The following is a 112,067-nucleotide window of genomic DNA, read 5'->3' as shown; positions in this document are numbered from 1 at the left end:
GAAAAGCGGGGGCTGTTATTTTCTACGCGAAAGCGAAGCGCAACGGAGCGGCAGTGCCAACCGTAGTGCAGTGTTAACGGAACGAAGGTTACGCGAAAGCGAAGCGGCAGCGTGCAGTGCAACGAAACGAAGGTTCAAAGCCCTAGTAAGGTCAGATTGTGTTCCAAGAAGGTAGATGTCGATATTTTTCGAAAGTTGGTCGATAAAATAAAAAATTTGGGTGATAAATAAAAAATTTGGTCGATAAATCGATAAAGTTGGTCGATAAACAATCAAAATTTCTCGATAAACCTTAAAACTGCAGCTCATTAAAGATTTTTGTTGCTATCATTACGCTGCACTGCAGAAAAATAAAAGAAGCTCATCGGACGCTCTTTGGAAGCTTTGCTCTGTGCGAAAGCAAAGCGACAGCAACAACTGTTTTAACTGTGCGAAAGCGAAGCGACAGCAACAAAGCGCACAGTCGGACGGAAATCACCCCCTCGTTATGGTGATGAGTCATTTATTGTGGAAGCAAAATAATAGTAAAATGGTAGAAAACCTCTATAATAACCAAGAAAAACAGGCGGTGTTGACCACTGCCTGTTCATCTAAACGTTTACTATTTTATTAACCTCATCACGCACTTCAAAAATATCAAAAGGCTTAGTAAAATATCGAATGGCTCCTAAATCTAATGCCTCCTGTACAACGTCCAATTCACCATATGCTGTCATCATGAAAACCGGAAGTTGTGGCCATCGCTCTTTTAAGTGCTTTAAAATTTCTATGCCATCCATTCCCGGGATTTTCATGTCTAGCAGGACACAATCTATTTCCTCTTCCGCAGCATACTTCAGTGCTTCCATACCATTTGCAGCTAAATATGTACCGTAACCTTCTTTTTTCAACACTTCATTTAAAAGTAAACGAATTCCTGGTTGATCATCGACAATTAGTACTCGTTTCACATTTCATTCCGCCCTTTTTTTAGTTATTATTTTTACGTAAAATTCTCTCTATTATGTAATATTCTCCTTTAACCTATTAATACCTTCTATTATTATAAATTATCTACTTTTGCTTTATGCTCTTTTCAAACCTATAATATTGATTGAGGTGGGACCATGTCAAAAATATTAACAACACAACTAAGTGGATTATTACAAAGAATAACACAAAATGAAGAGGAAGCAATTGAAGAAACAGCGCGATTACTTGCACAGGCGGGTATTAGTGAAGGTAATGTCTATTTCGCATGCTTTGGCGAAATGCAAGTTGTCGAATTAAATGCATTTCAAGCTGTGGAACGTTTTACGAAGTTAGTCCCTTGGACAAAAGATACAATGATCACAGAAGCGGATCGTGTATGCATTTTTACACGTAACGTACACGATGAGGATGCATTAGCATTAGCACAGCAATTAAATAATCAGTTTATTCCATTTGCAGCCGTTGCTAGCGAAGTAGCTAATGCCGAAAATCCACTAGCAGATTTAGCGTATACGTATATTTCGACACGCATGCGAGGTGGTTTATTACCAAACGATTTAGGAGATCGCATAGTTGTGCCACACGCTATTGCTGCCCTTTTTGTTTATGAAGCCGTAAAAATTGCGTATGATGAAATGCTTGGTCTTGATGACGAAGAGCTATAAAGGAATCTATAAAAAGAGTTGTCTCAGTGTTAGAGACAACTCTTTTTATTAATGTTGAAAAACAAAATGGTCAAGGAATTCTTTTAAATATTGTGGCGTTTTAAATAAGGATGATTTCCGTTCTATGCTATTAGCTTTCCTGTCGGCAAGTATCAAGTAGCCTTTAACACAAATCAACAAAAGCTTTAAAATTTTTGCATTTCAAAAGTGAACTCTAATGCTACTAACTATAATCAAACGGAAAAGACTTATAACAGTGATTCGATTTAAAACTGCTGTTGCTGTCGCACAGAATAAACATTATTGCTGAAGTTTAATTTAATATATTAAAGTGCCTTGCCAGCAGAAGAGACATACAATGTGAAGTGTTGATTGGAGTGGAGGCTGGGCGACTCCTTGGGGATTAGCGTCACAGATGAGACCCTGGAGCGAGCGATGCGAGTGAAGCGGCTCATCGGACGCCCCCAGGAAAGCGCCCAGCCGGAACGGAAATCAACTCCTCGTTTTGCCGAAGAGCTAAAAAAAGAGTTGTCTCAGCAAGTGAGACAACTCTTTTTTGTATTATTTAAATGTTGCTCCGATAAAATCACGGAACAATGGCTGTGGACGGTTTGGACGTGATACTAATTCTGGGTGGAATTGGCATGCTACGAAGAAATTATTTTCTGGTAACTCGATAATTTCCACTAATTTACCGTCAGGGCTTGTACCTGAGAAGACAAGACCTTCTGCTTCCATCGCTTCACGATATTCATTGTTAAATTCATAACGATGACGGTGACGCTCATAAACAAGCTCTTGACCATACGCTTGGCTTGCCTTTGAGCCTTCTTTTAATTTACATGGATATAAACCTAAACGTAATGTACCACCGATGTCTACACTGTCGTTTTGATCTGGTAAGAAGTCAATAATTGGGTATTGCGTTTGTGAATCTAGCTCTGTAGAATGCGCGCCTTGTAAACCAAGTACGTTACGAGCAAATTCTACTGTTGCTAGTTGCATACCTAAGCAAATACCTAAGAATGGTACATTATTTTCGCGAGCATATTGTGTCGCTAAAATTTTACCTTCAACTCCACGATCGCCGAAACCACCTGGAACTAAAATAGCGTCAGCACCTTTTAAAAGCGTAGCAACATTGTCAGCCTCTACATGCTCCGCATTAATCCAGTCAATCTCAATATCAGAATTAAATGCATAGCCTGCATGTTTTAATGCCTCTACAACAGAAATGTAAGCATCTTGTAGTTCTACATATTTACCTACTAATGCTACTTTTCGTTTATTTGGTAAGCTCTTCACTTTTGCTACAAGTTCGCGCCATTCTTCCATATCCGCTTCTGGTGCTTCAATGCCAAAATGGTCAAGTACGATATCATCAATATCTTGTGCATGAAGGTTTAAAGGTACTTCATATAAATGCTCTGCATCACGAGATTCAATAATTTCGTGTGGCTGTACATCACAGAATAAAGCTAGTTTTTCTTTCATATCTTGTGGCACTTCTTGCTCTGTGCGTACAACGATAATATTTGGTTGAATACCTAAAGAACGTAATTCTTTTACAGAATGCTGAGTTGGTTTTGTTTTAAGCTCACCTGCAGCTTTAATGTAAGGGATAAGCGTACAATGAACGTACATTACGTTGTTATGGCCTAAGTTCGTTTTCATTTGGCGAATTGCTTCAAGGAATGGTAATGATTCAATATCCCCAACTGTTCCGCCTACTTCTGTAATAACTACGTCTGCGTTAGTTTCGCGACCAGCGCGTTGAATACGATCTTTGATTTCATTTGTAATGTGAGGAATTACTTGTACTGTTCCACCGTTGTAATCGCCACGGCGTTCTTTTTGTAATACAGACTGATAAACACGACCTGATGTCACTGTAGAATGTTTTCCTAGGTTAATATCAATGAAACGTTCGTAGTGACCTAAGTCTAAGTCAGCTTCTGCGCCATCATCTGTTACGAATACCTCACCATGTTGATAAGGACTCATTGTACCTGGGTCAATATTGATATATGGGTCAAATTTTTGAATCGTCACTTCTAATCCGCGATTTTTTAATAAACGACCTAGAGATGCTGCTACAATCCCTTTTCCAAGTGAAGACACAACCCCACCTGTTACAAAAATATACTTTGTCATGAAAAAATTCCTCCTTATGTTGTACTAGAAATTGCTAGTAAGAAAAGTACATTCACGCCACATGCTGATTCTAAGCATTGATGCCAATGTTTTGACAGGCTAAGAAAATAAATATTTCTCATCCCTAAAATAAGAAAAGCCGAGAATGCCTACAAATATGTAGTCGATTCGAAGCTGTAATCGTTTCTATCTCTTTTCTACTTTCCTTTTAAAAAGTTTTAACATATATTCAATCACCGCTTACTATACATCATGAATAATTTAGCGCCTTACTATTCATTCCGTCATTATAAACATGGGAGAACTTGATTGAATAAAGTTAAAAAATAAAAAAAACGCTCCTCCTGCATAGGTTTGCAGGGGGAGCGTATTACATACACGGTCTTTCTCCTTTAATAAGGAGCCCAAGTAAAAGACTAAACGTAACCGTGATAGAAGTCAAGATTTTTTACTACAAGGATAAAAGAAAGAAAATTTCAAAGAGTAATTATCTTAGGCTTCTTCCTCTTCTTCAAATTCATCTTCATCTTCATCTTCATCGACAAAGTCCTCATCGATTTCTTCATCAATGTCCTCTAAATCATCTTCATCAAAGTCGATATCTTCTTTATCATCTGCTTCGTCTTCTTCATCTTCGTCTAGATCTTCTTCAACGAATTCTTCATAATCTTCATCAAAGTCAATATCTTCTTCTTCTAAATCTTCTTCTAAATCTTCTTCATCCTCAAGGGCTGCTTTAGATTTTTTCTTATGCGTTTTAACAGATGGAGCTGTTTCTTCTTCAATCTGTTCAACTTTATACCATTCACGTAAGCCCCAGCCTGTTTCTTGATTAAATAAGAAGCGGCCATCTACATTTAAATCAGTGTAAAATTGTAGTAGGCGAGCTTTTATTTCTTCATCACTATAGCCCACAAGCTCTTGCATTATTGTTAATAAGTCGTTATAAGACACTGAGGCACGTTTTTCATTTAAAATTGCATAAGCTAAGTTAATTAACGATTCTTCCGCTAATTGTTCTTTTGTCATTTCACGAAAATTCATTCGTGCACTTCCTTTCTCTCATCACATTGGACGTTTTAAAATTTATATAGCTTTATTTTCGGAGCGCAGCAAAAAAAGGCCGCACAAAAGTAACTTCCCATCATAAGCATAATACCCATTATATACAAAGTATTATCCTCATTGCTAGCTTCAATTACTGTTTTTTATATCACGCATCTTTTTTATCCCCAAGTAAAACAAATAGACAGATAATAATAGTAAAGGAACAGCGCCAATTTGCTTATCATACAGGAAAATAACTCCTACCACCAAAGCTAAAATAATGATGTAGTTAATAGCCGATTTCATCATCTATTGCGTCTCCCCTTTTTTTTACATTTCTATTATAACGGAAATAAAAAGAAGTGCCTAATCCTAAGACTAGGCACTTAAAACTATACAAACATTTTGTACAAAATAGAATAAACGTTAACGATCATTACATATTACGACGATATTGTCCGCCTACCTCGTATAAAGCATTCGTGATTTGCCCTAAGCTAGCGACTTTTACGGTTTCCATAAGCTCCGCGAAAATATTACCGTTGTTTACAGCTACTTGTTGTAATCGGGCAAGTGCCGCTGCGTTCTCGCCTTCATGTTGCTTCCAGAAGGCTTGTAAATTACGAATTTGCGTCTCTTTTTCTTCCGTCGATGCACGCGCAATTTCCATATTGTTAATTTCATCTTCAGAAGGCGGATTCGGATTTAAGTATGTGTTTACACCAATGATTGGTAACTCACCTGAATGCTTTAGCATCTCGTAGTGCATAGATTCCTCTTGAATCTTACCACGTTGATATTGTGTTTCCATTGCACCTAGTACGCCACCACGATCATTGATACGATCAAACTCTTCTAGTACCGCTTCTTCTACAAGATCTGTTAACTCTTCTACGATAAACGCTCCTTGTAATGGGTTTTCGTTTTTTGCTAAGCCATGTTCCTTCGTAATAATCATTTGAATAGCCATCGCACGACGTACAGATTCTTCCGTAGGCGTTGTAATAGCCTCATCATATGCATTCGTATGCAATGAATTACAGTTATCCTGTAATGCCATTAACGCTTGTAACGTTGTGCGGATATCATTAAAGTCAATCTCCTGCGCATGCAAACTACGTCCAGATGTTTGAATATGATATTTTAATTTTTGCGCTCGTTCATTGGCGCCGTACTTATCACGCATAACAATTGCCCAAATACGGCGAGCTACGCGTCCAATAACTGTGTACTCTGGATCAAGTCCATTAGAGAAGAAGAATGATAGATTTGGCGCAAAGTCGTCAATATTCATTCCTCGACTTAAATAATATTCTACATACGTAAAGCCATTTGCTAATGTAAAGGCCAACTGTGAAATTGGGTTCGCACCAGCTTCAGCAATATGGTAACCAGAAATAGATACAGAATAATAATTACGAACTTTATGATCGATAAAGTATTGCTGAATATCTCCCATCATACGTAACGCAAACTCTGTTGAGAATATACATGTATTTTGCCCTTGATCTTCCTTTAAAATATCTGCTTGCACGGTTCCGCGTACAACCTGTAATGTTTTCTCGCGCGTCTCCGTAAATTCTTCAACTGTTAAAGGTCGACCCAGTTCTTTCTCACGTAGTTTCACTTGCTGATCAATAGCCGTATTCATGAACATTGCCAAAATAACCGGTGCTGGACCGTTAATTGTCATCGATACAGAAGTTGATGGTGCACATAAATCAAAGCCTGCATATAGCTTTTTCATATCCTCTAACGTACAAATAGAAACACCCGACTCTCCAACCTTCCCATAAATATCAGGTCGGTAATCTGGATCTTCACCATATAGCGTTACCGAATCAAATGCTGTTGATAAACGTTTCGCATCATCATCCTTCGATAAATAATGGAATCGTTTATTCGTACGCTCAGGCGTTCCTTCGCCAGCAAATTGTCGCTTCGGATCTTCCCCTTCACGTTTAAATTGGAATACCCCAGCTGTATATGGGAATTCACCAGGTACATTTTCTTTATAAACCCAGCGTAAAATTTCACCATAATCTACGAATTTCGGCAAGGCAACTTTAGGAATTTTCGTACCAGATAAACTCATTGTCTTTAAAATTGTTCGAATTTCCTTATCTCGAACTTTCGTTACTAATTCATCTCCAGCATACGCTTCTTTTAAAGCATGCCAATTATCTAAAATACGTTTAGATTCAGCCGTTAATTCATCTCTAACACCTTCCGCTAAAGAAGTAAGAGATGCGATTAATGCATCATTTGGCGCCTTTTCCTTAATCGTTTCAATAGATCCCTCTAATTGGAATAGACGGCGAGCAAATTCCACCTGTTGCTCTGATTTTTTATGATAGCCACGCACAGTGTCCGTGAGTTCTCGTAAATAATAACGACGGTCGTTTGGAATAATCACATCTTGCTTTTGCGTTTTCGCAAATTGCTCATAGCCCGTCTCCCAATGACTACCTGTCTTCGTATTAATGATATTTACTAATGCAGCAAATAAAGCATTCGTTCCTTTGTCATTAAATTGACTAGCAATCGTACCGTACACAGGCATATTATCCAGTGATTCATCCCAAAGCTCTCGTGAACGTTGATATTGCTTCTGCACTTGACGTAGTGCATCCTCAGAGCCTTTGCGTTCAAATTTATTGATGGCAATCACATCCGCAAAATCAATCATGTCAATTTTCTCAAGCTGTGTAGGCGCACCAAATTCACTTGTCATTACATACATAGATAGATCAGTGTATTTTGTAATTTCCGCGTCACCCTGACCAATACCACTTGTTTCAACGATGATTAAATCATAGCCCGCTACACGCGTTACATCTAGCACGTCCCCAATGGAAGCAGTAAGCTCTGTACGAGATCCACGAGTTGCTAAACTACGCATATATACGCGATTATTGAAAATCGCATTCATACGAATTCGGTCACCAAGTAAAGCGCCGCCTGTCTTTTGCTTTGTCGGATCGACAGACAGAATAGCTACGCGCTTATCCGGAAACTCTTTCAAGAAACGACGAATTAATTCATCTGTTAAGGAAGATTTACCTGCACCACCTGTTCCAGTAATACCTATTACAGGCGTTCCTTTTGAGCGTTTGCGAGCTTCCGCTAGCATCTTTTTCGTTTCTTCATCATCATTCGACTCAGCCGCAGTTAATAAGTTTGCTAAAATTTCAGGTGTTTCTGTCGATAGAGCATCCAGCTTTTCTTGATAGCTACCTATAGCAGTCGGGAAATCAGTTCCTTTAATTTTCTCATTAATCATCCCTTGTAATCCTAAAACACGCCCATCCTCTGGTGAGAAAATCCCAGCAATCCCGTAAGCATGTAGCTCTTTAATTTCACGCGGTAAAATAACACCACCGCCACCACCATAAATTTTAATATGTGGCGCCCCTTTTTCACGCAGCAAATCATACATATATTTAAAGTATTCCATATGTCCGCCTTGATAAGATGATACCGCAATACCTTGCGCATCCTCTTGGATCGCAGCATTTACGACTTCTTCCACGGAGCGGTTATGTCCTAAATGGATTACCTCTACACCGCTCGATTGTAAAATACGTCGTATAATGTTAACCGAAGCATCATGTCCATCAAATAGACTTGATGCTGTAACAAAACGTACGTGATTTTTTGGACGATATACTTCTACCTTTGTCATATGAAATCCCCACTTTCTCCCCTTAATCAATTAACCCTTTGTGTAATGAAACAGCTTTCTAATCATAAAAAAAATCGGTAATTGCAATGTCGCTCTATGCAATTACCGACAACCCCTTTACAGAACTTATTAGAACCCCTTTATGCCTGAAATGAACAGTGTTATTTGCATTTCAATAAATTCGTCAATCGAGTGCTGACGATGGAGCGCCCATTTACGGAATGCCCAACTTTGTCCAGAAACGACTAAATTATTTGCTGCTAAGTGAATTTGTTTATCTGTCATCGTTATTTCACCTGACTGCACACAGCGTTTTAGTAATCGCTCAAAAGTAGCAACCATTTCAAACTCTTTACTAAATACATAGCGTTGTGCTTCTTTCGACAGCGATTTAGTTTCCTGGTACATGATTGTCAGCTCATCAACCAAACTATCAATTTGCAAGAAATACTCTCGAATCATTTCCTTTAGCTCTTCAATCGTTCCTGCCTTAATCTCAAAACTTGAAAGTCGCCCCATCGCATGGTGATAAATACTATCACATACAAGGTAAAGGACGTCTTCCTTCGTCCGAATATATTCATATAATGTTCCGATACTAAAGCCTGCAGCTTTTGCAATTTCTCTCGTTGTGGCACGGTGAAACCCTTTTTCTTTAAATAATCTAATGGCTCCCTCTATCATCTGTTCTCGACGAATGGCGATGAGATTTTCATCTTTTACTGTTGACTGTACTTGGGGTCTTTTATCTTTTTCTGTCATACGTTACTTTGTCAACATACGAGAGATAACAAGTCGTTGAATCTCTTGTGTACCTTCGTAAATTTGTGTAATTTTTGCATCACGCATGAAGCGTTCAACTGGATAATCCTTCGTATAACCATATCCACCAAAAACTTGAACCGCCTCAGTCGTTACACTCATCGCCGTATCCCCAGCCATTAATTTTGCCATTGCTGACGCCTTACCATAAGGTAGACCATTTGATTCTAACCAAGCCGCTTGGTATGTAAGCAGTCGAGATGCTTCAATTTGAGTTGCCATATCTGCAAGCTTAAAGGATACACCTTGGTTGGCAGTAATCGGCTTACCAAATTGCACACGCTCTTTACCGTATTCAACCGCTGCATCCAATGCGCCTTGGGCAATACCTAGAGCTTGTGCGGCAATACCATTACGTCCTCCATCTAGTGTTGTCATCGCAATTTTGAAGCCTTCTCCCTCAGCTCCAAGCAGGTTTTCTTTCGGAACGCGACAGTTATCAAAAATAATTTCAGTTGTAGGAGATGAACGAATACCTAGCTTTTTCTCCTTCTTTCCTACCGAGAAGCCTTCAAAGCCTGCTTCAACGATAAAAGCAGATGTGCCATGTTTAGCTTCTGGATCTGTTACCGCAAATACAACATATGTATCTGCTACTCCACCGTTCGTAATGAAGATTTTCGAGCCGTTTATAATATAATCATCGCCATCACGTTTTGCATATGTTTTCATGCCACCAGCATCCGAACCTGATCCTGGCTCCGTTAAGCCGTATGCACCGATATGTTTACCTTCTGCCATTGGACGAAGGTATTTTTGTTTTTGTTCTTCATTACCGAATTTAAAGATCGGCCAACCCGCAAGTGAAGTATGTGCTGATAAAGTTACCCCTGTTGAAGCACATACACGTGATAATTCTTCTACCGCAATGACATATGCAAGATAATCAAAGCCTGCACCGCCGTATTCTTCTGGCCATGGAATACCCGTTAAGCCTAGCTCTGCCATTTTATCGAAAATTGCACGGTCAAACTCTTCGTTCTCGTCACGTTCAGCTGCTGTTGGTGCTACTTCATTGATAGCAAAATCACGAATCATTTCACGTAATTGCTCATGCTCTTCTGTTAATTGAAAGTTCATTGTCCATTTCCCCTTTTTCGTTAGACTCAGTTTTGTTGATTTCTATATGTGATGATATTTCTCGGGATTAACGGTCTTCCCTGTGCAATCGCCAACCATCCTTGAAAAATCAACTTCGCAATAACATCAGACTTTATTTAAGTAAATGTTTACTAATGACTAGCTTTTGAATTTCGCTTGTACCTTCGTATATTTCTGTCACCTTTGCATCTCGGAAATAACGTTCTACAGGATAGTCTTTTGTATAGCCATAGCCACCAAAAATTTGTATAGCGTCTATCGCTGTTTGCACGGCTGTACGAGAGGCAAAAAGTTTCGCCATCGAGGCCTCGGCTCCGCATGGCAACCCTTTTGTGCGTAAATCTGCTGCTCGAAAGACTAGTAACTTTGCTGACTCTACGGCAGTTGCCATATCAGCAAGCTTGAAGCCAACCCCTTGTTGCACTGCAATAGGCTTTCCAAATTGGACACGTTCTTTTGCATACGCAGTAGCTGCCTCTAGCGCCGCTTCGGCAATGCCTAGAGATTGAGCTGCGATTCCAATACGTCCAACGTCTAAGTTAGCCATTGCAATTTTAAAGCCTTCCCCTTCCTCCCCAAGAAGGTTTGCGGCTGGAATGCGACAGTTGTCGAATGTTAGTTGAACTGTACGTGAGCCGTGTAAGCCCATTTTATGTTCATCTTTACCTATGATTAAGCCTGGTGTTCCTTTTTCAACAATAAATGCTGAAATACCACGTGTTTTTTCAGCAGGGTTCGTTGAAGCAAAGACAATATAAACATCTGCTTCTCCACCGTTTGTAATAAACACCTTGGAGCCGTTGATGACATATTCATCACCATCTCGCACCGCTTTGGATTGTAAAGAGCCAGCGTCAGAACCAGCGCTAGACTCTGTTAAACAAAATGCCCCTAAATATTCACCCGCGGCAAGCCTTGGAACATAGCGTTTCTTCTGTTCATCGTTGCCGAAATAAATGATAGGGTTTGTTCCAACCGAAGTATGCACGGATAAAATAACACCCATTACTGCGCTAACCTTTGATAGTTCATTGATTGCAATTATGTACGATGTGAAATCCATCGCTGAGCCGCCTAATTCCTCAGGCGTTGTAATCCCCATTAAACCTAATTCTCCCATTTGCGCAAGGAGTTCACGTGGAAACTCTCCTGCTTCCATACGTTCTACCCACGGTTCAATTTTATCCTGAGCAAAATCACGAACCATATCACGCATCATTATTTGTTCATCTGTAAATTGTAAATGCATCTATAATGTCACCCCTGTACGTTGTCCCGTTGCATTTCATTTCATTTGAATCGTCCCATCCCCATAGGATTATTCATAAACGTAAAAGCCTCTTCCAGATTTTTTACCTAGCCATCCTGCTGCCACATACTTACGAAGCAATGGACAAGGTCTATATTTACTATCACCTAAGCCCTCATGTAAAATCTCCATAATGGATAGACATGTATCAAGGCCAATAAAATCTGCCAATGTTAACGGTCCCATCGGATGATTCATGCCGAGCTTCATTACATCGTCAATGGCTTCTTTCGACGCTACACCTTCATACAATGCGTAAATCGCTTCATTAATCATTGGTAATAAAATACGATTCGAAATAAAACCTGGGAAGTCATTTACTTCCACTGGCGTTTTCGATAGTTTTACTGTCATGTCTTCAACTGCTTTGTAGACTTCATCACTAGTAGCTAACCCTCGAATAATTTCTACAAGCTTCATAACAGGTACAGGATTCATAAAGTGCATACCAATCACTTGCTCTGGACGATTCGTAACAGCTGCAATTTCCGTAATTGGTAAAGATGATGTATTCGTAGCTAAAATGGCGTGTGCCGGTGCAATCTGATCAATTTGCTTAAAGATGGATTGCTTCACTTCCATATTCTCCACAGCAGCCTCGATGATAATATCTACATCACTAGCATCCTGTAAATCTAGTGACATATTAATACGACCTAAAATGGCTGCCTTCTCATCCTCAGTTTTACGCCCCTTTTCGACATCACGTGTTAGGTTTTTCGTAATGACTCCTAAACCGCGTTCGAAAAATTCTTGTTTCATGTCGTTCAGTTTTACATCATAGCCAGCTTGTGCACAAACTTGTGCAATGCCAGAGCCCATTTGCCCTGCACCAATAACCATTACTTTTTGAATTCCCATCATTCGTGTCCCCCTGTTTTCGGTACTTCAATCATAATCGCATCGCCTTGCCCTCCACCTGAGCAGATAGCAGCAATTCCGATACCACCGCCACGACGTTTTAGTTCATGAGCAAGTGTTAAAATAATGCGTGCTCCAGATGCTCCGATTGGATGACCTAACGCAACTGCACCACCGTTAACATTGACCTTTTCAGCATCTAAATCCGCCAGCTGCTTGCTGACAAGAGCTACTGCTGCAAATGCTTCATTGATTTCAATCAAATCAATGTCAGCTAATGATTTCCCCATCTTTTTAAGTAATTGGTTAATGACAAGCCCTGGTGTTTGCGGGAAGTTCTCTGGTTCAATCGCAAGCTCTTCATGGCCGATAATCACCGCCAGCGGCTCTCTTCCTTCACGCGCTGCACGTTCCTCACTCATTACTACTAAGGCACATGCACCATCGTTAACGCCAGGTGCATTACCTGCTGTAATCGTTCCATCCTTATCAAAGGCTGGCTTGAGTTTTGCAAGTACTTCTATTGACGTACCAGCTCTTGGTGCCTCGTCCGTATCGACATGAAGCGGCTCTCCCCTACGTTGTGGAATTTCCACAGGTACGATTTCTTCAGCAAAGTAACCTTTTTCAATTGCTGCAAGTGCACGTTCATGACTGCGAACAGACCAAGCATCCTGCTCCTCACGGCTTAACGAATATTCTTTGGCCGTTACATTACCGTAGCTTCCCATATGCGGCCTTGTCTTATCGAAAGCACATGTTAAGCCATCATATAGCATGCCATCTACCATTGTTGAATCGCCCATGCGTAAGCCTGTTCGACCATTTTGTAGATAATACGGTGCATTGGACATAGATTCCATACCACCAGCGATTATTACTTCTTCGTCCCCTAATCGAATTAGCTGATCCGCTAGTGTTACAGCACGCATCCCTGACGCACAAACCTTGTTAATCGTTTCTGTTTTCACTGCTATTGGTAAGCTTGCTTTGATCGCAGCCTGCCTTGAAGGAATTTGGCCCTGTCCCCCTTGTAAAACGGAGCCTAAAATTACTTCATCCACTTCATCAGGCGAAATATTCGCTTTCTCAAGTGCCCCTTTTATGGCGATCGCGCCTAAATCACTGGCGCTTAATGCTGATAGTGAACCTCCAAACTTACCAAATGCAGTTCTTGCTCCTGCTAAAATTACTGCTCTATTCAAGTAAAACACCCCTTTTGTTTTACGTTCTAGAAGAAGTATAAGAGCATCAACGTTGACTGAACGCTCGCTCGACCTCTATCGATGAAAAATGGGAGTTTTAAGTACAACTCCCATTTCCATTTAATCTTATTCTACAAAACAATTATTTATTGTGCAATTTATATTTTTCAGATAACTAAAATATCTCTGCAATAACCATCATTTTTCTGCGCTAGTCTCTACTTTCTCGTTTTGTTCGACACTATCCACAGAAGCTACTACTTCTTCAACCATTACATCCGCTGCTTCTTCAACAGACTCTTCGACAGCTTTCACTTTTTCACAAAATACTGAACGCTCCAATAGTTCTGCAACATCGAATGTACCGATTGTATCCTCAACCTCTTTTGCCTTCGTACCATCCTCAAGCATCGTTAAGCAATAAGGACATCCAGAAGAAATAACTGAAGCATTCGTTGCTAAAGCTTGCTCTGTTCTTGCTACGTTAATTCGGTTGCCGACATGCTCTTCCATCCACATTAAGCCGCCACCTGCGCCACAGCACATTGCTTCTTCACGATTACGCTCCATTTCCACAAGCTTAATACCTGGAATACCTCGTAAAATCTCACGTGGTGCATCATAAACATCGTTATAACGACCTAAATAACAAGAATCGTGGAACACAATCGTTTCATGAACTTCGTAATTTAACGCTAGACGATTTTCATCAATCAATTGATTCAATAGTTCTGTATGGTGGTAGACCTCACCCTTCCAGCCAAAGTCTTGGTATTCATTTTTAAAGATATTGTAAGCATGAGGGTCAATTGTAACGATTTTCTTCACGTCATTTTTCTCAAATTCATCAATATTCGCTGTCGCCAGCTCTTGGAATAAAAACTCATTTCCTAAACGACGAGGAGTGTCCCCAGAGTTTTTCTCTTTATTTCCTAAAATCGCAAACTTCACGCCCGCCTCATTTAATAGACGACAGAATGCTAAGGCAATTTTTTGTGAGCGGTTATCAAACGCCCCCATTGAACCTACCCAGAATAAATATTCCATTTCTTCGCCTGATTTTTTCAGCTCTTTCACTGTTGGAATATGAATTGTTGGATCTAGGTCACGCCAATTTTCTTTTTCTTTACGGTTTAAGCCCCAAGGATTGCCTTGACGTTCGATATTTGTCATCGCGCGTTGTGCATCAGGGTTTACTTTTCCTTCAGTCATTGTTAAGTAACGACGTAAATCAATAATTTTATCGACGTGCTCATTCATAACAGGACATTGATCTTCACAGTTACGGCAAGTTGTACATGCCCAAATCTCTTCTTCTGTAATGACTTCGCCGATTAAAGAAGGGCTGTAAATATCTTCAATAACTGCCCCCTCAGCACCAGCTGCCATCGCTAACTGATTCCCCTTTGTTTTAGCAAAGAATTGATAAGGTACCCAAGGCTTTTGCTTAGTCTCAACAGCACCAGTAAATGTTAAATGATCACGTAGCTTCACGATTAAATCCATCGGTGATAGCATTTTCCCTGTCCCTGACGCTGGGCACATATTTGTACAGCGTCCGCACTCTACACAAGAATATAAATCTAGCATTTGTTTTTGTGTGAAGTCTTGAATACGTCCAACACCAATTGCTGGAATATCCTCTTCATCTTCAGCATTTTCTAATGCTTCGAAATCGATTGGTGTTAAAGTACCTGTACGATCTAAACGATTCATGTACACATTGATTGGACTCACAATTAAGTGGAAGTGCTTCGATTGTGGTACATACACTAAGAATGTTAATAGAATTAATAAGTGCGCCCACCACATTACATAGAAAACAACTGCCGCTGCTGATGCTGGTAAGAAGCTAAAAATAGCAGCAATGCCAGAAGCAACTGGCTCTGTATAAGTTAGTTCTTCACCATGCCAAATTAGTCCCATACCATTTGCAAGCAATGTGGATACCATTAACCCGCCAATGAATATTAACACAAGCCCATTTTTCCAGCCTCGTTTTAGACGTACTAGCTTTTCTACATAACGACGGTAGAATGCCCACACAACCGCCACTAAAATCATTAATACTACAAGCTCTTGGAAAAATGTAAACACACTATAGAAAATGCCAAGCGGCAAATGTGATCCAGGTGCTAACCCCTTCCAAATTAAATCAATGGCACCTAGCTGCACCATCAAAAATCCATAGAAGAACATAACGTGAATTAAACCACTCTTCGGATCTTTTAATAGCTTATTTTGGCCAAGTACATTGACCATAAGATAACGAATTCGTTCTTGAACACTTTCATCAAACTCAACCTTTTTCCCCAATTGCACAAACTTATAGCGTGTTTTTAACAGATAGAAAAATAACCCTACTGCATAAAGCACAACCACGACTGTTAGAACAATGTTTGCAATTACTAATGGACTCATGGTTGGTCCCCCCTTTAGTTTGTCGTAAGTTTCTCTCTTTGTAGTAAATTTGCTAGTTCAATCATTATATTCCTATTCTAATAAATGAGTGAGCATTCAGTCAACATAAAACGGAAATATTTCTGATAATTTTATATTCTTACATTTTACAAGAAAAAAAGCCACCCTATTTTCAAAGCGGGCTATTAACCACTAAAGAGATTTATTCACTTATATTATAAATCCGTCTTTTGATTGTTTTTAGATATTAAAAAAGTCGATTTGCATCATGTTTTTGATGACAAATCGACTTTTCAAGTGCGCGTGATGCCTATAGCCTTTCGTTCCCCTAATCGCGGTCTCATCTGTGACTAATCCCCGAGAGGTCGCCCTTAGTTGATAAAAACTGAAATTATTCTGATAAAAGCTAAAATTGTTCCGATAAATCTTCTAAGTACTCATTGAAAAATGAATTCATCACAATAACCACAACTTTAGTTAGTTATTTTTTAAAGACATTGCCGCTTCGAATATATTCAATATCCGCAACATTCAATCGGAAATTCACAACACGTGCAACCGCAAATAAATAGTCAGATAGACGGTTTAAATATTTTTGTACAATTGTCGGTACATCTTCGATTTCCTTCATAAGCGTTACCATTTGACGCTCTGCTCGACGTGCTACTGTGCGAGCAATGTGTAAAGTTGCAGCTGCTGGTGCACCGCCTGGTAGAATAAAGCGTTGTAACGGTGGTGCTTCATCTGACAATGCATCAATACGCGATTCCAACACTTCAATCGGTTGCTCTGTAAGCTTATAATGACGCTCCTTCATAACATTAGCAAGGTCACCACCTGCATCAAAAAGCTCATGCTGAATCGTTTCTAAATCAATTAGAATATCTTTGAATAGCTCACGATCTAATTCACTAATAGCCTTGCCGATAAAAGAATTTAATTCATCGATGGCCCCATATGTCTCTACGCGTAAGCTATCTTTGTCAACGCGTCCACCGATAAGACTTGTTTTCCCTGTATCGCCTGTTTTCGTGTACAGCTTCATTTCTCTCATCTCCTAGAATTGTTTTTTATCAATTTCGCCTTGGCGTAATTGCGTCCGGATTTTGAATTGTGCAAGCACAATTCAAAATCCGTGACATCCGCCGGAGGCTTATCTTCATTCAGTAGGTGTTTGGACACCCATTATAAGGAACCACATTAGCAATCATCTCACCACCTTCAACGGTGAGAGTCATTTACTGAATGAAGATAATTTCTTATTGCCTGTACAGTCGTTTCAAAAACGCCTTTACCGATGATCTTACCTACATCAGTAATGGGACCGCCGTACAGCATTTCTTCCCCTTTTTGTGTCGCTGCAATCAATAAACTATCTGTAGCAGTACCTGTTGCAATCGTACCACTAAGCTCATCACGAATATTCTCTGATTGCAATGCCTTTGTTTTCGCCTCATTAGCCGTCATCATTGCTTGGAAAAACGCTTCTTCTGATAAACAGCCATTCACGATGACCCACGTATTTATAGTACCAATATATGGTTCATCTTGTCTTTCATGTGCACGAGATACATCAACAGCATTACCAACCCCAGCCGTAACAACTACAAGAACGCTACCAAAGGAAGCTGGAAATTCATTAATAGCGACAAGATTTGTTGGCACAGCTGTTAGCATAACGACTGTACTTGTAGATGAAAAGTGCTCCTTTTGTAAAAATTCTGCGACCTCTCTCTTTACATCATTAATCACATAATCTATTGGTACAGAGCGATTTAACAGACAATCATACCAACCGATACCTGGATTATGGACAGCTGAGGACACCGTTTTTAAAGGAAACTCTGATTGAAGCTGAATGAAATGATCTGTAACAGTGAAATTTTCTTTTTTAATGACAGCACGTTGCTGATGTTCAACGGAGGCTGGCATCATTGTAATTTGAGGCTTTGGCATTTCTGGATGTGCATAAGTTGCCACTCGTGCATGATAAACGTCCTCGATTTGCGAAGCGATTAATACTTCATGTGGCTCCCCAAATGCCCGCATCCGCCCTTCCTCCATTAGTAATAATTCATCACAGTAAAGAGAAGCTAAATTCATATCATGCAGTACCATAATAACGGTCAAACCACATTCTATTGCTTCCTTTCGTACCATATCTAAAATTTGACGTTGATGCGCAATATCTAGATGGTTGGTCGGCTCATCTAGCAGCAATATTTCCGCTGTTTGTGCAAGAGCCTGGGCGACAAAAACCCTTTGCTGTTCACCGCCCGACAAAAATTCCATCGATGTCTGTTCATAGCGTTTCACACCTGTTTGCAGCATTGCATGTTGCACTGCTTGTTCATCACGATCAGACCAGCTTGAAAAGAAGCCAGTTTGATGTGGATAACGTCCAAGCGATACAGCCTCCCTTACACTGTTTGAAAAGGCATTAGCATGTAATTGTGGCAACACTGCCATCTTCTTTGCTAATGCACGAGCAGTGTAAGAGCTACTATTTTTATCATCAATTAATACAGTGCCTGCTGTTGCTGGTAGTATGCCACTTATTACTTTTAACAGTGTGGATTTCCCACTACCATTCGGCCCTAAAATCCCTAGTATTTTACCTTTTTCAACGGAAAAACTTATATCGTGGACGATCGGTACGTCTTCATAACCACCGGAAAGATGTTCAACAACAATCATGCCCGTACCCCCTTGCCTCTACGTTGTTTATAAAAAATATAGGAAAAAACGGGCGCCCCAATAAATGCAGTAATGACACCTATCGGCAATTCTCTTGGCATAATAATTGTTCTTGCTATTAAATCACAAATAATTAGCAAAGTTGCCCCATTTAAAAATGATAATGGCAATAAATGACGATGATCTGAACCCCAAACCATTCTCGTCATATGAGGAACAACTAAACCAACAAAGCCAATCGTTCCGGAAACAGCTACCGCTGCTCCTGTCAGCATGGATCCACCTACTAAAATAATATATTTACTACGCTTAACATTGACACCTAAATGCTTCGCACGTTCTTCACCGTATAACAGAACATTTAACTCACGTCTTTGTGTCCAAAGCATAATGGAGCCAATAATGACAAACGGAATGATCATCTGAACGTAAGGCCAACCACGCATCGATACTGACCCAAGCAACCATCCGATTACTTGGCGTAGCTCCTCACCAGATAATGCAATCATTAATGAAATCAAGGAACCTAAAAATGAACTAAATATTACCCCTGTTAAAATAAGAGTTTCCATTTTTAGTAAACGGTCTACTATTCTAGCAAAGCCCATAACAGCTACCATCGTTAATATGGCACCTATCATACTAAAGGTTGGCAATGTAAAATGACCGATGACAGGTAATGAAACACTAAAGAAAATCGTCATCACTGCGCCCACTGATGCACCAGAGGAAACACCTAACGTATAAGGATCAGCCAAAGGATTTTTTAATAGGCCTTGAAAAGCTGCCCCTGCAATAGCAAGTGATGCCCCAACAAGCCCTGCTAGCATCACTCGAGGTAAACGAATCTTCCATAAAATATTGGCAGCTGTTTCATCGGCTGCCTTATTCCAAAATACTTCTAATGGAATATGAACTGAGCCTATCGCTACACCACACCAGATGCTAATGATTAAAAGCGTAATTGCTGTTACATAGGCTACAATTGTTTTACTCATTTAAACGCCTCTGGGTAAACAGCCTTTGCTATTTCCTCAAGACCATCTGCTAATCGTGGACCTTGACGACTTGTCGTACTTTTATCCACTTGTACAATCGCTTTATTTTTTACGGCAGTAATTGTCTCAAAGCCTGGACGTTGTGGAATTTTCTTTAAAATATTCGGTACATAATTATATGCCACAACAATGACATCTGGATTTTTCGCGATAATTTGTTCAGCATCAATTGGATACCAGTCATCATTTACATCTGCTGCCACATTTTCAGCATGAATCATTTCTAGCATTTCATTCATAAATGTACCTTTACCAGCTGTATAAATCTGTGGCTCATCCGACGATTCTACAAAGACTTTCTTTGGCTCAACACCCTCAAGTTTTGTTTCAACTTCTTTAACTTTTGCCTTCATATTTGTGACAATTTTCTTAGCTTCTTCTAGTTTTCCTGTTGCACGACCAAGCTGTTCAATCGTCATGTAAGTCTCATTAAAGTTTTTAGCATCCGCTACAACAAATACTTTCACACCTGCAGCCTCAAGCTGTTCAATTGCTCCTTTTGAAAAACTCATACCCGATGCATGTGCAAAAACGATATCTGGCGTTAACGCAATAATTTGTTCAATATTATAATCTGTACCGCCAACCTTATCTTTTTTAGTAGCCTCTGCTGGATAATCGTCATTATCTGATACACCCACTATTTCATCATTTAAGCCAAGACCAAATAAAATTTCAGTGTTACTCGGAATAAGAGAGACTATTTTCTCAGGGGGTGCTTCTAGCGTAATGTCTTTGCCAGTAGCATCCGTTATCTTTATTGGGAATGTTGCTTGATCTACTTTTGATGTCTCTTGCTGCTCAGCAGATGACGGCTTGTCATTTGTCGCCTCTTTTGTGTTGCATGCTGCAAGCAAGCTAACAGCTAAAAATGCTGATAATCCTATTTTCCAAAATTTCTTCATGTGAATCCCCCTTAGTCTATCTGTGCATAAAGTATTTAACGACTTGTTTTTCTGATTGATCGACACATTTTGGGTTTTTATCGTTTAAGGTTGTGGAGTTGTCGCGCAACATTGGGTTTATCTCTCTTAACGCTGCGGGTTATCGCCCAACTTTTTGAGTTTATCACCCAACATTGTGGATTTATCGCCTACACCGTGAGTTTCCGCACAACATTGTAGGGGTTATTACCCAACATTTTAGGTTTATCACCTAACATTGTGGGGTTATCGCCCTCTTTTTCAAATTTATCGATATTCAGCTTACAAAACAAATACCCCTCATCATAAAAAAATGAGGGGGTCAAATTTGCACAATATACATATACAAAATCCACCATCCTATCCTCGTAGGCTACAACGTGTTTTCTATAAAGGCAGGTCTCCTGGCTCGTGCTTCTACGCTTTTTCAAGCCTTCCCGAAATTTTCAGTGGCGCAGATTGAAAAAACTCACACTTACAGTGGCGGGACCGCATCGGAATTACACCGATTTCCCTTTTCACTTTACTTAAGTAAAGAACCTTTATAATATTCAGTTGATTGTATTATACATGAAAATCAAAGAAGTCGCCTCCATTCGAGACGACTCTTCATCAAATCAATTATGCTCAGTATAATCGCCACAGGACGTGGCATTCTTTGACTGGGTTCCTCTATTTTGTTTGGACACCCGCTGCAAAAAGTTAAACGATGTCTGTAAAATACTGTACCGTTTTCATTGGTGCACCCATTTCTCGTAATGCCCATGTGTTCTCTAAATAAATATCTGCTAGCTTCTCATATTTGCCGCCGAATCTTTGTGCCCATTCAACTGCTACAACACTTTCATATACATGTGCCATTTGCTCTGCGACCTTTTTTGCCTCAAACGTTTTTGTTGCATCATCTAAACGGCTAAATGTTTGCAAAGTTGAATCTAGTTTTGCTAATTGCCCTACTACAATTTCAACTAATGAATTGTCAGCTAGTTTTTCTAGACGTTCCTCCATGACACGAACAAACATTTCATGCACATGAAACTTATCAACTAAGCGAATGAGCTCTAATGCTAAAATATTCGCAGTCCCCTCCCACACGGTAAGGACCTGAGCATCTCTTAATAATCGTGGTGTAACAAAATCTTCAATATAGCCGTTTCCGCCATGTAATTCAATGGCTTCACTCGCATAATGCACAGCTTGCTCTGCCGTTTCTTTTTTCATGATTGCAATATACAAGCGATTCAAAATGATGTCCTCTTTATTCCCCTGCCCACTAGTTACTTTATCGTACAGCTGAATAAGGTCAAAAACTGTGGCAACTTCTACATGAAGCTTGGCAGCGAATTTTCCTAGTGTATCCTGAATCATAGGATATTGCGTTAAAGGTTTACCAAATGCATGGCGATTTGCCACATAGTGCTTCGCCTCTAAATAACCGCGGCGCATGATGCCGATAGAGGCAACTGCATTGCAAATTCTTGATAAATTAAGCGCCTCCAACATATAGTAAATCCCTTTATTTAGGTCACCGACAACATATGCTAGCGCCCCATCAAATTCCACCTCACCAGAAGGTACTGCTCTAACACCAAGTTTATCCTTTAAACGCCGAACACGCAGGTTATTAACTGTGCCATCATCCTTTCTCCATGGAACTGCAAACAATGTTAAACCCTTTGAACCTGCCTGAGCCCCTTCTATGCGTGCCAATACCATGGTCACTCCACACATTCCAGCGTTAGATGCAAAATATTTCTCACCATATAAACGATACTGCTTGCCGTCCTGCCTTGCCTCTACAACATTCGCTCCGACATCAGAGCCACCTTGGCGCTCCGTTAAAAATGTAGCCCCCTCATAGAGCTCTGTCTCTCCAGTTGCACAAACATGTGGTAAAAAGCGCTCCTTCACCTCATCACTCGCATAATGATCAAGTAAATAAGCAGTTGCCATCGTTAACGTAACAGGACAGTAAAAGCCTGGTTCAGCATGTGATAGTATATAGCCTTGAGCAAAGCTATACACATAGTTGCCCTTTCTACCTAATTGCGGAATATCTTTATGCACATAGCCAACAATGCCAGTATTGTACGTCTCTTCAATTGTTTTTTTATAGCCGTCATTGACCCAAATCTCCGACACTTCTTCACCATAAGCATTATACCTTTGTAATCGAGGTTCACCCTCTCTATCCGTATGTTTAGCTCTCACATCAATATCTCCGGCACAAAGCTCACCGAAATCCGTTAGCTCACGTGTTGCATATTCTGCAAACTCTTTATCTAGCATCATTTCTAAAACGTTTTGAAGTGTATCATTCTCTTTAAAAAAGTTTGTTGTTTTCAGTTCTTCCTGCTGTAAAACCTTCATTTTATCTCACCTCTTGTCCTTTCAACGTTTGTTTTAGTATTTTGCCTGATGCATTTCGTGGTAGCGCTTCCACACGTTCAAAGATGCGTGGAATTTTATATTTAGCAAGATGCTCCTCCAAATAAGCTTTAAGTTCGTTCTCGTCAATTTCTGTTTTAGCAGCATAAACAGCCTTCACCGTTTCTCCCCACTCCGGATGCGGTACACCTATTACAGCAACTTCAAATATTCCCTCATAGCTCAACATACGATCTTCGATTTCTTTCGGATAAATATTTACACCGCCTGAAAAAATGACATCCTTTTTACGATCGACAATCCAAATATAGCCGTCCTCATCTAAGCGAGCTAAGTCACCTGTTTTCAGCCAACCATCTATAAATGCAGCCTTTGTTGCGATATCATCCTTGTAATAACCCACCATATTGCTCTCACCGAACAACACAATTTCTCCTACTTCACCAACACTGACATCTTCTCCATTGTCGTTGATAATACGCAGCTCCGCTCCAAGTGGTGCACGTCGTCCAACGCTCCCCGCCTTCGTTGCATGCTCTTCACCAAGCAATATTGAACCGTTTGGACCAGCCTCTGTTAAGCCATAGACACAAGTTAAATTTTCTGTTCTAAAAGCTTTTTGTAAATGACGGACTTCGTTTTGTGATAACGGTGCGCCACCATATGCCCACCATTTCATCGATGATAAATCAGCTGTTTGCAATCTTGGCAGTTGGGCAGTTAACAAATATGCGACAGGTGCTCCAAAGAAATGCGTTGTCCGCTCCTGCTCCATTGAATCAATAAATAAATCAGGTGTAAACGTTGGTGTTAACACGTTTGTTGATCCTACAAGTACCCCGGCCATTAAAAATAAATGTAATGGAGCTGAATGCGTTAACGGCATCATTAGAAGGATCCGGCTTTCTGGCTTTACTTCCATTTCCACTGCAATCATTTGCGCTACAGATAAAATATTACGATAACTAAACAACACACCCTTTGGTTTTCCCGTTGTACCCGATGTATATAAAATCGTTGAGACATCCTCTTCATTCAACTGGCAATCAATTGTTTGAGTGCTCGCATGTTCAATAAGTGTTTCATAGTTTAGCCAGCCTACGTGCTCTTGACCCGTTTTGATTTTCAAAGGAACTACTGTGATGTTTTCAACTGCTGCAAAAATTGCCTCATGCACTAAAATAGCTTTAGCATCAGCATGCCGAGCTACATACTCGACCTCCTGCAACGTAAATTTCGCATTTACTGGAACGACAATAGCCCCGATGCGCTGAATAGCAAAATAGCTAACAACAAACTCTACAACATTTGGCATAAAAATGATTACATTATCGCCTTGTCGCACACCCTGCTCTACTAAAGCATGACTAAAACGTGTCACTTGCTCATCTAAATCACGATAAGTTACTCGTCTTCCTTGACAAATAACCGCTTCACTCATAGGGTATTTTCGCGCATTCCGTGCTAACAAATTAGAACTATTCATCTAGCATCTCTCCCTTTAAAGTCGCTAATTTTTCTGTAAATATGCCTTGTAATTGCTGTATCTCTTTTTTCATCTGTACAAGCTCTGCGATTTTGCCATCAATCTCTTCAATTTTTTGTTCCCCATATTCGACCGTACGCTCCAACTGCTGAATGCCCGTGCGATCATAATCAAACAGCAATACCATCTCCTTAATTTCCTCAAGTGAAAAACCGTACCGCTTTCCTCGGAAAATAAGCTTAAGCTTCGCTAATTCTTTTTTTGAAAAGGTTCGTTGATTAGTAGATGATCGATTGGGATGAAGCAGCCCCAGCTCCTCATAATAGCGAATTGTCCGTGTTGAAACCTTAAACTGCTTAGCCACTTCTTGAATCGTCTTCAACACCATCTCCCCTTTCCCATTTTTCATCAGTATATCATTGACGCTAACGTAAACTTCAACAAAATATCTGAATTTTACAGAAAATTATAGTTTTAGAGAGATGAATCTGTTTGTTTCGGGGATTTTACGCGGCACTTTGATGGTTCAACCCATGACTTTGGGGTTCTATCCACGATTTTGATGGTTCTATCCACGATTTTTGGGATTCTATCCACGACTTTCGGGGTTCTATCCACGATTTTGGGGATTCTATCCATGACTTCAATTTCCGTCGCTTCAGCGGTTCTTTCTGTCACTTCGACTGTTCTTTCCGTCGCCCCGGCCACTCCCTCCGTCACCCCAGCCACTCCTTCCGTCACCCCAGCCACTCCTTCCGTCACCCCAGCCACTCCTTCCGTCACCCCGGCCACTCTTTCCGTCACCTCAACCGCTCTTTCCGTCACCTCAACCGCTCTTTCTGTCACCTCAACCGCTCTTTCCGTCACCTCAACCGCTCTTTCCGTCACCTCAACCGCTCTTTCCGTCACCTCAACCGCTCTTTCCGTCACCTCAACCGTTCTTTCCGTCGCTTCGACTGTTCTTTCCGTCGCTCCGGCCACTCTTTCCGTCACCTCAACCGCTCTTGCTTCCTAAAACAGAAAAAAACCCCCGGCACATGATCGTGCCGGGGGCTGGAAAGACGATTATTACATTTTTTCTGGTGCTGATACGCCGATTAAGCGTAGTGCGTTGGCAATTGTTGTACGCACAGCAGTGATAAGAGCTAAACGAGCTTCTGTTAGCTCTTTATTTGAAGCATCTAACACTTTTTCAGCGTTATAGAAGCTGTGGAATGCAGCTGCTGTTTCTTGAATGTAGTTGGCGATACGGTGTGGTGTACGGTGCTTCGCAGCATCTGCTACCATTTTCGGGAAGTCGCCCACTTTTTTCAGTAAATCGATTTCTTTTTCAGCAGTTAAAAGGCTTAAATGATCTGTTGTTGCAGCAAAGCCTTGCTCATTTGCTGAGCGTAAAATTGAAGAAATACGTGCATGCGCATATTGTGCGTAATACACTGGGTTTTCGTTTGATTGAGATACGGCAAGGTCAAGGTCAAAGTCCATGTGAGAATCGCCTGCAGTTTTCACGAAGAAGTAACGAACTGCGTCTAAGCCAACTTCTTCTACAAGCTCACGCATTGTAACAGCGTTCCCTGTACGTTTAGACATTTTGAATTTCTCACCGTTTTTATAAAGTTGAACCATTTGGATGATTTCTACTTCAAGTGTATCACGGTCGTAACCAAGCGCCTGAATAGCAGCTTTCATACGTGGGATATAGCCGTGGTGATCAGCGCCCCAAATATTAATTAATTTATCAAAGCCACGTACAATTTTATCTTCATGGTATGCGATATCTGGAGTCAGATATGTGAAAGAGCCATCATTTTTAATTAATACGCGGTCTTTATCGTCACCAAAAGTTGTCGAACGGAACCAAGTTGCACCGTCTTCTTCAAATACATGGCCATTCGCTTTCAGTTTATCTAACGCTACTTCGATTTTGCCGTTTTCGTATAGTGATGTTTCTGAATACCACTCATCAAAGTTTACACGGAAGTTTGCAAGGTCTGTTTTTAACTTGGCTAATTCTAACGCTAAACCATGTTGACGGAAGAATGCAAAACGTTCTTCTTCAGATTTTGATAAAATTGCATCGCCATGCTCTCCTACTAGTTTACCAGCGATTTCAATAATATCTTGACCGTGGTAGCCATCCTCTGGCATCTCAGCATCCAATCCTAAAGCTTGCTTATAACGCGCTTCAAGTGAATACGCTAAGTTATTAATTTGGTTACCTGCATCGTTAATGTAGTATTCACGAGATACTGCGTAACCTGCCATATCTAACACATTGCATAATGAATCCCCTACAGAAGCTCCACGTGCATGACCTAAATGAAGATCTCCTGTTGGATTTGCAGATACAAATTCAACTTGAATTTTTTCTCCTGCGCCAGCATTTGAACGGCCATAATCTACACCTTGCTCAAGCACTGCTTTTACTACACCTGTTAGGAAATCTTTACGCACAGTAATATTCATGAATCCAGGGCCAGCAATATCGATTTTTTCAATATCTGTACCTGCTGTGTCTAGGTTTTCTAAAATTGCTTCTGCAATTGCACGAGGTGGTTTTTTTGCTAACTTCGTTAATTGCATTGCAATGTTTGTTGCATAGTCCCCATTCGCCTTATCCTTAGGTGTTTCTAGGTGAATATTTAACTCTGTGCCAGCTTCGACTAAACCAGCTTTTTCAACAGCCTGCGCAATTGCTACTTTAATGGCTTGTTGTACTTGTTCTACTGCGTTCATCATTGTACCTCCGTAAATGTAATGTCTAATGTATAATTGCCAACGGATTGCCCACCCATTAGTAAATCGTACTGTACATGGAAATCTCCGCTTACTGCCTGCTTTGTAAACGTCATTTCTTTCGTGTCTATGACGAGTGGCATTGAACCTAATTCACTTTCATAATGACCCATTTGTTGTTTAATTATGTTAAGTGGTAGTCGCATTTTTATTGCTCCATTACGCATAATTAATGCCTGTTCATTGCCTAGCTTCATAGTTGTGCGGATGGTTTTATCCTCCTGCACCTCTTCATATTTCAAATATATGCTTCCTGCTTTTTCAAGTAGCTGCCCTGTTAGCAACATTTCATAACCTTCAGATTCCCCGTCAATCGGTCGAATCGTAGAAATGAGCTTAATGTTCACCTGCGATCTTGCTTCGTTCGCCATTATGGACGCTCCCTTTTAATGTTTTTACTATAACCTTTTTATTATAGGATGAATACTCATATTTTTTCAAGATAGAAGTAAGTATTCTATCCGATGTTTGTTCAGAATTACTTACCATTTAAGTATTGACACAAATCCACAGTAAATCTACAGTTATGTTATAAAGTCTGAATTTTTCATCATTTTGTTGAAATGAGGGTTGCTATATGTTAACACTTGAACAAATTCATGCTGCTAAACGAAGAATTTCTCCTTATATTTTTGAAACGCCTATTATTCAATTAAACGGTCTCGATCATCTTTTAGGATGTCACGTCTACATAAAAGCCGAGAATATGCAAAAAACAAACTCCTTTAAGCTTCGAGGGGCTCTCAATAAAATGCTTTCCACACCATTAGAACAATTACAAAAAGGCGTAGTTGCTGCATCCTCAGGTAATCATGGCAAAGGTGTTGCCTTTGCTGCCAAACTGTTAAATAGTAAGGCAACAATTGTTCTACCTGATTCAGCTCCTACCGTTAAGGTTGATGGAATACGTGCCTTAGGTGCAGAAGTTGTACAGTGTAAGCTAACAGAAAGACATACCCTAACTGAAAAGCTTAGTCGTGATTATGGCTATTACAACATACATCCTTATGATGATTACGATATTATGGCAGGACAAGGAACAGTAGGCTTGGAAATAGTAGCACAGCTTCCAGTTGTCGATACTATAGTTGTTCCTATTGGTGGTGGTGGATTATTAAGTGGCATTGCAACTGCTGTCAAATCCATAGCCCCTCATATCAAAACAATTGGTGTGGAGCCCGCTGTTGTTTCGCGTTACACAAAAAGCTTAGAAGCTGGTGAAAGATTGCTTTTAGCCGAACACAAATCTTTGGCAGATGCCCTACTAACTTTACAGCCAGGGGAACGAAATTTTCCAATTGTTCAACAGCTTGTCGATGAGATTGTAAGTGTAGATGAGTCTTTGATCCAACGTGGGATGAAAACCTTACTCTCCGAGGGTAAAATTATCGCAGAACCCTCCTCTTCTATTGGAATTGGCGCTGCCCTGCAAGGAGCTTTACCTATTCATAAAAACGAAAAAGTATGTTTCCTCATTACAGGAGGCAATGTTGGATTAGAGGCTTGGACTTAAGGAGACTAGCAAAAAAAGCATCCACTCAAATAAATGAGAATGCTTTTTTTGACATGTCGTGTTTAAACGTAGCTTTCAGTATTCCCCAATTTAGTAACATCAGTCTTAGGAAATAAAGCTTTCCAGAAATAAATAGCGAGACCAATTAACACTAGACAATGAAAGATATAAATAGAAACAGCAAGAACATTCGGCTCACTTTTATCGGTCAGAATAGCAATAAAATCATGCGAAGCGTGCCAGATAATCGGGAACATAATACTTTTTGTCTTTGCAACAATTTCTGCACAAACTAACCCAAAGAGGCATGCAAATGCTACTTGCATTAATGTCAATAAAAAATCCTGACCGGAAAGTACATTTACAAAATGTCCAATTCCAAACAAAATAGAGGAGCCTATAATAGCCGTTTTAAGCCCTTTCGCTGATAAATATTTGAGAATTAGGCCACGGAAAATAAACTCTTCAAAAAGACCAACGGCAATAACAAATAGAAACAAAATAAATACATATTGCGCAGAAAAACCATCTCGATCTGTAATACCACTAAAGAATGCAGTCAACTCAGAAATAACGATAACAGCCATCCACGCCTCTACTTTAAACTTTCTAAATCCGAAATCTTGGAAAGAGAATTTACTTTTTTTCATGATCCAAAGAGTAACTAGTACACCAACTGCAAAGGCAATAAATTGAATCAAAGTTATAGAGCTTAAGCTACTTATATTTTTGACAGCTATAATTACACCAGCTATGAAAGGAAAAATAAGTGCTAGCAAAGTAAATAGCATCGATAAAAGAATAGGTGAATTTTTCATCTTCATTTATTTTCTCCATTCAATAATTTTAGTTTTACTCCTTCAAAAACGTCTTTTAAAATACCCTCAATTTCCGAGCTATCTAAATCGCATGTATTTGTCGCACACATTGTTGCTATACCGTGCGTAGTTAACCATATATCAATAAATAGAGATTTAGCAGAGGTTTGAGTTAATCCCGTTAAATTAGAAATTAGCGCTATAATTCCTTGATTTTCTACGTCATTTATTAAATCCGAAAAGCTCGTGATCTTATATTTATTAGATAGGAATAATAGCTCAAATAACTTATTTTCTTCGCGAGCAAAGTTAATATAAGCTAACCCCATTCCTAAAAAAGAACTTTCTTGCAAGCCCTTAAACATTCTTTCGTTATAAAGATTGCTAGCTCTTTCATATATGGCATACTTCAAATCGTCCATACTTGAGAATAATCGAAAAATAGGCTTTGTCGAACAACCTAATTCTTTTCCCAAATCCCTTGCATTCACACTATCAATGCCACTTTTCCTAGTCATTTCAAAAGCACAATCCAATAAAATTTCCTCTGTAAATCTCTCTTTTGGTGCCAAAAAAATTCGCCCCCCTTTATAGGTAACGCTTGTTACCTATAAAGTAACAATATTTTCCTGTCTATGTCAATAAGATATGTGATACTAATCGAAAGTTTTTGAAAAAGCAAAAAGAGTTCAACTTGGTAAATGAGCTTTTTTCCAAAGAAAGTCCTTGAACTCCCCAAAGATTGCTTTTAGCAGAACAAAATCTTTCACTGATGCCCTACTAACTTTATAGATAACAACTTGTCGATGTTCAATCTGAATAAAAACCTTACTCTCCGAGGGTAAAATGTTCACAGAACCTCCCTCCACCATTAGTATCGACGCTGCCCTGTAAGGAGCTTTACCTATTCGGATAAACAAAGAAGACGCTTCAACATTAGCTCATCAAAAAAGCATCCACTCAAATGAATGAGTAAATGCCTTTTTATCTTGTTTAAACGTAGCTTTCAGGCTTCCCTTTTTTATTGCTCTCTCCATCTTTCTTAGAGAATAAAACTCTCCAGAAATAAATTGCGAGACCAATTAGCACTAGACATTGAAAGACATAAATAGAAACAGCAAGAACATCCGGCTCACTTTTATCAGTCATGAATGCAATAAAATCGTGCATAGCGTGCCAGATAATCGGAAAAATAATACTTTTTGTCTTTGCAACAATTTCTGCACAAACTAGCCCAAAGAGGAATGCATAAGTAATTTGTAATAATGTCATTAAAAAATCTGCACCGGAAGCTAAATTTGCAAGATGTCCAATACCAAACAAAATAGAGGAACCTAAAATAGCTACTTTAAGCCCTTTAGCTGATAAATAGTTAAAAATTAGACCTCGGAAAATAAGCTCTTCACAAAAACCAACGGCAATAACAAGTAGAAGCAAAATAAATAAATATTGCGCAGAAAAACCATCTTGATCTGTAATACCATTAATGAATGCAACCAGTTCAGAAACAATGATAACAGCTATCCATGCCTCTGCTTTAAATTTTCTAAATCCGAAATCCCGGAAAGAGAATTTACTTTTTTTCATGATCCAAAGAGTAACTAGAACACCACCTGCAGTGGCAATAAATTGAATCAAAAATATAGAGCTTAAGCTACTTATATTTTTGGCAGTTACAATTACACCAGCTATGGCAGGAAAAACAAGTGCAAGCAAAGTGAATAGTATCGATAAAAGAATAGGTGAATTTTTCATTTTCATTTATTCTCTCCATTCAATAATTTTTGTTTTACACCTTCAAAAACGTCTTTTAAAATACCCTCAATTTCCGAGCTGTCTAAATCGCAAGTATTTATCGCAATACCATGCGTAGTTAACCATATATCTATAAATAGAGACTTAGCAGAGGTTTGAAATTAGCGCTATAATTCCTTGGTTTTCTACCTCATTTACTAATTCTGAAAAGCTAGTGATCTTATATTTATTGGATAGGAATAACAGCTCAAATAACTTTTTTTCCTCTCGCGCAAACTTTATATAAGCTAACCCCATTCCCCAAAAAGAACTTTCTTGTATGCCTCGAAACATTCTTTCGCTATAAAATATAGGCTTTGTCGAACAACCCCTAATTCTTTTGCTAAATCTCTTGCATTAACACTATCAAACCCATTTTTTCTAGCCATTTCAAAAGCACAATCCATTAAAATTTCTTCTGTACTTTAGGTGCCAAAAAAATTCCCCTCCCTCGATAGGTAACATCAGTTACCTATGATGTAACAATATTTTCCTGGCTATGCAATAAGATATGTAATACTAATCAAAAAGTTTCCAAAGAAATGAAAAAAACTCACTTTGTAAATGAGCTTTTTTTCACCAAGAAAGTCCGTAAACTCCCATTATCTATCGGATCATGTTAACCAAATTACAAAAGCAATTGGGGCTAAAAATGGTCTCATTACGCCCCACCTTTAGCCTCATATCAAGCTGTATTTGCGATGACGTTTCACTTTCGCTAACAGCACGGCAAATCAAATCGAAATCACCTTTATTTTCCTTATTCACTTTCTTGTTTAATTTGATTAATTCTCTGTTTTCCCCATTCATACATCATTTCAACGATTGGTAATAACGTCATCCCTAGTTCAGTCATTGAATACTCGACTTTCGGAGGAACTTCTGGAAACACTTCTCGGTGAACAATCCCATCTTCCATCAGTTCACGTAATTGGTTTGATAATATCTTATGAGATATTTTCGGAAAAAGTCTTTGAAGCTCACTGAAGCGATGCGGTCCTTCGACGCCTAAATGCCACAGAATAACAACTTTCCATTTACCGCTTATGATCGATAAGGTAAGTTCTTTTTCACAATGGTAATCGTTATTTATTATTCTCTCTTTTATCTCTTCTCTTAATTTATCTGACATAAAGCTAACTCCCTTTTCATATAAGTAACTTTTAGTAACCTCCGCACAAAAAAGTGCACTCTTCACAATGTAGAAAACCGTAGTAAAATGAGGTTAGTCTTAAAGACAAATCTTAATCTATTTTTTCGTCTAAATAAAACGATCTTATCTAAAGGAGAGAAAAACATGCAAGCAATCGCAGGTAAAGTGGCGTTAATTACAGGAGCTGGACGTGGAATTGGACGCGCAACAGCAGTAGCATTTGCGCAAGAAGGTATTCACGTAGGTCTTGTTGGACGTACGCTTGAAAATTTACAACAAGTAGCAGAGGAACTAAAACAATATGATGTGAAGGTAGCCATCGCTGCGGCAAACGTAGCGGATTTAGACTCTATTACTACAGCCGTTGAATCTATTCGCGGTGAGCTTGGCGCGATTGATATTTTAGTAAACAATGCAGGTATTTCTAAATTCGGTGGCTTCATGGACTTAACGCCTGAAGAATGGACAAATATTATCGATGTCAACGTAAAAGGTGTGTATTACACAACACGTGCTGTATTACCGGAGATGATCGAGCGCAACACAGGCGATATCATTAATATTTCCTCAACTGCTGGTCAAAAAGGTGCACCAATTACAAGCGCATACTCGGCTTCAAAAGCTGCAGTTATCGGACTAAGTGAGTCATTAATGCTTGAAGTGCGTAAGAAAAATATTCGCGTTACAACATTAACGCCAAGTACAGTTGCTACAGATATGGCTGTTGAACTAAACTTAACAGACGGCAATCCAGAAAAAGTGATGCAAGCAGAAGATTTAGCAGATTTAATGGTTGCACAACTAAAACTTCACCCACGTGTTGTCTTAAAACATGCTGGACTTTGGTCAACGAATCCTTAATAGAACTCTATGAAATATCAAGGCGCTATCCGATGTATTTGGAATGGCGCCTTTCTTTTTTAACAATATGCTCCTATGAGATCCATACAGTTTACGGCTACTTTCTCTAGGAATTGGATGAACAAATAGTTTCTGTAGTTAGAGCTTAAAGTTACCCCTACTCACCCGCTTCTTTTCGAAATAAAGGTTCTATCGAAGTACTTTACTAGCACCTTCTTCCAGCACCACAATTAAAGAGAATTATTTCCTTAGTTCTAACTCATCATTCATTAAATGTATAGCCTCTTTTTCCGCCTTCGATTTAATTATCAATCTATAACTTCCAACTATTTTAAAAATTTTTTAACTTTAACTAACTTTTTATAGTTGGAAAGACGTCCAATAATTAGTAATTAAACCATTTAAACAAGAGGAGAAATAATTATGAAAAAAACAACTAAAAAATCATGGATGATTGTATCAGCACTAACAATAGGGATGGCTGTCTTCACGCCATATCAAGCTGAGGCAACTACAACAACGAAAACAACAAACGAAATAACTGTTAAAGCTGAACAACAAATTAAAGGCACTATTAAAAGTGTTTACGGAGATAGCATCTCAATTAAAGGGAAAGACGGCAAAAACTATTATATCGACCTTCAGAAATTTTCAGATAAGCAATTAGAAAAAATGAACTTAGTAGAAGGTCCTGAAATCTCTGTAGAAGGTAGCTTAGTACAAGATTATTCAGACTTCTATACGTTTGACACATATAAAAAAAGCTTACCTAAAGAAATAACAAAAGAAGACCTAGCAAAATTAGAAAAGTTATTTAATCAAATGAAGAAGTTAGAAAAAGAAGAGAAATATGATGAAGTAGAAAAAGTTAATCTTGAAATGGATAAAATCACAAAGCCGTATATTTTAACTAGCTGGGTACCTATATCTTTTGAAGAGTTCATTGAAGAGTATGGATTTAGTGAAAAAAATATAGTTATTAAAGAAAAAGATAAAAAACAACTGAAAGATATTTATAAACAGTGGATAAAACTAGAAAAATCTAATAAAGAAGAGGACGCACAAGAAAAATTCGATGAATTCCAGAAGGTTCTTCAGCCTTACTTAGATGCTCTAAATCCACCGATAACATTTGAAGAATACATCTCAGATTTGGAATTAGATATCCCGGTTGAAGCTATGCCAAAACTAAAAACTTTATACAATGATGCTAAAAAAGCTGATACAGATAAAAACGAACAATTATCTGACAAGCTATGGGGTGAATTCAATGAATTGCTTGATCCTTATTTTAAGCCAATCAGCTTTGAAGATTTCTTTTCTAACTTTGATTTCGAAATCAAGTCAAATGATCAAAAAGAATTAAAAAAGCTATATGAAGAAGCAACAGCTCTTGCTAAAAAAGGTGACTATGAAAAATCAAATGCAAAATGGGATGCTTTCGATAAAATTTTAAATCCATATTATGAAGCAAATAAAGAAATACTAATCTCAGCTTCTAAAGTAACGATAAACGGTAAAGTTTATACTTCAAAACATTAATATATTTCGGGGTTATCCTAAAAGTCATTAAACAATGATTTAGGGATTAACCCCTTTCTTATCTCCTTATAGCCCTATACGCTTATTGTGAGTATTTTTCTCGCCATAATTTTTTTAGTTATTAACAGTCTGCAGTCCGAAATTTCCCCTCTTATCAACTAACCTTAAATTTCAGAGTCGGTGACAACTTTGCTCTAAGCAAAAAAGGATTTCCGCATACACATGCAACAATTCTTATGAATAATGATATCCAAGTAAAAACCATTGCCGAACGATTAGGAAATACTGCTGAAATGATCCATACAGTTTATGGACACATTCTCTAGGAGATGATGGTGCAAACAGTATCTGTATTTAGTCAAAGTTTAAAGAAAAATGGGGCTAGCTTATTGCTAACCCCACTCCAACCAGTTTATATAAACACTAGAAAACCTTATTTATTTTACCCAGCCTAAAATCATTTCTCTCAATAACTTCGAAGCTGTATTTACTGTCATTTCCGATGTGTCGTAGATTGGTGCAACTTCAACTAGGTCAAAGCCCACTACATTGACGTTACTCGCTGCAATTGCATGGATAGACGCTAGTAATTCTTTTGATGTAATGCCTCCGCAATCTACTGTTCCTGTACCTGGCGCATGTGCTGGGTCAAGTACATCTATATCAATCGTTACGTAAACGTTGCGACCCGCTAAAGACGGTAATACCTCTTTTAATGGCTCTAGCACTTCGAATTTTGAAATGTGCATGCCATTTTCCTTCGCCCATTCGAATTCTTCTTTCATACCTGAACGGATACCAAATGAATATACATTTTTCGGTCCGATATGTTCAGCAATTTTGCGAATAGGTGTTGAGTGTGAAAGGGGCTCTCCTTCATATTCTACACGTAAGTCTGTATGTGCATCGAAGTGAATAATTGCTAAGTCATCATATTTTGCTGATACAGCTTTCATAACAGGCCAAGATACTAAATGTTCGCCACCCATACCTACAGGGATTTTACCATCTGCTAAAAGCGTCTCGATATACTTTTCAATTTCATCTAACGAGCGTTGTGCGTTGCCGAATGGTAACGGAATATCACCCGCATCAAAATATTTCACTTCTTCTAACTCACGGTCTAAGTATGGGCTGTATTCTTCTAGACCAATGGATACTTCACGAATACGCTGAGGGCCAAAACGTGAGCCCGGACGGTAACTAACTGTCCAGTCCATTGGCATACCATAAATGACCGCCTGAGCATCCTCATACGTAGGATGACTTTTTATAAAAACATTTCCTGAATAAGCTTCATCAAATCTCATTAATAGACCTCCACTTTTAGAAATTAATCCTATTACATTCATTTACATCAGTTCATTACTAAATTGATTTCCGTTCCAATTGGGGGTTTCCAATCTCCCACCAAATCATTTTTCCACATGATATCTATTTTATAACTTGTGATAATGAACCTCTATTAAGGGCTTACAGGAATGTAATGAAACCTCTATCCCTGTATCCTCGTATACATTATTGGAACGTCTAGCAGAATTCGATTAAAATCTACAATGTGCTATTCTTTTGTCGAATGCTAGCATTTCAAACAGTACAAAAAAAGTATAGATGTTTTTGAATAAAGTGCAATAGTTTTTACCAATAATTTCGATTAAATATGAATGTTCAAACACATACTATACGCAAGTGTGAGAAAACGAGGTGAAGTCGGATGAAGAGAAAAAGCTATCAACGTAAGCAAAAACGTTCAAAGCGTACACGTAAAGCACTTACCTATTTTGTTGCCTTTACATCCGCAATTGTAGTAGCATTTATAGCTTTACGCGTCTATGTTCAAGTGGCCGGTGCCCCGCCTTTAACCGTACCTAAAGCCTCTATTTTCTTAGATGAAAATGAGAACCAAATTGGGGATCACTTTGCGAATGAACGACGTTACTGGGTTAGTCTTGATGAGATGTCTCCCTATTTAAAGCAAGCAGTAGTAGCTGTTGAAGATAAAGATTTTTATAAGCATGGCGGTTTGGATTTTTCTCGTATCGCTGGTGCAATATTAGTTGATATTAAGGCTGGAAGTAAAGTTCAAGGAGCAAGTACAATTACACAACAATATGCTCGGAATCTATATCTTTCACATGAGAAATCGTGGACACGAAAATTAAATGAAGCACTGTATGCTTATAGATTAGAAGTTTTTTATGATAAAGATGAAATACTAGAAGGTTACTTAAATACTGTTTACTACGGCCACGGTATGTACGGCGTAGAAGCTGCAAGCCGATTTTATTATGGAAAGTCTGCAAAAGATTTAACACTTGCGGAAGCAGCAATGTTAACCGGTGTTCCAAAAGGGCCAAGTATTTACTCCCCTATTGTCAATTTAGAGAAGGCAACTAATCGCCAACACGTTATTTTAAAATTGATGACTGATCAGGGTGCTATTACGCAAGATGAAAAAACACGTGCAGAAAGTGAAAAGCTTGTCTTAAAGAATGATAGCTGGGTAGCCACAAAATCTGTAGCACCATTTTTCCTTGACGTAGCATGGCAAGAGGCTAGTGAAATTTTGAAATCAAAAAATCTCGACATTAGTGAGGGTGGCTGGACTATCCAAACAACGATTAATCTAGAACATCAAAAGGCAGCTGAAGAAGCTGTAGCTAAACATATGCCTGCTGATGATCTTCAAACTGCTTTTGTTAGTATGAAATCCAATACAGGCTCCGTTACAGCATTAGTTGGAGGTCGTGACTATGCTGCAAGTTCATTTAACAGGGTTACACAGGCAAAACGTCAGCCAGGCTCGACCATTAAACCTATTTTATATGCGGCAGCTTTAGAGAATGGTTATACACCATTAACACTTTTAGATGTAGGTGAGACAACTTTCACTTATGATCATGGACGGGCCACATATTCACCTAAAAATGTTAACGGTCAATTTGCAAACCATGATATGTCAATGGCACAAGCTATCGCTATTTCTGATAATATTTACGCTGTTAAAACTTTAGAGGAGATTGGCTTTAAACCATTTCACGAAATGGCTGATCGCTTCGACGTGACTATTGGTAAGAAGGACAATTTATCCATGGCGCTTGGAACGACCGAAACAACATTATATGAAATGACGAATGCTTATAATATTTTAGCATCGCAAGGGAAAAAAACTACGCCTACTACTATTGTTTCTATTAAAAATGCTAACGGCGATACTATCTACGAAAATAAAGAAGTTAGTAAAGAAGCTGAAACAGTTCTCTCAAAAGAAAATACGTATATCTTAACAGAGATGATGACAGGTATTTTCGATCCAGTCTTTAGTGATTATTCTCCCGCTACAGGGATTAGCATTCGCTCTCGTATGACGCATACGTATGCAGCAAAATCTGGCTCTACTAATAGCGATCAGTGGCTGATTGGATTTACACCTAGCTTAACTGCCGGCGTATGGAACGGCTATGATCAAGGGAAAAATCTAACAGAAAGAGAAGATACCGCTGCTACTAAGCAAATTTGGATCGACTTTATGGAGACTGTCAATAAAGGAACAAAGAACGAGGATTTCAAAAAACCGAAAGGCGTTAAAGGTGCGGTCATCGATATTGAATCAGGTAAACTAGCGACAAATGCCTGCCCTCAACAACGTCTGATCTATATGGATGCTAAAGATGTACCAACCGAAAAATGTTCTTCAAACTTTGATATTCTCGATACCGATACGTGGGGAGAGTTCTGGAATATGCTCCCATTCAACATTTTTAAAAATTAACGAATCATGCGGAACCTTTATCTGCAATAAGCGTTTTATTAGCGAAGGCTCTCGACAAAGTAACAGACATAAACTAAAAAGAAAAGCTTTCTCTTCCCCGGAGCTGTGTCCGTGGGAACAGAAAGCTTTTCTTTTTATGGTTCGCGAAGTAGATGAGAATCATGGGGCATTTGGCTTGGGTTTGGGTTGTTCAAATGCCGCATAGCGCTCATCACATTCGCAGAACCAAGTGTCCTAGCTTACTAAAATGTAAGTTCTTTATCAAGTTTACTTGGTTTCAAACTCACTTTCAACCTTATATGAAAGCGATTATGAAATGTCACAGATTGTTCAATCATTGTAGGTCTATTAAACAAATAAACCTTGACGCAATTGCTCCTCACTGCGTGCCCATAAGTCAGGGTTGAGCTCGGCTAGGAAAGAAGCTAACACCTTTTTAGACGGCGCATCCATATGCTCTACCATAATGTGACGCTTCATAGATTTATCCATTCTATTCACATGATCAGCTAAAATTTTGTAGCCACGACGTTTTTCACGATTAACTACCATTTCACACGCAGTTACACCCGCATAGTAAGGTCCATCCGCTTTATGATCGATTGTCACCCATACTAGCCAATACGCTTTTCCACCTTCTGAATCAGCGCGATCTGTCGTAAATTTAATACCTCGTTCCACATCACTGCGAGCATGCATAGCACCGATTTCAACTGATGCCGTCCCCTCTTCTATATCGATAATGACTGGCGATACGTTTTCAAGCGAAAGCGAACCGATACCAAATCCCTTATGTCCGTCTGTTGGATCATTTTTAATAATAGTAAAGCCCATTTTTTGTTTTGGTTTTTCTTCATTTGCCATACTTTAACTACCTCCATTCTGCTATTATAAAATTAAAGCATTGTTATGCGTATTAGCGTCGTAATGAACGCTACTAGCATAGCGCAAATGCCTACATATAAGTAAGAAGTTTATATAATACTTTCTTATAAACTAACTATACAACATTATTCAATAAAGGAGGCAATATTATGCCATACGTAACAGTGAAAATGCTTGAAGGTCGTACTGAAGAACAAAAACGTGCACTCGTAAAGGAAGTAACAGAAGCCGTTTCTCGTACAGTGAATGCGCCACCAGAAAATGTAACAGTCTTCATCGAAGAAATGTCTAAAAACCATTACGGTGTTGCAGGCGTACGCTTCAGCGATAAATAAGATTAGAACGGGTAGAGCATATAAAGCTCTACCCATTTTTAACGTATGGTAGCCTTCGTTTAGAAGCTTGTTACAGGCGTTTTTCGGTTCTATATACGGAATAGGACCACTACCGGCAACTCGTAATTTCAATACTAGGATGTGTTTTATGACATGAATAAATTTAAACTGCCACTACTCATTTGTATGCTTATCGTTGGCCTCTTACTTATTTTTATTAACCCCATTCAACATGCAATTATTGCCCATTTGAGTAAACAATTAAATACAACTGATTACAGCGCTGAGGAGATGGCCAAAAACAAAAATGCAGATGCCGATTTTGAATTTGAAGCCGTGCAATCCCTTTCCATAGCGGAAGTTTTAAAAGCGCAGACAACCGCCAGCAAAATGCCTGTCATCGGTAGTATCGCAGTCCCTAGTGTGGATATGAAACTACCTATCGTCAAAGGAGTTGGTAACGCCGCTCTTGCCGTTGGAGCAGGCACGATGAAGCCTACTCAAAAACTTGGACAAGGAAACTACGCATTAGCAGGTCATTATTTTGAAGAAAAAGATATTTTATTTGGCCCCTTATATAAAGCTAGCATAGGAGATACGATATATTTAACGGATTTAACGAATATTTATGAGTACAAGATCACAACTAAGGAAATCATCGCTGCAACAGATGTTTATGTTATTGATGATATCCCTGATAAAACGCTTCTAACCCTCGTTACATGTGCTGATGAGGGTACGAAACGACTTGCCGTACAAGCAGAATTTGTCGAGCAATATCCATTCGACAAAGCACCTGCAAAACTATCAGAAACCTTCTAGCATAAGAAAAACCCCAAGATTTTTACGATCCTGGGGTTTTCTTATTGAAAATTATTTCACTTCTGTATTGCGACGGCGCAATAAGAATAATGCACCTAGAACAAGCGCTACACCAATTAGTGTAAGAGCTGTTTGGTTTGCTCCATTTGTTTGTGGCAGCTTGCCTTGCGCGTTTAACTGCGCTTCCATTTCTTTTGCATCTGCTTTGATTTTATCAATATCCAGATATTTATCTACTTCTGCCTGTTCCTCTTTAGATAACTTGTTGTATTTATCGAGGAAACCATTATATTCATCTAATGTATCTTTATCCGCTGTAGAAGGATTGTATGGCTTTAATTCTTTTCCTTGATCAATAACTTCTTCTACAGTTGGTTTTTCAGGTTTTGTTGGGTTTGTTGGATCTTTTGGATCTGTTTCGTTACCTGAACCACCTGGATTTGTTGGATTAACTGGCTTCTCTGGATCTGGTTTTGGTTTTGTTGGTTTTTCTGGATCAACCGGCTTTTCTGGTTCTGGAGTCGGTTTCTCTGGATCAACTGGTTTTTCCGGATCCGGTTTTGGGTCAACTGGTTTTTCTGGATCTGGGTTAGGCGTCCAGCCACCACCGCCTCCGCCACTTGTTGATTTAGGTTTTACTGTTGCAGCGCATGTATCTTTTACAGTAAATGAGCCAATTAAACTAGTACCATCATATACATTGTACGTACCTTGTTTAATAGCTTCATTTGGCAATAGAACCGTTCCTGCAATACTAGTTGTGAGAACTTCATTACCGTCTGCATCTTTAACGATATTACCTTTAGCATCTTTTATTGTTATCTTTGCATTCACATTAGGCGTTCCAAGTTCAGTTAGTACTGTTAATGTAAATGAAGGACAAGCAGGTGCTGCTGATACTTCTGCTTCACATTTAACTGAATATTTAACTGTTATTTGACCAATGAATAGATCGCCTTGATATACACTATATTCACCTGAAGGAATGTCTTTAGATTGAATCGTAATTTGACCTAATTCATTTGTCGTTTGATTAGTAGCAATAATTGCTCCTGTTGCTTTATCTTTGATTGTGATATTGCTAACATTAGGACGCGGATTGCCATTTTCATCCTTCACTGTTAATGTGAATAGCTCACATTTTGGTGCTGGTTGAACTGTTTTTTCACATTCGATATTCGTTTCGAAAGTACCAATTTTTTCACCATTTACTTCAACTGTATAAATACCTGGTTCTAAATCAGTTAATTCAATAACACCTGTCGTAGTTTTTGTGCTAATAATTTCGTTACCGTCAGCATCTTTAACAACGATTGTTGAAGTACCGTCAGTAATATTATTACCATCAACATCTTTTACAGTTAATTTAAACTCTTCGCATTTTGGTGCCTGTTCAACAATAAATTCATGCCCACAGTCTTTTGTATACGTTAAAGTTACTGTCCCCAAGAATTGGTTACCTTCGTATACAGTATATTCACCTGGCTTCACGCCATTATCAGCATTAGTTTTGTTTGATTCAAAAATAAACTTACCTGATGCATCAGTTGATGCCTTTACTTCTGTAGTACCTGATTTTAATGTTAACTCTTTAATATTTGTACGGATGTTGCCGTCTGTATCTTTAACTACGATTGTGAAGTTTTCGCACTTAGGTGCTGGTTGAATACTCGCGTTACAGTTTTCACTGTACTCTACAGTAATCGTTTTTAACGTCTCACCATTATAAATAACATCGTACTGACCTGCTTTAACTTGGTCTGGAGTAAAAGTAACTTTACCGTTTTTAACAGTATGATTTTCTGATAATCCCGTCGCTTTACTTACTAATGTTACTGTTCCATCCACTAATTTACCGTCAATATCGTATACTGTTAATTCAAACAGTGAACATTTCAATGGACTTTCTGGTATGTTGGCGATTTCAACAATTTGTTTACCCTCAAAAGGACCTGATGTTGCTTTTTCATCTCGATTTAATGTAAAGATTACATCCGGATTTTCAAAACCATCAACTTTTGTTTCTTTTAATGTATATTTACCCTCAGCTAATTTTAATCCGAAGTCTAATACACCGTTTTCATCTGTTTTTGCGCTAACTAATGGTTTATTTCCTGTGTATTGGCTGTATAAAGTAAACTCAACATCTTGCATTACTTCGCCTGTTGCAGCATTCGTTTTTAAAATGACAAATGGTACTTTAACTGTTGATGCTTGGTTACCGTAATTAAAATCAGCAATTGACCAGCTATCTTTTCCACTTGTTTGACTGCCACCTTGATAGCTTACTTCTACTTCATTTTCAGCATCAGAGCCTGATTCTCCTGTAAATACTGTTTCGTATTCTATATAGTATGCTGCAGTTACATCACCTAAATTAAGAGTGAACGTACCGTTTTTCATATCTACATTTAATGTATACTCACTTGGATCTAAAAGTGTCTTTTTTTCAGCTGGATTACTTGGAGTTGTTCCAGACAATGCAACTTTATAAATTCTAAATGTATCTTCTAAAATCATTTGTTCTGGGTTACCATCTTCATCTTTACCCACTGTGTCGGTAATGACTACATTGTCTAATTTTGATTGTGCGTAGTTAAACTCAAAATTCCACTTAGCTACTGCAGAACCACGATCAGCTTGATGACCCATTTTGTTTAAAATTTTATCTGTATGATTTACATCAACTGTTTTTGACCACGAAGCATTCTCACCTTCATCGCTTGTTAATGTAGCTGTATTCGTAATACGTACTGGGTTCCCATGTGGGAATATGCCATCTTCATCTACTGATTCATATGTCACTTTATAAGGACTATTAATATCCCCTAGTTCAAGCTTAATTTCGTTCGGTTTACCTGAAGTGTTTGGAATCTCTATTGTTTCTGTTCCTGTGAAAACACCACTTGCATTTAGTTCACCTTTTTGCACTACAATATTTTGAACTTTTTGTGTATCTGGTAATTTATCCTCAAATACAGCATTTTTTAAAGAATTGTAGTTAAAGTTAAATTCAACATCCCAGTAGAAGGTTTTTGTTTCGTAATTATAATGACCTTCTTTTTTACCATTTGTTTTTTGTTCAGTCCGAATCTCTTGTTCTGCTGAAGCAGAAGGAGATTTCGGCAAATTATCATTTGTCATTGTTACTTTATTATGATATTCAATTGTATTTGATCCAGCATGTCGAATATCGTATTCAGTATCATACGTAATTACGATAGGCTCATTTATTTCATCGTTTAAAGTAATTTCAAAACCAGCTTTATCTTTATTTGTTAGCGTATAATCTTTACCACTAACTAAAGGCTTATTACCTATTTTCACTTCCAAAGTATCAACTTTTAAAGTAAGGTTTCGATCTGTAAAATCATCAGTAAACACAGTTCCAGCAGCTAAATTATAACCAGCTTGGTTCGCCACAATCTTCCATGACATTGTTTTATTTTGATAGTCAATACCATTTGCAGATTTATTTAGTAATAGATTTATTTTATTATAATTAGAATAATCTTCTACCGGTTTTGACATATCTGGGCGTGATACTTCATTTTTTACCGTAAAACTCTCAGTTGGATACACACCATCTTTTGGCTTTGTTACATATTTGATAACATACGGTTTTGTTACAGGAGCATTAAATTTTAATTTAAAACCATTTCCATCTTTATCCACTTTATAAGAAATAGCGGCAGGAGTATTACCATCTGCCTCAAACACTTGTACCTCTCCTACTAATTCTTGAGTATCAGTCCAGATGTCCGTTAGTACTGCGTTTTCCTGTGAAATATTGCGGTTATTGAAGTTATACTTAATTGTCCAATATGTTCTTAAATCACTAGCAGTAGGACCTGTATGCGTTTTTGCTAATGGATCACCAAAGCTCACGTTTACTGATACAGTAGTAGATTTCCCATTATAAGTTGCCTCATTTTCAAAGATAGCATTATTAACGTTACCTGCGTCACCAACTTCTGTTTGATACGTAATGCGGTAAGCAGTATGCTTTTCATTCGGCAATGCAATTGTCATTTTATTGTTATCGAAGATTGGAGTCACAATGACAGGGTCATTAGAGACTGTTATCGCGCCATTTGGTGATACATTTAACTTTGTAATTTTTACAGAATCTTGCTTAAATGTATGCGCCCCTTCTAGTGTATCAACAAAATCTGAAGTGCCTGATGCTTCATTAACTCGTAAATCTGTATTAACATCTACTGTCCAGTCAATAAACTTACTATTTTTCCCACCATTATCTGCTACACCTGATTTGGACACCGGTTTACCGCTCGTTTTAGGTTGGAAATTCAACTTAATGTTTTCAGTGCCGGGTAAACTAATTGTTTCTTCCCATTCCGTATTACCGCTTGCAAAGTTTGCTTGTACGCTAAAGTACGCACCTGGCTCAAGGGCTACACCCGTTCCTACATCATCTCGTAAAGCTTCGTTGAATGTAATTACAATGTCATTTCCACTTTTTGAAATTGTACCTACCTCACCGTAAGCTGTTCCTTTCGGGAAAGTGATATTTTCAAAAATATCCGGTAAAGTGTACGTTAATGTTGTACCCGGACCATAGTTATGTCCCGCTTCTAGTTCTAAATGAAATTTAAACTCTGCAGATTGTCCGTTAGAAACATTAATACTTTCATTTGGACTTACCTTTTTTCCATCCACAGTAAACTCAACATTTTTAATTACATCAACAGACATAATTTGATCATATGATGGGGGTGTAGTTTCATCATCCTTATCTTCTTTTGGATTTTCTCCTTCACCACTAACATCGCCTTTTTCAGGTTCAGTTTGTGTTTCAGGGAGTTTACCTACACCCGTAGAACCAGTAACAGGATCATCACCTTTTTCAGATCCAGTTGAGGTTTCAGGTAGTTCAACTACGCCCTCGGAACCAGTAATAGGACCATCACCTTTTTCAGATCCAGTTGAGGTTTCAGGTAGTTCAATTACTCCCGTGGTACCAGTAATAGAACCATCACCTTTTTCAGGTTCAGTTGAGGTTTCAGGCGATTCACCTACTCTCGTGTTATCACTACTACCCACATCTCCAGATTCAGCTGAATGTGCTAAAGTTTGTGCTCCGTCAATCGCAAACACCGAAATCGGTGAAAGGACTGTTTGGAATACGAGTAGCATTAAGATTATTGCTATGTTTAGTTTTTTAAATTTTCGCATGTTTCTCTCCTTTTCTAAGTTCAGAGAGTTACCTATTGGTGTTTGCTGACGACGTTGCATCCTTTCGTCTCGAAAAGCATGCCGCAAACAATAGGTTGGTCCCTCTTTCCTTCTATTCAATGGTCGTTTATATGAATACACTCGAATAAGTACTCACGAATAGGCACTTACGATGACTTATGTATGTGCGATGTACAATTAGAAAATATCCATAGTACTTTTGTGATACCCTTAATAATAGGCACAACCGATTTTAGGGTTTTCGACTCATTATAAACGATTATACTAAACAAATTCTAAACAATCCTGGACTTTTTATTTATAAAATTCTAAAAATTTCTATATAGTTTCCACTTTTTTCATCTTTATACAACGACAAAAAAACAGTGAAAATAACTCAATTAGAGTACTTTCACTGTTTTTCACTATAGACACGTTGGAATACTATTAATTCCATTTATTTTTTTATACATATTTTTATACATAAAAATTTTTTATTAATTTTTCCCCTCACCTTGCAGCAAGGCTAATATTTGTTTCTTCACAGCAGGATGGGTACTATTGTCCTCTAGAAAATCTAGTGGGAAATATACTTTATGATCTCGTTTCATGCGACCAGAAATAGAATCAACAATAATAGATTCACGTGATAGCTCTCGTAGCTCTCCATTTTTCATTTCTAAGAAAATAGGAACACGGACTTCCTCTTCTCCTGGTCGATAAAAGTCATACGGTAAATCTGCTGTCGTATCGTGGACAAGATAATATTCTGGATTTAAATCAGCTTGCTTGAAGAGTTCTTGTAGTTTTTGATATTTATCTAGCTCTACACCTGGATCTAAATCGATGTACTGAAATAGCTTTCGGTTAACAAAGCGGCGACTTAAGTCACTTAATATAACATCATCTTCTTGCATCCAAAGTTGAAAATATGTAAAAAGAATACTCTCATCTAATGCAAGATAGTCATCTAGCGTAATGGAGTTGCGGAAAAATGCTAAAAAGTGTGTAGGTTCGTGCTTAAATTTATAGCCAGCTAAGCTTAGTTGCTTAGCTCGTTTTAAAATATTATTTAATACAACCTCCGCACTGCGAGATACTGGGTGGAAATAAATTTGCAAGTACATTTGATAGCGGCTCATTATATAATCCTCTACCGCATGCATACCCGTTGCCTTGATAACGACCTGATTTTTCCTTGGACGCATTACTCTTAATATACGCTCCATATCAAAATGACCGTAGCTTACGCCTGTGAAATAAGCGTCACGCTGTAGGTAATCCATACGATCAGCGTCGATTTGACTCGATATTAAACTGACGACCTGCTTATTCGGATATGTTTTTTCAATGACCTGAGATACTTTCTCCGGGAAGTCAGCCGATACTTTTTTTAATACGGCATTCACTTCTGTATCACCGAGCAAAATTTGTCTTGTATAAAATTCATGATCAAGCTCAAAAACATTTTCAAAGGCATGTGAAAATGGCCCATGCCCTAAATCGTGTAAAAGGGCTGCACAAAGCACAAGCAGGCGTTCATCCTCATCCCATTCCGGACGACCTGCAAATATATCATCTACTATGCGGCGTACAATTTCGTAAACGCCAAGTGAGTGACTAAAGCGACTATGCTCTGCTCCGTGGAATACTAAAAATGTTGTACCGAGCTGGCGAATTCGACGTAGTCGCTGAAACTCTTTCGTACCAACTAGATCCCAAATCACTTGATCCCGTACATGCACATAACGATGCACTGGATCCTTGAATACTTTTTCCTCTTGTAATTTAGCTTTTGCATAATGTGTCAATTGTACAGCACCCCCGTTTCCTATTTGTTCTATTATATGCGATAAATACAGGACTAGCATACATATTGCCTTTTAATTATAGAGACTATCAACCTAACTCACTGTATTCTCGTCTTATTTTAGGTTTCTATTGACCTAATTTCCACGTGATGAGGCGACGGTGAACATGAACCTTCCGTCGTTTCATCAAGGTTTTCCGTCGCTTTGCCGGTTCTTTCCGTCTCTCTGACTCTTCTTTCCGTCACTTCGGCGATTCTTTCCGTCGCTCTAACTCTTCCTTCCGTCACTTCATCGATTCTATCCATCAACAATAAAAATCCAAACAAAAACTATCTCCAACTAGACTAGCGAAGATAGCTTTTTGTTTTACCTATTTTTTTAACTTTGCTAAAACCTTTTCCATTAGTTCTTCTTCCGTTAATGCAGCAACAGGACGGCTATTTACAAAGGTAAATGTTTTTTTACGTCCTGGGCCACAGTAAGAATGACAGCCAATTTCGATGGTTGCATCAGGATCGATTTCCTTTAATTTTGGAATTAACGTTTTTAAGTTAACGGCCTGACATTCATCGCAAACTTTAAATTCGTTTGCCATTTTGTCAACAACCCTTTCTATATATTATTTTTTTAACTTCTTTCAGCAGAAAGTCTCCCACCTCTACAGGTGGCGAGATGAATACGGTTTTAAATCACTTTTCAACGGGTGTCCAAACATCCCGCTGAAAGAAGTTAAAGCCTCCGGCGGATGTCACGGAATCAAAATGGAGTTCTTTGTGCTAGCACAAAGCTGATTCCGGACGCAATTATGCCGAGGCATAATTGATTCAAATCAAAAATCTGTTTCTATTGAACGTATGACTTTCACATATTTAAGTATGTAGCATACGTACAAACCTACATCGGGTATTGTATCGCATTATTCCCCTTGTATTCAAGCATAATTCCTTCCACATGGATGAATAAAAGGTTAAAAGATTGGTCATGCTAGTTGTAAATAAAAAGTTCCAAATAAAGGTGGGAGGATTTTAATATGAGTAAAGTTAGACAAGATGCTTGGTTAGAAGAAAACGATGAATTGTTAGCAGAGGCGGTCATTCGCCATGTGACGGAAGGTAGTACACAGTTAAATGCCTTTGAAGAAGCTGGAGATGCTTTGAACCGTACTGCTGCTGCATGTGGTTTTCGTTGGAATGCTGTTGTTCGTAAAGAATACGAGGAACAATTATCAGAAGCAAAAAAAGAAAGAAAAGAAAGAATGCGAGTGTTGGGAGCTCCGGCAAGACGCCGTGCTTCTAGTATGTTTACAGTTAATAGTAGTGCTGCAGAAGGTAAATCAATTCCTCTATCTGCATTAAATCTTGATATTGTCATAGCCTATTTATTACGTTTACAGCACTCTGGTGAAATAGGTAATGAGTCTACAAAATGGAGACAACTAGTACACGTAACATCTGAGAAAAATAAAAAACTAGAGAAAACCATTACACAGCTAGAAGAAGAAAATAGAGCTATTCGAAAAGATTATGAGCAATTTGTTCAAATTATGAACCGTGCTAGACGACTAGTTACACTAGATGAAGAGGATGAACGAATTGCACCTGTCTTCAAGATGGAGAAAAACGGAAACCTTGTTGTAAGTAGCCCTTATCCTCAAGAAAATGGCGATGCGCTTAATTAGCAGCATCGCTTTTTTCTTTGCATAATATCTCACTGACATCTTCTGGAGTTTTTCACTTCATCAATTCGGTTTAAGCATTTTCGTATTTCGTTCAAAAATACGTTGTAAATAAAACGCATATAGCGTTATTTCTTCATCATGAAAAGATTCAACTCGAATTTCTTCTGCCATATTGTTAAGAAGTTGCTGTAAACGAATAACAACAGCTTCCACCGTTAATGATACATCCATTAGTTCAGATAATGACGCCATCACATCAGGGACAATATTAGGATACGTAAATTTCGTTTCCTCTCCTTTTAGACTTTCCTCATAAAAGTCACGAATGAGTGCAGCTCGATCTGAACCGCTTCCTTCAACACATAAATAAATTTGCACAGCTACACCTTGACGTAAACGTCTCTGAGAAATACCAGCAAATTTCTTTCCTTTAATACTTAAATCATAGGAACCTGGACAATAAGAGCCTACAATTTCATAGGCTTCAATTTGATCTGCTACTTCTGGGAACAAGCTTTTTACTAAAGCTACCATTACATCATAGCCATCATCAATACTTAGCGCTTCCGTTTGTTCAGATAATACAATAGAAATATTCAGTACACCTTCATCCAGCACAACTGCTAATCCGCCTGAATTGCGTACAATAGGTTGATAGCCTTGTGCTTTAAGCAAGTCCATGCCCTGCTGCACATATGGTAGACGGTGATCCTGAATACCAAGCACAACAGATGCATCATGTACCCATGTACGAATAGTTGGCGGAGAGGCTAATTGCCCTACTAGCTGACATAAAGTATCGTCTGTTGCAAAGGATTCAAGTGGCGATCTTTGCTTCGCGCTAATAGATTGATCGTAAAAACGCCAAATCGGCTGTTGTAAAATACTTTTCATGATTGGAGCTCCTCTATTTACATCTCTTCTCTTTAGAATACATTATCTATGGAAGGTGTCAAATTCGTGAAATGCAATCATGAACTTAGGGATTTTGTACAAACTATGATAAACTAAATTTCGAATGATATTCACTTATAAAGGAGTGTTTTTAATAATGAATGAAGCAGCTATTACTTTAGATGGTTGGTACGCTTTACATGATTTCCGCTCAATCGATTGGGCTTCATGGAAACTAGTTTCTGCTGAAGAACGCCAAGCAGCAGTAGAAGAATTCATTGCCTATTTAGAAAAATTAAACGAAGCTGATATCGCTAAAACAGGTGCCCATGCATTTTACGCAATCGTTGGTCAAAAAGCTGACTTTATGATTATGACTTTACGTGAAACAATGGAAGAACTACAAGAGCTTGAAGCTGAATTCAATAAATTAGCGATTGCTGATTTTACAATTCCTACATATTCATATGTATCTGTTGTAGAGCTTTCTAACTATTTAGCAGGTGATTCAGACGAAGATCCTTACCAAAATCCACATGTGCGTGCTCGTCTATATCCTGAACTTCCACGCGCTAAGCATGTATGTTTCTATCCAATGGATAAACGTCGTCAAGGCGATGACAACTGGTATATGCTTTCAATGGATGACCGCAAATCGCTAATGCGTTCTCACGGTATGATTGGTCGTGGCTATGCTGGTAAAGTTAAACAAATCATTACTGGTTCTGTTGGCTTCGACGATCATGAATGGGGCGTTACACTATTCGCAGATGACGTACTACAGTTTAAAAAATTAGTATATGAAATGCGTTTTGATGAAGTTTCAGCTCGCTACGGTGAGTTTGGTGCATTCTTCGTTGGTAACCTTCTTGATCAAGAAAAACTTGTGAAATTCTTAACTGTTTAATTAAATATAAAAATGCGAGTCCACCAATCGGACTCGCATTTTTTAATATTCGCTTTCTTCGCTGTTCTCTGATTCCAATATTAAAATAATTGTATGAATAAAAAAACCAGCTAGAATCATTAGGAAAACTAAATACCAATTATACGGTTGCTGATAGTATTCTGCTATCCCAACGGCGATGAATGCACTTATGATAATTGCTACAAACGTACCAAAAGTATGCATTATAACACTCCTTTATGAAAGCAAAAAAATATTTCCAACTTTAGTATGTCACCGTTTATTTTTAATATACTTGCAAAACATCAGATTCCATCTACTCAATCAAAAAAATAAGAAAGTGTCATCGAAATGGATGACACTTTCTTATTTTCGTATGCCTGTGCTGCGCTTCAAGACCTTTCATCTTTAACCTTCAAAATTAATATAATCGTATTGATGAAAAATCCGACTATGATTATTAGTATAAAAAGATACCAATGGAGTGGCTGTCCGTAAAAACTCCCCACTAAAAATGCCAGCACAGCACTCAACAAAATGCCTACCCACACACCAATCTCCATACCCTATCACCTCACATGTATTCAATACACATGCAATGTCCATCTCACGTTTCCCGCTATATTTTCTATTCTCTATTTACCCATTTTTATAAGCGTAACGCCACGCCAAAGTTGAAAAGCATGCCATTTAATAGCCGGGAGATTCCTTGGGAATTAGCTTCACAGATTTTTGGAACTAACGTAGTAAAGAAATGAAGGATAAACATACACGGCCTGTGCGATTCAACTCCACGTTATAGTCATGAATCAAAAAAATTTTTTCGCTTCTTTTACATACGACTCGTCATTATTAATATATGCTAAGCCATTTTTAATTGTGAATTTCTTTCATCGAAATTGAACATGTCTACGATACCATCATGCATATACTGTCTGCGAGGAGGAGTGAAAATCGCTGTTATCAAAACGAATGATGCACAAACAGCCATGCTAGCAAGGCTTATGCGTGCCGAGGCAGAGGGTGAAGGGAACTTAGGTATGCTAATGGTCGGCAATGTGGGCGTCAATCGTGTACGAGCAGATTGTTTAGATTTTACGGATGTTCGTACAATTGAACAAATGGTATATCAGCGTCCTGGGGGCTTTGAAGCGACACTAAAAGGCTACTTTTATCAGCGAGCACGTGATCAAGACCTTCGATTAGCAAGGAGAGTTATTCAAGGCGAAAGATTCCATCCAGCAACTCGTTTACTATGGTTTTTCAGACCTGAGGGAGATTGTCCAGCACAATGGTATGGTCAGTGGAACACGGGAAGATTCAAAGCTCATTGCTTCTTCTCGCCAACCGAAGAAGATTGTCCTCAAATCTAAAAGAAAGAAGGTTGATAACTTATGATGCCTTATTATTGGACACCGACAACGCAACAACAACAAATGCCTCAAGTGCCTCCACAGGTACTTCCTGGAGCACGCCAACCTGGACGGGAGCAATCGTATATTGAAAATATTTTCCGTTTGAATCGTGGAAAACCTGGTACTTTCCATTTTTCCTTCGAGCATGCGATTGAGCCAGGGAAAAACACGAAAGTAGTACGAGGCGTTGTAGAAGCTGCTGGTCGAGATCATGTTATTTTACGTGAACTCAAATCGAACCATCGTTTCCTATTCCCAATGATTTACTTTGATTTTGCTGAATATGATGAGGAAATGGCATACTTTAACCAAAATCCATAATTGAAATGAGCTATTCATAAGTTCGTATTTTCTAAATTTCCACTCCTCAATAGCAAGGAGGACCGAGCAAAGGGGTGCTCCTTCGCTACTTCTTGCTCATACTTCGTTGCAATGCAGTTTCGTTGTGACTCCCAATTAGGTCTCATGCTGAAATGAGGAATCTACGTGGGCATTTACCATTAAATAAAAAAATCGGCATGGTAGGATATCCTAGCATGCCGATTTTTATTGAAAGCCCTAAGAGAGCCAACTATTGATTTTCATGTAAAAATTGCAATGTTGCTTTTCCTAAAGTTTTGGCAGCAATCAACATTGCACGCTCATCAAAATCAAAGCGTGCATGATGATGAGGATATGCCACTTCCCATTCTGGCTTTTTAGCACCTGTGAAGAAAAATGTACCTGGTACATTCTCTAAATAATACCCAAAATCCTCACCAATCATAAATGGTGGGCACGTTATAATATTTTCTACTCCTGGTATATCTACCGCAAGTTGTGCAACAAACTCTGTTTCTTTCACATGGTTGTAAACTGGTGGATAGCCCCTCGTATAACGATAATTATAGCTTGCACCAAAGGCTAAACAAGTGGCATTTAAAACGGCCTCAAGCTCTTGCTCCATTTGTTTGCGTACCGACTCCTCAAAAGTTCGGACTGTTCCAGCTAATACTACTCGCTCTGCAATCACATTAAAAGGATTAATGGCCTCAAAATGGCCAATTGTTAAGACGGCTGATTTTAATGGATCGATACGTCGAGATATAATCTGCTGTGCATTTACTACAAACTGTGACGCAAGAGTAACTGCATCAATAGAATGATGAGGCTCCGCACCGTGACCACCTTTACCTTGAATCGTAATTTCCACTTTATCCGCGGCAGCCATAATTGCCCCATCTCTCACCAATATATCGCCCAATGGCGTTGGTGCCCATAAATGTGTACCAAAAATAACGTCTACTCCTTCTAGGCAGCCATCTTCAATCATAGGTTTTGCTCCACCTGGCGCCATTTCTTCTGCATGCTGATGAATGAAAACTACATTGCCCGCAATGTCATCTTTCATTGCGTGAAGCACTTTAGCAAGCACTAGTAACGTCGCAGTATGACCATCATGTCCACATGCATGCATTTTACCATCTACTTTCGACTTATAAGGAACGTCATTTTCCTCCTGAATGGCTAATGCATCAAAATCAGCGCGTAATGCTACGGTTTTACCTGGCTTTCCTCCATGTAAAGTTGCAACAACACCCCGTCCACCTACATGCTCACGAACCTCATGTCCTAACGCGCGATGAAAAGCTGCTACATACGCTGGTGTTTCCACTTCCTCAAAGGATAATTCCGGATATTCATGTAGATGACGACGAATCTCTACCATTTCATCATAATTATTATCTAGTAAAGTAAAAAGCTTCTCCATATCACAAAACCTCACTTCTTATTTGTCGAACTTATTTGATAATTATAGTGTACTATAAATCCTTACAAAAACAATAGGGATTAAAACTACCATTCTATAGTAATTATATTGTTGATCCGGAAGAAAAATTCTCTTGATTGTTTACTAGTATTTATCCGTAAAAAAACCCCCTCACACATAGTGTAAAGGAGTATTTTTGTAATATTATCGAGCATGTTTAAGCGCAGCTACTACAATTAGAACCCAGCCAGTTAAAAATAGAACACCACCAATTGGTGTGATGGCGCCTAGAACTTTAACGCCGCTAATTGCCAGTACATATAAGCTTCCTGAAAAGAAGACAATCCCTAGGTTGAAAAAGATTCCCGCTAAATTTAACTGCTTCACCTCACCTAGTATTTTAGAGCTCATCAATAGTCCAATGATAAGGATAGCCGTAGCTTGAAACATCTGGTACTGCACAGCTGTTTCCCAAATCCCACGACTATAATCGTCTAGAACTTCTTTTAAAGCATGTGCACCGAATGCACCTAGTGCCACTGCTAAAAAGCCATGAAGTGCACCTGTCACGATAAATTTTTTCATATCATTTCCCTACCTTTTATCAATTTCGCCTTGGCGTAATTGTAGCTGTCGCTACAGATAAATTGCCACAGGACGTGGCGTTCTTAGACTGAGTTCCTTTTCATCTAGCCACCTTCAGCGGTGGGAGCATTCGCTAAATGAAGATAATTAAAAGTCAAAAATTGAATCGCCATTCGCTCCGTCTTCTTCTTCAATTTTTGCTGTATATAAACTTGGTTGCTTCGGCTCTGACACTAGCATTTGTGGCAAATGTTTTGACTGCGCTTTAGCAATGCCGTCAGATGCGTCTAATACCACATCGCATAATGCTCGGATTGCTGTTAAGGCTTCACGAATTTGCTGTTCATCTCTAGTATTTTTGACACCGGATAATTGTTTTTCAAGTTGTTGAATAACGGCTTGATAAGGAATCATTGCATTCTCCTACTTTCTGCTTTTGGCACAAATTTCAGACAGTCCGTGCCAGAGGATTGTTTAACGACAACGGATGGTATTTGCTTTGTTTTAAAGCCATACGCTACACAAGCCCGTGGAGTTTGTGGGTCCCATGTTACTTTAAAATATTGACATTTGAAACAATTCACCTTCATCGTTGTCCCCCACTTTCTTCTATTATTAAATGTAACACGAAACGATAAGCGCTTCAATTTCGCTTTGGAACAGAAAACAATTATAGCTATCGCTACAAAAGTATTTACTGAATGAAGATAAAGATTACTAAGCTAGGCACCAATCAATCGGTTGCTCTCCCCATTCCTCTAACTGTGCATTGATTTTCGAGTATGGTTTACTGCCAAAAAAGCCTCGATAAGCACTTAGTGGACTAGGATGAGGCGCTTCTAAAATAATATGTTGCGTTGAGTATTGACGAATTAATTGTTTTTTTCGTTGTGCTGGTCTACCCCAAAGTACAAAAATAACGGGTTTATCTCTAGATGCTAATTTATCGATGACCGCATCCGTGAATTGCTCCCAGCCTTGTTCTTTATGGGAATTTGCCTGGCCTGCTCGAACAGTTAATACAGTATTTAATAACATTACACCTTGCTGTGCCCATTTTGTTAATGTTCCGTCTGCAGGGATTGGACAGCCAAGATCATCCTGTAACTCTTTTAGCATATTTCGTAAGCTTGGTGGATGTGGGATTCCTGGCATGATCGAAAAGCTTAAGCCATGTGCTTGGTTTGGTCCATGATAAGGATCCTGACCTAAAATTACGACCTTCACATCTTGATAAGCTGTTGTATACAATGCATTCATTATATCATTCACCGGTGGATAGATTACTTGTGTTGAATACTCATGTTCTACAAATTGACATAGCTTTGTATAGTATGTTTTTTCTATTTCTTCTGTAAGTATTGATTGCCAATCATTCGGGAATGCTTGTTTCATCTTAATATAAGCCCCTTTCTCTTCTTACAACGGTACAAAAAAATAATGTCGAATTCAAGCTTCAATTCAATTATGCCTTGGCATCATTAAGTCCAAAATCAGCTTTTAGTTTAGGCCATCATTAGGACCGTATTGCTTCATGCAGGTCAGTTATAGATGAATGCGATGATGCTACGCTAACACCCTTTGTGAACTCCCTTCCTATATAAAGGTGGGGGACTTTTACTGATAAAAGTTAAACTGACCTTGTAAAAATATATATTTCTGACTATTTTTACGCACCCAGAATAAGACTATACTAGATGATAATTTTAAAAATTCCATCTATAAAGGAGATCTTCCACATGGTTCTTAAAAAAACTTTAACGATTGCTGGTTCAGATACATCAGGTGGCGCAGGTATGCAAGCCGACCTTAAAACATTTCAAGAGCACGGCACATATGGCATGGTGGCATTAACGGTTGTCGTAACAATGGATCCAAACGGTTGGACTCATAACGTAACGCCATTACCAACAGAGCTTTTGCAAAAACAAATCGATACGGCTCTGTCAACAGGCATTGACGCAATAAAAACTGGTATGCTGTCAACGGAAGAGATTATTCGTATTGCAGGTGATGCTATAGCGAAATCTGGTACGACAAATGTTGTTATTGACCCTGTAATGGTATGTAAGGGAGAAGATGAAGTATTGAACCCTGGTAATACAGATGCAATGATTCAACATCTTTTACCATTAGCTGCAGTTACTACACCTAACCTGTTTGAGGCTGGACAATTAGCCGGGACTGGAACACCAAAAACAATCGAGGAAATGAAGACAACAGCTCGTAAAATCCATGAACTTGGTGCTAAAGCTGTTGTGATTAAAGGTGGAAAAGCGCTAGCTACTGAAAAAGCGACTGACTTATTTTTCGACGGTGAAAAATTCTACTTATTAGAATCTGGAAAAGTTGCTTCTACTTATAACCATGGGGCTGGCTGTACATTTGCCGCTTCAGTAACAGCAAACTTAGCAAACGGTCTTTCAGTAAAAGAGGCTGTAATTGAAGCAAAAGAATTTGTTTCAGCTGCAATCGCTCACGGTTGGGCATTAAATGACTATGTAGGACCTGTTATGCACGGTGCTAAATCTCGTTTTGGCGCACCACAAGTAACCGTGACTGAAATTTAAAGACGAAAGAGGCATCTGAATATCAGATGCCTCTTTTACATATAGTGGTTCTCCATCATTTCAATCCGTTAATCCCATGGATTGTTCATCGAAATGAATTTGGCCAAAGCCTTACTTTCCTTTTTACGTTCTGCACGCGCTTTTGCTCGTAAAGCCGCGGTTTCATGTAGCTTTGTCTCCTCTACTGTTTCCGGAATGACAGATGGAACAGGAGTTGGTTTATTATTTTCATCTAAAGCAACAAAGGTTAATAATGCTGTAGCCGCTACCTTTCGTTCACCCGTTTTCAAATTCTCAGAAATAATCTTTACGAAAACCTCCATTGAAGATGTTCCTGTCCACGATACATACGATTCGAAATATACAGAATCAGTTTGGCGTATTGGGTGCAAGAAGTCTACTGAATCCGTTGAGGCTGTTACACAATCTCTACGACTATGCTTCGCAGCAGAAATTGAAGCTACTTGATCGATATCACTCATTAATCGACCACCAAACAGTGTATTATGATTGTTAATATCATTCGGAAAAACACGACTTGTACGCATGACCCTTGATTCTTTACAATATTTAAAGTCTTTATTCACATCTATCCTCCCCTAAAAACGATTGTTTATTTTTACTATATTCCTCTACTTTTTCATAAAAATCAAATAAATTGACGGAATATTAAGAAATTTAAACTTAGAACCTAGGGGATTATTACTCAAATGTAAAAAGCTCAGGACAAGATACGCTACTTCTTCTTATGCCATATATTAGCTGTATATGGGAGGGAGAAAAATGAAAAGACGTAAACAACAAAACATAAATGTTGATCCAACTAATCTGGGTGGTCAAGAAGCAGGTCTCCTAGGTGAAGGTACAGGTATTCTAGCTGGAGATATAACCTCTACCAAAGTAGAAGTAATATCTTCAATGATTTTAACAATAGGATATTCATTAGCAACCCTCTCCACCATTTTAGCATTGCAGGAGGAAGAGCAACAGGAACAAGCAAGAACCTCAAACGCACAAAATCAAAATTTACAGTTTAGACACATGCATAAGCATCTACAAAATCTCAACAATCGTCTAGATTCCATTGAACGAAAACTCAACCGATATTAACAAATACATACTCCCAAAAACCAAACATTATAAAAAGCCGCGATTCTCCGTCATAAAAGAGAATCGCGGCTTTTTACTATATTATGATAATGAGCTTTACGTCTTCTTCCCTTGGCGTGGCCATGCATAAAATGTTAAAGGAACGTCATCTATTGTACCAAGATAGAATTCGTTATTACCTAGTTTAAAATTCCCTTCAACAATTATGAGCTGCTTATCCCTCAATTAAGGAAGAAATCGTGGTCGCAGTATCTTTTCGTTTGTGAAACCGCATACAATACAAAACGACACATTTTGTACAAAATTGCGTTCACCTTTATTATATTGATATATTTCAATAATTTTTTCAAGAATATTGCTTGATAAATCTTCATAGAATAAAGGATGCCATCAATTATACATCAGCATAATATCTTTTGCGCGAAAGCGTAGCGGCATGATGTTTGTCGCTCAGTCGTTACATAGGACATGGCGTCTTAGACTGAGCCTCTAATTCAGGAGATTTTTGAATATCCTCTGAAAATGACCAAGCCTTCTAGAGGCATTCAATTTCCCTTTGTGAATTATTTTTACTATACTTAAAGGAGAAATAATCGAGAGGAGTGTTAAGATGCAAGAGGTACAAGTAAAGACGTTACAGGAATTATTGAATTCTTTCGCCAACAAAGACGTTTATATCCATCTTGAGACGACGAACGGTTCTTATGCAGCACACTTTGATGAAAAATTTTTTAATGCAGGTGCTTTTATTCGTAATGCTAAAATCAACTATGAACTTGCTAAAGTGGTAGATGATTCACCCCATCGTGTTGGCTTGAAAATGGCGCATGGCTGGGTTTATGCACAGGGCATCACACATTTTGAATTAGATGATTTAGGCCGTTTATTAATGGCTGGACTAGATTACTCAGGTAAATTGGCGATTGCACTTGAAATTAGCGAAACGCCATTTGCTTATTAAGGGGGACGACTTTTTGAATTTACAACCACAACGTCATATTTTAATTGTTTACCCTCACCCAGATGATGAGGCTTTTTCAATTGCTGGAACAATTGCCTACTATACGAAGAAAATGAATACACCTGTTACATATGCCTGTTTAACTCTAGGCGAGATGGGTCGTAATTTAGGAAATCCACCTTTTGCAACACGTGAATCCTTACCAGAAATTCGACGTAAGGAGCTTATTGCAGCGGCAGATGCTATGGGCATACAAGATTTACGTATGCTTGGTTTCCGTGATAAAACAATTGAATTTGAAGACGATGAAAAAATGGTGAAGCTTGTTGAAGGTTTAATAGAAGAGTTAATGCCTTCTCTTATCTTTACATTCTTACCTGGTTTTGCAGTGCATCCTGACCATGAGGCAACAGCACGTGCCGTAGTAGAAGCTGTTCGTCGTATGCCAAAAGCCGCCCGTCCACAAGTATTGGGCTGTGCCTTTGCAAATGATACGATTGAAAAAAATGGGGAGCCACATGTTGTCGTCAATATAAGTGAAATGAAGGCAGATAAAATTAATGCCTTGCAAGCACATGCATCCCAAACTGCTTGGATGATGCAAGAAACAGAAAAACGCGTCGATGACGGTGAACCAATGAGCGAAAGCTGGCTTAATATTGAAAAGTTCTATATTGTGAATCCTGATCATTATGTAAAATAAAAGCTTTAATTGACAATAAAGCGGATCTGTCCTCTTTCTAAATGGAGAACAGATCCGCTTTTATGTTAAGCGGTCCTCATTTTCTTTAAGAAATGAATCATGAAGGTTATAGCAAATATAATAATTAGCACAACGAAAAACATATAATGTGGAACGTGAATACCGATGACGCTAGCTAGCATTTTCAGTGCAATAATGCCAATTATAATAAATGCCGTTGCCTCTAATTCTGGTATTTTTTCAATAATGATTAAAAATAAGCCTGCAATCGTTCGCATCATTAAAATACCTAACATTCCCCCGATCAGTAATATCCAAATTTGATTGGATATCGCAAAGGCCGCAAAAATCGCATCAATTGAAAAGGCAATATCCATCAGTTCTACAGAAATAACGGTTGCCCAAAACGTTCCAAAAATGCGAACCATCAACCCTGTTTTTTTCATTTCCTTAGCACTATCAGCTTCACCAATCTGTAAGAAATGAGCGACACATAGCCAACCTAAATACAGAGCTCCTAGCAATTTAATATACCAGAATTCTACCAAGTAAACGCCTATCCCAATAAATAAAAATCGGAAAAAATAGGCCCCAAACATTCCGTACATTAATGCTCGTTTACGTTGCTTGGTTGGCAAATGCTTCACTAGCACTGCTAATACAAGTGCGTTATCAGCCGAAAGCAAACCTTCTATTATAATAAGTGTTGATATTAACCCCCACGATACAGGGTCAGTCAAAATTTCTTTCCACATTTCCCAATCGAAAAATTGAATGTATGTAGATAGAATTCCTTGAATGATTTCCAATTACATACCCTCCTACTTGTCCTAAGGTATTCTAGTATATGCTGGACCATTCCCATTATGAGGAAATGTGTGCATCCTTTATTTCTCCAAAAAATTCTCGAATAAATCTATTTTGCATTAAATAGACACCGAAAATTTAGAATTTACTAAAAATTAATGACAAAAAGCTTATAAAGTGTGCTATCATAGATAAATGTTTTATACGTATACGGAGGATGAATATTATGGAAGTTGCTGACACTAGAACCGTGCAAGTAGAAAATATCTTGATTGCACATCATTTCTTAAAAGACGTAGTGGTGCACACGCCGCTACAAAAAAATGACTATTTATCCGAGAAATACGGAGCTAATATTTATTTTAAACGCGAAGATTTACAGCATGTACGCTCATTTAAACTTCGTGGTGCCTATTATAAGATTAAAAAAATTGAAGAAGAAGCTCGTAAAACTGGCGTTGTTTGCGCAAGTGCGGGCAATCATGCTCAAGGTGTTGCCTACGCCTGTGCACAATTGAAAATTCAAGCAAGTATTTTTATGCCTCAAACAACACCTAAACAAAAAATCGACCAAGTTCGTATGTTTGGTCGTGATTTTGTAGAAATTATTTTAGCAGGTGATACTTTTGATGATTCTGCAGAAGGTGCATTAGCTTACTGTGAAGAGCACGATAAAATCTTTATCCACCCATTTGATGATTTTGATGTCATTGCTGGTCAAGGTACGGTCGCTGTTGAAATTATGAATGACATGGAGGAGCCAATTGACTACGTATTTGGTAGTATTGGTGGTGGTGGCTTAATGTCCGGTGTTTCTGCCTATGTGAAAAATCTTTCTCCTCATAGCAAAATTATCGGTGTAGAACCTGCTGGAGCAGGCAGTATGAAAGCTGCATTTGCAGAAGGCGGTACGGTGGCACTTGATTGGATTGACAAATTCGTAGATGGGGCCGCGGTAAAATGCGTCGGCAATCACACATATGATGTTTGTCGTCGCTACTTAGACGACATCGTACTAGTACCAGAAGGAAAAGTATGTACAACAATCTTAGATCTTTACAATAAACACGCCATTATCGCAGAGCCTGCTGGAGCATTATCAGTAGCAGCCCTCGATTCTTACAAAGAGGAAATTAAAGGCAAATCAGTCGTTATCATCATTAGTGGTGGTAATAATGATATCGGTCGTATGCAGGAGATTAAAGAAAAGTCTTTAATTCACGAAGGCTTACTATACTATTTCATCGTAAGCTTCCCACAACGTGCCGGCGCCCTTCGCCAGTTCTTAACAAGCGTTGTAGGACCAAATGACGACATTACAACTTTCGAATATACAAAGAAAAACAACAAAGAAAGTGGTCCTGCCTTAGTTGGTATCGAACTCGGCAATCGCAAAGATTACGAAGGATTACTAGTACGCATGAATGAATTCGGCTTCAAATACAAAGAAGTAAACAACGACATTCAATTATTCGGCTTACTAGTCTAAAATAAAAAGTCACACTTGCTATGTGAGTGTGGCTTTTTTGTGTGGATGAGAGGTTTATCGAGACACTTTTGAGATTTATCGAAACTTTTCTCTTGTTTATCGAGACTTTTCATAGTTTTATCGACTAACTTTAAGAAAATATCGACATTTACCTTACAAGCGACACTATCTGACCGCACCGATAGTTTGCGCCGCTTACAATTACTCTAATAAATTGGCAGGAATTACATATTCCCTATTTTTATTTTCACCTATCTCTTCAAATTTTAACTTTTTTAATAAATAATAAACCGCCTTCTCTGAGTCAATATCAAAAAACTTACGAAACTGAGCATTTGTAATATTGTTGCTCAGCATTAATCGAAAATCATGTAATGCGATTAGCATGGATTGATTATCAATCGATTGGCAATTGCTACAAAACCATTTCCCATGGGTGTAACGTAGGATATGGTCAAAATGACACTGCGAGCATAGTGCCCCCGTCTTCAATTCATCAACCATAATATCTAGGGTCCATTGAGTTGGTGTATGCATCTTTAAAATATGCTCAGATATTTCTCTCAAATTTTTTTCACTTAGACAGACTTGTTGATGCTGCTTGAACAGTTGATCTATCCTTTCAGCCAAGCCACTCACATGAATAATCGGTTGCGCGGACAAACTGGACGTCATAATCATATTCGGATTTGAAGAAACGACTATATATTCAATCGGTATATGATGCCCACTCATTTGAAATAATCTACGCAACATTCTGGCGTGTCGCTTCACTTGATCAAAAGGATTGCGAAAACCATCTACTTTGTCATCAGACGTAATTCGAATAAATTGATGCTTATCTTCCATATATTCTACACGCCCAACGATATTTTTGATTTCAACGATTAGCACAAAATGTTGGGACATAAATAATGTGTCCATTTGATGTGTCGATCCAGCAGCACTCTCAGCCTTAAGCTCTACATCATGCAATAAATAATACGTATGTTCCAAATAGATTTCCCGCCATTCTCGATCTACTCTTTGCTCGCCAACAATGCCAGCCCTTGTTCTTCCTAGCATTTCTTGAAAATAATAATACTTAGCGTGAGATTTCGGTAAACGCCTCTCGATCATTTCTAACACGCGTTGCTTTGATGAAACTTCGCGCTTTTTAAGTAACATATTTTCACCTCCTTTAGCTAGATTATAATGCACTCCCTTGAACTTAACTAAATTTTCAGTTTTTAATTCACCCAACTTCCCAAAAATATCGGCACCCATCAAAAAACGCCCACACTAAATGTATGAGCGTTTTATCATTTATTATCCTAGTAACGCACGGTCTGAGTTCATTTTTTCGCCGCGGATACGTTCGAACTCTGCCATTAAATCTGGGATGGTTAATTCATGCTTGCGATCCTCGCCAACCTCTAAAATGATTTGACCTTTATCCATCATAATCAGTCGATTTCCTAAGTCTAAAGCTTGTTGCATATTGTGCGTGACCATTAATGTCGTTAAGTTATCTTTTTCAACTAAGTATTTCGTAATACGTGTGATTAACTCGGCACGAGATGGGTCGAGTGCCGCCGTATGCTCATCTAACAATAAAATCGAAGGCTTCGTGAAGGTCGCCATTAAAAGAGACAGCGCCTGACGCTCCCCTCCCGACAGTAAGCCAACTTTTGCAGACAGACGATTTTCCAAATTTAAGCCCAACATCTCCAACGACTCCTTAAAAAATTCTCGACGCTTTTTATCTACGCCGAAGCGCATACCTCTAGTCTTATTACGTGAGTAAGCTAATGCTAAATTTTCCTCAATCGTCATTGTTGGTGCTGTACCAGCCATCGGATCCTGGAATACGCGACCGATGTAATGGGAGCGCTTATATTCTGGTAAAGACGTAACCTCATTTCCATCAATTGAAACCATACCGAAGTCTGGTGTTAGTGCGCCAGAAATCATATTCATCATAGTCGATTTACCAGCACCATTACTGCCGATAATTGTGACGAAATCCCCTGGCTTTAAGTGCAAATTAATTTCTGCAAGTGCAATTTTTTCATCAGGCGTACCTTCATTGAAAACCTTATTAATACCGTGTAATTTAAGCAAGGCCCTTCCCTCCCTGCTCAACCGTCTTTACTCGTGTTTTCTCCGCTGCGCGCTTCACCCTACGTTTGCGCTCCTTACTCTTATTGATTAATTGAGGTAAAATCAACGCAATAATAACAATGATAGCTGTTATTAATTTCATATCTCCTGAATCAAGGAAATCTACTCGTAATGCCAACGCTAAAATAATGCGGTAAATGATAGCTCCGGCAATGACGGCGAAAGTTGTACGCATAATTGTTTTTGTACCGAAGATTGCTTCGCCGATAATAACAGATGCCAGACCGATAACAATCATCCCGATCCCCATACTTACATCTGAGAACTTCGAATATTGCGCGATTAAAGCTCCCGAAAATGCGACAAGTGCATTAGAAAGTCCTAGCCCAAGAATAATAAGAGTATCTGTGTTTGCCGAGAAGCTACGAATCATACGCTTATTATCACCAGTTGCTCGAATAGCCAGGCCGATTTCTGTTTTCAAGAACCAGTCTGCAATGAACTTAATTAAAATCGTGATAATTAATACTACGATTATCGTACTCCATGTTGAAGGTAGTTGCTGAACGCCGAAGCCTTTTAGTAAGTTATTTAATGCCGTATCGATTCCCAAATTACTCCAAAATGCTTGAAACTTTGAAAATAAAGTTTCTGAATTTAATAATGGAATATTCGGACGACCTATCGTATTCTCTGCAGTGGATCCCATAATACGTAGGTTAATAGAATACAAAGCAATCATCATTAAAATCCCCGATAATAGAGGATTAATTTTCCCCTTCGTGTGAAGAATTCCTGTCATACATCCAGCAATAAATCCAGCAACAATTGCCACTAAAGTCGCTAAGATCGGGTGGTAGCCAAGCAGAATCATCGTCGCCGCTGTAGCCGCCCCTGTTACAAAGCTTCCATCAACCGTTAAATCCGGAAAATCTAACACGCGGAATGTTAAATACACACCAAGTGCCATAATCGCATAGATGATTCCTTGCTCCGTTGCGCCAAATATTGCTATAAACATAGTTGAATCATCTCCTAATAATTTCTTAAACAAATTTTTATTAAAAATTCTTATCTGAGATCCATTCTCTAAAACGATGGAGCTCAAAATTAAGATAATTGAAAGCCATACATAATATAATCTAAGGATTTAGCGCGACGTCTGTGATAAAATCTTCTTCCAACGTTCATATTGCTAGAAGTATGTTCCGTGCTCACTTGTAGAAAGCTTTACTAAATCCATTTGTTCAATAATGGCTCATCACCAAAAGTTGGAGATGATATTTATTAATACTTTCAATGTATATAAGTTGATTGGAGTGGAGACTGGACGACTCCTTGGGGATCAGCGTCACAGATGAGACCCTGGAGCGAGTGAAGCGGCTCATCGGACGCCCCCAGGAAGCTTTGCTCTGTGCGAAAGCGTAGTGTTAACGTAGCGGCAGCAAATGTTTTATCTGTGCGAAAGCGTAGCGACAGCAACAACAAAGCGCCCAGTCGGAACGGAAATCAACCCTACGCTATGATGATGTACTAATTTAATGGGCATTTCCTGATCTAATACGATTTACTATAGGACTCTTTCTTACATAAAAGCCCTTTAAATTTTTTTATTCTAAAAGAAGATAAAGCGGGGGCAGTTTTAGTTCTCCCCCGCTTCGCTCCATAAGATGATCATGTCAGGTCATTACTTTTCTAAAAGCTCCGCACCCCAAGAATCTTTAATGTCGATTCCTAAATCATCTGCTACTTTTTTATTGATTAATAGTTTTAGCTTTTGTGGATATTGAGCTGGAATATCAGCAGGAGTTGCTTCACCTTTTAGAATCTTCACAGCCATTTGTCCTGCTTCATAACCGATGTCAAAATATTCAAAACCATATGCACCTAAGCCACCACGTGCCACAGAGTCAAGCTCTCCAACAACTAATGGTAATTTATTAGCATTTGCTACATCAATGACAGACTCAAGTGCCGAAACTACTGTATTATCAGTAATAATATAGAATGCATCAGCTTTACCGATTAACGATTCAGCAGCTTGTTTTACTTCTGCAGACGTTGCCGCAGATGCCTCAACTACTGTTAAGCCTTGCTCATCCATCACTTTTTTCACTTCTTTTACTTGTGCTACTGAGTTTTGCTCACCAGCGTTGTAAACCATACCTACTTTTTTCGCACCCAAATCCTTTAAGAACGCCACTGTTTTCGAAATAGTATCAGGATGTAAATCGATTGTTCCTGTTACATTTTTCCCTGGCTTCTCTATAGAATCGATGAGCTGTGCGCCAACAGCATCTGTTACAGAAGTAAAGATAATTGGAATATCACTAGTTGCTGTTGCTGCCGCTTGTGCAGACGGCGTAGAGTTCGCAAAGATTAAATCTACGTTGGCACTTACTAGATTGTTTGCAATCGTCGTGTTAAGACTGTTATCACCTTGCGCTATTTGTTGATCGTAATCTACTTTTAAGCCAGATTCTTCAATCGCTTTTTTGAAACCTTCAGTTGCAGCATTTAAAGATGGATGCTCCACAATTTGAGTAATCCCGATCTTATATGTTTTATCATCTGTCGTGCCGCCCTCACTTGCATTATTCGTTTCGTTCCCTTTCGAATCCGACGAACTAGAACCACTGCTACCACAAGCAGCAAGCATTAAAACTAATCCAAATAACAGGAACGAAAGCTTTTTTAAATTGCTTTTCACAAATAATCCCCCCGATTTTGATCTCTGATATTTATCACACTTTATCCAAGCGAAGTGTGAACGTATCGCTATATTATCGCTATTAGCAAGGTTCGTCAACAACATTATGAATCTTCTGACTATTAATTCCAGCAAAATATTTTTTCTTTTCAATCAATTTGTCGCTTTAAACCGCTAAACTACGCTGTTTTTACAATTTGATTTCTTTTTCTAACATAACAAAAAATTTTTTTACAATTTAGCGAAGTTATTTTTCTGACATCTAATTTTAAGTAATATATGTAAAAACTAAAAAACCTGACAGTGAAAATGTCAGTACCTCATAACAGGTTTAATTCGCTCTTACTTTTTTAAATTTTCTACTAGCCCACTACTTTGAGTAACAGGATATTTTGGAAGTTTGAGTAACGTCTTGAATTGCTGAATAAAAACAACCCGCGAGTGCTTTAGAAGTATTACTCCCTTTATGGTTAGACGTGCAATACTCATTTATTTCTTGCTAATAAAAATCTACAGAAAATGGTCATTTTAGTCCCCCTTTTTACATTTAATGCATATGATGCATATGAGATTAGTGCCGTTCCCAAAAAGGAGGAATACCATGAATAATGATAAAATCGATTTAAACCAATCTTCTTATTCACAAGAACATCAAAATGCAACTATAGGAAATGTTGATACAATCATTTCTAATCTATGTGACAGTCTATTTGTTTTTGCTTTGGATTTCACTCTAAATGCCTTAGAGTATACGAAAGAAATGGAAGAGGAATTAGAATATACAGATGAATTCAAGAAACAAGTTAACGATTTAATTTTTGAAATAGAAGAAATTAAAAATACTTTAGAGGAGTAATTTCTAAAAGTGCTGTTCATAATCATTGGATATATCCATCCCCCACTATCAATAGAGCCTCCATTCACCCTGCCCCAAAATCCGCTTAATTATTTAGCGTTTTAAACTACTGAAATGGTCACTTGTTAAAAGTACTGTTTTAACAAGTGACCAGACATATCCACGACTTCAAACCTTTCGAGGTTACTTCTCATCTGCTATTTCTGCATAATTTTCTAGTAAGTGTACAAGCCCCTTTTCATAGGCATTGTCATTAAAAAACTTTGAACAAGATCAAATTATTATCGTTAGCACTATAATTTTTTACACGTAGCTATTTACAAATAAGCATGAACATTGATATGATTGCATTTGCTTCACGTGGTTCGTAACCATCCCACGTAAAAAAACTAAGGAGAAATAAATATGAAAATAAAATTTTTAGCAACGAGTGGCATTATTGCAGCACTCTACATTGCTATTACATTATTAGTCGCGCCATTTGGCTTTACAGAGGTGCAGTTCCGAATATCGGAAATATTTAACCATTTAGTTGCATTTAATCCACGCTTTGCCGTTGGTATCATTATTGGTGTGTTCATCTCTAACCTCTTTTCACCACTCGGTATCTACGATTTAGTTTTCGGTGTAGGCCATTCGATGATTACTCTTGGGTTGCTCATTCTTATTTGTAAATTTGTCAAAAATATTTGGGCGCGTTTAATCATCAATACATTTTTATTTACTTGTACAATGTTCATCATTGCATTTGAATTGAATTTAGCATTAGAATTACCATTCTTCTGGACATGGTTAACTGTTGCTGCAGGTGAATTTGTTGTCTTAGCGGTTGGTGCACCGATTATGTACGTATTGAACAAACGCTTAAACTTCAAAAATTTAATTTAACTTGATTTAATTGACGGATCTTTTAGATTCGTCTTTTTTTATTTTTCGGAAGACACCTTGACAATATTCTGAAAATATTCTAAAATTCATTTCAATAAATGCTAGGAAAAAGATTAGTAGCAAGCGCTAGTACTTAAAGAGAGCTGATGGTTGGTGCAAATCAGTAGTACGTACTTGTGAATGGACTTTGGAGCAGCCTCATCAAATGTGAGGACGAAGTTACTCCCCGTTATCGGAGTACGAAAGCGCGCAGTTTTTGCGAATGAAGGTGGCACCACGGTTACTCGTCCTTTTTACAGAAGGATTGTAGTGGCTTTTTTTTTATGGAAAAATTAGATAGAGGAGTCGAGAGAAGATGAGTATAGTAGCAGAGAAAAAAGGATATTTTGGTGAATTTGGCGGTAGCTTTGTTCCCGATGAGCTTCAAAATGTTTTAAGTATTTTAGATGAAAACTTTCAAAAATATAAAGAAGATGAAGACTTTAATAAAGAGCTAGATTATTATTTCCGTGAATATGTTGGGCGCAAATCTCCACTTTATTTTGCTGAAAATTTAACAAAACAATTAGGTGGCGCAAAAATTTATTTAAAACGTGAAGATCTTAACCATACTGGTTCACATAAAATTAATAACGTTCTTGGACAGATTTTATTGGCCAAGCGCATGGGTGCTAATCGTGTTATCGCCGAAACAGGTGCAGGTCAGCATGGTGTAGCAACAGCAACTGCTTGCGCAATGTTCGGGATGGATTGCACAATTTATATGGGTTTAGAAGATACTAAGCGCCAAGCATTAAACGTCTTCCGAATGGAGCTTCTTGGTGCAAAGGTAGTAGCTGTTGATAAAGGTCAAGGGCGACTAAAGGATGCAGTGGATGAAGCATTTGCTGATTTAGTAGAAAACTATGAGACGACTTTCTATTTACTAGGGTCTGCGGTTGGGCCTCACCCGTTCCCTACAATGGTGAAGCATTTCCAATCCGTCATTAGCCGTGAAAGTCGCGAACAAATTTTAGAAAAAGAAGGTAAGCTACCAGCAGCAGTACTTGCTTGTGTCGGCGGCGGTAGTAATGCGATTGGTGCGTTTGCAGAATATATTGCAGATGAAAACGTTCGCCTCATCGGTATTGAGCCAGATAAGGCCGCCACATTAAATGAAGGAACACCGGGTGAATTACACGGCTTCAAATGTTTAGTGCTGCAAGATGCAGAAGGTAATCCATTACCAACCTATTCGATTGCCGCTGGACTAGATTATCCTGGAGCTGGTCCAGAGCATAGCTATTTAAAAACAATTGGTCGCGGAGAATATGTAACGGTGACGAATGAAGAGGTGCTCGAAGCATTCCAAGTGCTATCAAAGGTTGAAGGCATTATTCCAGCACTTGAAAGTTCCCACGCCGTGGCTCATGCACTTAAGCTTGTGCCAACATTATCTCCGGAAGAGAGCATTATTATCAATATCTCTGGTCGTGGAGACAAAGACGTTGAGCAAGTATTTCAAATGCTAAATAGATAAAGGTAAAGATAAAGAGCGACTTCCCTTTGTGGAAATCGCTCTTTTATCTATACGAGTGAACCCAATTTCGGATAAACTTCTGCTACATTATCACGAAGCTTAGCTTTTAGGAATTTTCCAACTGATGTTTTTGGAATTTCGTCTAAAAATACCACATCGTCTGGTACCCACCATTTTGCAAACTGGCTTTCTAAAAATGTAAGAAGCTCCTTTTCACTTGCTGACATTCCTTCCTTCAATACTACACAAGCTAACGGGCGTTCTTGCCATTTGACATGTGGAATTGCGATAACTGCCGCTTCCAACACAGCGTCATGAGTCATTAATGCATTTTCTAAATCCACTGAGGATATCCACTCCCCACCCGACTTAATTAAATCCTTCGTACGATCTGTTATTTTGATAAAGCCATCCTCTGTTCGTACCGCAATGTCCCCTGTATATAACCAGCCGTCTCGATAGGCATCATTGGTACGCTCATCCCGATAATACTCGTGTGAAATCCATGGACCTCGCAAGCGTAACTCACCCATCGTCTCTCCATCCCATGGTACTTCCCCATTGTCATTGGTAATACTCGATTCAATACCAGCCATCGTCATACCTTGCATTGCTCGCGATTCAATACGCTTTTCAATAGGCCATTCATCCATCCAAGACATATAATTTGATAACGCTACAATTGGAGTAGTTTCAGTCATTCCATACACGACAATATACGGAATGCCATACTGCTCTTCAAATGTACGAATAAGTCGAGTAGGTGAAGCTGACCCGCCACAACAAATAGCACGTAACGAACTAATATCTCGCTCATGCTTCTCCTGTTCCTGCAACGCACCAATCCAAATTGTCGGTACCCCAGCTGTTAATGTAACCTTCTCCTGCTCTACTAAATCCAATATGATTGCTGATGTGAATTGTGGACCAGGCAATACTTGTGTAGCACCTACATTGACACTAGCAAATGGTAAGCCCCATGCATTTGCATGAAACATCGGTACAATTGGCATCACGACATCACGCTCCGAAATGCCCATTGAATCAGACATACTCAGCATCATACTATGTAGTACTAGACCTCGATGTGAATATACAACCCCTTTTGGATTTCCTGTTGTAGCACTTGTATAGCACATTCCAGCAGGCTCCTCTTCCCCTATATCTTCTGGGAACTGATAGTTTTCATCCGCCGCTGCTAATAAATCCTCATAGGATAACGCATTCGGTAATGTCGTTTTTGGCAAAGTATTCTCGTCCGTCATAATAATATAATGTTTCACTGTCTTAAGCTCAGGCGCAATGTTTTCGATGATTGGTAGCAAGTCCACATCAATCATTAAAATTTCATCTTCTGCATGATTAATAATATAAATTAAATGCTCTTCTGATAAACGAATATTCACCATGTGCAAAATGGCACCGGAACACGGTACCGCAAAATAAGCCTCTAAGTGGCGGTGCTGATTCCAAGCAAAGGAGCCAACCTTCATTCCTCTTGTCATCCCCAGCTTTGTGAGCGCATCCGCCAAGCGACGCGTTCTTTTTGCCCATTCTCCATATGTTAAACGGTGAATCTTCTGTGGACTCGTACGTGAAACAATAGTCTTTCTAGCAAAATAGCTTTCTGCTCGTTTAATAAAGTTTGTTAATACTAACGGCGTCTGCATCATAAAAACTATCCATCCCCTCTTCTTGTGAACTCCCTTTTTTTTACCTTTGTGAAATACCAACAATCAATTTAATTGAATACTATTAATATTCTGAATATGATTATATTGGAAAATTATAAATTACGCTATATATTCCAATAATTTTCTTTTTATTGTTAAGTTTCCCTAAAATAGTCTCATCGGCATAACGTGGGTTGATTTCCGTTCCGGCTGGGCGCTTTCCTGGGGGTGTCCAGCCTCCACTCCATCAACTTTTATATAGATACGTTTACCAAATGTCATCCCAAACTTTAATAATCGCCCATCAAAATAAAAAAGACGAAGAAAACTCAATTGTTTTCTTCATCCGTTTTAATTTCATCTATGAACAAGCTTTTGTTTGTAGCTTAATTTTTAATTTTTCTAGCATATCAACTGTCATTTTAGCTAAGTCATACTGCGCTTTAAAGCCCCATTCTTTTTGTGCCGCTTCTACATTTATAGAATTTGGCCAGCTATCTGCTATCGCCTGACGTACTGGATCTACATGATAATCCATACGGAAATGTGGCAAATGTTTTTTAATTTCTGCCGCAATTTCAGATGGTTCAAAGCTCATTGCAGTGATATTAAAGGCATTGCGATGGATTAGTTTGCTACTATCAGCTTCCATCAAATCTACAATAGCTTGCAATGCATCTGGCATGTACATCATGTCCATGTACGTACCTTCTTGAATATAAGACGTGTACTTCCCTTGCTTGATCGCCTCATAGAAGATTTCTACTGCATAGTCTGTCGTTCCACCTCCTGGAGGAGTTACGTATGAAATTAATCCTGGGAAGCGGACACCACGAGTATCTACACCAAAACGATCGAAATAATAATCACATAATAGCTCACCAGCAACTTTATTTACCCCATACATAGTTGTTGGACGCTGTAATGTATCCTGTGGTGTATTATCCTTCGGTGTCGACGGACCGAACGCGCCTATTGAGCTCGGCGTGAAAAATTGCAAGTTTAACTCACGCGAAACTTCTAACGCATTCATTAAACCACCCATATTTAAATTCCACGCAAGCAACGGGTTTTTTTCCGCTGTTGCTGATAATAACGCCGCTAAATGCATCATTGTATCTGCACCAAAATCCTTCGCTAAATCATGCATTCTTTGTCCATCCGTAACGTCCAATACTTCAAACGGACCTTTAGAATGCTCAAGCTTCCGAATATCTGTCGCTAATATATTGTCCTCTCCATAAATACCACGAAGTTTTTCTACAAGCTCAGAACCTATTTGACCTAGTGCACCTGTAACCATTATCTTTTTCATTTCTCCAAACCTCCACCTGTGAACAATTGTACTCCTACAGAGTACACTGATATATAAACAAACATTGATTTAACAACACTTCTGATGATTATCATTATAATTTGTTCATATTAAAAATACAACCATAATATTTAGAATTTTGAAAGATAGACAGTAAAAACCCTTTACTATCAGTATATGAGCCCTACAAAATATTGTACAAGACAAACATACAAAATAAATATGTACACCTAGAAAGTACATTTGTTCATTTTTCATAATAGCATTGTACATTGAAATGATCTTGCCCTTACTTGCCAAAAAAAAGAACCTCCCTTGTATTCAAAAAAAGGTCCTTTGTTCTTATTAAATTGAGAAACGCTTTACGGCTATTTGTAAAACTTTCGATACCTTATGTAGCTCTTTAATATAATCATGGAATTGCTGCTGCGCGGTTAACTGATCAGCAGTTAAAGTAGCTACATGTTTAGTTGATGCTGCATTTGTATCCGAAAATGATGTTAACATCGCCGCATCATCACTAACTTTTTTCGTATGGTTAGCAATTTCTTGAACGGTTGCAGATACTTCCACTATATACGGCTTCATTGTATGTACTTTTTCTAAAATTTGATCAAAGCTTGTCGCTGTATCCCCGGTAACCTGTACGCCCTTTTCAGTTGCGACTAACACTCCATCCATCATTTGCACAGCATAGCTAGAATCTAAATGAATGTTTTGTACGATGGACGTAATCGTTTTTGTTGAGTGGACTGTCTGCTCTGCAAGCTTTCGTACTTCATTGGCCACAACAGCAAATCCTTTACCGTGCTCCCCTGCTCTAGCAGCTTCAATAGATGCATTTAAGGCTAGGAGGTTTGTTTGCGCTGTAATTTTTTCAATTACCTCAACCATTTGATCGATTGTAGCTGCTCTTTCTACAAGATTAAAAATGGCAGTATTCGATTTTTCAACTGCCCGTTTAATAGCCTGTATTTGTGTTAAATTTGCCTGTACAATTTCCGTACCGCTTTCTGCATCCCGTGCAGTTTTATGAGCAAAGTTTTCAACAACCTGTACCTTTTCTAAAATCACTTGCACACCATTTAGCACTTCCTCTAGCGACGCTGTATTGGAAGCTAATTTCTCAGTAGAAGCAGCAGTTGAATTTGAAATGGACTGCACATCCTTTGCAATTTTACGTGTCGTGTTAGACGATTGCTCGGATGATTCCTGCAGTTTCCCAGTCATTTCTTCAACCTCATGTGCACTATTTGATACTGTGTGAAGTAGTCTTTTCACCTCTGTGACCATTTGATTGTAAGACAATACGACTTCGCCAAGCTCATCCTGTGCCACATAACTGGCATTCGCGGTGAAGTCACCCTGCTCTGCACGCTTTAATAATGACTTCAATTGACGCGTTGGTATATTCACAGCTTTTGTTGCTATAAACCCTATACAGATGACTAGCAAAACAACAAATAAACATACTCCACCTAATAGCCAATAACCAAATTGTACATCTTTCAGATATGTCTGTTGCTGTTCCGTAGCCCTCTGAACCAAATAGCTTTGAATATCTTCTAATAATGAATGACTTTGCTGGCTTACAGGCAAATACGATTGCGCATAAAATGATTGTTGTTCATTGCGACCCAATTGCTTATAGCGATCAATCAAGTCCACTTGCTGTGCTAGCAAGGTCTTCAATTTCTTCATCTGATGGTTCATCTTTTTATCGATTTCTAGACTTTCTAAATGATTTAAAGGCTGCTCAGCATTTTTTAAAATGCCAGACATTTCTCGATAAACCCCAGCTGAACTCACTAAATAATCTAATTGTCGTTGTGACTCCTCTAGTTCATTTAACCATCCGATCGGCACAAGTCCCTCTGTATAGCTTTCACTTGCATGCCATGACATTTTCCGTAAATAATCAACACTAAAAATACCTAGCAATACATTCGATAGTACACAAACAATCATCAGTACAAGTAGCTTGTCCTTCACCATTATGTATCGAAAAAAACGCATCATCTTCGGCTCCTTCTCCAACTCTTACCAATAATAATAGTATGAAGATATAAAGCTAGTGTTTTGTTTTTGTAAAGATTTCGCGAAGAGTTGTGAAATTTATCCCATATCCACCTCAGGGTGTCATGATATTAGTCCTCATCAAATACCTGCAAGAACATGCCGATACGATTAAGAAATTGCCTCCACATTATGTTGAAGAGCTTTACTTCCCTCGCAACCTCCCACAGCTTTGCTTCCGTACATAAATCAACCAAACGTCATCTTGGTAATCCTACGAATTCACTCATATAGCATCAAATGTAAAATTAACAAAATAGTAAAAACGATTTATAATTTCCAATAATCATAATAATCATTTATTTCGCAACCTTCTTCATTTCCTATCGTTGTCTATTAATAGTATGGTTTAAGTTTATCTTCATTTTGCTAAGTGTTTTTAGTAGCACAGCAACTATTACACCATTGATCAAAGGAGGTGTTTGAATGTTACAGTTTAATAAATTAGATAAAACTTTAGTCATTAGCTTGTCATTGCTCGGTATCATTAGTTGTCTCTTCGTTCATTCCAGTAGCACAGTGTTTGAGCAGTATACAAGCTCGTTTATTACAAAGCAGCTTTTTTATTACCTAATCGGATTTTTAGTTATGTATGGAGTAGCAACACTTGATATTGAGCAGCTTAAAAAAATAGGATGGCCATTTTATTGGGCGATGGTCTTATTAACATTTGCTTTATTCATTGCACCCGAAAGTATAGCCCGGACTGTCAATGAGGCGAAGCGTTGGTACCAAATTCCAATGTTAGGATCATTTCAGCCGTCAGAGTTTTTAAAGTTCGCGCTTTTAATCGTTGTTAGTAAGGTTATTGTGGCACATCGAGAAAAATTTGTGCGCCCTACTTTTTTAACGGATATGCGACTACTCTTCATCATTGCTATTATCACTCTTCCCCCTATGCTTGCTGTTTACAAGCAACCTGATACGGGCATGGTCATGCTTTATATGTCGATGATTGTACCGATGATTTTCTTTTCAGGTATACAAAAAAAATTGCTAATAATTTTTACAGTCATTCCAGTATCAATTCTCAGCGTTGTGGCTATTCTATATGTAAAATTTAATGAATTTTTTACAGACAAAATTTTAAATAAAATGTCAGGGCATCAGGTTTCTCGAATTAATGGATGGTTGCAGCCAAATGAATATCCGGACTCATCTTTTCAAACGAGGCAGGGATTTTCAGCAATTGGTACAGGGCAGTTTACCGGAAAAGGTTACATGAACAATAATGTCTATGTCGTGGAAAAGCATACAGATTTCATTTTCGCAAACATTGCTGAAGAGCTCGGGTTCATCGGCGGGGCATTTGTCATTGCTCTTTTATTCTTCGTTATTTACCGCATTGTTCTTATTACAGTACAAGCAAAGGACCCATTTATGACGTTGATGGGAGCTGGTATTTCTAGTTTATTAGCCTTCCAAATTACACAAAATATCGGTATGACCATTGGACTTTTACCTGTAACAGGGATGACATTACCATTTTTAAGCTACGGCGGAAGTTCACTCATCTCCAATTTCATGTTAATGGGCATTGTGTTGATTATCTACAATTCTTATAGTGGCTACATGTTTAAAACTACAAAAGAGTAAGGTGACGGGTATGAACAACACTATAAAAAGGAGAATCTTATTATTGCTATTCCTAACAGGGGGAGCTTTGTTCATACTCCTACTGCGCCTTGCCTTTCTTATGCTATAAGACAATCAAAAAGCTGTCTCAAAAGTATTTTACGACTTTAGAGACAGCTTTACTTTTAGATTTTATATTATGCCTGCACTTTATGAATACTATCAATCACAACTTTTATGATTGTATCAAGATCCTCTTGTACAATATTAAGTGGTGGAGATAATGTTAATACGTTATTAAAGCCTGCAACAGTTGCGCCATTTTTACCTATAATAACCCCCTGCGCCTTACATGCGGCAATAACAGCATTTACTTTATCTACTGGTAAAGGCTCCTTCGACGTTTTATCTGACACTAACTCGATGCCCATTAATAAGCCTTTGCCTCGAACATCCCCAACTTTCGGGTGATTACCTAATGCTTGCTGAAGTGTTTGGAGGGTAGTAGCTCCAACTTCAGTAGATCTTTCAAATAATGCTTCTTGCTCAAGAATCTCAATATTTTTTAATGCAACCGCACATGCGACTGGTGATCCACCAAATGTATTAACATGGCGGAAATAGCCGTATGCATCAGAGCCAGTGAATGCCTCATAAATTTCTCGTTTTACCGCTGTAGCTGATAATGGTAAATAGGCACTTGTAATCCCTTTGGCCATCGTAATAATATCTGGTTTTACGCCGTAGTTCATGAATCCAAATGGCTTACCTGTTCGACCGAAGCCACAAATTACTTCGTCTACAATCATTAATGCTCCATGTTTTTTACATACTTCCTCAATGCCCTTTAAGTAGTTCTCCGGAGGCATAATGACGCCCCCACCTGTAATAATTGGCTCTAAAATCATCGCGGCTACTGTTTCACTTAGCTCCCACGTCATCGTTTTATCGACAGCCTTTACGCTTGCTAAATCTGTTGGAGCAAGTGTATCACTTTCATGTTCTCGATATTGATCAGGTGGCGCTACATGAATAAAGCCAGGAGATAATGGTTCATATTTATATTTGCGTTCCGCTTGCCCTGTCGCAGCCAAAGCTCCGAAAGAATTCCCGTGATAGGCACGGTAGCGAGAAACGATTTTATAGCGAGAGCTTTCTCCTTTTTGTTGATGATACTGACGTGCAATTTTAAACGCAGTTTCATTAGCCTCTGACCCACTATTGGAGAAGAAAATAACATAATCTCCACCAAGCATTTCATTGATTTTTTCAGCCAGTTCAACTGCTGGTAAATGTCCCTGCGATAAAGGAGCATAGGCGTTTTTCATCATTTGCTCATGGGCAACATCTGCTAATTCCTTGCGTCCATAGCCTACATTTACACACCATAATCCTGCCATTGCATCGATGTATTCAACGCCATCTGTATCAACGATCCTCGCACCATTTGATTTTTCAACTACATATGTTGCTTGTGGATTGTAAGGTTTCATTGAATGCCATACATATTGTTCATCTTTCTTTAAAATATCACTTTTAAGATTTACTTGAACCATATCTATACACCCCTTTATGTTATTTTCACTTAGTCACATCGTTATTGCTTGGAAACGCAAATGAACTTGTCGTATCCTCTGTTTCATCCGGCCAGCGTTCAGAAATTGTTTTCGCTTTCGTAAAGAATCGTGCTTGGTCCGGCCCAAACATATGCCCTTCACCAAACTTAGAGCGCTTCCATCCGCCAAAATTGTGATAGCCAACTGGAATCGGAATCGGAACATTAACGCCTACCATTCCTACTTCAATTTCTTCCTGGAATTTACGCGCCGCCGAACCGCTGCTCGTAAACATCGTGACACCATTCCCGAGTTCGTGGTCATTAATTAAATCAATAGCTTCTTGTAAGGATTCGACACCTACAACAATACGCGCAGGACCAAAAACTTCCTCTTTAAAAATAGTCATTTGTGGAGTTACGTTATTTAACAATGTCAGTCCAAGGTAAAAGCCTTTAGACGTTTCGCATATTTTCGGATTTCGGCCATCCGTTACAAGATTAGCCCCTTCTTCAACAGCACCATCGATATATCGAAGAATCGTATCTTTTGATTGTTGCGTAATAACTGGGCCAAAATCTACATCGCCATCTGTATATGGACCAACCTTTAATTTCAAGATTTTATCCTTTAATATTTCTGTAAAGCGTTGCTCCGTATCTTTCCCAACGACGATTGCTCCAGAAATAGCCATACAACGCTGAGACGCCGCTCCAAATGCTGCACCTAGAAAGGCATTAGCTGTTTGCTCTAGGTTTGCATCAGGCATGACAATCATAAAGTTCTTTCCGCCACCAAATGCAGCGACACGTTTATTGTGCTTCGTCCCTGTTTGATAAATATATTCCGCAACAGGTGTAGATCCAACAAATGAAATTGCTTGTATCTCTTTATTTTCAAGCAGTTCATTAACCGCTTCTTTATCACCATTAACAACTGTCCAAATGCCATCTGGCAGTCCTGCCTCTTTCCATAACTTACTTAAATATAATGCCGAGATTGGCACACGCTCAGATGGCTTTAAAATCACTGCATTTCCTACTGCAACTGCCATACTCGTAATAGCTAGCGGCACCATAACAGGGAAATTAAATGGAGCAATTGTAGCAACAACTCCAAGTGGGGCTTTTGCAGAGAAGGCATTAATATTGCCGCCTACATTCACCGAGTATTCTCCCTTCAGCATTTGCGGGGCACTGATTGCCATATCTACGGATTCAATGCCACGAACAATTTCGCCCTTTGCATCTTCTTTTGTTTTCCCACTTTCCTCACAAATGACTTCGATAAGCTCATCCTGTCTTTCTACTAATAACTGACGGAAACGATGTAAAACCTCAACCCGTTTGCCAATCGATGTCTTTTTCCATGCAGGAAATGCTGCCTTTGCTAGCTGGATAGCCTGCTTCACTTCATCTTTAGTTGCTAACGGAACTTGCGCAATGATCTCTCCTGTTGTTGGATTATACACGTCTGCGTAACGACCACTAGTACCAGCTGTTTCAACACCATTAATAAAATGTGATAATGTTTTCATTTTTTGCTGAACTTTCATAATTTCCCCACTCCTCGTTTATAGTTATTCAAAATCCAACTCTTCCTTTTGGAAAATAGAGCTAGCTTCATCTACCGGGTTAGGCGACTTTTTCTTTTGTGTAACTAAATAGAAAATCATCACTACTGCCACTACGATGCATGTAAATAAGATTTGTGAACGCATCGATTCAATAAAGAACATGGCGATCAGTAATGCTGTTATAACCAAGATTGTGAAATACGTTAAATATGGGAATAACCACATTTTCACTTTTAATAGCTCGGGGTTCTCTTTCTCTATTTTCCGGCGCATTTTTAATTGTGAAAATGCAATGATTAAGTAAAGAATCAATGTAATTGCACTACATGAACTAAGTAAAAACATAAACACTTTATCTGGTGAAACATAGTTCATAATAACGGCAATATAAGAGAAGAATGTCGCTGTTAAAATAGCATTAACAGGTGAACCCTTTTTATTTAATTTCAAAAATGCCTTTGGGGCCTCCCCCTTTTCCGCTAAAGAAAATACCATTCGAGATGTAGCGTAAAGCGCAGAGTTTAAGCACGATAAAACCGCTGTTAAAACAACAAAATTCATGATTTGTGCAGCTGCGGGTATTCCGATGTAATCCAACACTGCGACATAGGGACTAGTTAAAATATCCGAGGAATGCCAAGGTAATAATGTGACAACTACCGTTATCGATCCCACGTAGAAAATCAAAATACGCCAAGTAATTGAATTCGTAGCTTTTGTCACTGCTGCTAACGGTTCGTCAGATTCCCCTGCCGCAATGGCCACAATTTCTGTGCCCATAAAGGAGAAAATAACAATGACTACCCCCATCAGGACAGCTCCAAAACCATTCGGTAAAAAGCCACCCTCACCGATTAAATTAGCAGTACCTACTGCATTAAAATTAGGTGCGATACCCAAGATAATAAATGCACCAAGTCCAAGAAAAGCTATAATACTCGCAACCTTAATAAGAGAGAACCAATATTCAAATTCACCAAAAGCTTTTACGGAAAGGACATTTGTTAAAGTAAGTGCGACAGTTAATAAAAGACTTAGTAACCATAAAGGAATCCTATCATACCAATATTGAATGATTGCAGCTGCTGCAGTTGCCTCTAAAGCAATGGCAACAACCCAGAAAAACCAATATAACCAGCCAATCATAAAACCAGCCCACGGACCAATGGCTTCATGTGCATAATGCGCAAAAGACCCACTTGTTGGATTGACAGCTGCCATTTCTCCAAGCATTCGCATGACGAGAATAACGATAATGCCCGCAAATATATAAGATAAAATTGCGCCAGGGCCAGCAAGGTTAATTACTGAGCCACTTCCCATAAATAGACCCGCTCCGATAACCCCCGCAATCGCGATCATCGTCATATGCCTTTTCTTTAACCCTCTCTGTAAATGCGTTTGTTGCTCCATATTCAGCTCACCTCTTTTATTAGATTGGATTACCGCTTACTAAAATTTTACATGTTACATAGAAACGAAGGTATAGACAAACTGTAAAATTCTATACATTTGTTTTAAACATAATGTAAAATAGACTAAACATTCTAAAAATATAATATTTAAGTTAATTTCAGCAAAAATAATACCTCAATGAGAAAACTAGAAAAATATCTATGTTAAAAGGAGGGAAGTTAACATGAGTCAATTTAAGCTTCAAGTGAAGGATGTATTAGAAAACACATACTTCCAAAGTGCGGAGGTCGTAGCTGGTGAGGATGGTTTATTACGAATTGTAAAGTGGGCTCATGTCATTGAAATTATACAAGTAGATAATTTTCTAGCTGGTGATGAATTAGTTTTAACAACAGGAATTAGCCTTCAGCACAGCATCGAGAACTTTATCTTTTTCGTGGAATCCTTAATCGAAAAAAATTGCGCGGCATTGTGCATTGAATACGGGACTTCCATACAGACCATCCCAGAAGTGATTGTAGCTCTTGCTAACCGGCACAGCTTCCCTATTATCGTTTTTCATGACACGGTTCCTTTCGTCCGTATTACACAAGATTTACATAGTCAAATTATGAATCAGCAATATTTAATGATCTCTACTTTAGAATCCTACTCCCAAGCATTAAATAAAAATGCTTTATTAGGACAAAACGCAGAAGATGTTTTACAAAATATGTATCATGAATTGAAGACACAAATTGTCTTTTCTATTAAAGGTCGAGAGCCTATCTTTTTTCCAAATATGCCGCATACTAAGCGCCAGCAACTAGTTACGCTGAAAAAATCAGCACCCGTATTTAAAAATGAGCCCATCTTTATTTTTGACCAGCATTATGCAGATTTAACGCTCTATAGAGAGGATGGTCTATTCTCAGAGTTTGAATTACTTATTTTAGATCGTACAGCTACTGCCTTAGCACAACTTTTAATGAGAGAATTTTATATTGAAGAGAAAAGGGACATTGAGGATGCCTCTATTTTAGGAGATTGGATTGATCAAAAACTATCGAAAGAGGAAATTTATAAATTTATCGTTACCTATCATTCTAACTATAAGCTTTCTAGCGGGGCTGTTTTTATGTTAGCAACGCCTAATGCAGTCTCTAAAGTACAAGAGGATATTGTCTACAGCAAGCTCTACTATCGAAACCTTTTTGAGCAAAATGGATTTATACCATTTCTATATGAAAGAAAAAGCTATGTCATTTTTATTTTACTCCATAAGAAAGATAGTAAATCTAGTCGCGAATTATTAAATACGTTAGTTTCTTCCCTGCAGAAAACCGATTTTTATAAAAAACAACTAGTTCAAGGGTATCAAGTTGCCATTGGCAAAGTCGTTGCAGACGTAGAGGAAATACCGAAGAGTTATCAAACTGCACTCGAAACATTGTATATTTGCAGTAAAGTACAAACTACATCTTATTTTTATGATGATTTACATTTGTTTCACCTCATCTATAAATTACAGATGCAAGTAAATTTACAGGAAGTGATTCAAGATTATTTACAGCCAGTTATTGAATACGACAAAAAATATAATAGTAAGCTATTAGAAACGCTGCAAGTATATTTGCAAACGAACGGCTCTAAACAACAAACCGCAAATCAACTGTTCATCGTACGCCAAACGCTCTACCATCGTTTAAAAAAGCTTGAAAGTCTTTTAGGGAAAAATTTCATGAAGGGGCATAATCGAATTACGCTTGAATTTATGTTGCTCGCCAATTCTTTAATTGAGGATAAAAACTAACTGCTGATTTATGATTGATCAGCGATGTTGCAAGAATAGCACGCTCAAAGTCGCTATGAGCGTGCTATCAGATTTTATTTTTCGGTAACTACTCCACTATATAACGTTGGTCTGCGGTCGTCATACACTGGAATTCTGCCCCGTACTTCATCGACAATCGAGAAGTCCACGTCAATGACAGCTACTTCCTCATCCTCTGCACCAACCCAAAGCACTTCGCCCCACGGTTGAATAATCATTGATTGACCATTGAAGTTTTCTACTTTTCTCGATATACGATTAACAGCAATCACGAAGCATTGATTTTCGATGGCACGTGCTTGCAGCAATGTGTTCCAATGATCGATACGCGGCGTTGGCCATTGTGCCGGTACGAACAATACTTTTGCGCCCTCTAAAGCGTGAGCACGTAGCCATTCTGGGAAGCGAATATCATAGCAAATCACGCCTGCAGCCTCGATATCACCAAGGGCAAAGCGATTCATTTCATCCCCTGCTTCTAAATATAAATGCTCGTCCATCAAACGGAAAAGATGTGCCTTGTTATATTCACCAACTAACTCACCGTTGCTATCAAACGTATACATCGTGTTGTAAAATTTATCGCCCTTCTTCGTCGAAACAGAGCCCCCAACAATATGTACGCCAAGCTCTTTCGCTAAGTTTGATAAAAATGCTTTCGAACGTTCTCCATCCACATCTGCAATCTCTGATAATTTTTCAAGTGCATAGCCTGTATTCCACATTTCCGGTAGTACAATGATTTCTGCACCTTGTTTTGCCGCTTCACGAATCTTGTCCTCCGCACGAGCAAAATTTTCTTCTACTTTGCCAAAACCAACATTTAGTTGGATACACCCAATTTTCATCTTAATTCCTCCCCTAGTCCCAAAAATATTTCTTTTTCTGCATTTGTGTTTTTCTATTTTTCATTATACTACAAGTAAAAATGATATCGCTGTTGTCTGAGCTAAGAGCAGCTTTGGAACAAAAACAAAAAGACCAGGATCTCAGCAATAAAGTGAGCCCTGGCCTTTTCGCGAAAGTGAATCTTACTAATCAATTTTGCTCTTAGTTTTAGATTCTATTAATTAGTACGATTAAGTTTAATAAAAGTTACAGTAATTAAAAAAAAAATTAAATATTATTTTAAAGGGTTTAAAAGTAAAGCCAAAACCTATGTTTTACGGGCATTGTTAAGATGCCTCAGATGTTGGCATAATTACGTCAAGAATCGGCTTTGTACTTAGGCTCGCATGCTCTTTGCTTGTATTTTGTGCGTCCATCTTTGTAAATAGAGACTCTAGACAATTAGTAAAAAAAGTAATATTATTTGCATCAATTATTATTTTCTAAAAAGGAGAACATGCATGGAATTCTCAAAAAAACTACAGCAACTCCCGACTCAATTTTTTGCAGCATTGGTGCAAAAAGTGAATTCTGCTTTAGCAGAAGGGCGCGATGTTATCAATCTCGGTCAAGGCAATCCAGATCAGCCCACTCCCCAACACATTATAAAAGCGTTACAGGAAGCAGCTGAAAACCCTCAACATCATAAATATTCTCCATTCCGTGGCATCGTAGAATTACGTCAAGCAGCCGCAGACTTCTACAAACGTGAATACAATGTTGATATTGATCCTGAAACTGAGGTAGCTATTCTTGGTGGTACAAAAATCGGTCTTGTTGAGCTGCCGTTAGCGGTTTTAAACCCCGGTGATACAATGTTATTACCCGATCCTGGATATCCAGATTACTTATCTGGTGTCGTATTAGGTGATGTTAATTTTGAAGTCATGCCACTTTTCGCAGAGAATAATTTCCTGCCCGATTATAATGCTTTATCCAATGAAGTAAAAGAAAAGGCAAAGCTTCTTTACTTAAATTACCCGAACAATCCAACTGGTGGTACTGCAACACTTGAATTTTTCGAGGAAACGGCGCGCTTTGCTAAAGAGCACAACATGATTGTCTCACATGATTTCGCTTACGGTGCAATTGGATTTGACGGCAAGAAACCTATTAGTTTCCTGCAAGCGGAAGGTGCCAAAGAGGTCGGCATCGAGATGTATACATTATCTAAAACATATAATATGGCAGGCTGGCGTATTGGATTTGCAGTTGGTAACGCTGATATTGTTGCGGCTATTAATCTTATTCAAGATCATCTATTTTGTAGTCAATTCCCTGCCGTACAACAAGCAGCAGCGGTTGCCCTTACAGCATCTCAGGATTGCGCGAATAAGCTAAGAGCGACTTATGAGCGTCGACGAAATGTTCTTATCGAAGAAGCACAGCGAATTGGTTGGCAAGTAACCGCACCAAAGGGCTCTTTCTTTGCATGGCTCCCTGTTCCATTAGGTTATACAAGCGAGCAGTTTGCTGATGTATTGCTCGATAAAGCTGATATCGCAGTAGCTGCAGGCAATGGCTTCGGTCAATACGGTGAAGGCTATGTTCGTGTAGGTTTACTTGTAAGTGAAGATCGCTTACGTGAAGCAATCAGCCGAATTGAAAAATTAAACTTCTTTAATTTATAAGCATTGGATTTCCTTCCATTCAAAAACTGTCCTATTAGTTCACACTCGCTATAGGGGCAGTTTTCATTTCATGATCTTTCTTGGTTGCCTCAACCCTTCTTCTAACGGATAAATTGAACATGACCTTTGATTCATCAAACTATCTAATACACTGTCCTGATAACAATATTTCCACCCTACCCTAGCAAGAATTCCCATGCCTCTTTCGCGATCAAATAGTATAACAAAATAAAATATTTCAAAAATTCGATTGACTTACTATATCCTATAATCTATATTAGATATATCGGATTTACAAAAAAATATTATAAATCTCTTATCAAGAGTAGCTGAGGGACTGGCCCTATGAAGCTCGGCAACCTCCTTTTTTAAGGAAGGTGCCAAATCCAGCAAACGATCATCGTTTGAAAGATAAGAGAGGACGTTTTTTCATGAGCCTCTCTTAATTTTTTTAAGAGAGTTTTTTTTATTTTTACCAGCCGATAAAACAACTTTGGAGGTATGTCTCATGAAAAAGAAAAACAAAATTTTACTAGGTTTAGCGAGTCTCACATTAGTAGCAGCATTAGTAGGCTGCGGTACTAATGAAGATAAAGGTAGTCAAGGTACGGCTATTAATGAAAATAAAATTGTAGTAGGTGTAACTTCTGGTCCACACGAACAAATTGCAGAGGTTGCAGCAAAAGTTGCCAAAGAAAGTGGCTTAGAGGTAGAACTAAAAACGTTCTCTGATTATGTTTTACCAAATACATCGTTAGCCGAGGGTGATCTTGATGTAAACAGTTATCAACACAAGCCTTTCCTCGATGCATTTAACAAAGATCACAAAACAGATTTAGTACCAGTAGGAAAAACAATTTTAACTCCTATGGGCATATACTCTGATAAATATAAATCATTGGATGAAGTTCCTGATGGTGCTACATTCGGATTACCAAATGATCCAACGAACGGGGCTCGTGCTCTATTTGTTCTTCAAGAGGCAGGCATCATTAAATTAAAAGAAGGTGCAGACTTAACAGCATCTATTCGCGATGTGGAAGAAAACAAAAAGAATTTTAAATTCATTGAATTAGAGGCTGCACAAATTCCGAAGCAGCTTAGTGAAGTAGATGTGGCAGCTATTAATACGAACTTCGCTCTTGATGCTGGTATTGATCCTAAAAAAGACTCCATTCTTTTAGAATCTACTAACTCTCCATATGTAAACTACATTGCGGTACGTGCTGAAAACGAGGATGACCCAGCGATTAAAAAATTTGTTGAAGCCTATCAATCTGATGAAGTACGCAAATTTATTGAAGAGGAATTCAAAGGTTCTATCATTCCAAGCTGGTAAGTAACGATGAAGGGCCTTTCATAAATTGAGAATCTGCGAGACTCCTATAGGAATGCTAGCAGATTCTTGCTTTATAGAAGGACTTAGAAAGGAGAGTTCACAGTATGATTCAACTAGAAAATATAACAAAAGAATTTAAAACTAAAAAAGGTATCGTTAAGGCAGTAGATGGCATTAACCTGCATGTCAAAAAAGGTGAAATTCATGGGGTTATTGGCTACAGTGGCGCAGGAAAAAGTACCCTTATTCGCTGTGTTAATTTATTAGAGCGTCCAACAACAGGAAAAGTATTGATCGACAATGTAGATATTACTTCCCTTTCTTTAAACGACCTTCGCAAAACACGTCAAAAAATCGGCATGATTTTCCAGCATTTTAATCTCTTAAAAACAGCGACCGTTTACAACAATATCTCGGTACCATTAAAGCTTCTAGGCTATAACGACTCTGAAGTGAAAAAACGCGTCGCAAAATATGCAGAAATTGTTGGCCTAACAGAGAAATTAGATAGTTATCCTAGCCAACTTTCGGGTGGTCAAAAGCAACGTGTCGCTATTGCACGTGCCCTCGCCCAAGAGCCTGAGATTTTACTCAGTGATGAAGCGACAAGTGCTCTCGATCCTGAAACAACTGAAGCTATTCTCGAGCTTCTCTTGAAAATTAACCGTGAGTTGGGCATCACTATTTTACTCATTACACATGAAATGAATGTTATTCAAAAAATTTGCGATGATGTATCCGTTCTTGAATCAGGGACGGTTGTGGAATATGGCTCTGCTATAGAACTATTTTCGAAGCCTCAGCACCCAACGACACGAAAGTTTTTAAACACTATTTCTCAACGTAATTTATCTTCTTCCCTAATCGAACAATTAAATCTTTCCGGAAGTGTGATTCGCTTAACATTCCTTGGTGAAAGTACCGGGAAGCCATTACTTGCAGAAGTGAGCAAAGTTTATGATGTACAACCAAATATTTTAACAGCCAATATCATTGAATTAAAAAACGGCATCGTCGGTAATATTGTCGTGCATCTACACGGTAAGGCACATATCGTTGAAAAGGCACTTACGTATTTTATAGAAAACGGGGTATGCGTTGAGGAATTAGGAGGCGAATTAAATGAATAGCATTCAAAGTTTCTTTGCAGACTGGTCAGATGTTATTGGGCAATCCATTTTCGAAACCTTTCAAATGGTCGGGATTTCATTATTGTTTTCTATTTTAATTGGGATCCCTTTAGGGCTTTTAATCGTTTTAACTCGTCCGGGGCAATCATTTGAAAATAAATTTCTCTATCAATTCTTCAATTTATTTATTAATATTATTCGCTCTGTACCGTTCATTATTTTACTATTCTTCATTTTACCGTTCACGAAGCTGATCGTTGGCACAACTATTGGTGTAAAAGGTGTTATTGTGCCGCTTGTTGTTTATACAGCACCTTATATTGCACGACTTATGGAAACGGCACTTTTGGAAGTTGATCCAGGTGTTGTGGAAGCTTATACAGCAATGGGTATTAAACGTCGTCACATCATTTGGAATGTCTTACTACGTGAGGCTCGTCCATCCATTATTTTAGGCTTAACAATTGCCACAATCGGTCTGATAGGAGCAACAGCAATGGCTGGAATGGTTGGCGCTGGTGGTTTAGGTGATCTCGCATATCGTTACGGTCATTTACGCTATGAGGTCGATGTGATGTATGCGACAGTGTTTATCTTAATCATCCTTGTTCAGATTATTCAATCAATGGGTAACCGCTTTGCTGCGAAACTTAAGAAAGATTAATAGGAGGATGACGATGACTAAAACAACACATGGTGATCTACTGTTAAAAAATATTAATGCACAAGCCCCCTTCCCTATTTGCTTTGCAGATTTAGAAAAGGCTGTTGCAGAAAAAATGGAAGCTGGTCCGTTTGGCTACATTCGTTCAGGTGCTGGTGGTGAGCAAACATTACGGAATAACCGTGGAGCCTTTGAAAAATACTCTATTATTCCACGCTTTTTACATGATGTTTCAAGTATTGATACATCGATTGAGCTGTTCGGAAAAGTACATCCAACCCCGCTCTTATTTGCTCCTGTTGGCATGAACAAAATGGCACATGACGAGGGAGAGCTTGCCGTGGCACGTGCGGCTGATCAGTTAAAAATTCCTTATATTCAAAGTACAGTTTCAAGCTATGCACTTGAGGATGTGGCACAAACAGCCCCCACTGCTACTAAATGGTTTCAATTATATTGGTCAACAAATGAGGAAATTGCATATAGCATAGCCGCCCGAGCCGAGGCTGCTGGTTTTGAGGCTATTGTTTTAACTGTAGATACCGTCATGCTTGGCTGGCGTGAAGAAGATGTTCGCAATCAATTTTCACCTTTAAAACTTGGGTATGCTCGAGGAAACTATATGAATGATCCTGTTTTTACTGCTTCCTTACCAGATGATTCATTCGAGTCATATGTACAGGGCGTTTTGCAAAATGTGTTCCATCCTACATTAAATTGGGAGAATGTACGTGAATTAAAGCGCCGTTCTAATCTCCCTATTTTACTGAAGGGAATCTTACATCCCGAAGACGCAAAACTAGCTATTGAAAACGGCATGGACGGTATTATCGTATCAAACCACGGTGGTCGCCAATTGGATGGCGTAATTGGTTCACTCGATGCCCTTCCTGATATTGTGAAAGCTGTAAAAGGACGAGTTCCTGTCATTTTAGATAGCGGTGTGTATCGTGGCATGGATGCTCTTAAAGTACTCGCTTTAGGAGCTGATGCTGTTGCCATTGGTCGTCCCTTCGTCTACGGACTTGCATTAGATGGGCAGCAAGGAGTCGAAAAAGTAATGACGAATTTATATGATGAATTAAAAGTTTCCATCGCTTTAGCGGGGGCAATATCTATAAAGGGACTACGTGATATTACATTAGTGAAAAAAGATGGAAAGTGAATAAATCGTCCGGCAGTTTGAGGTGGAGATAAGAGACTTATCGGAACAATTTTGAGATTTATCGGAACGTTTCACCGATTTATCGGAACGTTAATATAAAAAGGGCTACCTCCTATTGAGGCAGCCCAATTTTTTATTGAATAACGCCTAGTTCACGGCCGACTTTTTCATAGATTGCTAGAGCGCCGTCCAACATTTCTTTTGTATGTGCCGCTGTAGGCATGTTTCGAACACGTCCTGTACCTTTTGGAACTGTTGGGAAAACGATTGATTTAGCGTAGACGCCTTCTTCAAATAGGCGACGTGAAAATTCCTGTGTAAGCTTTTCATCACCAATAATACATGGTGTAATCGGCGTTTCAGATTCGCCAATATTAAAGCCTAATTTAGCAAGACCCGCCTTTAAATAATCGCCATTTTCCCAAAGCTTATCGTGCAGCTCTGTTGAGTCAATCAGCATTTGCACTGCTGCTGTAATCGCAGCAACATCACCTGGTGGTAATGCTGTTGAGAATAAAAATGGACGAGAACGCACTTTTAGCCAGTCAATTAAATTTTGCTTACCAGCTACATATCCACCAACAACACCAATTGCTTTAGAAAGTGTACCAATTTGGAAGTCGATTTCTTTTTCTAAACCGAAATGCTTCACAGTACCCTTTCCTTTACCTGTTACCCCTGATCCGTGCGCATCATCTACATATGTTATTAAATCAAACTCTTTCGCAATCTCAACGATTTCTGGTAATTTTGCAATATCACCGTCCATTGAGAATACGCCATCCGTAATAACCATGACTTTATTGTATAAGCCTGATTCTGTTGCTGCCTTTGCCTTTGCACGTAAATCATCCATATCGGAGTGATTATAGGCAATAATTTTGGCACGTGATAAACGACAGCCATCGATAATCGATGCATGGTTTAATTGGTCTGAAAGAATCGCATCATTTTTATCCATAACAGCTGAAATTGCTGCCATATTACAGTTAAAACCGGATTGATAAGAAATCGCTGCCTCTGTTCCTTTAAATTCAGCAAGCTTTTCCTCTAATTTTACGTGTAAATCAAGTGTACCGTTAATCGTACGGACTGCTCCAGCCCCCACACCATATGTCTCTATTGTTTCTTTGGCAATACGCTTTAATTCTTCATTCGTTGCTAAGCCAAGATAGTTGTTTGAGGATAGATTAATTAGATTTTTGCCACGTACCTGAATAATGGGTCCGTTTGCTCCCTCTACTGGATCAATTTCATTGTATAAGCCTTGTTCATGTAAGTCTTGTAGGTTTTCATCTAAAAATGCATTCAATACTTTTGACAAGCGTATCATCCTTTCCTAGGAAAACTGTTCTAGCTCCTAGTGTAGCACAAGCATGTTATAAGAAAAATTACTTTGTTAATCTTTCGAATAATGGGGCAGTTTTTTCTCGCCAAAGAGATGACGATAGACAATTATCTATTAAGCGACGGACTGTATACTCCGCTTCCGCATAACGCTTCGAATAACCCATTGCATCCTGCATTGCTTCTTTATACTTTGCTCGAATATCTTCAATTTGAACTTCAGCTTCTTGTGAAATTGCGCAATGTTTCCCTATATCGAAAATTTCATCCCCTAATCTGCCGTCCTCTGGATCAAAGATATGAGGATCCGTACTATCAAAGATGCAGAAATTTAATTCCGGGATAAGAACCATATCAACAGAGTTTGCATCCAAGCCACACCAAATAATTTGCGCATCGAGCCCTCTCGCATTCGCTTCGTCTGCCAAACCTTTCATTAACGAAGATTTACCTGTACCTGGCTTCCCTTTGATCATCAATCTCCGAGATACATTTTTCGTTATACTATCTACTGTATTTTCGGCCCCCCTCGGAGTTAACGTTCCGAGTAAGCGATGCGTGCGCATACCTGTTTTGTTTAAGACCATCGATTGGAAAACCTCTGCCTTTAAATGTTCAACCTGGTCATTTAATGCCCCCCAGTTCATACAGCTCTGTGTCACTACTTCCCAATCATCATGAATCTTTATAGCTTTAGTAAGCGACGAAATACACTTCTCACGCCATGACTCTCGTTCCGCCATCGTATTAGCAAGCTGTTCGCCAACCTTTTCAAGCTGGATTTCTTCTAAGCAATCATAAAATGACATCACCCGATGCTTTGTGCCAAGAAAAGTCGGTTCAATCCCCCACTCCGATGACCATACAAATAATCGATTACAGCCTTGAACGTATACTGCCTCTACAACATCCTCCAGCAAAGCATGCTTAAACCACTCCACCGAAAAGCCCTGCTTTACATAAAAATACCCAAGCTCTTTCAGAAGCTCAGATCCTTTAAACGTCGGTGCACCCTGCAAAATATAAACTAATTCTGCCTCATCCATCATTTCTTTATATAAATGTTTAACTCCTTGCCCAGTCAGTGCGTGTCCATAGTAATAGGTCACATTTCCGTTCAATTTCGATCCCCCTTTCTTATGCCTTGCATTATATGAAGGAACCTTTTAAAAAATGAAAAGCTACGTTTAAATTTTTACGAATAGGATAAAAGTCGAGTTTTTAAGTTTGGAGGGCGATGTATGATAAAAAAATTGGGACTGTTTTGTTTGTAATTGGTATAGCAATGACGTTAATAGGTATGCCTTATTTATTGGGTTATTCAAAAAATGAATTTTTAAAGTACGCTTTATATTTAGGAATGTTAGTAACGATTATATTTACCCCTGCACGTACAATAAAAAAACAAAATAAAAAGTAATGTTTTCGAATTAAAGACAGTGCCCGACTATCCGAGCAGTTTATCGCTCATCTAAGTGACACTTCCGCAAATTGACAATAAAAAAACTACCCAGCATATCATTTTTGGGTAGTGGTGATTGATGCAAGCTTTGCTTTTGTCACAGCGACTAAATCATCTAGCTGAACGTGGATTTGCATGCCGATTTTTCCGGCACTCACAATAATACTTCCTTGCTCTTGAGCTGACGCATCAATAACAGTCGGATAAAGCTTCTTCATACCGACTGGAGAGCATCCGCCTCGCACATAGCCTGTATAGCCAAGTAACTCCTTGACTGGGAGCATGTCGATTTTTTTCTCTCCGATAACCTTTGCAGCAGCTTTTAAATCAAGCTCATCTGCTACAGGTATAACAAATACAAAAAGCTTTTGTGCACTTGCCTTTGCTACTAATGTTTTGAAAACATGAGAAACTGGGTGACCAATTTTTTCAGCAACTGATATTCCGTCAACTTGGCCGTCACCAGTCTCATATTCAATTACGTCGAATTGTATTTTTTGTTGCTCCAATAATCTTATCGCATTTGTTTTCGCATGCTTTGCCTTCGCCATATTAAAAATCTCCTATCTGCAGCATTAGGCTATCAAGGAGATCATGGAGTCATTTCCCGGTCGATAGCCTTCTTTTGCCATTTGAATATGAGTGGCATATTTTTCAGAAGCGTTTTTAAATGTTCGCGCTCTGTATGCCTCCTCATAACTCTTACCGAAAATTGTATCTACAAATGGATCCAATTTCAATTCCTTAGTAAACCGTTCTGGTACTTTGACGTCAATACCTTCACGTACAAAGGCAGGCTCACTGTCATCTACCTCTTGACCATTTAATTGCGCTTGCATGTGCTGTATTTGAGCATTTGCACTTGCTGCTACACGTAAATCCTGTGGTGATGGCTGCGGGGGTGCTAATGCTGAATTCCTCACTTGCTCTAAAATTTGTAACGTGTCCTCGGCATTCCCATCCTCTACTACAGACGCTTCCTCATCTATACGCTCTAACTGAGAATAATGCATTTGCGTTTGCTCATGTGCGAACACATTTTTCGTTTGTTGCAAATCTTGAATGATTGCTTGCTGTTGAGGTGTGATCTCTTTCGCTTCCTCTTTTTGTTGCTCATAGAGTTCTTGATCTGTATGCCCTAAAAGTAAATTTTCTAGCTCAAGCAATAATGGATTTTTCTTTGGCGGAAAATACAGTGCGTTTTTTCGATAGGCATCCCCTGCTTGTTTTCGTTGTAAAATCTTTTTACGATTATCGTGTGATGACAGTCTTTCTTGTTCTATTAAACTTGATAGTTTCATATAATTCACCTCGGCTTTCTATTTAATATGCAAATTCAATAAAAGATATGATTCTATCTTTTATTTTCTATACTCTTACACTCTAAACAGTTTCTTACATTAATTATCGGAATTTTCTTTATTAATTTCAAGAGTTAATTAATACTAAGCTCCTAAAGAAATAATTCACTTTCGACAAAATAGGTACAAAGACCTCCTCTAACCCCCGATATTATGCTCATTTAGTATTTCTATATTTGTATCATCACCAAAACATGCGGTTGATTTCCGTTCCGACTGGGCGCTTTGTTGTTGCTGTTGCTGTCACTACGCTTTCGCACAGATAAAGCATTTGCTGCCGCTTGCTTTCGCTACAGAAAACTTTTGATGTTGGTCACGAAGGCGTTAGCACAGGATGTGATGCTTTTAGCCTTCATTCCTCTATTGCTGTTCCCCAAGGAGTCGCCCAGCCTCCACTCCAATCAGCTTATTTACATAGTAGACTTTTAATAAAAACTTTTCGTGATGAATCCTAAATTTGTTACCACTAAAAAACAGCCCTTTTGCAAGGACTGTTTCTATCTATCTTTAGGTTTAATAAGTATACTTTTATAGGCTAGGTAGCCAAGCCATGCTCCTAGTGTATTTAAAATTAAATCATCAATATCTGCTGATCCAACCGTAAAAATAAACTGGATAGTTTCTACCGCTAGGCTAGAGATAAAACCTATACAAATAACGATCCAAGCTTTGCGGCACTTTTTTGATAATAGTGGTAGTAAAAAGCCCATTGGGGTAAATATTAATAAATTGCCGAGTAAATTAATAATAATGATATCAACATTAAAATACTGAGCGTAATTTATATAGCGCAGAATTGTATCAAAGGGAATAAAATTTGTTGTTAATCGCCAGTTACTATAATCAAACAGCCCTAATTCACCAAGAGAATACTCGCCATTGAACAACATAACAACTACATTCACAAGACGATCAATGACTAGTTTATAAAAAGCTATTACAGAATAGATACAAAAAAAGATCCACCCTGCTATCTTTATCGGTAAATAATATGTATCTATTAAAGAACGATAAGGTAACGGTAGCTTGGCTCCACTATGTATACTATTTTTTGTCATGCCTATACCACCTACTTCCCTATATCCTCACATAATTTTAATATTCACCGCTTCCCTAAGCAAGTGGTAATAATAAGGTGGATAAAGCCTTGTAGCATACTATCGCAAATTATGTAACCTTCACATCTGTCTGGGTTCGATTAGAAAAGAGATGACTGAACATCATGTTAAACACAAAATAAAAAAGCTGCCTCAATGAGCTGAGACAGCGTTATTTCAAGGCCTTATACTGGATTTACTCCATGTTTACGTTCTGAGAATAATAAGTACTTTGACATATAAAGCTCTAAGCGTGATTCAAGTGCTTTTCTTAAATCATTTGGCTCTATAACGTCATCAATAATCAGCTCTGAAGCTAGACGATAGACATCGATTTCCTCTTGGTATTCCTTGCGTTTCTCTGCGATAAAGCTTGCTTGCTCCTCTTTTGGGAGTTCAGCAATTTTATTGGCGTATACTGCGTTAACTGCGGCTTCAGGGCCCATTACAGCAATTTGTGCATTGGATAATGCAATACAGCAATCTGGCTCAAAAGCAGGACCTGCCATTGCATACAGCCCTGCACCGTATGCCTTCCGAACAATGACCGTTAATTTAGGAACGGTTGCCTCGCTCATTGCAAAGATCATTTTGGCACCATGGCGTATTATCCCTGCTTTTTCAACCTGCGTACCAATCATAAACCCTGGTACATCGGCAAGGAAAAGAAGCGGAATATTAAACGCATCACAAAGTGAAATGAACTTTGCAGCTTTATCAGCTGAATCGTGGAACAAAACGCCCCCCTTTACGCGCGGTTGGTTGGCGATAATTCCAACGGGTTGCCCATTAATGCGCCCTAGCCCGGTAATTAATTCTGGAGCGAATAATTTTTTCACTTCACAGAACGAATCTTCATCAATAATACGTTCAATTAACTTATACATATCAAAAGGAACGTTTTGATTTTTCGGTATTAGCTCATCAATCGATTTTTCAAATGAAGCTGGTGGTTTTGGAGCCTCTACCTTACTACGCTCTGCAAAGTTATTCGGGAAATAGCTCAAGTATTTACGAGCATAGGAAATAGCTTCCTGTTCTGATTTAGCAAGCACATCTCCACAACCGGAAACAGAACAGTGCATTTTCGCTCCACCCATTGTTTCCAAATCTACCTTCTCGCCTATAACCATTTCTGCCATACGAGGAGATCCTAAATACATCGATGCATTACCTTCTACCATGACAACAATATCGCAGAATGCAGGGATATAGGCACCACCTGCCGCAGAAGGGCCAAACAGTAAGCATATTTGAGGAATTTTACCTGAAAGCTTTACCTGATTATAGAAAATGCGTCCTGCTCCTCTGCGACCAGGAAACATTTCTAATTGGTCAGTAATACGTGCACCTGCTGAATCGACTAGATACAGTAATGGGCAATTTAGCTTTTCAGCTGTTTCTTGAATCCGAATCATTTTTTCTACTGTACGTTTCCCCCAAGAGCCAGCTTTAATCGTCGAATCGTTTGCTAAAACACAAACAGTACGACCATGGATTTTACCGATTCCTGTGATTACGCCATCTGCTGGTAGGTCCCCTGCTAAGCAGTTCGCGTACAAGCCATCTTCTGATTGAAGCCCATCATCTAATAATAATTCGAGTCGTTCACGTACAAATAGCTTTCCTTGTTGTGCATTTTTATCGTGATATTTTGGCAGGCCACCTGCTAAAATTTGTTCCTTCATTGTTTTCGTCGTATTTTCTGTCGGTACATTGCTCATAGTTAATTCCTCCTTTTGCCCAAACGGTTACGCCTCAGCATAAATAATTAATCATATACCTAGATTTCAGTTCATCATCATAGCGTGGGGTTGATTTCCGTTCCGGCTGGGCGCTTTGTTGTTGCTGTCGCTACGCTTTCGCACAGAGCAAAGCTTCCTGGGGGCGTTCGATGAGCCCCAAGAAGTCACCTAGCCCCACTTTTGATGATATGCCAATATTTTAAAATCCTACTTTAAAACTTTTCAAAATCTATTATCAGGTCTTTATTTCCCTAGATATTGCGGTGTTCGCTTTTCCTGGAAAGCAAGTAAGCCCTCTAATCGATCTTCTGTAGGAATCAGAGCATTATATGCAAGTGATTCGATTTTTAAACCAGTAGCTAAGTCGACTTCAACACCTTGATTCATGGCGATTTTCGCCTGTACTAAAGAAAGCGGAGCATTTTTTGCCATTTCAAGCGCAAGCTGCTGTGCCTTTTCAAGTACTTCATGTCCTTCATGAACATACTCTACAATGCCGTAACTTCTTGCTTCCTCTGCATTTAATCGACGTGCTGTATAAATTAATTCCTTCGCTTTTCCAATGCCAATTAGTCGTGGAAGTCGTTGTGTACCTCCAGCCCCTGGGATGATGCCGAGAGATGTTTCCGTAAGGCCTATCTTGGCATGGGCAGCTGCCAGGCGTAAGTCACAGGCTAACGCTAGCTCGAGTCCGCCACCAAAAGCAACGCCATTTAATACGGCGATAACTGGTTGAGCGAGTGCTTCTACTTTTGCCACTGTTGCTCCGATTAATTGCACAATCTGCTTTACTTGTCGGTCTGGCATCCCTTTACGCTCTTTTAAATCTGCTCCTGCGCAAAAGGCTTTTTCCCCCGCCCCTGTTAGTAAGACGACTCGTACTGAAGGATCACCATTTATGTTGTCGAGTGTCGCGCTAAGTTCTTGGAGCAATTGTACAGACATCGCATTTGCCGCTTCCGGTCTTGAAAGGGTAATAAGCCCAATGCAACCATCTAATAATTCAAAACGAACGAGTTGCGTCATATTTGACTCGCACTCCTTTCATTACGGGCAATCGCCATTTGTTTAGAGGCGACTGCCTTCCCTAGTTTCTGTTCAATAAACAGTGCAGCCTCTAGCACTTTATTCAGTTCTACACCCGTTTTAATACCCATTCCATCTAATAAATACAATAAATCTTCCGTAGCCACATTACCTGATGCTCCTTTGGCATATGGACAGCCCCCAAGTCCACCAAGCGCGCTATCAAACTTCGTAATGCCCATTTCTAAAGATTTAACGATATTTGCTAGCGCTGTACCACGTGTATCATGAAAATGCATCGCAAAATTTTCTACAGGGTATCTTTTTAATAATTCTTCTAAAAGACTTTCCACCTGTGTCGGTACACCAACACCAATCGTGTCACCTAGAGAAATTTCATCGACGCCCATTTCCAGTAATTTTTCTGTTACTCGCAAAACTTTTTCTGGTTGTATGTAACCTTCATACGGGCACCCAATCACCGTTGAGATATAGCCCCGTACGTTTTTATGCGCTGCCTTTGCCCCGTCCACAACTTCCTGTAATATCGGAAATGTTTCATCGATTGATTTATTAATATTACTTTGGTTATGGCTTTCACTTGCCGACATAAAAACACTCACTTCGTCTACTTCAGCCTGCAATGCACGTTCTAAGCCACGCATGTTCGGTACTAGTGCCGCATACGTGATATCTTTTTGGCGTTTAATGGCTTGAAGAACCTCCACTGCATCAGCCAGCTGTGGAATCCACTTCGGATGCACAAAAGACGTTACCTCGATATAATTCAATCCAGTTTGACTAAGTAAATTTACTAGCTGTATTTTATCGGCAGTTGCAATATGCGTTTTCTCATTTTGCAAACCGTCACGAGGACCAACTTCCTTTAACGTTACATGCTTTGGTAGCTGCATAAAGAAGCCCCCTTATTCGATTTCTAAAATATCGTCATCTACGTTAATGAAATCTCCTTCATTCGCAATGATTTTTATAACTACGCCATCTTCTTCTGCTGCAATAGGAATCTCCATTTTCATCGACTCTAAAATTGCCACATCTTGTCCTGCAGTCACTTTCTCGCCCTCTGTTACAACGATTTTCCATACTGTTCCTGCCATGCTCGCTTTAACTGTTGCCATTGTAAATCCCTCCAAATGTATGAATAACGCAACCGCACTCATTGTTTAAGTGCGAATGCTTTTATCAATTTCGCCTTGGCGTAATTGCGTCCGGATTTTGAATTGTGCACAGACCTGCACGAGGGCCGACACGATGTCGGTCATTTCGGTAATGCCACAGGACGTGGCGTCTTTACCGATGCAGGTCAGTTAGCCGTTTTCGCAGGATGCGAAGGTGTTAGGCTAACATCCTTTATTCATTCCTTTTAAAATCCGTGACATCCGCCGGAGGCCATTATCTACATTCAGCAGGAATCTGCTGAATGAGGATAAGTGTTCTTACTTCGTCTCTGCTAATTGAGGTAAATAATATTCATCCACAAATTTAGTCGTTGTATAGCCCTTTAAAAATTGTTCATGTGTCACTGTTTTCAACAACATCGGAATATTTGTTTGAATACCTTCTACTTTATAAACTTTAAGTGCCTCAATCAGTCTTTCACACGCAATTGCTCGTGTTTCTCCCCACACGACTAATTTGCTAATCATTGGGTCGTAAAAAGGTGTTACCGCAGTGCCAGCCTCTACGCCGCATTCATGGCGAATACCTTCACCTGTAGGCAATTCAAATGCCGTAATGGTGCCTGGAGAAGGGAAAAAGGTCGATGGATTTTCGGCGTAAATACGTACTTCAATTGCATGCCCTTCTCTTTGTATGCTCTCGCGAGTAAATGCTAGTGGTTGTTTTGCCGCAATTTTTAATTGCTCCTCCACAAGATCTAGTTTTGTAATTTCCTCCGTCACTGGATGTTCCACTTGTAGGCGCGTATTCATCTCTAAGAAATAAAAGTTTTGCTCCGCATCTACTAAATACTCAATCGTACCAGCATTTACATAGCCAATATGCTGAACTGCCTTAACTGACGCATCTAGCATTCTTTTTCTTGTTTCTTCAGAAATGAATGGAGATGGTGCTTCTTCCACTACTTTTTGATTTCTACGTTGAATCGAACACTCACGTTCAAATAGTGGTACGACATTGCCATCAAGGTCTGCAATAATTTGTACTTCGACGTGATGAGGATTCGCAATAAATCGTTCCATATACATCGTGCCATCACCAAAGAATGACTGTGCACGCTTTTGATTCCCCTCAAAGGCTTTTGCCAACTCCTCGGCATTTTCAACGAGCTGCATACCGATCCCCCCACCACCAGCAGAGGCTTTTAACATAATCGGATAGCCTAGACGGGAAGCAATTTCAATAGCTTCCGCGACATCTTTCACCGGTGTCTCTACACCTTCAACAATTGGTACACCTGCAGCTTTCATTGTTTTTCGAGCTTCTAATTTACTGCCCATCGAAGCAATTACGTCCGCGCTTGGTCCAATAAATACGAGGCCCGCTTCTGTACAACGTTTAGCAAACTCAGCGTTTTCTGATAATAAACCATAGCCCGGATGAATTGCGTCAGCGCCGCTTTCCTTCGCTACTTCAAGAATACGATCAATATTTAAATAGCTTTGGGCAACAGGTGGCTTTCCAAGGCAAAATGCCTCATCAGCATCCTTCACATGTAAGCTTTCAACGTCTGCCTCAGAATACACCGCAACTGTTTGAACATTTAGTCGTTTGCATGTTCTTATAATACGTCTAGCTATTTCTCCGCGATTGGCAATTAACACCTTCTTGAACATTCACTGACCCCCTTCTTACTTCACTGTTGGAACAAAATTTTCTCGTAATTTAAACTTTTGCACTTTTCCAGATGCAGTCATCGGATAGTCCTCGATAAAGAAAATATGTCGTGGTATTTTATGTCTAGAGATTTTATCCCGACAATAATCTCGAATCTCTTCCTCTGTTGCCTGCTCTCCTTCTCGCAAAATAATCCAAGCTGCCGCTTCCTCTCCATAAACAGGATCAGGAACACCTGCAACCTGTACATCTGCAATTTTGGAGTATGTGTAAAGGAATTCTTCAATTTCTCGAGGAGATATATTTTCACCGCCACGAATAATCATATCTTTTAAACGCCCTGTTACACGTACATAGCCCGCCTCATCCATCGTTGCCAAATCCCCAGTATGCAGCCAGTTATCCTCATCTATTGCAAGAAGCGTTTCTTCTGGGTTATTATAGTAACCTTTCATGACTTGGTAGCCTCTCGTACATAGCTCCCCTTGCTCATTCGGCGCAGCTTCTTCGTTTGTACCAGGAATGACAATTTTAACTTCTAGATTTGGCAATGCGCGGCCAACTGTTTCAACCTTTAACAGTAGCGGGTCATTAGCCCTCGTTTGTGTAATAACAGGTGAGGCTTCTGTTTGCCCGTAACAAATCGTAATATCCTTCATGCCCATTTTGTCGATAACGGCCTTCATAACCTCGATTGGACAGTTAGAGCCAGCCATTACTCCAGTACGCAACGTTGATAGATCAAAAGACGCAAAATTCGGTAAATTAAGCTCACTAATGAACATCGTTGGCACGCCATGTAACGCGGTACACTTTTCTTTTTCAACCGTTTGTAACACCTCAGTAGGTGAAAACTCTTGTACTGGTACCATCGTCCCACCACTAGTAGTAATCGCTAATGTTCCAATTACACAGCCAAAGCAATGGAAGAATGGGACAGGGATGCACAAGCGATCTTCGTAAGTTAAACGCATACATTCTGCAATATTAATCGCATTATTGACTAAGTTATAATGCGTTAACATAACACCTTTCGGAAAACCTGTTGTTCCTGAGGTATATTGAATATTAATAACATCATCATAATGAAGTGCTTGCTGTCTTTGATCTAATTGCTCCTCCGTTATTTGCTCTGCAGCAGATAACACATCCGACCAGTTTAGCACTCCGGGATATTTTGTCTCGCCAATTAAAATAACATTTTTTAATAAAGGTAGTCGCTCTGATTGCAAATTACCTGGTTCACAATGTTCAAGCTCTGGACATAACTCTTGCAGTGTATTTATAAAAGAATGGTCTCGATAATTTTCAATTAAAATAATCGTTTTTGCATCGGATTGCTTCAATAAATATTCCAACTCGCTTGAACGATAATTAGTGTTTACAGTGACGATTGGGGCTCCCATTTTACCTGTACCAAATTGCAGCTGCACCCATTCTGGAACATTAGTCGTCCAAACTGCAATATGCTCACCCTTCTCTATTCCAAGAGCCATCAACCCTCTAGCGACTAAACGGCTTTGCCGATTGAGCTCCTCATAAGTCATACGTAAATCCCTATCTGCATATACTAATGCTTCGCGTTGTGGATATTTTTCAGATTGTTCATCTAGCAATTGACCAATAGTTTGATACACAAGTTCTGCCATGAAAATCCCCCTAGTTAAGATGATTAGCAACCAATTAGACGAGAAATAACGAGACGTTGAATTTCAGAGGTACCCTCACCGATTTCCATTAACTTAATGTCACGTAGATGACGCTCTACATCGTATTCTTTCATATACCCTGAACCACCGTGAATTTGAATTGCTTGATTACAAGTGCGGAAGCCCATTTCAGAGGCGAATAATTTTGCCATTGCCGCTTCCTTCCCGAATGGTTTCTTTTGATCTTTAAGCCATGCCGCCTTATGTACTAACGTACGTGCAAGCTCTATCTCCATTGCCATATCGGCTAATTTAAATTGTATTGCCTGAAGTTTTGATATAGGTGCACCAAATTGTTCACGTTCTTTAGCGTATTTTAATGCTTTCTCATAAGCTGCCTGTGCAATTCCTACTGATAATGCAGCAATGGAAATACGCCCACCGTCTAACGTATTTAAAAATTGGCTAAATCCACGTTTTTCATCCCCTAAAAGATTAGCCCTTGGTACACGAACATTTTGCAAAATAATCTCACATGTATTGGAGCCACGTACACCCATTTTGTCGTAATTGCAGTTGATCGTTACGCCAGGAGTGTTAGTTGGTACAATGATAGATGAGATAATTTTTTTACCATCTTCACGTTTACCTGTCACTGCTGTCACAATAATTTGGCGTGCAAAGCCCGCGTTTGTGATCCAGCATTTTTCACCATTAATGATGTAATCATCACCATCAATTACAGCTGTTGTAAGTGTTCCACCAGCATCTGAACCTGCATTTGGCTCTGTTAGACCAAACGAACCTAATGTTTCCCCCTTCGCTAACGGAACAAGCCATTCTTGCTTTTGCTCCTCTGTGCCGAAATTGTAAATAGGCGAAGCACCTAAGCTAACTGCTGCTGCATAGCTTAATCCTGTACCGCCACACGCACGGCCGATTTCTTCAACAGCAAGTGCATAGGAAACAGTATCTCCACCTGAACCGCCGTACTCTTCAGGAAACGGGATCCCTAGTAAGCCTAGCTCTGCCATCTTTTTAAAGCTCTCTATTCTCATCGTCGATGTCTCGTCAACTTCACGAGCATACGGTTTAATTTCTTTTTCAGCAAAGTCACGCACCATATCTCGAATCATCTCTTGCTCTTTCGTTAGTTCAAAGTTCATCCCCAGTCCCCCTAATGTTTAATTTGCCATAGCAGATTTCGTTCAGATGACAGCTGTAATAAATGAATACCGACCAGTCGGTTTGTATTAAATATTAATAAAACCAGTCTTTTCTGCTGGCTTCTCCTTGACCATAAATTGAACCGCTTCGTCCTTTGCTTGCTCAGTGACAATCGCACGCAATACCATATCCGTAAATACTTCTGTAATTTCCTCCATTGTTAATGGACCTGATTGCTTAAACCATTTATATGTCCAGTTAATCATCCCGACAATAGCCATCGTTACAATAGTACAAGGTAGTTCTGTACGAAAATCCTTTGTTTGCTGGCCTTCCGCTATGACTTTTTGTAAAATATCCCGATATTGATCTCGTTTATTATGAATAATTTCACTATATTCCTCCGGCAATGAACGGCTTTCTTCATAAAAAACAGTAATATGTGCTTGATACATATCAAATACTTGTGTCAGTGTTTGCAGCATTGCACATAAACGTGTAATCGGTGTCTCGTATTTGTCATATGCCTCCTGTGACTGTTTAATCACATACGAAATAAATACATCATGAATTTCATACAACAGTTCATCTTTCGATTTAAAATTATGATAAAATCCACCCTTTGAAGCACCAATGTATTCAACAATGCGATCAACAGTTACATTGTGATAGCCATCTTGCTGAAATAGCACTACAGAAGCGTCAACAATGCGTTGTTTTAATGTTTTCTTTACCATAGGCATCTATCATCCTTCTTATAACTCTTTACTTAATCACTCTTTATAATTAGAAAAGGTTTCTGGTCATTGCCATAATGTGTGCTTGATTTCCGTTCCAACTGAGCGCTTTCCTAAGGGCGTCCAGTCTCTATGACATACGTTTTAACAATATGCAATGCCACCCTATAATTCTGGTGACAACCCCTTATTTTCCCTAATTATTAAAAAACTATGACACCATTAATATAGCATTCTGAAAATTCAGCGTCTAGCACCTATATAGATTTTAATTAATTTTTCGAGAATTTATTTTACATAAAGTAGAATTTTAAAAACCACCACAAATAAAAAACCTACAATTACTGTATGCTTCCCATCTTATTTTTATTACTAAAATCTCAAAAAAATTCCCTAGTGCTGTACAATCACACTAGAGAATCTACAAAACATAGTTATGAAGCTTTTGGTATTTTTCGTAACCACGAGATAATGATTGCAATAATTAACGCAAAACCTAAATAGCCCATTGTTGAATAAACCTTTCCAACTAATGTCGTGAACCCAACTAAACTCGCAACAAAGCCTATTAAACCAATTACCACAATTCCTATTTTAAAATATTTATGGTCAGGCGCTATAAAACGTACTGTAAATGCGTAAAGCATTCCTACAGCCGTATTGTACATCATGCCTAATAAAGCAATAGACATTAAAATCCCCACTACAGGATGAATTTGTTTGGCTAACTCTAATGTTGGCATTGCTGTCCCACCAACTACGTCCATTTTAACGAATAAAGCAATATTAATAAGTATGATTAAAACACCGAGCATAATACCACCAAGAAAACCGCCTAAACCAGCAATCTTGCGCTCTTTAACCGTTCCCCCCATAACAATTAGCATCGCTGTACCAGCAGCTATGTTATAAGATACATAGAGGAGTGCCCCTACTAGCCAATTGGAAGCCGCAGATGATTGCTCTTTCGCTAGTACATTCTGTTCTGCAATTGTTAAATCCATTGTGAAAATAGAGTAAATTAATATGATAAAAACGATCCCCATCAAATATGGCGTCACTAAAGCTATTATATTAATAATATTTTTCACATTTAATAGCAGCGTTAAAATCGTAATGATTACCATGAAAATGCTGCCGATCATCGGGTTCATACCAAACATTTGCTCAAACGTTGACCCTGATCCCGCAAACATAACAACTGCCACACCAAATAAGAAGAACGTTATGACTATATCTAATAGTACGCCAACATAGCGCCCACCGATTTGATAGATTACCTCTTTATGAGATGTCGTTTGTGAATCTGCCCCTAATTGCGCTAGACTCATCCCTAAAAACGCAAAAGCAATTGTTGCGACAATTCCTCCTGCTATACCGTAAAGACCAAAACTCGTAAAGTATTGCATAATTTCTTGTCCTGATGCGAAGCCAGCACCAACGATTAATCCTACAAACGCGCCACCTATCTGCCAACTTTTTTTCATAGAACACCCGCTTTTCTATTTAAATCAATTATGCCTCGGCATAATTCCGTGACATCCACTGGAGGCTATAGGCCAACAAATGTCTTATGCGTGAAAGCGTAGCGCCAGCAACAGCACGATGTTGATCATTCAGGCGTTTTCACAGGATGTGAAGTTCTTAGCCTGAGCTCCTCTATTTAGTCACATTATTTATAAGTTTTCTGTGCTACTGTAAACAAGTCGATCGTCTCTCTATTTACTTCATAACCGATACCCGCTTTTTGAGGAACTTCAATAAAGCCGTCCTTCACCACAACTTCTGGGTCGATAATGTCTTTTTCCCAATATCGACTGGAACCTGCTGTATCGCCAGGTAAAATAAAATTCGATAATGTAGTTAACGCCACATTATGTGCACGACCAATACCCGACTCAAGCATGCCGCCACACCAAACAGGAATGTCATTTGCCTCACAATAATCATGTATTTTCTTAGCTTCAGTTAAGCCACCGACACGTCCAATTTTAATGTTAATAATTTTAGTACTGCCCAATTCAACAGCTTTACGTGCATCCTCTAATGAATGGATACTTTCATCCAAGCAGATAGGCGTATCGATTAATTTTTGTAAAGCTGCGTGATCGATAATGTCATCTGACGCCAATGGCTGCTCAATCATTGTTAAATTAAAAGCATCTAGCTGTTTAAGCGTTTCAGCATCTGTGAGACGATAAGCTGAGTTCGCATCCGCCATAAACGCCACATCTGGGAACGTCTCACGTAATATACGCATTACTTCTACATCCCAACCTGGTTTGATTTTAATTTTCATTCGTTTATAGCCTTCATTCACAAAACCATCTACTAACGCTACTAAGTCCTCGATCGATTTTTGAATACCGATACTGATTCCAACTTCAATATTGTCCTTTTTGCCACCAAGTGCAGCCGCGAGAGATTGATTCGTCTGTTGGGCATAAATATCCCAAATAGCACCTTCTATCGTTGATTTTGCCATATTATTTTTACGAATCGGTTTAAATAGCTCATTGACCTCATCCGGATGCTGAAGCTCTTTATTTAAAATAAGAGGAATTAAGAAATCTTCTAGCATGTGCCAGTTCGTTTGTAATGTTTCCTCGTTGTACCAAGGAGAGTGGAAGGCGACAGATTCTCCCCAACCGATTGTTCCTGATTCATCTTTAACCTCTAAAACTAAAAAATCCTTATCATCAAATGTGCCAAAGCTTGTTGTAAATGGTTCTTTTAATTTCATCTTTAAATGTCTAATGGTAAATTCCGTTATTTTCATATTGCTTTGCCCCTTCCAGTCCTAAAGTTTCTAATTTAACGAGAACATACTCGTTGTAATTTTCTTGCTGTTGCAATTGAACAGCTGCATAACCTTGTGCAAATAATTGTTGTAATAAGCGTCTCGTTTTGAAGCGCCAGTCCAATGCTAATGCCGGATCTTGCAACTTCAATGCTTGAAAATCCTTTGGTACAGGCAGCGTATATAAATCGTTGTTATATTTCAAATTTTCAGTTACTTCTAAACATAGGAATCCTTGTTCATTTTGTACACAACTAGCTACTGGTATGGCATTCTTTGCGTCTATTGAAACGCTTTTATTGACGTAATCAGAGGCTATATACCAGCTCACCTCAAAACGATCAGAAGGTAACCCCTTATTTAAACCATCCTGCATTTCTCCATAGCAATTTTCTATATACGTATAACAAATACCATTTAATTTGGAGAGATTAAGATAACCATTTCGTGTCTCCAGCGGATCAAAGGTCCATACCATTAAATCATAGCCCCGTTCTATAGCAATGGCTTGTTGGGCATATTTTAATTTTTCACCTATTCCTTGAGAACGGTAGTTTTCGTCTATCCCCAACATATGGGAACACAAATAGCTTTTGCCCTCTCGAAACCCCGAAAAGCCATAGCTAAAGCCAACTAATTGGTCACCATCATAGGCACCCACAACGATCCCACCATTTTTCACAGCGGTCAACGTTTGATGAATGGGAATAGAAGGCATCCCCCAAATGTTATATTCCAATTGCTGAACTTGTTCCAGCTGCTCGATTGTCTTTATTTCTCGTATATCAATCATCCTATCACTTCTTTCTATATCTTTATTCTAAATAAACGGCTCGTTCTATAAAGCTCGTAAAATTGCTCTCGTAATAATGCTCACTCCTGTAATAAGCCGCTCTCGATTAAAGGTCATTTTCGGATGATGTAAGCCTGGTGTTACACCACAACCTAAGCCAAGCATTGTTGCTTTAAGGTTCGGACGCTCATACGTATAAAAATGAAAATCCTCTCCTCCAGGGGTAACGACTGGTGGAGCACATGCGCTTTCCCCAACCACATCAACAATTGCGGAATTCATATGCTGTAAGGCCTCATCATTCACTAATGCTGCAACGATATGTGCATCTACAGTTAAAGAAATTTTGGCTCCATACATCGCTTCAACCGATGCTTTTACACGTTCAACACCATCCGTGAGAGCCTCCATTACTTCATTTGTTTGTGCCCGTGCATCAATGCTAAATGTTGCTTTCCCAGGAATAATATTTGTAGAGGTTCCTCCTGCATTAAATTGCGTCATTTTGACTGACGAAGAGACATTAGGGTCTGTCCAGATTTTTTGTAAACCTTCAATAATTGCGGACCCTACCTCAATGGCATTAATGCCAAGTTCAGGTCGTGCGCCATGAGCCTCTTCTCCAATAATAGTCCCCGTAAAAAGCTTTGCCGCACCGTGATACAAGGCCGGGGCGTACGTTCCGTCCCGTAATTCTTTCACCGGACGAACATGGACACCAAATAAGTATTCTAGAGGATCAATAAGCCCCTTTTCAACGAATGCTCGGGCACCCTGTGCTTTTTCTTCAGCAGGCTGAAAAAGAATACGTACTGCACCGGGAAGCAAGTGCTCCATATCCTTCAACGCTAGTGCTGTCCCAATAGCCATCGTCATATGACCATCATGACCACAAGAATGATTCGCCTTAAATACATCATCTACTTCCTGCCATAGTGCATCGATATCCGTACGAAATCCGACCCTCGGTGTTCCTTTCCCAATATCTACATACAGTCCGGTCATGTCCTCGAATAACTGAGGCTCCATCTGTGCCTCCTTCAATAAATTGGCGATGTACTTCGTTGTCTGCTTTTCCTGCCAGCTTATTTCCGGATGCTCATGTAAATGTGTAAAAATCTCCGTCAATCTCGGCTGTAAGTTTTGTAATACTTGATTCATATCATTCAACTCCATCGATTTGCTAAAAAGCTATTTTGGAAATCATCATATTTTACGCGTTGATTTTCATAATAGTCGTGATCCTGTGCAGTCATACCTGCAATTAAAGTATTTAAAAATGAAATAAGTGCTGGCATTGCATCAATCGTAGACATTTCTTGTTGTTCATTTATAAAAGTAATCGTCGCATATTGTGTAATAGGTGCAATTTTAGAATCTGTAATGCCAATGATTTCACAATGTTTCTCTTGAATTTCAGCTGCAAATTGAATCGGCTCTTTAAAATAGCGATGGAACGATAAAATAATGACCACACTATCCTCATCAATTTCTTGTAAAGCTCTAATGATTTCACTAGTATCAAAATCTAAAATCACGACGTTAGGACGCAGCATATTTAACGTAAAATACAACCATTGTGCCGCTAAATGGGACGAGCCATTCCCAACAATATAGATTTTTTTCTTCGTATGCAGCAGGATGGAAGCACGATTAAAATCTTCTTCGTTAATGTTCTTTGCAACGTTTAAAATGCTAGATGCATCCTTTTCCATCGTTTTTTCATAAAACCGCGGCGTTTCAAAAAGCGCCTGCTTTGATTGCAAATAATTGTGCAAACTACTAGTATTCCCTTCATTGAATAAATGCATCGTAATCTCACGTTGCAACTCAGCATAACCCGATAATCCTATAGCGTAGCAAAAGCGGATAACTGTCGTTTCACTTACCCCTGCTCTCTCCCCCACATAAGCAGCTGAATGAATACCTGCAGTCTGCATATTTTTGAGAATAAAGACAGCTACCTTCTGCTGACTCTTCGAAAGCTCCTGGTATTTATGTTGAATGACTTGGTGAATTGTTTGATTACCCATCAAAGAAGTATATCCTTTTTTATTTTATTTTTGAAGTTTTAACTTCATTCTGCATGATACATAGCCTAGCATAGTTTTTTTCACAATTCAATATATTTTCTGAAAGTTCTGTTTATATCTTCTGAAATCAATGAAAATGGCTGTTTTTTAAAAGATTGCTGCTTTTCAACCAATCGAGTGGGCTTGTTCAATAAGCAGGAATGAATTTTCGTTAATCTTTAACGGTGGATTTGTTTATAATTGGTAACCCTTGTTCGTTTCGAACATTATAAAGTACAGGGGCAGGAAAGTTATTACTTAATATTAGGAGGGATGTAGTAAGTGTTTATGAACCGTTGTATATTTTCTTCTTTTTAATTTTGCTTAGTTTGATTTATATTCTAGTAACTATTTATACAATCTGTAAATTTAATATGATCGGACTATTACTGGTTATTCTGTCTATATCTAGTTATTTGTTAATTGGTAAATATATGTTTGATGCAGATGAATACTCTTCATTATTCGGGTTAGGCTTTCTTGAATTGACACTTCTATCATATCCGTATATTTTTCTTGGATTATCAGTTGTTTTTGGAAAAAAGGGTGAGCGTAGTTAGAGGTGGCTTTCGTTAAAGATTCGGTTTGCGGAGAATAAAAAAGCAGAGTTAATCTTAAGAAATTAACTCTGTTTTGCTGAATTCAAGATTTTGTGTAGCATTCTAGTCTTGCAAAAAGAAATTCTCCCACTTAGGTTATCGTCCTATACGCCTTGAGGAAGGAAAGTTCTCTCGTTCTATAAAACTGCAAACAAAAAAGCCGAGGAATAAATCCACGACTTTTTTCAGGTGCCTAGCGACGTCCTACTCTCACAGGGGGAAGCCCCCAACTACCATCGGCGCTAAAGAGCTTAACTTCCGTGTTCGGTATGGGAACGGGTGTGACCTCTTTGCCATCATCACTAGACTATTTTCGGCTTTCAATATACATCGCATTTCTTCGTCAGCTTCAGTCGTTCAGTCAGTCACGTACTTGAGTACGCTCCTTCCCTCTCTCCATCGCTTCCTCGAACTACTCGTATCTTGAAACCCTTGATGAAAGTTTGTTCTTTCAAAACTGGATAAACGGTGCATTGAATGTTTCAAACATTTTGGTTAAGTCCTCGATCGATTAGTATTCGTCAGCTCCATGTGTCACCAC

98 protein-coding genes, 1 rRNA gene, 3 riboswitches and 1 other annotated feature are annotated in these 112,067 nt (G+C 38.8%); of the genes, 28 read left to right on the top strand and 71 right to left on the bottom strand.

Features of this window, described 5'->3' with window-relative positions; all coding sequences use genetic code 11:
* Positions 1-590: 590 nt before the first annotated feature.
* Positions 591-950: a response regulator gene (locus ACQKN4_RS00495; RefSeq protein WP_427481653.1), complete on the bottom strand. Its 360-nt coding sequence runs from the start codon at positions 948-950 to the stop codon at positions 591-593.
* A 156-nt stretch (positions 951-1,106) separates the two neighbouring features.
* Between ACQKN4_RS00495 and ACQKN4_RS00490 the strand changes: the two genes are divergently transcribed.
* Positions 1,107-1,637, top strand: a complete 531-nt coding sequence (locus tag ACQKN4_RS00490) for a DUF2529 family protein (RefSeq protein ID WP_427481652.1) — start codon at positions 1,107-1,109, stop codon at positions 1,635-1,637.
* A 561-nt stretch (positions 1,638-2,198) separates the two neighbouring features.
* Here the strand turns inward: ACQKN4_RS00490 and ACQKN4_RS00485 are convergent.
* The 20 genes from ACQKN4_RS00485 to ACQKN4_RS00390 form a co-directional block, all read right to left on the bottom strand.
* Complete coding sequence (locus tag ACQKN4_RS00485) at positions 2,199-3,791, bottom strand: CTP synthase (protein WP_079559380.1); 1,593 nt, start codon at positions 3,789-3,791, stop codon at positions 2,199-2,201.
* A 492-nt stretch (positions 3,792-4,283) separates the two neighbouring features.
* Positions 4,284-4,835 carry a DNA-directed RNA polymerase subunit delta gene (gene rpoE, locus ACQKN4_RS00480; RefSeq protein WP_427481649.1) on the bottom strand — a complete coding sequence of 184 codons (552 nt, stop codon included), beginning with the start codon at positions 4,833-4,835 and terminating at the stop codon, positions 4,284-4,286.
* Positions 4,836-4,985: 150 nt separating this feature from the next.
* A complete protein-coding gene (locus tag ACQKN4_RS00475) occupies positions 4,986-5,147 on the bottom strand; it encodes a hypothetical protein (RefSeq protein WP_170938864.1) in 162 nt (53 codons plus the stop codon).
* Positions 5,148-5,274: 127 nt separating this feature from the next.
* A complete protein-coding gene (gene icmF / locus ACQKN4_RS00470; RefSeq protein ID WP_079559378.1) occupies positions 5,275-8,523 on the bottom strand; it encodes a fused isobutyryl-CoA mutase/GTPase IcmF in 3,249 nt (1,082 codons plus the stop codon).
* A gap of 129 nt (positions 8,524-8,652) precedes the next feature.
* Positions 8,653-9,285, bottom strand: a complete 633-nt coding sequence (locus ACQKN4_RS00465; RefSeq protein WP_079559377.1) for a TetR/AcrR family transcriptional regulator — start codon at positions 9,283-9,285, stop codon at positions 8,653-8,655.
* Between the two features lie 3 nt (positions 9,286-9,288).
* Positions 9,289-10,425, bottom strand: a complete 1,137-nt coding sequence (locus ACQKN4_RS00460) for an acyl-CoA dehydrogenase (protein ID WP_079559376.1) — start codon at positions 10,423-10,425, stop codon at positions 9,289-9,291.
* Between the two features lie 133 nt (positions 10,426-10,558).
* Complete coding sequence (locus ACQKN4_RS00455; RefSeq protein ID WP_427481646.1) at positions 10,559-11,695, bottom strand: acyl-CoA dehydrogenase; 1,137 nt, start codon at positions 11,693-11,695, stop codon at positions 10,559-10,561.
* 69 nt (positions 11,696-11,764) lie between these two features.
* Positions 11,765-12,616 (bottom strand): 3-hydroxybutyryl-CoA dehydrogenase, encoded by an 852-nt coding sequence (locus ACQKN4_RS00450; protein WP_079559374.1) that lies wholly within the window; start codon positions 12,614-12,616, stop codon positions 11,765-11,767.
* Positions 12,616-13,821, bottom strand: a complete 1,206-nt coding sequence (locus ACQKN4_RS00445) for an acetyl-CoA C-acetyltransferase (RefSeq protein ID WP_427481644.1) — start codon at positions 13,819-13,821, stop codon at positions 12,616-12,618. Before ACQKN4_RS00445 ends, ACQKN4_RS00450 begins: the two co-directional genes overlap by 1 nt.
* A gap of 198 nt (positions 13,822-14,019) precedes the next feature.
* Positions 14,020-16,242: a heterodisulfide reductase-related iron-sulfur binding cluster gene (locus ACQKN4_RS00440; RefSeq protein WP_427481642.1), complete on the bottom strand. Its 2,223-nt coding sequence runs from the start codon at positions 16,240-16,242 to the stop codon at positions 14,020-14,022.
* 481 nt (positions 16,243-16,723) lie between these two features.
* Positions 16,724-17,287, bottom strand: a complete 564-nt coding sequence (locus tag ACQKN4_RS00435; protein WP_079559371.1) for a cob(I)yrinic acid a,c-diamide adenosyltransferase — start codon at positions 17,285-17,287, stop codon at positions 16,724-16,726.
* A gap of 176 nt (positions 17,288-17,463) precedes the next feature.
* The gene (locus tag ACQKN4_RS00430) at positions 17,464-18,939 is read right to left on the bottom strand and encodes an adenosylcobinamide amidohydrolase (RefSeq protein ID WP_427481640.1); all 1,476 of its coding nucleotides are present in this window, start codon (positions 18,937-18,939) and stop codon (positions 17,464-17,466) included.
* Entirely contained in the window at positions 18,936-19,937 is a 1,002-nt protein-coding gene (locus tag ACQKN4_RS00425; RefSeq protein WP_427481638.1) for a FecCD family ABC transporter permease, read from the bottom strand. Before ACQKN4_RS00425 ends, ACQKN4_RS00430 begins: the two co-directional genes overlap by 4 nt.
* Complete coding sequence (locus ACQKN4_RS00420; protein WP_427481637.1) at positions 19,934-20,902, bottom strand: ABC transporter substrate-binding protein; 969 nt, start codon at positions 20,900-20,902, stop codon at positions 19,934-19,936. Before ACQKN4_RS00420 ends, ACQKN4_RS00425 begins: the two co-directional genes overlap by 4 nt.
* 395 nt (positions 20,903-21,297) lie before the next feature.
* A riboswitch (cobalamin riboswitch) is annotated at positions 21,298-21,479 on the bottom strand.
* Positions 21,480-21,622: 143 nt separating this feature from the next.
* Positions 21,623-23,290, bottom strand: coding sequence for an acyl-CoA dehydrogenase family protein (locus ACQKN4_RS00415; RefSeq protein WP_427481636.1), 1,668 nt, complete (start codon positions 23,288-23,290; stop codon positions 21,623-21,625).
* A gap of 1 nt (position 23,291) precedes the next feature.
* Entirely contained in the window at positions 23,292-24,794 is a 1,503-nt protein-coding gene (locus tag ACQKN4_RS00410) for a class I adenylate-forming enzyme family protein (protein ID WP_427481634.1), read from the bottom strand.
* The gene (locus tag ACQKN4_RS00405; RefSeq protein WP_079559364.1) at positions 24,787-25,176 is read right to left on the bottom strand and encodes a MerR family transcriptional regulator; all 390 of its coding nucleotides are present in this window, start codon (positions 25,174-25,176) and stop codon (positions 24,787-24,789) included. Before ACQKN4_RS00405 ends, ACQKN4_RS00410 begins: the two co-directional genes overlap by 8 nt.
* 92 nt (positions 25,177-25,268) lie before the next feature.
* A complete protein-coding gene (locus tag ACQKN4_RS00400) occupies positions 25,269-25,775 on the bottom strand; it encodes a hypothetical protein (RefSeq protein WP_427481632.1) in 507 nt (168 codons plus the stop codon).
* A gap of 87 nt (positions 25,776-25,862) precedes the next feature.
* Positions 25,863-27,530 (bottom strand): arginine--tRNA ligase, encoded by a 1,668-nt coding sequence (argS, locus tag ACQKN4_RS00395; protein ID WP_079559362.1) that lies wholly within the window; start codon positions 27,528-27,530, stop codon positions 25,863-25,865.
* Positions 27,530-27,961, bottom strand: coding sequence for a DUF1934 domain-containing protein (locus ACQKN4_RS00390; RefSeq protein WP_427481630.1), 432 nt, complete (start codon positions 27,959-27,961; stop codon positions 27,530-27,532). The genes argS and ACQKN4_RS00390 overlap by 1 nt, the downstream gene beginning before the upstream one ends.
* A 206-nt stretch (positions 27,962-28,167) precedes the next feature.
* Here ACQKN4_RS00390 and ACQKN4_RS00385 point away from each other — a divergent pair, with 206 nt between their 5' ends.
* Positions 28,168-29,103, top strand: coding sequence for a threonine ammonia-lyase (locus tag ACQKN4_RS00385; RefSeq protein WP_427481628.1), 936 nt, complete (start codon positions 28,168-28,170; stop codon positions 29,101-29,103).
* A gap of 62 nt (positions 29,104-29,165) precedes the next feature.
* Here ACQKN4_RS00385 and ACQKN4_RS00380 read toward each other — a convergent pair whose 3' ends face one another.
* From ACQKN4_RS00380 to ACQKN4_RS00360, 5 genes are all read right to left on the bottom strand, one after another.
* Positions 29,166-29,927, bottom strand: coding sequence for a CPBP family intramembrane glutamic endopeptidase (locus tag ACQKN4_RS00380; RefSeq protein ID WP_427481626.1), 762 nt, complete (start codon positions 29,925-29,927; stop codon positions 29,166-29,168).
* Entirely contained in the window at positions 29,924-30,493 is a 570-nt protein-coding gene (locus ACQKN4_RS00375) for a TetR/AcrR family transcriptional regulator (RefSeq protein WP_079559358.1), read from the bottom strand. The genes ACQKN4_RS00380 and ACQKN4_RS00375 overlap by 4 nt, the downstream gene beginning before the upstream one ends.
* A gap of 421 nt (positions 30,494-30,914) precedes the next feature.
* On the bottom strand, positions 30,915-31,682 hold the full coding sequence (locus ACQKN4_RS00370) for a CPBP family intramembrane glutamic endopeptidase (RefSeq protein ID WP_427481624.1): 768 nt from the start codon (positions 31,680-31,682) through the stop codon (positions 30,915-30,917).
* Between the two features lie 281 nt (positions 31,683-31,963).
* Complete coding sequence (locus ACQKN4_RS00365; RefSeq protein WP_079559356.1) at positions 31,964-32,122, bottom strand: TetR family transcriptional regulator; 159 nt, start codon at positions 32,120-32,122, stop codon at positions 31,964-31,966.
* Positions 32,123-32,475: 353 nt separating this feature from the next.
* A complete protein-coding gene (locus tag ACQKN4_RS00360) occupies positions 32,476-32,847 on the bottom strand; it encodes a winged helix-turn-helix transcriptional regulator (protein ID WP_427481622.1) in 372 nt (123 codons plus the stop codon).
* Between the two features lie 165 nt (positions 32,848-33,012).
* On the opposite strand from ACQKN4_RS00360, the gene ACQKN4_RS00355 reads away from it, so the two are divergent.
* Both ACQKN4_RS00355 and ACQKN4_RS00350 read left to right on the top strand, forming a co-directional pair.
* Positions 33,013-33,729, top strand: a complete 717-nt coding sequence (locus tag ACQKN4_RS00355) for a 3-ketoacyl-ACP reductase (protein WP_079559354.1) — start codon at positions 33,013-33,015, stop codon at positions 33,727-33,729.
* Positions 33,730-34,152: 423 nt separating this feature from the next.
* Positions 34,153-35,271 carry a hypothetical protein gene (locus ACQKN4_RS00350; protein WP_427481620.1) on the top strand — a complete coding sequence of 373 codons (1,119 nt, stop codon included), beginning with the start codon at positions 34,153-34,155 and terminating at the stop codon, positions 35,269-35,271.
* Positions 35,272-35,708: 437 nt separating this feature from the next.
* Here the strand turns inward: ACQKN4_RS00350 and speB are convergent, their stop codons facing one another.
* Positions 35,709-36,581: an agmatinase gene (gene speB, locus ACQKN4_RS00345; protein ID WP_079559352.1), complete on the bottom strand. Its 873-nt coding sequence runs from the start codon at positions 36,579-36,581 to the stop codon at positions 35,709-35,711.
* 404 nt (positions 36,582-36,985) lie between these two features.
* On the opposite strand from speB, the gene ACQKN4_RS00340 reads away from it, so the two are divergent.
* The gene (locus tag ACQKN4_RS00340; protein WP_079559351.1) at positions 36,986-39,043 is read left to right on the top strand and encodes a transglycosylase domain-containing protein; all 2,058 of its coding nucleotides are present in this window, start codon (positions 36,986-36,988) and stop codon (positions 39,041-39,043) included.
* A gap of 348 nt (positions 39,044-39,391) precedes the next feature.
* On the opposite strand, the gene ACQKN4_RS00335 is transcribed toward ACQKN4_RS00340, so the two are convergent.
* Positions 39,392-39,907 carry a YwhD family protein gene (locus ACQKN4_RS00335; protein WP_079559350.1) on the bottom strand — a complete coding sequence of 172 codons (516 nt, stop codon included), beginning with the start codon at positions 39,905-39,907 and terminating at the stop codon, positions 39,392-39,394.
* Positions 39,908-40,077: 170 nt separating this feature from the next.
* Between ACQKN4_RS00335 and ACQKN4_RS00330 the strand changes: the two genes are divergently transcribed.
* Positions 40,078-40,263 (top strand): 2-hydroxymuconate tautomerase, encoded by a 186-nt coding sequence (locus tag ACQKN4_RS00330; protein ID WP_053484500.1) that lies wholly within the window; start codon positions 40,078-40,080, stop codon positions 40,261-40,263.
* Between the two features lie 153 nt (positions 40,264-40,416).
* Entirely contained in the window at positions 40,417-41,085 is a 669-nt protein-coding gene (locus ACQKN4_RS00325) for a class A sortase (RefSeq protein WP_079559349.1), read from the top strand.
* A 51-nt stretch (positions 41,086-41,136) separates the two neighbouring features.
* Here ACQKN4_RS00325 and ACQKN4_RS00320 read toward each other — a convergent pair whose 3' ends face one another.
* The 4 genes from ACQKN4_RS00320 to ACQKN4_RS00305 all read right to left on the bottom strand — a co-directional run bounded on the left by ACQKN4_RS00320 (position 41,137) and on the right by ACQKN4_RS00305 (position 48,687).
* Positions 41,137-46,281, bottom strand: a complete 5,145-nt coding sequence (locus ACQKN4_RS00320) for a collagen binding domain-containing protein (protein ID WP_427481617.1) — start codon at positions 46,279-46,281, stop codon at positions 41,137-41,139.
* 497 nt (positions 46,282-46,778) lie between these two features.
* Positions 46,779-48,152, bottom strand: coding sequence for an HD domain-containing protein (locus ACQKN4_RS00315; RefSeq protein WP_427481615.1), 1,374 nt, complete (start codon positions 48,150-48,152; stop codon positions 46,779-46,781).
* 59 nt (positions 48,153-48,211) lie between these two features.
* Positions 48,212-48,397 carry a hypothetical protein gene (locus tag ACQKN4_RS00310; protein WP_427481613.1) on the bottom strand — a complete coding sequence of 62 codons (186 nt, stop codon included), beginning with the start codon at positions 48,395-48,397 and terminating at the stop codon, positions 48,212-48,214.
* A gap of 65 nt (positions 48,398-48,462) precedes the next feature.
* Complete coding sequence (locus ACQKN4_RS00305) at positions 48,463-48,687, bottom strand: DUF1450 domain-containing protein (RefSeq protein ID WP_049667962.1); 225 nt, start codon at positions 48,685-48,687, stop codon at positions 48,463-48,465.
* Between the two features lie 435 nt (positions 48,688-49,122).
* Between ACQKN4_RS00305 and ACQKN4_RS00300 the strand changes: the two genes are divergently transcribed.
* The gene (locus ACQKN4_RS00300; protein WP_079559346.1) at positions 49,123-49,770 is read left to right on the top strand and encodes an RsfA family transcriptional regulator; all 648 of its coding nucleotides are present in this window, start codon (positions 49,123-49,125) and stop codon (positions 49,768-49,770) included.
* A gap of 60 nt (positions 49,771-49,830) precedes the next feature.
* Here ACQKN4_RS00300 and ACQKN4_RS00295 read toward each other — a convergent pair whose 3' ends face one another.
* A complete protein-coding gene (locus tag ACQKN4_RS00295; protein WP_079559345.1) occupies positions 49,831-50,664 on the bottom strand; it encodes a lipoate--protein ligase family protein in 834 nt (277 codons plus the stop codon).
* Positions 50,665-50,821: 157 nt separating this feature from the next.
* Here ACQKN4_RS00295 and hemQ point away from each other — a divergent pair, with 157 nt between their 5' ends.
* Positions 50,822-51,571: a hydrogen peroxide-dependent heme synthase gene (gene hemQ / locus ACQKN4_RS00290; RefSeq protein ID WP_079559344.1), complete on the top strand. Its 750-nt coding sequence runs from the start codon at positions 50,822-50,824 to the stop codon at positions 51,569-51,571.
* Between the two features lie 42 nt (positions 51,572-51,613).
* Here the strand turns inward: hemQ and ACQKN4_RS00285 are convergent, their stop codons facing one another.
* Positions 51,614-51,796 (bottom strand): hypothetical protein, encoded by a 183-nt coding sequence (locus tag ACQKN4_RS00285; RefSeq protein ID WP_079559343.1) that lies wholly within the window; start codon positions 51,794-51,796, stop codon positions 51,614-51,616.
* A gap of 764 nt (positions 51,797-52,560) precedes the next feature.
* Between ACQKN4_RS00285 and ACQKN4_RS00280 the strand changes: the two genes are divergently transcribed.
* Together ACQKN4_RS00280 and gerQ are read left to right on the top strand one after the other, a co-directional pair.
* Positions 52,561-52,944, top strand: coding sequence for a cell wall hydrolase (locus ACQKN4_RS00280; RefSeq protein WP_427482129.1), 384 nt, complete (start codon positions 52,561-52,563; stop codon positions 52,942-52,944).
* Between the two features lie 21 nt (positions 52,945-52,965).
* Positions 52,966-53,307 (top strand): spore coat protein GerQ, encoded by a 342-nt coding sequence (gene gerQ, locus ACQKN4_RS00275; protein ID WP_079559342.1) that lies wholly within the window; start codon positions 52,966-52,968, stop codon positions 53,305-53,307.
* A gap of 250 nt (positions 53,308-53,557) precedes the next feature.
* On the opposite strand, the gene ACQKN4_RS00270 is transcribed toward gerQ, so the two are convergent.
* The 5 genes from ACQKN4_RS00270 to ACQKN4_RS00250 form a co-directional block, all read right to left on the bottom strand.
* The gene (locus tag ACQKN4_RS00270) at positions 53,558-54,736 is read right to left on the bottom strand and encodes a M20 family metallopeptidase (RefSeq protein WP_427481610.1); all 1,179 of its coding nucleotides are present in this window, start codon (positions 54,734-54,736) and stop codon (positions 53,558-53,560) included.
* 204 nt (positions 54,737-54,940) lie between these two features.
* Positions 54,941-55,321, bottom strand: a complete 381-nt coding sequence (locus ACQKN4_RS00265; RefSeq protein WP_427481608.1) for a DUF423 domain-containing protein — start codon at positions 55,319-55,321, stop codon at positions 54,941-54,943.
* 147 nt (positions 55,322-55,468) lie between these two features.
* Complete coding sequence (locus tag ACQKN4_RS00260; RefSeq protein ID WP_079559339.1) at positions 55,469-55,735, bottom strand: YwdI family protein; 267 nt, start codon at positions 55,733-55,735, stop codon at positions 55,469-55,471.
* Positions 55,732-55,911 carry a uracil-DNA glycosylase gene (locus ACQKN4_RS00255; protein WP_079559338.1) on the bottom strand — a complete coding sequence of 60 codons (180 nt, stop codon included), beginning with the start codon at positions 55,909-55,911 and terminating at the stop codon, positions 55,732-55,734. Before ACQKN4_RS00255 ends, ACQKN4_RS00260 begins: the two co-directional genes overlap by 4 nt.
* A 127-nt stretch (positions 55,912-56,038) precedes the next feature.
* Positions 56,039-56,716, bottom strand: coding sequence for a uracil-DNA glycosylase (locus ACQKN4_RS00250; RefSeq protein ID WP_427481605.1), 678 nt, complete (start codon positions 56,714-56,716; stop codon positions 56,039-56,041).
* Positions 56,717-57,060: 344 nt separating this feature from the next.
* Between ACQKN4_RS00250 and thiD the strand changes: the two genes are divergently transcribed.
* Positions 57,061-57,891 (top strand): bifunctional hydroxymethylpyrimidine kinase/phosphomethylpyrimidine kinase, encoded by an 831-nt coding sequence (gene thiD, locus ACQKN4_RS00245; RefSeq protein WP_079559336.1) that lies wholly within the window; start codon positions 57,061-57,063, stop codon positions 57,889-57,891.
* Between the two features lie 68 nt (positions 57,892-57,959).
* On the opposite strand, the gene ACQKN4_RS00240 is transcribed toward thiD, so the two are convergent.
* Entirely contained in the window at positions 57,960-58,439 is a 480-nt protein-coding gene (locus ACQKN4_RS00240) for an acyl-CoA thioesterase (RefSeq protein ID WP_240518172.1), read from the bottom strand.
* Between the two features lie 235 nt (positions 58,440-58,674).
* Between ACQKN4_RS00240 and ACQKN4_RS00235 the strand changes: the two genes are divergently transcribed.
* From ACQKN4_RS00235 to bshB2, 3 genes are all read left to right on the top strand, one after another.
* The gene (locus tag ACQKN4_RS00235; protein WP_240518152.1) at positions 58,675-59,001 is read left to right on the top strand and encodes a hypothetical protein; all 327 of its coding nucleotides are present in this window, start codon (positions 58,675-58,677) and stop codon (positions 58,999-59,001) included.
* A 610-nt stretch (positions 59,002-59,611) separates the two neighbouring features.
* Positions 59,612-59,962, top strand: a complete 351-nt coding sequence (locus ACQKN4_RS00230) for a YojF family protein (protein ID WP_079559334.1) — start codon at positions 59,612-59,614, stop codon at positions 59,960-59,962.
* 13 nt (positions 59,963-59,975) lie between these two features.
* On the top strand, positions 59,976-60,665 hold the full coding sequence (bshB2, locus tag ACQKN4_RS00225; protein ID WP_079559333.1) for a bacillithiol biosynthesis deacetylase BshB2: 690 nt from the start codon (positions 59,976-59,978) through the stop codon (positions 60,663-60,665).
* A 65-nt stretch (positions 60,666-60,730) separates the two neighbouring features.
* Here bshB2 and ACQKN4_RS00220 read toward each other — a convergent pair whose 3' ends face one another.
* Entirely contained in the window at positions 60,731-61,474 is a 744-nt protein-coding gene (locus ACQKN4_RS00220; protein ID WP_079559332.1) for a TerC family protein, read from the bottom strand.
* Positions 61,475-61,698: 224 nt separating this feature from the next.
* Between ACQKN4_RS00220 and ilvA the strand changes: the two genes are divergently transcribed.
* The gene (ilvA, locus tag ACQKN4_RS00215; protein ID WP_079559331.1) at positions 61,699-62,961 is read left to right on the top strand and encodes a threonine ammonia-lyase IlvA; all 1,263 of its coding nucleotides are present in this window, start codon (positions 61,699-61,701) and stop codon (positions 62,959-62,961) included.
* A 201-nt stretch (positions 62,962-63,162) separates the two neighbouring features.
* On the opposite strand, the gene ACQKN4_RS00210 is transcribed toward ilvA, so the two are convergent.
* The 4 genes from ACQKN4_RS00210 to ACQKN4_RS00195 form a co-directional block, all read right to left on the bottom strand.
* Positions 63,163-64,128: a nuclease-related domain-containing protein gene (locus ACQKN4_RS00210; protein WP_427481601.1), complete on the bottom strand. Its 966-nt coding sequence runs from the start codon at positions 64,126-64,128 to the stop codon at positions 63,163-63,165.
* Between the two features lie 141 nt (positions 64,129-64,269).
* Positions 64,270-65,064, bottom strand: a complete 795-nt coding sequence (locus tag ACQKN4_RS00205) for an ABC transporter ATP-binding protein (protein ID WP_427481599.1) — start codon at positions 65,062-65,064, stop codon at positions 64,270-64,272.
* Positions 65,057-66,085 (bottom strand): ABC transporter permease, encoded by a 1,029-nt coding sequence (locus ACQKN4_RS00200; protein ID WP_427481597.1) that lies wholly within the window; start codon positions 66,083-66,085, stop codon positions 65,057-65,059. Before ACQKN4_RS00200 ends, ACQKN4_RS00205 begins: the two co-directional genes overlap by 8 nt.
* A 666-nt stretch (positions 66,086-66,751) precedes the next feature.
* Positions 66,752-67,774 (bottom strand): ABC transporter substrate-binding protein, encoded by a 1,023-nt coding sequence (locus ACQKN4_RS00195; protein ID WP_079559327.1) that lies wholly within the window; start codon positions 67,772-67,774, stop codon positions 66,752-66,754.
* A 601-nt stretch (positions 67,775-68,375) separates the two neighbouring features.
* Between ACQKN4_RS00195 and ACQKN4_RS00190 the strand changes: the two genes are divergently transcribed.
* From ACQKN4_RS00190 to trpB, 3 genes are all read left to right on the top strand, one after another.
* Positions 68,376-68,630, top strand: a complete 255-nt coding sequence (locus tag ACQKN4_RS00190; protein ID WP_079559326.1) for a hypothetical protein — start codon at positions 68,376-68,378, stop codon at positions 68,628-68,630.
* A gap of 354 nt (positions 68,631-68,984) precedes the next feature.
* Positions 68,985-69,029, top strand: a riboswitch (PreQ1 riboswitch).
* A gap of 6 nt (positions 69,030-69,035) precedes the next feature.
* Positions 69,036-69,518, top strand: coding sequence for a QueT transporter family protein (locus ACQKN4_RS00185; RefSeq protein WP_427481594.1), 483 nt, complete (start codon positions 69,036-69,038; stop codon positions 69,516-69,518).
* A 94-nt stretch (positions 69,519-69,612) separates the two neighbouring features.
* Positions 69,613-69,813: a binding site (T-box leader), on the top strand.
* A 60-nt stretch (positions 69,814-69,873) separates the two neighbouring features.
* Positions 69,874-71,037 (top strand): tryptophan synthase subunit beta, encoded by a 1,164-nt coding sequence (gene trpB, locus ACQKN4_RS00180; RefSeq protein WP_427481592.1) that lies wholly within the window; start codon positions 69,874-69,876, stop codon positions 71,035-71,037.
* 47 nt (positions 71,038-71,084) lie between these two features.
* On the opposite strand, the gene ACQKN4_RS00175 is transcribed toward trpB, so the two are convergent.
* The 3 genes from ACQKN4_RS00175 to ACQKN4_RS00165 all read right to left on the bottom strand — a co-directional run bounded on the left by ACQKN4_RS00175 (position 71,085) and on the right by ACQKN4_RS00165 (position 76,044).
* Positions 71,085-72,710, bottom strand: coding sequence for a long-chain fatty acid--CoA ligase (locus ACQKN4_RS00175; protein WP_427481590.1), 1,626 nt, complete (start codon positions 72,708-72,710; stop codon positions 71,085-71,087).
* A 361-nt stretch (positions 72,711-73,071) separates the two neighbouring features.
* Positions 73,072-74,025 carry an L-threonine 3-dehydrogenase gene (locus ACQKN4_RS00170; RefSeq protein WP_079559321.1) on the bottom strand — a complete coding sequence of 318 codons (954 nt, stop codon included), beginning with the start codon at positions 74,023-74,025 and terminating at the stop codon, positions 73,072-73,074.
* 345 nt (positions 74,026-74,370) lie between these two features.
* A complete protein-coding gene (locus ACQKN4_RS00165; RefSeq protein ID WP_427481587.1) occupies positions 74,371-76,044 on the bottom strand; it encodes a methyl-accepting chemotaxis protein in 1,674 nt (557 codons plus the stop codon).
* A gap of 483 nt (positions 76,045-76,527) precedes the next feature.
* On the opposite strand from ACQKN4_RS00165, the gene ACQKN4_RS00160 reads away from it, so the two are divergent.
* Positions 76,528-77,697 carry an FtsW/RodA/SpoVE family cell cycle protein gene (locus tag ACQKN4_RS00160; protein WP_427481585.1) on the top strand — a complete coding sequence of 390 codons (1,170 nt, stop codon included), beginning with the start codon at positions 76,528-76,530 and terminating at the stop codon, positions 77,695-77,697.
* 176 nt (positions 77,698-77,873) lie between these two features.
* Here the strand turns inward: ACQKN4_RS00160 and ACQKN4_RS00155 are convergent, their stop codons facing one another.
* The 3 genes from ACQKN4_RS00155 to ACQKN4_RS00145 are packed head-to-tail and all read right to left on the bottom strand — an operon-like array spanning position 77,874 to position 82,221.
* Positions 77,874-79,232: an aspartate aminotransferase family protein gene (locus tag ACQKN4_RS00155; protein ID WP_079559318.1), complete on the bottom strand. Its 1,359-nt coding sequence runs from the start codon at positions 79,230-79,232 to the stop codon at positions 77,874-77,876.
* A 25-nt stretch (positions 79,233-79,257) separates the two neighbouring features.
* Positions 79,258-80,787 (bottom strand): CoA-acylating methylmalonate-semialdehyde dehydrogenase, encoded by a 1,530-nt coding sequence (locus tag ACQKN4_RS00150; RefSeq protein WP_427481583.1) that lies wholly within the window; start codon positions 80,785-80,787, stop codon positions 79,258-79,260.
* Positions 80,788-80,811: 24 nt separating this feature from the next.
* Positions 80,812-82,221: an amino acid permease gene (locus tag ACQKN4_RS00145; protein ID WP_427481581.1), complete on the bottom strand. Its 1,410-nt coding sequence runs from the start codon at positions 82,219-82,221 to the stop codon at positions 80,812-80,814.
* Between the two features lie 226 nt (positions 82,222-82,447).
* Here ACQKN4_RS00145 and ACQKN4_RS00140 point away from each other — a divergent pair, with 226 nt between their 5' ends.
* Positions 82,448-84,016, top strand: coding sequence for a PucR family transcriptional regulator (locus tag ACQKN4_RS00140; RefSeq protein WP_427481579.1), 1,569 nt, complete (start codon positions 82,448-82,450; stop codon positions 84,014-84,016).
* A gap of 74 nt (positions 84,017-84,090) precedes the next feature.
* Here the strand turns inward: ACQKN4_RS00140 and ACQKN4_RS00135 are convergent, their stop codons facing one another.
* The gene (locus tag ACQKN4_RS00135; protein WP_079559314.1) at positions 84,091-84,885 is read right to left on the bottom strand and encodes a carbon-nitrogen family hydrolase; all 795 of its coding nucleotides are present in this window, start codon (positions 84,883-84,885) and stop codon (positions 84,091-84,093) included.
* 501 nt (positions 84,886-85,386) lie between these two features.
* Between ACQKN4_RS00135 and ACQKN4_RS00130 the strand changes: the two genes are divergently transcribed.
* The 5 genes from ACQKN4_RS00130 to ACQKN4_RS00110 all read left to right on the top strand — a co-directional run bounded on the left by ACQKN4_RS00130 (position 85,387) and on the right by ACQKN4_RS00110 (position 90,854).
* The gene (locus ACQKN4_RS00130) at positions 85,387-86,556 is read left to right on the top strand and encodes a pyridoxal phosphate-dependent aminotransferase (protein WP_079559313.1); all 1,170 of its coding nucleotides are present in this window, start codon (positions 85,387-85,389) and stop codon (positions 86,554-86,556) included.
* A 313-nt stretch (positions 86,557-86,869) separates the two neighbouring features.
* Positions 86,870-86,974: riboswitch (SAM riboswitch) on the top strand.
* A 90-nt stretch (positions 86,975-87,064) separates the two neighbouring features.
* Positions 87,065-87,895 carry a MetQ/NlpA family ABC transporter substrate-binding protein gene (locus ACQKN4_RS00125; RefSeq protein ID WP_427481576.1) on the top strand — a complete coding sequence of 277 codons (831 nt, stop codon included), beginning with the start codon at positions 87,065-87,067 and terminating at the stop codon, positions 87,893-87,895.
* A gap of 104 nt (positions 87,896-87,999) precedes the next feature.
* On the top strand, positions 88,000-89,025 hold the full coding sequence (locus ACQKN4_RS00120) for a methionine ABC transporter ATP-binding protein (RefSeq protein ID WP_079559311.1): 1,026 nt from the start codon (positions 88,000-88,002) through the stop codon (positions 89,023-89,025).
* Entirely contained in the window at positions 89,018-89,689 is a 672-nt protein-coding gene (locus tag ACQKN4_RS00115; RefSeq protein ID WP_079559310.1) for a methionine ABC transporter permease, read from the top strand. Before ACQKN4_RS00120 ends, ACQKN4_RS00115 begins: the two co-directional genes overlap by 8 nt.
* A gap of 13 nt (positions 89,690-89,702) precedes the next feature.
* Positions 89,703-90,854, top strand: coding sequence for an alpha-hydroxy acid oxidase (locus tag ACQKN4_RS00110; RefSeq protein WP_427481573.1), 1,152 nt, complete (start codon positions 89,703-89,705; stop codon positions 90,852-90,854).
* 133 nt (positions 90,855-90,987) lie between these two features.
* Here ACQKN4_RS00110 and ACQKN4_RS00105 read toward each other — a convergent pair whose 3' ends face one another.
* Both ACQKN4_RS00105 and ACQKN4_RS00100 read right to left on the bottom strand, forming a co-directional pair.
* Positions 90,988-92,187 carry a glycine C-acetyltransferase gene (locus ACQKN4_RS00105; protein WP_170938865.1) on the bottom strand — a complete coding sequence of 400 codons (1,200 nt, stop codon included), beginning with the start codon at positions 92,185-92,187 and terminating at the stop codon, positions 90,988-90,990.
* Positions 92,188-92,245: 58 nt separating this feature from the next.
* Positions 92,246-93,322, bottom strand: coding sequence for a nucleotide kinase (locus tag ACQKN4_RS00100; protein ID WP_079559307.1), 1,077 nt, complete (start codon positions 93,320-93,322; stop codon positions 92,246-92,248).
* 116 nt (positions 93,323-93,438) lie between these two features.
* Here ACQKN4_RS00100 and ACQKN4_RS00095 point away from each other — a divergent pair, with 116 nt between their 5' ends.
* Positions 93,439-93,621: a hypothetical protein gene (locus tag ACQKN4_RS00095; RefSeq protein WP_079559306.1), complete on the top strand. Its 183-nt coding sequence runs from the start codon at positions 93,439-93,441 to the stop codon at positions 93,619-93,621.
* A 98-nt stretch (positions 93,622-93,719) separates the two neighbouring features.
* Here the strand turns inward: ACQKN4_RS00095 and ybaK are convergent, their stop codons facing one another.
* The 16 genes from ybaK to ACQKN4_RS00015 form a co-directional block, all read right to left on the bottom strand.
* Positions 93,720-94,214, bottom strand: coding sequence for a Cys-tRNA(Pro) deacylase (gene ybaK, locus ACQKN4_RS00090; RefSeq protein ID WP_079559305.1), 495 nt, complete (start codon positions 94,212-94,214; stop codon positions 93,720-93,722).
* Positions 94,215-94,238: 24 nt separating this feature from the next.
* A complete protein-coding gene (locus tag ACQKN4_RS00085; RefSeq protein ID WP_079559304.1) occupies positions 94,239-94,964 on the bottom strand; it encodes a hypothetical protein in 726 nt (241 codons plus the stop codon).
* A gap of 557 nt (positions 94,965-95,521) precedes the next feature.
* The gene (locus tag ACQKN4_RS00080; RefSeq protein WP_094075055.1) at positions 95,522-96,082 is read right to left on the bottom strand and encodes a VanZ family protein; all 561 of its coding nucleotides are present in this window, start codon (positions 96,080-96,082) and stop codon (positions 95,522-95,524) included.
* Positions 96,083-96,306: 224 nt separating this feature from the next.
* Positions 96,307-97,845: an acyl-CoA carboxylase subunit beta gene (locus ACQKN4_RS00075; RefSeq protein WP_079559303.1), complete on the bottom strand. Its 1,539-nt coding sequence runs from the start codon at positions 97,843-97,845 to the stop codon at positions 96,307-96,309.
* Between the two features lie 264 nt (positions 97,846-98,109).
* Positions 98,110-98,892, bottom strand: coding sequence for an enoyl-CoA hydratase (locus ACQKN4_RS00070; protein WP_079559302.1), 783 nt, complete (start codon positions 98,890-98,892; stop codon positions 98,110-98,112).
* A complete protein-coding gene (locus tag ACQKN4_RS00065) occupies positions 98,889-99,806 on the bottom strand; it encodes a hydroxymethylglutaryl-CoA lyase (RefSeq protein ID WP_079559301.1) in 918 nt (305 codons plus the stop codon). The genes ACQKN4_RS00070 and ACQKN4_RS00065 overlap by 4 nt, the downstream gene beginning before the upstream one ends.
* Positions 99,807-99,818: 12 nt before the next feature.
* Positions 99,819-100,031 (bottom strand): acetyl-CoA carboxylase biotin carboxyl carrier protein subunit, encoded by a 213-nt coding sequence (locus ACQKN4_RS00060; RefSeq protein ID WP_079559300.1) that lies wholly within the window; start codon positions 100,029-100,031, stop codon positions 99,819-99,821.
* Between the two features lie 318 nt (positions 100,032-100,349).
* The gene (locus ACQKN4_RS00055) at positions 100,350-101,708 is read right to left on the bottom strand and encodes an acetyl-CoA carboxylase biotin carboxylase subunit (protein WP_427481568.1); all 1,359 of its coding nucleotides are present in this window, start codon (positions 101,706-101,708) and stop codon (positions 100,350-100,352) included.
* 15 nt (positions 101,709-101,723) lie between these two features.
* Entirely contained in the window at positions 101,724-103,358 is a 1,635-nt protein-coding gene (locus ACQKN4_RS00050; protein WP_427481567.1) for an AMP-binding protein, read from the bottom strand.
* Between the two features lie 23 nt (positions 103,359-103,381).
* Positions 103,382-104,524 carry an acyl-CoA dehydrogenase gene (locus ACQKN4_RS00045; protein WP_079559297.1) on the bottom strand — a complete coding sequence of 381 codons (1,143 nt, stop codon included), beginning with the start codon at positions 104,522-104,524 and terminating at the stop codon, positions 103,382-103,384.
* Between the two features lie 87 nt (positions 104,525-104,611).
* The gene (locus ACQKN4_RS00040; protein ID WP_079559798.1) at positions 104,612-105,262 is read right to left on the bottom strand and encodes a TetR/AcrR family transcriptional regulator; all 651 of its coding nucleotides are present in this window, start codon (positions 105,260-105,262) and stop codon (positions 104,612-104,614) included.
* Positions 105,263-105,696: 434 nt separating this feature from the next.
* A complete protein-coding gene (locus ACQKN4_RS00035) occupies positions 105,697-106,749 on the bottom strand; it encodes a YkvI family membrane protein (RefSeq protein ID WP_079559296.1) in 1,053 nt (350 codons plus the stop codon).
* Positions 106,750-106,934: 185 nt separating this feature from the next.
* Positions 106,935-108,041, bottom strand: coding sequence for an o-succinylbenzoate synthase (menC, locus tag ACQKN4_RS00030; RefSeq protein ID WP_079559295.1), 1,107 nt, complete (start codon positions 108,039-108,041; stop codon positions 106,935-106,937).
* The gene (locus ACQKN4_RS00025; RefSeq protein ID WP_427481564.1) at positions 108,016-108,855 is read right to left on the bottom strand and encodes a GNAT family N-acetyltransferase; all 840 of its coding nucleotides are present in this window, start codon (positions 108,853-108,855) and stop codon (positions 108,016-108,018) included. Before ACQKN4_RS00025 ends, menC begins: the two co-directional genes overlap by 26 nt.
* 45 nt (positions 108,856-108,900) lie before the next feature.
* Positions 108,901-110,016, bottom strand: a complete 1,116-nt coding sequence (locus tag ACQKN4_RS00020) for a M20 peptidase aminoacylase family protein (protein WP_427481562.1) — start codon at positions 110,014-110,016, stop codon at positions 108,901-108,903.
* A 5-nt stretch (positions 110,017-110,021) separates the two neighbouring features.
* Complete coding sequence (locus ACQKN4_RS00015) at positions 110,022-110,888, bottom strand: MurR/RpiR family transcriptional regulator (protein WP_427481560.1); 867 nt, start codon at positions 110,886-110,888, stop codon at positions 110,022-110,024.
* A gap of 413 nt (positions 110,889-111,301) precedes the next feature.
* Here ACQKN4_RS00015 and ACQKN4_RS00010 point away from each other — a divergent pair, with 413 nt between their 5' ends.
* Positions 111,302-111,487, top strand: coding sequence for a hypothetical protein (locus ACQKN4_RS00010; RefSeq protein WP_427481559.1), 186 nt, complete (start codon positions 111,302-111,304; stop codon positions 111,485-111,487).
* A gap of 230 nt (positions 111,488-111,717) precedes the next feature.
* Here the strand turns inward: ACQKN4_RS00010 and rrf are convergent.
* A 5S ribosomal RNA gene (gene rrf / locus ACQKN4_RS00005) occupies positions 111,718-111,833 on the bottom strand.
* Positions 111,834-112,067: the final 234 nt, after the last annotated feature.

Origin of the sequence: Lysinibacillus sp. NPDC093692, assembly GCF_050280125.1 — a bacterium.
Classification (GTDB): Bacteria; Bacillota; Bacilli; order Bacillales_A; family Planococcaceae; genus Lysinibacillus.
Note: the sequence above shows the minus strand (reverse complement) of the source record. Positions and strands in the feature narration are given on the sequence as shown.

Excerpts from the sequence above, each read along its gene's own strand:
- ACQKN4_RS00260 (WP_079559339.1), bottom strand. The coding sequence starts at position 55,735 with ATGATTCCTTATCAAGCCGTTATTCAACAACTTGAAAAACAATTATCC.
- ACQKN4_RS00210 (WP_427481601.1), bottom strand. The coding sequence starts at position 64,128 with ATGTTACTTAAAAAGCGCGAAGTTTCATCAAAGCAACGCGTGTTAGAA.
- ACQKN4_RS00325 (WP_079559349.1), top strand. The coding sequence starts at position 40,417 with ATGAATAAATTTAAACTGCCACTACTCATTTGTATGCTTATCGTTGGC.
- ACQKN4_RS00050 (WP_427481567.1), bottom strand. The coding sequence starts at position 103,358 with ATGGCAGAACTTGTGTATCAAACTATTGGTCAATTGCTAGATGAACAA.
- ACQKN4_RS00390 (WP_427481630.1), bottom strand. The coding sequence starts at position 27,961 with ATGGCGAACGAAGCAAGATCGCAGGTGAACATTAAGCTCATTTCTACG.
- ACQKN4_RS00025 (WP_427481564.1), bottom strand. The coding sequence starts at position 108,855 with ATGATTGATATACGAGAAATAAAGACAATCGAGCAGCTGGAACAAGTT.
- ACQKN4_RS00485 (WP_079559380.1), bottom strand. The coding sequence starts at position 3,791 with ATGACAAAGTATATTTTTGTAACAGGTGGGGTTGTGTCTTCACTTGGA.
- ACQKN4_RS00200 (WP_427481597.1), bottom strand. The coding sequence starts at position 66,085 with ATGTTTATAGCAATATTTGGCGCAACGGAGCAAGGAATCATCTATGCG.
- ACQKN4_RS00240 (WP_240518172.1), bottom strand. The coding sequence starts at position 58,439 with ATGCGTACAAGTCGTGTTTTTCCGAATGATATTAACAATCATAATACA.
- ACQKN4_RS00295 (WP_079559345.1), bottom strand. The coding sequence starts at position 50,664 with ATGAAAAGTATTTTACAACAGCCGATTTGGCGTTTTTACGATCAATCT.
- ACQKN4_RS00440 (WP_427481642.1), bottom strand. The coding sequence starts at position 16,242 with ATGAGTCCATTAGTAATTGCAAACATTGTTCTAACAGTCGTGGTTGTG.
- ACQKN4_RS00490 (WP_427481652.1), top strand. The coding sequence starts at position 1,107 with ATGTCAAAAATATTAACAACACAACTAAGTGGATTATTACAAAGAATA.
- ACQKN4_RS00065 (WP_079559301.1), bottom strand. The coding sequence starts at position 99,806 with ATGCAGCTACCAAAGCATGTAACGTTAAAGGAAGTTGGTCCTCGTGAC.
- ilvA (WP_079559331.1), top strand. The coding sequence starts at position 61,699 with ATGGAAGTTGCTGACACTAGAACCGTGCAAGTAGAAAATATCTTGATT.
- ACQKN4_RS00080 (WP_094075055.1), bottom strand. The coding sequence starts at position 96,082 with ATGACAAAAAATAGTATACATAGTGGAGCCAAGCTACCGTTACCTTAT.
- ACQKN4_RS00045 (WP_079559297.1), bottom strand. The coding sequence starts at position 104,524 with ATGAACTTTGAACTAACGAAAGAGCAAGAGATGATTCGAGATATGGTG.
- ACQKN4_RS00285 (WP_079559343.1), bottom strand. The coding sequence starts at position 51,796 with ATGCATACTTTTGGTACGTTTGTAGCAATTATCATAAGTGCATTCATC.
- ACQKN4_RS00450 (WP_079559374.1), bottom strand. The coding sequence starts at position 12,616 with ATGGGAATTCAAAAAGTAATGGTTATTGGTGCAGGGCAAATGGGCTCT.
- ACQKN4_RS00130 (WP_079559313.1), top strand. The coding sequence starts at position 85,387 with ATGGAATTCTCAAAAAAACTACAGCAACTCCCGACTCAATTTTTTGCA.
- ACQKN4_RS00300 (WP_079559346.1), top strand. The coding sequence starts at position 49,123 with ATGAGTAAAGTTAGACAAGATGCTTGGTTAGAAGAAAACGATGAATTG.
- ACQKN4_RS00175 (WP_427481590.1), bottom strand. The coding sequence starts at position 72,710 with ATGATGCAGACGCCGTTAGTATTAACAAACTTTATTAAACGAGCAGAA.
- ACQKN4_RS00340 (WP_079559351.1), top strand. The coding sequence starts at position 36,986 with ATGAAGAGAAAAAGCTATCAACGTAAGCAAAAACGTTCAAAGCGTACA.
- ybaK (WP_079559305.1), bottom strand. The coding sequence starts at position 94,214 with ATGGCGAAGGCAAAGCATGCGAAAACAAATGCGATAAGATTATTGGAG.
- ACQKN4_RS00165 (WP_427481587.1), bottom strand. The coding sequence starts at position 76,044 with ATGATGCGTTTTTTTCGATACATAATGGTGAAGGACAAGCTACTTGTA.
- ACQKN4_RS00020 (WP_427481562.1), bottom strand. The coding sequence starts at position 110,016 with ATGAATCAAGTATTACAAAACTTACAGCCGAGATTGACGGAGATTTTT.
- ACQKN4_RS00435 (WP_079559371.1), bottom strand. The coding sequence starts at position 17,287 with ATGAAGCTGTACACGAAAACAGGCGATACAGGGAAAACAAGTCTTATC.
- ACQKN4_RS00150 (WP_427481583.1), bottom strand. The coding sequence starts at position 80,787 with ATGAAAGTTCAGCAAAAAATGAAAACATTATCACATTTTATTAATGGT.
- ACQKN4_RS00140 (WP_427481579.1), top strand. The coding sequence starts at position 82,448 with ATGAGTCAATTTAAGCTTCAAGTGAAGGATGTATTAGAAAACACATAC.
- hemQ (WP_079559344.1), top strand. The coding sequence starts at position 50,822 with ATGAATGAAGCAGCTATTACTTTAGATGGTTGGTACGCTTTACATGAT.
- ACQKN4_RS00330 (WP_053484500.1), top strand. The coding sequence starts at position 40,078 with ATGCCATACGTAACAGTGAAAATGCTTGAAGGTCGTACTGAAGAACAA.
- ACQKN4_RS00425 (WP_427481638.1), bottom strand. The coding sequence starts at position 19,937 with ATGAGTAAAACAATTGTAGCCTATGTAACAGCAATTACGCTTTTAATC.
- ACQKN4_RS00110 (WP_427481573.1), top strand. The coding sequence starts at position 89,703 with ATGACTAAAACAACACATGGTGATCTACTGTTAAAAAATATTAATGCA.
- ACQKN4_RS00010 (WP_427481559.1), top strand. The coding sequence starts at position 111,302 with ATGATCGGACTATTACTGGTTATTCTGTCTATATCTAGTTATTTGTTA.
- menC (WP_079559295.1), bottom strand. The coding sequence starts at position 108,041 with ATGAAAATAACGGAATTTACCATTAGACATTTAAAGATGAAATTAAAA.
- speB (WP_079559352.1), bottom strand. The coding sequence starts at position 36,581 with ATGAGATTTGATGAAGCTTATTCAGGAAATGTTTTTATAAAAAGTCAT.
- argS (WP_079559362.1), bottom strand. The coding sequence starts at position 27,530 with ATGAACGCAGTAGAACAAGTACAACAAGCCATTAAAGTAGCAATTGCG.
- ACQKN4_RS00365 (WP_079559356.1), bottom strand. The coding sequence starts at position 32,122 with ATGGATTGTGCTTTTGAAATGGCTAGAAAAAATGGGTTTGATAGTGTT.
- ACQKN4_RS00380 (WP_427481626.1), bottom strand. The coding sequence starts at position 29,927 with ATGAAGATGAAAAATTCACCTATTCTTTTATCGATGCTATTTACTTTG.
- ACQKN4_RS00460 (WP_079559376.1), bottom strand. The coding sequence starts at position 10,425 with ATGAACTTTCAATTAACAGAAGAGCATGAGCAATTACGTGAAATGATT.
- ACQKN4_RS00120 (WP_079559311.1), top strand. The coding sequence starts at position 88,000 with ATGATTCAACTAGAAAATATAACAAAAGAATTTAAAACTAAAAAAGGT.
- ACQKN4_RS00160 (WP_427481585.1), top strand. The coding sequence starts at position 76,528 with ATGTTACAGTTTAATAAATTAGATAAAACTTTAGTCATTAGCTTGTCA.
- ACQKN4_RS00135 (WP_079559314.1), bottom strand. The coding sequence starts at position 84,885 with ATGAAAATTGGGTGTATCCAACTAAATGTTGGTTTTGGCAAAGTAGAA.
- ACQKN4_RS00280 (WP_427482129.1), top strand. The coding sequence starts at position 52,561 with ATGCTAGCAAGGCTTATGCGTGCCGAGGCAGAGGGTGAAGGGAACTTA.
- ACQKN4_RS00455 (WP_427481646.1), bottom strand. The coding sequence starts at position 11,695 with ATGCATTTACAATTTACAGATGAACAAATAATGATGCGTGATATGGTT.
- ACQKN4_RS00035 (WP_079559296.1), bottom strand. The coding sequence starts at position 106,749 with ATGAAAAAAAGTTGGCAGATAGGTGGCGCGTTTGTAGGATTAATCGTT.
- ACQKN4_RS00170 (WP_079559321.1), bottom strand. The coding sequence starts at position 74,025 with ATGAAAAAGATAATGGTTACAGGTGCACTAGGTCAAATAGGTTCTGAG.
- ACQKN4_RS00145 (WP_427481581.1), bottom strand. The coding sequence starts at position 82,221 with ATGGAGCAACAAACGCATTTACAGAGAGGGTTAAAGAAAAGGCATATG.
- ACQKN4_RS00430 (WP_427481640.1), bottom strand. The coding sequence starts at position 18,939 with ATGATTGTTGTTGAACATCTTTCCGGTGGTTATGAAGACGTACCGATC.
- thiD (WP_079559336.1), top strand. The coding sequence starts at position 57,061 with ATGGTTCTTAAAAAAACTTTAACGATTGCTGGTTCAGATACATCAGGT.
- ACQKN4_RS00265 (WP_427481608.1), bottom strand. The coding sequence starts at position 55,321 with ATGAAAAAATTTATCGTGACAGGTGCACTTCATGGCTTTTTAGCAGTG.
- ACQKN4_RS00465 (WP_079559377.1), bottom strand. The coding sequence starts at position 9,285 with ATGACAGAAAAAGATAAAAGACCCCAAGTACAGTCAACAGTAAAAGAT.
- ACQKN4_RS00250 (WP_427481605.1), bottom strand. The coding sequence starts at position 56,716 with ATGAAACAAGCATTCCCGAATGATTGGCAATCAATACTTACAGAAGAA.
- gerQ (WP_079559342.1), top strand. The coding sequence starts at position 52,966 with ATGATGCCTTATTATTGGACACCGACAACGCAACAACAACAAATGCCT.
- ACQKN4_RS00070 (WP_079559302.1), bottom strand. The coding sequence starts at position 98,892 with ATGACGCAACTCGTTCGTTTTGAATTATTAGATGGTTGCATTGGGCTT.
- ACQKN4_RS00305 (WP_049667962.1), bottom strand. The coding sequence starts at position 48,687 with ATGGCAAACGAATTTAAAGTTTGCGATGAATGTCAGGCCGTTAACTTA.
- ACQKN4_RS00055 (WP_427481568.1), bottom strand. The coding sequence starts at position 101,708 with ATGTTCAAGAAGGTGTTAATTGCCAATCGCGGAGAAATAGCTAGACGT.
- ACQKN4_RS00040 (WP_079559798.1), bottom strand. The coding sequence starts at position 105,262 with ATGGTAAAGAAAACATTAAAACAACGCATTGTTGACGCTTCTGTAGTG.
- ACQKN4_RS00360 (WP_427481622.1), bottom strand. The coding sequence starts at position 32,847 with ATGTCAGATAAATTAAGAGAAGAGATAAAAGAGAGAATAATAAATAAC.
- icmF (WP_079559378.1), bottom strand. The coding sequence starts at position 8,523 with ATGACAAAGGTAGAAGTATATCGTCCAAAAAATCACGTACGTTTTGTT.
- ACQKN4_RS00115 (WP_079559310.1), top strand. The coding sequence starts at position 89,018 with ATGAATAGCATTCAAAGTTTCTTTGCAGACTGGTCAGATGTTATTGGG.
- ACQKN4_RS00410 (WP_427481634.1), bottom strand. The coding sequence starts at position 24,794 with ATGAATAGTTCTAATTTGTTAGCACGGAATGCGCGAAAATACCCTATG.
- ACQKN4_RS00190 (WP_079559326.1), top strand. The coding sequence starts at position 68,376 with ATGAATAATGATAAAATCGATTTAAACCAATCTTCTTATTCACAAGAA.
- trpB (WP_427481592.1), top strand. The coding sequence starts at position 69,874 with ATGAGTATAGTAGCAGAGAAAAAAGGATATTTTGGTGAATTTGGCGGT.
- ACQKN4_RS00310 (WP_427481613.1), bottom strand. The coding sequence starts at position 48,397 with ATGGATAGAATCGATGAAGTGACGGAAGGAAGAGTTAGAGCGACGGAA.
- ACQKN4_RS00335 (WP_079559350.1), bottom strand. The coding sequence starts at position 39,907 with ATGGCAAATGAAGAAAAACCAAAACAAAAAATGGGCTTTACTATTATT.
- rpoE (WP_427481649.1), bottom strand. The coding sequence starts at position 4,835 with ATGAATTTTCGTGAAATGACAAAAGAACAATTAGCGGAAGAATCGTTA.
- ACQKN4_RS00060 (WP_079559300.1), bottom strand. The coding sequence starts at position 100,031 with ATGGCAACAGTTAAAGCGAGCATGGCAGGAACAGTATGGAAAATCGTT.
- ACQKN4_RS00075 (WP_079559303.1), bottom strand. The coding sequence starts at position 97,845 with ATGAGCAATGTACCGACAGAAAATACGACGAAAACAATGAAGGAACAA.
- ACQKN4_RS00270 (WP_427481610.1), bottom strand. The coding sequence starts at position 54,736 with ATGGAGAAGCTTTTTACTTTACTAGATAATAATTATGATGAAATGGTA.
- ACQKN4_RS00235 (WP_240518152.1), top strand. The coding sequence starts at position 58,675 with ATGAAAAGACGTAAACAACAAAACATAAATGTTGATCCAACTAATCTG.
- ACQKN4_RS00415 (WP_427481636.1), bottom strand. The coding sequence starts at position 23,290 with ATGAAGGTTTTACAGCAGGAAGAACTGAAAACAACAAACTTTTTTAAA.
- ACQKN4_RS00125 (WP_427481576.1), top strand. The coding sequence starts at position 87,065 with ATGAAAAAGAAAAACAAAATTTTACTAGGTTTAGCGAGTCTCACATTA.
- ACQKN4_RS00370 (WP_427481624.1), bottom strand. The coding sequence starts at position 31,682 with ATGAAAATGAAAAATTCACCTATTCTTTTATCGATACTATTCACTTTG.
- ACQKN4_RS00420 (WP_427481637.1), bottom strand. The coding sequence starts at position 20,902 with ATGAAGAAATTTTGGAAAATAGGATTATCAGCATTTTTAGCTGTTAGC.
- ACQKN4_RS00105 (WP_170938865.1), bottom strand. The coding sequence starts at position 92,187 with ATGATACGCTTGTCAAAAGTATTGAATGCATTTTTAGATGAAAACCTA.
- ACQKN4_RS00385 (WP_427481628.1), top strand. The coding sequence starts at position 28,168 with ATGTTAACACTTGAACAAATTCATGCTGCTAAACGAAGAATTTCTCCT.
- ACQKN4_RS00475 (WP_170938864.1), bottom strand. The coding sequence starts at position 5,147 with ATGATGAAATCGGCTATTAACTACATCATTATTTTAGCTTTGGTGGTA.
- ACQKN4_RS00255 (WP_079559338.1), bottom strand. The coding sequence starts at position 55,911 with ATGAAGGTGAATTGTTTCAAATGTCAATATTTTAAAGTAACATGGGAC.
- ACQKN4_RS00350 (WP_427481620.1), top strand. The coding sequence starts at position 34,153 with ATGAAAAAAACAACTAAAAAATCATGGATGATTGTATCAGCACTAACA.
- ACQKN4_RS00095 (WP_079559306.1), top strand. The coding sequence starts at position 93,439 with ATGTATGATAAAAAAATTGGGACTGTTTTGTTTGTAATTGGTATAGCA.
- ACQKN4_RS00355 (WP_079559354.1), top strand. The coding sequence starts at position 33,013 with ATGCAAGCAATCGCAGGTAAAGTGGCGTTAATTACAGGAGCTGGACGT.
- ACQKN4_RS00015 (WP_427481560.1), bottom strand. The coding sequence starts at position 110,888 with ATGGGTAATCAAACAATTCACCAAGTCATTCAACATAAATACCAGGAG.
- ACQKN4_RS00185 (WP_427481594.1), top strand. The coding sequence starts at position 69,036 with ATGAAAATAAAATTTTTAGCAACGAGTGGCATTATTGCAGCACTCTAC.
- ACQKN4_RS00155 (WP_079559318.1), bottom strand. The coding sequence starts at position 79,232 with ATGGTTCAAGTAAATCTTAAAAGTGATATTTTAAAGAAAGATGAACAA.
- ACQKN4_RS00320 (WP_427481617.1), bottom strand. The coding sequence starts at position 46,281 with ATGCGAAAATTTAAAAAACTAAACATAGCAATAATCTTAATGCTACTC.
- ACQKN4_RS00085 (WP_079559304.1), bottom strand. The coding sequence starts at position 94,964 with ATGAAACTATCAAGTTTAATAGAACAAGAAAGACTGTCATCACACGAT.
- ACQKN4_RS00230 (WP_079559334.1), top strand. The coding sequence starts at position 59,612 with ATGCAAGAGGTACAAGTAAAGACGTTACAGGAATTATTGAATTCTTTC.
- ACQKN4_RS00315 (WP_427481615.1), bottom strand. The coding sequence starts at position 48,152 with ATGCTAGTCCTGTATTTATCGCATATAATAGAACAAATAGGAAACGGG.